Annotated in this window: 102 protein-coding genes and 1 tRNA gene (2 of these 103 only partly in view); 41 read left to right on the top strand and 62 right to left on the bottom strand. The window is 67.2% G+C overall.

Translation table 11 applies throughout. The annotated features are described in order from the left end of the window. Positions 1–206: the start of a zinc-dependent alcohol dehydrogenase family protein gene (locus AC0IZS_RS23245; protein WP_471637815.1), read on the bottom strand. Its footprint begins 832 nt before the window's first position; 206 of the gene's 1,038 nt are visible here — the first part of the coding sequence; the start codon lies at positions 204–206; its stop codon lies off the left edge, out of view. 244 nt (positions 207–450) lie between these two features. Between AC0IZS_RS23245 and AC0IZS_RS23240 the strand changes: the two genes are divergently transcribed. The 6 genes from AC0IZS_RS23240 to AC0IZS_RS23215 all read left to right on the top strand — a co-directional run bounded on the left by AC0IZS_RS23240 (position 451) and on the right by AC0IZS_RS23215 (position 5,851). Next, complete coding sequence (locus tag AC0IZS_RS23240; RefSeq protein ID WP_471637814.1) at positions 451–1,518, top strand: endonuclease/exonuclease/phosphatase family protein; 1,068 nt, start codon at positions 451–453, stop codon at positions 1,516–1,518. Positions 1,519–1,618: 100 nt separating this feature from the next. Beyond that, complete coding sequence (locus tag AC0IZS_RS23235; RefSeq protein WP_471637813.1) at positions 1,619–2,167, top strand: DUF4124 domain-containing protein; 549 nt, start codon at positions 1,619–1,621, stop codon at positions 2,165–2,167. A 171-nt stretch (positions 2,168–2,338) separates the two neighbouring features. Beyond that, complete coding sequence (locus AC0IZS_RS23230) at positions 2,339–4,213, top strand: M14 family metallopeptidase (protein ID WP_471637812.1); 1,875 nt, start codon at positions 2,339–2,341, stop codon at positions 4,211–4,213. 25 nt (positions 4,214–4,238) lie between these two features. Further along, the gene (locus tag AC0IZS_RS23225) at positions 4,239–4,388 is read left to right on the top strand and encodes a hypothetical protein (protein ID WP_471637811.1); all 150 of its coding nucleotides are present in this window, start codon (positions 4,239–4,241) and stop codon (positions 4,386–4,388) included. A 550-nt stretch (positions 4,389–4,938) separates the two neighbouring features. Then, positions 4,939–5,367 carry a GFA family protein gene (locus AC0IZS_RS23220; protein WP_471637810.1) on the top strand — a complete coding sequence of 143 codons (429 nt, stop codon included), beginning with the start codon at positions 4,939–4,941 and terminating at the stop codon, positions 5,365–5,367. 28 nt (positions 5,368–5,395) lie between these two features. After that, entirely contained in the window at positions 5,396–5,851 is a 456-nt protein-coding gene (locus AC0IZS_RS23215; RefSeq protein WP_471637809.1) for a GNAT family N-acetyltransferase, read from the top strand. Positions 5,852–5,860: 9 nt separating this feature from the next. Here the strand turns inward: AC0IZS_RS23215 and AC0IZS_RS23210 are convergent, their stop codons facing one another. Then, on the bottom strand, positions 5,861–6,835 hold the full coding sequence (locus AC0IZS_RS23210) for a LysR family transcriptional regulator (RefSeq protein WP_471637808.1): 975 nt from the start codon (positions 6,833–6,835) through the stop codon (positions 5,861–5,863). 123 nt (positions 6,836–6,958) lie between these two features. On the opposite strand from AC0IZS_RS23210, the gene AC0IZS_RS23205 reads away from it, so the two are divergent. From AC0IZS_RS23205 to AC0IZS_RS23180, 6 genes are all read left to right on the top strand, one after another. Next, a complete protein-coding gene (locus tag AC0IZS_RS23205) occupies positions 6,959–8,068 on the top strand; it encodes an alkene reductase (RefSeq protein WP_471637807.1) in 1,110 nt (369 codons plus the stop codon). A 35-nt stretch (positions 8,069–8,103) separates the two neighbouring features. Then, positions 8,104–9,120, top strand: a complete 1,017-nt coding sequence (locus tag AC0IZS_RS23200) for an aldo/keto reductase (protein WP_471637806.1) — start codon at positions 8,104–8,106, stop codon at positions 9,118–9,120. Positions 9,121–9,463: 343 nt separating this feature from the next. Further along, positions 9,464–10,000 (top strand): hypothetical protein, encoded by a 537-nt coding sequence (locus tag AC0IZS_RS23195; protein WP_471637805.1) that lies wholly within the window; start codon positions 9,464–9,466, stop codon positions 9,998–10,000. Positions 10,001–10,114: 114 nt separating this feature from the next. Next, positions 10,115–10,834, top strand: a complete 720-nt coding sequence (locus AC0IZS_RS23190; protein ID WP_471637804.1) for a glutathione binding-like protein — start codon at positions 10,115–10,117, stop codon at positions 10,832–10,834. Positions 10,835–10,936: 102 nt separating this feature from the next. Continuing rightward, the gene (locus AC0IZS_RS23185) at positions 10,937–11,296 is read left to right on the top strand and encodes a hypothetical protein (RefSeq protein ID WP_471637803.1); all 360 of its coding nucleotides are present in this window, start codon (positions 10,937–10,939) and stop codon (positions 11,294–11,296) included. Between the two features lie 69 nt (positions 11,297–11,365). Next, positions 11,366–12,310 (top strand): hypothetical protein, encoded by a 945-nt coding sequence (locus AC0IZS_RS23180; RefSeq protein ID WP_471637802.1) that lies wholly within the window; start codon positions 11,366–11,368, stop codon positions 12,308–12,310. Positions 12,311–12,339: 29 nt separating this feature from the next. Here AC0IZS_RS23180 and AC0IZS_RS23175 read toward each other — a convergent pair whose 3' ends face one another. Next, a complete protein-coding gene (locus AC0IZS_RS23175; RefSeq protein WP_471637801.1) occupies positions 12,340–14,319 on the bottom strand; it encodes a hypothetical protein in 1,980 nt (659 codons plus the stop codon). Positions 14,320–14,622: 303 nt separating this feature from the next. Here AC0IZS_RS23175 and AC0IZS_RS23170 point away from each other — a divergent pair, with 303 nt between their 5' ends. Together AC0IZS_RS23170 and AC0IZS_RS23165 are read left to right on the top strand one after the other, a co-directional pair. Next, on the top strand, positions 14,623–15,111 hold the full coding sequence (locus AC0IZS_RS23170) for a hypothetical protein (RefSeq protein WP_471637800.1): 489 nt from the start codon (positions 14,623–14,625) through the stop codon (positions 15,109–15,111). Between the two features lie 59 nt (positions 15,112–15,170). After that, entirely contained in the window at positions 15,171–15,551 is a 381-nt protein-coding gene (locus AC0IZS_RS23165; protein WP_471637799.1) for a hypothetical protein, read from the top strand. A 107-nt stretch (positions 15,552–15,658) separates the two neighbouring features. Here the strand turns inward: AC0IZS_RS23165 and AC0IZS_RS23160 are convergent, their stop codons facing one another. Then, complete coding sequence (locus tag AC0IZS_RS23160; RefSeq protein ID WP_471637798.1) at positions 15,659–19,429, bottom strand: beta strand repeat-containing protein; 3,771 nt, start codon at positions 19,427–19,429, stop codon at positions 15,659–15,661. A gap of 228 nt (positions 19,430–19,657) precedes the next feature. On the opposite strand from AC0IZS_RS23160, the gene AC0IZS_RS23155 reads away from it, so the two are divergent. From AC0IZS_RS23155 to AC0IZS_RS23125, 7 genes are all read left to right on the top strand, one after another. Beyond that, a complete protein-coding gene (locus AC0IZS_RS23155) occupies positions 19,658–20,209 on the top strand; it encodes a dihydrofolate reductase family protein (RefSeq protein ID WP_471637797.1) in 552 nt (183 codons plus the stop codon). 249 nt (positions 20,210–20,458) lie between these two features. After that, positions 20,459–20,644, top strand: coding sequence for a hypothetical protein (locus AC0IZS_RS23150; protein WP_471637796.1), 186 nt, complete (start codon positions 20,459–20,461; stop codon positions 20,642–20,644). Positions 20,645–20,778: 134 nt separating this feature from the next. Further along, positions 20,779–21,219, top strand: a complete 441-nt coding sequence (locus AC0IZS_RS23145) for a hypothetical protein (RefSeq protein ID WP_471637795.1) — start codon at positions 20,779–20,781, stop codon at positions 21,217–21,219. A 256-nt stretch (positions 21,220–21,475) separates the two neighbouring features. Continuing rightward, complete coding sequence (locus AC0IZS_RS23140; RefSeq protein WP_471637794.1) at positions 21,476–22,732, top strand: CynX/NimT family MFS transporter; 1,257 nt, start codon at positions 21,476–21,478, stop codon at positions 22,730–22,732. Next, positions 22,729–23,265: a hypothetical protein gene (locus AC0IZS_RS23135; RefSeq protein WP_471637793.1), complete on the top strand. Its 537-nt coding sequence runs from the start codon at positions 22,729–22,731 to the stop codon at positions 23,263–23,265. The genes AC0IZS_RS23140 and AC0IZS_RS23135 overlap by 4 nt, the downstream gene beginning before the upstream one ends. A gap of 63 nt (positions 23,266–23,328) precedes the next feature. After that, positions 23,329–23,640 (top strand): hypothetical protein, encoded by a 312-nt coding sequence (locus tag AC0IZS_RS23130; RefSeq protein WP_471637792.1) that lies wholly within the window; start codon positions 23,329–23,331, stop codon positions 23,638–23,640. A gap of 174 nt (positions 23,641–23,814) precedes the next feature. After that, positions 23,815–24,297 (top strand): GreA/GreB family elongation factor, encoded by a 483-nt coding sequence (locus AC0IZS_RS23125; RefSeq protein WP_471639562.1) that lies wholly within the window; start codon positions 23,815–23,817, stop codon positions 24,295–24,297. A gap of 541 nt (positions 24,298–24,838) precedes the next feature. Here AC0IZS_RS23125 and AC0IZS_RS23120 read toward each other — a convergent pair. Beyond that, the gene (locus AC0IZS_RS23120; RefSeq protein ID WP_145699142.1) at positions 24,839–25,207 is read right to left on the bottom strand and encodes a hypothetical protein; all 369 of its coding nucleotides are present in this window, start codon (positions 25,205–25,207) and stop codon (positions 24,839–24,841) included. 635 nt (positions 25,208–25,842) lie between these two features. Between AC0IZS_RS23120 and AC0IZS_RS23115 the strand changes: the two genes are divergently transcribed. Beyond that, entirely contained in the window at positions 25,843–26,433 is a 591-nt protein-coding gene (locus AC0IZS_RS23115) for a hypothetical protein (RefSeq protein WP_471637791.1), read from the top strand. A gap of 323 nt (positions 26,434–26,756) precedes the next feature. On the opposite strand, the gene AC0IZS_RS23110 is transcribed toward AC0IZS_RS23115, so the two are convergent. After that, positions 26,757–27,545, bottom strand: a complete 789-nt coding sequence (locus AC0IZS_RS23110; RefSeq protein WP_471637790.1) for a hypothetical protein — start codon at positions 27,543–27,545, stop codon at positions 26,757–26,759. Between the two features lie 116 nt (positions 27,546–27,661). Then, positions 27,662–29,410, bottom strand: coding sequence for a cation:proton antiporter domain-containing protein (locus AC0IZS_RS23105; RefSeq protein ID WP_471637789.1), 1,749 nt, complete (start codon positions 29,408–29,410; stop codon positions 27,662–27,664). Between the two features lie 173 nt (positions 29,411–29,583). Here AC0IZS_RS23105 and AC0IZS_RS23100 point away from each other — a divergent pair, with 173 nt between their 5' ends. Further along, positions 29,584–30,171 carry a hypothetical protein gene (locus AC0IZS_RS23100; RefSeq protein WP_471637788.1) on the top strand — a complete coding sequence of 196 codons (588 nt, stop codon included), beginning with the start codon at positions 29,584–29,586 and terminating at the stop codon, positions 30,169–30,171. A 122-nt stretch (positions 30,172–30,293) separates the two neighbouring features. On the opposite strand, the gene AC0IZS_RS23095 is transcribed toward AC0IZS_RS23100, so the two are convergent. Beyond that, the gene (locus AC0IZS_RS23095) at positions 30,294–30,959 is read right to left on the bottom strand and encodes a hypothetical protein (protein ID WP_471637787.1); all 666 of its coding nucleotides are present in this window, start codon (positions 30,957–30,959) and stop codon (positions 30,294–30,296) included. Between the two features lie 210 nt (positions 30,960–31,169). Continuing rightward, entirely contained in the window at positions 31,170–31,919 is a 750-nt protein-coding gene (locus tag AC0IZS_RS23090; protein WP_471637786.1) for a hypothetical protein, read from the bottom strand. 236 nt (positions 31,920–32,155) lie between these two features. On the opposite strand from AC0IZS_RS23090, the gene AC0IZS_RS23085 reads away from it, so the two are divergent. Then, positions 32,156–32,232: transfer RNA gene (locus tag AC0IZS_RS23085), tRNA-Arg, on the top strand. Positions 32,233–32,896: 664 nt separating this feature from the next. Here the strand turns inward: AC0IZS_RS23085 and AC0IZS_RS23080 are convergent. Then, entirely contained in the window at positions 32,897–33,265 is a 369-nt protein-coding gene (locus tag AC0IZS_RS23080; RefSeq protein ID WP_471637785.1) for a hypothetical protein, read from the bottom strand. 72 nt (positions 33,266–33,337) lie between these two features. Here AC0IZS_RS23080 and AC0IZS_RS23075 point away from each other — a divergent pair, with 72 nt between their 5' ends. Further along, positions 33,338–34,234, top strand: a complete 897-nt coding sequence (locus tag AC0IZS_RS23075; RefSeq protein ID WP_471637784.1) for a hypothetical protein — start codon at positions 33,338–33,340, stop codon at positions 34,232–34,234. A gap of 925 nt (positions 34,235–35,159) precedes the next feature. Here the strand turns inward: AC0IZS_RS23075 and AC0IZS_RS23070 are convergent. The 35 genes from AC0IZS_RS23070 to AC0IZS_RS22900 form a co-directional block, all read right to left on the bottom strand. Further along, positions 35,160–35,936 (bottom strand): 4'-phosphopantetheinyl transferase family protein, encoded by a 777-nt coding sequence (locus AC0IZS_RS23070; protein WP_471637783.1) that lies wholly within the window; start codon positions 35,934–35,936, stop codon positions 35,160–35,162. Continuing rightward, complete coding sequence (locus tag AC0IZS_RS23065; protein WP_471637782.1) at positions 35,933–36,373, bottom strand: excinuclease ATPase subunit; 441 nt, start codon at positions 36,371–36,373, stop codon at positions 35,933–35,935. The genes AC0IZS_RS23070 and AC0IZS_RS23065 overlap by 4 nt, the downstream gene beginning before the upstream one ends. A gap of 83 nt (positions 36,374–36,456) precedes the next feature. Next, positions 36,457–36,909, bottom strand: a complete 453-nt coding sequence (locus tag AC0IZS_RS23060; protein ID WP_471637781.1) for an excinuclease ATPase subunit — start codon at positions 36,907–36,909, stop codon at positions 36,457–36,459. A 143-nt stretch (positions 36,910–37,052) separates the two neighbouring features. Continuing rightward, on the bottom strand, positions 37,053–37,481 hold the full coding sequence (locus tag AC0IZS_RS23055) for an excinuclease ATPase subunit (RefSeq protein WP_471637780.1): 429 nt from the start codon (positions 37,479–37,481) through the stop codon (positions 37,053–37,055). Positions 37,482–37,552: 71 nt separating this feature from the next. After that, positions 37,553–37,975 carry a hypothetical protein gene (locus AC0IZS_RS23050; protein WP_471637779.1) on the bottom strand — a complete coding sequence of 141 codons (423 nt, stop codon included), beginning with the start codon at positions 37,973–37,975 and terminating at the stop codon, positions 37,553–37,555. A 6-nt stretch (positions 37,976–37,981) separates the two neighbouring features. After that, positions 37,982–39,259 (bottom strand): beta-ketoacyl-ACP synthase, encoded by a 1,278-nt coding sequence (locus AC0IZS_RS23045; protein ID WP_471637778.1) that lies wholly within the window; start codon positions 39,257–39,259, stop codon positions 37,982–37,984. Next, the gene (fabG, locus tag AC0IZS_RS23040) at positions 39,256–40,029 is read right to left on the bottom strand and encodes a 3-oxoacyl-ACP reductase FabG (protein ID WP_471637777.1); all 774 of its coding nucleotides are present in this window, start codon (positions 40,027–40,029) and stop codon (positions 39,256–39,258) included. Before fabG ends, AC0IZS_RS23045 begins: the two co-directional genes overlap by 4 nt. A gap of 77 nt (positions 40,030–40,106) precedes the next feature. After that, positions 40,107–40,577, bottom strand: coding sequence for a hotdog family protein (locus tag AC0IZS_RS23035; RefSeq protein WP_471637776.1), 471 nt, complete (start codon positions 40,575–40,577; stop codon positions 40,107–40,109). Positions 40,578–40,595: 18 nt separating this feature from the next. Further along, positions 40,596–41,792 (bottom strand): beta-ketoacyl-ACP synthase, encoded by a 1,197-nt coding sequence (locus AC0IZS_RS23030; RefSeq protein WP_471637775.1) that lies wholly within the window; start codon positions 41,790–41,792, stop codon positions 40,596–40,598. Further along, positions 41,792–42,379: a DUF3261 domain-containing protein gene (locus AC0IZS_RS23025; RefSeq protein WP_471637774.1), complete on the bottom strand. Its 588-nt coding sequence runs from the start codon at positions 42,377–42,379 to the stop codon at positions 41,792–41,794. The genes AC0IZS_RS23030 and AC0IZS_RS23025 overlap by 1 nt, the downstream gene beginning before the upstream one ends. Then, positions 42,376–43,653: an NAD(P)/FAD-dependent oxidoreductase gene (locus AC0IZS_RS23020; protein WP_471637773.1), complete on the bottom strand. Its 1,278-nt coding sequence runs from the start codon at positions 43,651–43,653 to the stop codon at positions 42,376–42,378. The genes AC0IZS_RS23025 and AC0IZS_RS23020 overlap by 4 nt, the downstream gene beginning before the upstream one ends. Further along, positions 43,653–46,004, bottom strand: a complete 2,352-nt coding sequence (locus tag AC0IZS_RS23015; protein ID WP_471637772.1) for an MMPL family transporter — start codon at positions 46,002–46,004, stop codon at positions 43,653–43,655. The genes AC0IZS_RS23020 and AC0IZS_RS23015 overlap by 1 nt, the downstream gene beginning before the upstream one ends. Further along, positions 46,001–46,636 carry an outer membrane lipoprotein carrier protein LolA gene (locus tag AC0IZS_RS23010; RefSeq protein WP_471637771.1) on the bottom strand — a complete coding sequence of 212 codons (636 nt, stop codon included), beginning with the start codon at positions 46,634–46,636 and terminating at the stop codon, positions 46,001–46,003. The genes AC0IZS_RS23015 and AC0IZS_RS23010 overlap by 4 nt, the downstream gene beginning before the upstream one ends. Next, positions 46,633–47,073, bottom strand: coding sequence for an acyl-CoA thioesterase (locus AC0IZS_RS23005; protein ID WP_471637770.1), 441 nt, complete (start codon positions 47,071–47,073; stop codon positions 46,633–46,635). The genes AC0IZS_RS23010 and AC0IZS_RS23005 overlap by 4 nt, the downstream gene beginning before the upstream one ends. Positions 47,074–47,112: 39 nt before the next feature. Continuing rightward, positions 47,113–48,105, bottom strand: coding sequence for an LpxL/LpxP family acyltransferase (locus AC0IZS_RS23000; protein WP_471637769.1), 993 nt, complete (start codon positions 48,103–48,105; stop codon positions 47,113–47,115). Continuing rightward, complete coding sequence (locus AC0IZS_RS22995; protein ID WP_471637768.1) at positions 48,102–48,878, bottom strand: glycosyltransferase family 2 protein; 777 nt, start codon at positions 48,876–48,878, stop codon at positions 48,102–48,104. The genes AC0IZS_RS23000 and AC0IZS_RS22995 overlap by 4 nt, the downstream gene beginning before the upstream one ends. Next, positions 48,875–50,587, bottom strand: a complete 1,713-nt coding sequence (locus AC0IZS_RS22990; RefSeq protein ID WP_471637767.1) for an ApeI family dehydratase — start codon at positions 50,585–50,587, stop codon at positions 48,875–48,877. The genes AC0IZS_RS22995 and AC0IZS_RS22990 overlap by 4 nt, the downstream gene beginning before the upstream one ends. 50 nt (positions 50,588–50,637) lie before the next feature. After that, positions 50,638–51,189: a COG4648 family protein gene (locus tag AC0IZS_RS22985; protein WP_471637766.1), complete on the bottom strand. Its 552-nt coding sequence runs from the start codon at positions 51,187–51,189 to the stop codon at positions 50,638–50,640. A 25-nt stretch (positions 51,190–51,214) separates the two neighbouring features. Next, positions 51,215–51,475: an acyl carrier protein gene (locus AC0IZS_RS22980; protein WP_471637765.1), complete on the bottom strand. Its 261-nt coding sequence runs from the start codon at positions 51,473–51,475 to the stop codon at positions 51,215–51,217. Between the two features lie 27 nt (positions 51,476–51,502). Next, a complete protein-coding gene (locus AC0IZS_RS22975; RefSeq protein WP_471637764.1) occupies positions 51,503–51,763 on the bottom strand; it encodes a phosphopantetheine-binding protein in 261 nt (86 codons plus the stop codon). Beyond that, on the bottom strand, positions 51,750–52,526 hold the full coding sequence (locus AC0IZS_RS22970) for a lysophospholipid acyltransferase family protein (protein WP_471637763.1): 777 nt from the start codon (positions 52,524–52,526) through the stop codon (positions 51,750–51,752). The genes AC0IZS_RS22975 and AC0IZS_RS22970 overlap by 14 nt, the downstream gene beginning before the upstream one ends. Further along, positions 52,519–53,280 (bottom strand): beta-ketoacyl synthase chain length factor, encoded by a 762-nt coding sequence (locus AC0IZS_RS22965; protein WP_471637762.1) that lies wholly within the window; start codon positions 53,278–53,280, stop codon positions 52,519–52,521. The genes AC0IZS_RS22970 and AC0IZS_RS22965 overlap by 8 nt, the downstream gene beginning before the upstream one ends. A gap of 217 nt (positions 53,281–53,497) precedes the next feature. Further along, entirely contained in the window at positions 53,498–53,806 is a 309-nt protein-coding gene (locus AC0IZS_RS22960; RefSeq protein ID WP_471637761.1) for a hypothetical protein, read from the bottom strand. 5 nt (positions 53,807–53,811) lie between these two features. Next, entirely contained in the window at positions 53,812–54,255 is a 444-nt protein-coding gene (locus AC0IZS_RS22955) for a hypothetical protein (protein WP_471637760.1), read from the bottom strand. Positions 54,256–54,302: 47 nt separating this feature from the next. Next, positions 54,303–56,351 carry a hypothetical protein gene (locus AC0IZS_RS22950; RefSeq protein ID WP_471637759.1) on the bottom strand — a complete coding sequence of 683 codons (2,049 nt, stop codon included), beginning with the start codon at positions 56,349–56,351 and terminating at the stop codon, positions 54,303–54,305. After that, positions 56,348–57,046 (bottom strand): hypothetical protein, encoded by a 699-nt coding sequence (locus AC0IZS_RS22945; RefSeq protein WP_471637758.1) that lies wholly within the window; start codon positions 57,044–57,046, stop codon positions 56,348–56,350. The genes AC0IZS_RS22950 and AC0IZS_RS22945 overlap by 4 nt, the downstream gene beginning before the upstream one ends. Before the next feature lie 18 nt (positions 57,047–57,064). Then, positions 57,065–57,406: a hypothetical protein gene (locus tag AC0IZS_RS22940; RefSeq protein ID WP_436178027.1), complete on the bottom strand. Its 342-nt coding sequence runs from the start codon at positions 57,404–57,406 to the stop codon at positions 57,065–57,067. Positions 57,407–57,473: 67 nt separating this feature from the next. Next, positions 57,474–58,466 carry a N4-gp56 family major capsid protein gene (locus AC0IZS_RS22935; protein WP_057203384.1) on the bottom strand — a complete coding sequence of 331 codons (993 nt, stop codon included), beginning with the start codon at positions 58,464–58,466 and terminating at the stop codon, positions 57,474–57,476. Between the two features lie 99 nt (positions 58,467–58,565). Then, positions 58,566–59,663, bottom strand: a complete 1,098-nt coding sequence (locus AC0IZS_RS22930; RefSeq protein ID WP_471637757.1) for a hypothetical protein — start codon at positions 59,661–59,663, stop codon at positions 58,566–58,568. Between the two features lie 243 nt (positions 59,664–59,906). Beyond that, complete coding sequence (locus tag AC0IZS_RS22925; protein WP_057203386.1) at positions 59,907–60,215, bottom strand: hypothetical protein; 309 nt, start codon at positions 60,213–60,215, stop codon at positions 59,907–59,909. Positions 60,216–60,274: 59 nt separating this feature from the next. Then, the gene (locus tag AC0IZS_RS22920) at positions 60,275–62,965 is read right to left on the bottom strand and encodes a hypothetical protein (RefSeq protein WP_471637756.1); all 2,691 of its coding nucleotides are present in this window, start codon (positions 62,963–62,965) and stop codon (positions 60,275–60,277) included. A gap of 175 nt (positions 62,966–63,140) precedes the next feature. Then, on the bottom strand, positions 63,141–63,653 hold the full coding sequence (locus AC0IZS_RS22915; protein ID WP_428001175.1) for a hypothetical protein: 513 nt from the start codon (positions 63,651–63,653) through the stop codon (positions 63,141–63,143). A 211-nt stretch (positions 63,654–63,864) separates the two neighbouring features. After that, entirely contained in the window at positions 63,865–64,692 is an 828-nt protein-coding gene (locus AC0IZS_RS22910; protein ID WP_471637755.1) for a GNAT family N-acetyltransferase, read from the bottom strand. Positions 64,693–64,707: 15 nt separating this feature from the next. Continuing rightward, the gene (locus AC0IZS_RS22905) at positions 64,708–66,267 is read right to left on the bottom strand and encodes a hypothetical protein (RefSeq protein WP_471637754.1); all 1,560 of its coding nucleotides are present in this window, start codon (positions 66,265–66,267) and stop codon (positions 64,708–64,710) included. Positions 66,268–66,432: 165 nt separating this feature from the next. Then, positions 66,433–67,224, bottom strand: a complete 792-nt coding sequence (locus AC0IZS_RS22900; protein WP_471637753.1) for an SHOCT domain-containing protein — start codon at positions 67,222–67,224, stop codon at positions 66,433–66,435. A gap of 313 nt (positions 67,225–67,537) precedes the next feature. On the opposite strand from AC0IZS_RS22900, the gene AC0IZS_RS22895 reads away from it, so the two are divergent. Both AC0IZS_RS22895 and AC0IZS_RS22890 read left to right on the top strand, forming a co-directional pair. After that, positions 67,538–67,930: a hypothetical protein gene (locus AC0IZS_RS22895; RefSeq protein ID WP_471637752.1), complete on the top strand. Its 393-nt coding sequence runs from the start codon at positions 67,538–67,540 to the stop codon at positions 67,928–67,930. Positions 67,931–68,044: 114 nt separating this feature from the next. Next, positions 68,045–68,323 (top strand): hypothetical protein, encoded by a 279-nt coding sequence (locus tag AC0IZS_RS22890; RefSeq protein WP_471637751.1) that lies wholly within the window; start codon positions 68,045–68,047, stop codon positions 68,321–68,323. Positions 68,324–68,377: 54 nt separating this feature from the next. On the opposite strand, the gene AC0IZS_RS22885 is transcribed toward AC0IZS_RS22890, so the two are convergent. Continuing rightward, positions 68,378–68,767, bottom strand: a complete 390-nt coding sequence (locus AC0IZS_RS22885) for a VOC family protein (RefSeq protein WP_471637750.1) — start codon at positions 68,765–68,767, stop codon at positions 68,378–68,380. Between the two features lie 13 nt (positions 68,768–68,780). Further along, positions 68,781–69,503 (bottom strand): class I SAM-dependent methyltransferase, encoded by a 723-nt coding sequence (locus AC0IZS_RS22880; RefSeq protein ID WP_471637749.1) that lies wholly within the window; start codon positions 69,501–69,503, stop codon positions 68,781–68,783. 217 nt (positions 69,504–69,720) lie between these two features. Between AC0IZS_RS22880 and AC0IZS_RS22875 the strand changes: the two genes are divergently transcribed. After that, positions 69,721–70,173 carry a MarR family winged helix-turn-helix transcriptional regulator gene (locus tag AC0IZS_RS22875; RefSeq protein ID WP_471637748.1) on the top strand — a complete coding sequence of 151 codons (453 nt, stop codon included), beginning with the start codon at positions 69,721–69,723 and terminating at the stop codon, positions 70,171–70,173. 17 nt (positions 70,174–70,190) lie between these two features. Next, positions 70,191–71,297 carry an FUSC family protein gene (locus tag AC0IZS_RS22870; RefSeq protein WP_471637747.1) on the top strand — a complete coding sequence of 369 codons (1,107 nt, stop codon included), beginning with the start codon at positions 70,191–70,193 and terminating at the stop codon, positions 71,295–71,297. A 15-nt stretch (positions 71,298–71,312) separates the two neighbouring features. Here AC0IZS_RS22870 and AC0IZS_RS22865 read toward each other — a convergent pair whose 3' ends face one another. From AC0IZS_RS22865 to AC0IZS_RS22850, 4 genes are all read right to left on the bottom strand, one after another. After that, positions 71,313–71,822, bottom strand: coding sequence for a hypothetical protein (locus tag AC0IZS_RS22865; protein ID WP_471637746.1), 510 nt, complete (start codon positions 71,820–71,822; stop codon positions 71,313–71,315). Position 71,823: 1 nt separating this feature from the next. After that, a complete protein-coding gene (locus AC0IZS_RS22860; RefSeq protein WP_471637745.1) occupies positions 71,824–72,801 on the bottom strand; it encodes an alpha/beta hydrolase in 978 nt (325 codons plus the stop codon). A 61-nt stretch (positions 72,802–72,862) separates the two neighbouring features. After that, positions 72,863–73,783, bottom strand: coding sequence for a LysR family transcriptional regulator (locus AC0IZS_RS22855; protein WP_471637744.1), 921 nt, complete (start codon positions 73,781–73,783; stop codon positions 72,863–72,865). A gap of 56 nt (positions 73,784–73,839) precedes the next feature. Beyond that, positions 73,840–74,823, bottom strand: coding sequence for a quinone oxidoreductase family protein (locus AC0IZS_RS22850; protein WP_471637743.1), 984 nt, complete (start codon positions 74,821–74,823; stop codon positions 73,840–73,842). A 333-nt stretch (positions 74,824–75,156) separates the two neighbouring features. On the opposite strand from AC0IZS_RS22850, the gene AC0IZS_RS22845 reads away from it, so the two are divergent. Then, on the top strand, positions 75,157–75,558 hold the full coding sequence (locus tag AC0IZS_RS22845; protein ID WP_471637742.1) for a DUF7668 domain-containing protein: 402 nt from the start codon (positions 75,157–75,159) through the stop codon (positions 75,556–75,558). Positions 75,559–75,566: 8 nt separating this feature from the next. Here the strand turns inward: AC0IZS_RS22845 and AC0IZS_RS22840 are convergent, their stop codons facing one another. The 5 genes from AC0IZS_RS22840 to AC0IZS_RS22820 form a co-directional block, all read right to left on the bottom strand. Beyond that, a complete protein-coding gene (locus AC0IZS_RS22840; protein WP_471637741.1) occupies positions 75,567–76,340 on the bottom strand; it encodes a hypothetical protein in 774 nt (257 codons plus the stop codon). Further along, complete coding sequence (locus AC0IZS_RS22835) at positions 76,337–77,257, bottom strand: hypothetical protein (protein WP_471637740.1); 921 nt, start codon at positions 77,255–77,257, stop codon at positions 76,337–76,339. The genes AC0IZS_RS22840 and AC0IZS_RS22835 overlap by 4 nt, the downstream gene beginning before the upstream one ends. A gap of 106 nt (positions 77,258–77,363) precedes the next feature. Then, the gene (locus tag AC0IZS_RS22830) at positions 77,364–78,233 is read right to left on the bottom strand and encodes a hypothetical protein (RefSeq protein WP_471637739.1); all 870 of its coding nucleotides are present in this window, start codon (positions 78,231–78,233) and stop codon (positions 77,364–77,366) included. After that, entirely contained in the window at positions 78,223–78,849 is a 627-nt protein-coding gene (locus AC0IZS_RS22825; RefSeq protein WP_471637738.1) for a hypothetical protein, read from the bottom strand. The genes AC0IZS_RS22830 and AC0IZS_RS22825 overlap by 11 nt, the downstream gene beginning before the upstream one ends. A gap of 94 nt (positions 78,850–78,943) precedes the next feature. Next, positions 78,944–79,765: a hypothetical protein gene (locus tag AC0IZS_RS22820; protein WP_471637737.1), complete on the bottom strand. Its 822-nt coding sequence runs from the start codon at positions 79,763–79,765 to the stop codon at positions 78,944–78,946. Positions 79,766–80,007: 242 nt separating this feature from the next. On the opposite strand from AC0IZS_RS22820, the gene AC0IZS_RS22815 reads away from it, so the two are divergent. Next, complete coding sequence (locus AC0IZS_RS22815) at positions 80,008–80,844, top strand: dienelactone hydrolase family protein (RefSeq protein ID WP_471637736.1); 837 nt, start codon at positions 80,008–80,010, stop codon at positions 80,842–80,844. A gap of 79 nt (positions 80,845–80,923) precedes the next feature. Here AC0IZS_RS22815 and AC0IZS_RS22810 read toward each other — a convergent pair whose 3' ends face one another. Continuing rightward, a complete protein-coding gene (locus tag AC0IZS_RS22810) occupies positions 80,924–82,966 on the bottom strand; it encodes a tetratricopeptide repeat protein (RefSeq protein WP_471637735.1) in 2,043 nt (680 codons plus the stop codon). A gap of 156 nt (positions 82,967–83,122) precedes the next feature. Between AC0IZS_RS22810 and AC0IZS_RS22805 the strand changes: the two genes are divergently transcribed. The 3 genes from AC0IZS_RS22805 to AC0IZS_RS22795 all read left to right on the top strand — a co-directional run bounded on the left by AC0IZS_RS22805 (position 83,123) and on the right by AC0IZS_RS22795 (position 88,746). Next, positions 83,123–84,958 carry an RCC1 domain-containing protein gene (locus AC0IZS_RS22805; RefSeq protein WP_471637734.1) on the top strand — a complete coding sequence of 612 codons (1,836 nt, stop codon included), beginning with the start codon at positions 83,123–83,125 and terminating at the stop codon, positions 84,956–84,958. Between the two features lie 49 nt (positions 84,959–85,007). Then, positions 85,008–86,831 carry an RCC1 domain-containing protein gene (locus tag AC0IZS_RS22800; RefSeq protein WP_471637733.1) on the top strand — a complete coding sequence of 608 codons (1,824 nt, stop codon included), beginning with the start codon at positions 85,008–85,010 and terminating at the stop codon, positions 86,829–86,831. Positions 86,832–86,934: 103 nt separating this feature from the next. Then, positions 86,935–88,746 (top strand): RCC1 domain-containing protein, encoded by a 1,812-nt coding sequence (locus AC0IZS_RS22795; RefSeq protein WP_471637732.1) that lies wholly within the window; start codon positions 86,935–86,937, stop codon positions 88,744–88,746. A gap of 13 nt (positions 88,747–88,759) precedes the next feature. Here the strand turns inward: AC0IZS_RS22795 and AC0IZS_RS22790 are convergent, their stop codons facing one another. Both AC0IZS_RS22790 and AC0IZS_RS22785 read right to left on the bottom strand, forming a co-directional pair. Next, positions 88,760–90,346, bottom strand: a complete 1,587-nt coding sequence (locus AC0IZS_RS22790; RefSeq protein WP_471637731.1) for an amidase — start codon at positions 90,344–90,346, stop codon at positions 88,760–88,762. 2 nt (positions 90,347–90,348) lie between these two features. Continuing rightward, positions 90,349–91,320 carry a Bug family tripartite tricarboxylate transporter substrate binding protein gene (locus AC0IZS_RS22785; RefSeq protein ID WP_305745436.1) on the bottom strand — a complete coding sequence of 324 codons (972 nt, stop codon included), beginning with the start codon at positions 91,318–91,320 and terminating at the stop codon, positions 90,349–90,351. Positions 91,321–91,530: 210 nt separating this feature from the next. Here AC0IZS_RS22785 and AC0IZS_RS22780 point away from each other — a divergent pair, with 210 nt between their 5' ends. From AC0IZS_RS22780 to AC0IZS_RS22770, 3 genes are all read left to right on the top strand, one after another. Then, the gene (locus AC0IZS_RS22780) at positions 91,531–92,442 is read left to right on the top strand and encodes a LysR family transcriptional regulator (RefSeq protein ID WP_471637730.1); all 912 of its coding nucleotides are present in this window, start codon (positions 91,531–91,533) and stop codon (positions 92,440–92,442) included. Between the two features lie 125 nt (positions 92,443–92,567). After that, positions 92,568–98,492, top strand: coding sequence for a JAB domain-containing protein (locus AC0IZS_RS22775; RefSeq protein ID WP_471637729.1), 5,925 nt, complete (start codon positions 92,568–92,570; stop codon positions 98,490–98,492). 1,020 nt (positions 98,493–99,512) lie between these two features. After that, on the top strand, positions 99,513–102,827 hold the full coding sequence (locus tag AC0IZS_RS22770) for a JAB domain-containing protein (RefSeq protein ID WP_471637728.1): 3,315 nt from the start codon (positions 99,513–99,515) through the stop codon (positions 102,825–102,827). Between the two features lie 563 nt (positions 102,828–103,390). On the opposite strand, the gene AC0IZS_RS22765 is transcribed toward AC0IZS_RS22770, so the two are convergent. After that, a complete protein-coding gene (locus AC0IZS_RS22765) occupies positions 103,391–105,052 on the bottom strand; it encodes a hypothetical protein (protein WP_471637727.1) in 1,662 nt (553 codons plus the stop codon). Between the two features lie 211 nt (positions 105,053–105,263). Continuing rightward, complete coding sequence (locus AC0IZS_RS22760; protein WP_471637726.1) at positions 105,264–107,696, bottom strand: PAS domain S-box protein; 2,433 nt, start codon at positions 107,694–107,696, stop codon at positions 105,264–105,266. A gap of 269 nt (positions 107,697–107,965) precedes the next feature. Between AC0IZS_RS22760 and AC0IZS_RS22755 the strand changes: the two genes are divergently transcribed. From AC0IZS_RS22755 to AC0IZS_RS22745, 3 genes are all read left to right on the top strand, one after another. Then, entirely contained in the window at positions 107,966–109,198 is a 1,233-nt protein-coding gene (locus tag AC0IZS_RS22755) for an NAD(P)/FAD-dependent oxidoreductase (protein WP_471637725.1), read from the top strand. Between the two features lie 252 nt (positions 109,199–109,450). Beyond that, positions 109,451–110,236, top strand: coding sequence for a hypothetical protein (locus tag AC0IZS_RS22750; RefSeq protein ID WP_471637724.1), 786 nt, complete (start codon positions 109,451–109,453; stop codon positions 110,234–110,236). 192 nt (positions 110,237–110,428) lie between these two features. Next, complete coding sequence (locus tag AC0IZS_RS22745) at positions 110,429–111,232, top strand: hypothetical protein (RefSeq protein ID WP_471637723.1); 804 nt, start codon at positions 110,429–110,431, stop codon at positions 111,230–111,232. A 90-nt stretch (positions 111,233–111,322) separates the two neighbouring features. Here AC0IZS_RS22745 and AC0IZS_RS22740 read toward each other — a convergent pair whose 3' ends face one another. Next, positions 111,323–111,727 carry a hypothetical protein gene (locus AC0IZS_RS22740; RefSeq protein ID WP_471637722.1) on the bottom strand — a complete coding sequence of 135 codons (405 nt, stop codon included), beginning with the start codon at positions 111,725–111,727 and terminating at the stop codon, positions 111,323–111,325. Positions 111,728–111,919: 192 nt separating this feature from the next. Between AC0IZS_RS22740 and AC0IZS_RS22735 the strand changes: the two genes are divergently transcribed. Beyond that, positions 111,920–112,438: the 5' portion of a hypothetical protein gene (locus tag AC0IZS_RS22735; protein WP_471637721.1), read on the top strand. The gene runs 276 nt beyond the window's last position; the window shows 519 of its 795 coding nt (coding positions 1–519); it begins with the start codon at positions 111,920–111,922; the stop codon falls past the right edge of the window.

Here is a 112,438-nt window from a genome sequence, read left to right as displayed (position 1 = left end):
ACCGAGTCGATGACGCCCACGCCTTCGTGGCCCAGGGTGGTGCCGGGCTGGCAGGTGGGCACGTCGCCCTTGAGGATGTGCAGGTCGGTGCCGCAGATGGTGGTGCGGGTGATGCGCACGACGGCATCGGTGGCGTCCTGGATGGTGGGCTTGGGGCGTTCTTCCAGCTTTTTCTGGCCGGGGCCGTGGTACACGAGGGCGAGCATGGTGAGGGGTCCTTTGGGTGGTCGGGGTGCCAATCCACTGTCTGCGCCATCCAGGTGGCTGTCAGTGCGCTGGCGCACACATTCCCTCGGGGCCGTGCTTTATTCGGCCGGCTTTTGATCCTGGTCAAGCGTGCCGCACATGGCCATTGCGCAGGCCATTGCAACCAAAGCCCGCTAGGATGGGCCCTTTGCAGACACCGCCCGGGCAAGTGCCCTCCTCCCACTCCCCACCTGCTGCCCCCCCATGCGCCCCACCCCTGCCGACACGCCCCCGCCCCTGGACACGCTGATGGTGGCCACCTGCAATGTGCTCAACCTGGCCAATCCCGGGCGCCTGTTCTACCCCAACCAGGACGCCTACACCGAGGCCGAGTACGGGCGCAAGGTGGCATGGCTGGGCGACCGGTTTCGCACGCTCAACGCCGACGTGCTGGCCGTGCAGGAGGTGTGGGACGAGGCGGCGCTGAAGGCGGCCATCGCGCACAGCGGGCTGCGCTACGATTTTGTGGCGGTGCCCGGCGCCGAGAACGATGCCACGCGCCATGGTGCCGAGGGCACGCCGCGCGTGGGCATTGCCACGCGGCTCAAGGTGGAGGCGCTGCAGTCGTTCGCGAACTTTCCACCGGCCTTCCAGGTCGATGTGCCGGGGCTGGGCCTGCACACGCGCTTTGAGCGCCCGCCCCTGGTGGCCACGCTGCGCATGAAGCATGGGCAGCGGGTGAACGTGCTCACGGCGCACCTCAAATCCAAGCGCCCCAAGTTTCTGCAGGACGCGCAAGGCCGTGCGCTGGAGGACAAGGACGACCGCAAGGTGGGCGCCCTGGCCTCGCTGCGCTCGCTGGTGATGCGCGGCGCCGAGGCTATGGCCCTGCGCTGCCTGGTGATCGACCTGCTGCAGCGCACCAGCGTGCCGCTGGTGGTGATGGGCGATTTCAACGACACGCCCGACAGCGTGACCACGCAGCTGATCTGCGCCACCACCGAGATCGCCTACGACCGCTCGGCCCGCGATGTGGCGCTGTTCAACGCCTACGACCTGCAGGGCGATATGGCGCTCAAGAAGGACGTGGCCTTCTCCCACATCCACCAGGGCTCGCCTTCGGTGCTGGACCAGATCCTGGTGAGCGAGGAGTTCCTTGCGCGCGGGCGCAACAGCCTGGGCGACGTGCGCCGGGTGGACTACTTCAACGACCACCTGCACGAGGGCCGCGACCGCACGCGCTCGGACCACGGCTTCGTGCGCGCGCTGCTGCGGCTGCAGATGGAACCGCAGCGTGCGCAGCCTGAGCCCGCAGCCCCGCCAATGGGCTGAAAACCCACCCGCCACCAGCGGCGCGGCATCACCCATTTGCCTGCCTACACCGGCGCATGCCGGTGCTAAAGTCCTCCGAGAAAAAATGAGGAACAGACAGATGCGTTGGAACACCATCGCCATGGCCTGCCTGGGCCTTGCGGCCCTGTCCGCAGGCGCGCAGGTACACCGCTGCAAGCAGCCGGACGGAAAGATGGTCTACAGCGACCAGCCCTGCACCCGCAGCCAGACGGGCGGGGTGATCCTGCCCGACCCCAGCGTACGGGAAGTCGCCTGGGAGCAGGCGCGCAACAGAGCCCGGGGTGCGGGCACCGCCAACTCCGCCCCGTGCCGCACGGCCAGGGAAGAGCTGGCCCAGCTCGTCGGCCTGCGCACCCTGGCGCCCGAAGAAAAGCGCATCCGCGTGCAGGCCCAGGAGACGCGGGTGGCTGCCGCCTGCGGCACCGAGCCGGCGGGCGCGAACCTGCCGCCCGTGGCCGGCAAGCCGCCTGCCGGGGCGGCAAGCGCGCCCGTGGTCCTGGTCTATTGCGATGCCGGCGTCTGCCACGACAACAAGGGCGGCATACACATGAAGAGCGGCCCCGACTTCGTGGATACCGCCACCGGCAAGAAATGCGCGCGCGTGGGCGCCCAGACCCTCTGCCCCTGATCTGCCGCTGATCTGCCCCTGAGAATCCCTTCGCCGCCAGGGGCATCGCGCCGCGCCGGCCGCGCCAGCGCAGGCGTTGCAACACGGCGTGCCGGCTGACACAAGTGGTAACGAGGGGCCCAGTAAGATGCCGGACCAAGCCCCGGATTGCGTGCGGGCGACGAGACCTATATGACCATGCCCAGAGCCCATACCTTCCCCCAGCACCCCGACGCCCCGGCAGCCAGCCGCTGGCCCGTCCGCACGACGGCTGCCGCCCTGGTGGCCGTGCTGCTGGCGGCCTGCAGCAGCACGCCGCTACCGCCCTGGAATGCGCCGGGTGCCGCCGCGCCGCGCCCCGGCGCCCCGGCCCCGGTGCCCCGCGCACAGCCGGGCCGGGTGGTGCCGGCACCGCTGGGTGCGGCCCAACAGGCGCCCGCACCACAGCCGGCAGCCACGGGGGTCATCACCGCCCCGCTGCCGCCCACGGCACCCATCGTGGGCCGCAACGAACCCCTGGCCACCCCGCCCTATGGCCCGGCGGTGATGGCCCGCTTCCCGGAACCCACGGTGCGCTACAGCACGCCGGGCCTGGCGCCCGACCGCCGCGCCTTCACCACCAATGCCGAGATGGAGCAGTGGCTGCAGTCCGTGGCCGCGGGCGCAGCCGGCGGCCCTTCGCGCGCCAGCGTGCTGCGCATGGGCACCTCGCAGCGCGGCGAGCCCCTGCTGGGCCTGCTGCTCACCCGCTCGCAGGGGGACGACCCGGCCAGCCTGGACGCCGGCAAGCGCCCGACGGTGGTGCTGATCGGCCAGCAGCACGGCAACGAACCCGCCGGCGCCGAGGCCCTGCTGGTGATTGCCCGCGAACTGGGCCAGGGCCTGCTGGAGCCCCTGCTCGAGCGCATCAACGTGATCGTGGTGCCGCGTGCCAACCCCGACGGCGCGCAGGCCGACACGCGTGCCACGGCCAACGGCATCGACATGAACCGCGACCACCTGCTGCTCAAGACGCCCGAGGCCCAGGCCATCGCGCGCCTGGTGCGCGACTACCGCCCCATCCTGGTGGTGGACGCGCACGAGTACACGGTGGCCGGCCGCTACAAGGAGAAGTTCAACGCCGTGCAGCGCTACGACGCGCTGCTGCAGTACACCACCACGGCCAACTACCCCGAGTTCCTGACCAAGGCCTCGCAGGAGTGGTACCACCAGCCCATGCAGGCCGCGCTCAAGGCCCAGAACCTGTCGAGCGAGTGGTACTACACCAATGCCATGGGCGCGGACGACCGCACCCTGTCGATGGGCGGCGTGCAGCCCGACACGGGCCGCAACGTACACGGTCTCAAGAACACCGTGAGCCTGTTGATCGAGACGCGCGGCGTGGGCATCGGCGCACTGCACATGCAGCGCCGCGTACACACCCAGGTCACGGCCATCGCCAGCGCACTGCGCTCCACGGCCGAGCGCGCCGCCAACCTGGAGCAGGTGCGCGCCTTCGTGGTGCGCGACATCTCGGCCAAGGCCTGCCGCGACAACGTGGTGGTCGAAGCCGGCCCCACGCCCACGCAGCGCGAGGTGGTCTTCATCGACCCCGAGACCGGCATGGACCGCCCCGTGCGCGTGGACTGGAACTCATCGCTGAACCTGCGCACCCTCAAATCCCGCGCACGCCCTTGCGGCTACTGGGTGTCGCAGCAGGCCGCCCCGGTGGTCGAGCGCTTGAAGCTACTGGGCCTGCAGGTGCTGCGCATCGGCGAAGGCGGCTCGCTGCTGGCCGACACCTACCGCGAGACCGCACGCGAATCGTCCGAGCGCCGCGACGTGCTGGGCACCATCAGCGACAGCGCCGACATCATCCGCGTGCAGGTGGCCCCCGTGCGCGCTGCCATCGACGTGCCCGCCGGCAGCTACTACGTGCCCCTGAACCAGCCCCTGGCCCACCTGGCCGTGGCCGCGCTGGAGCCCGACACGCAGAACAGCTACTTTGCCAACCGGCTGGTGGAAGACCTGTCGCAGACGGCGCGCATCATGTCCACGCCGTCGCTGGTGTTTGAAGAGACGGATTGAGCCACACGCTACACCGGTAGATCGCATGCCAGACAGCACCTTGACCAGCCACTTCTGGGTGGGCCAGGCTTCGCAGGAACAGGTGGACGGCTACTTCGCCGAGGCCTCTGGCGGCGAAGATCAGGGCGACCACTCCCCCATTTCCGCCTTCGCACGCGATCAGGGAGCGACCTAGGGCGTGTCATCCATCATTTCGCCCCCGCGCTGGCCCCGGCATGCGGATGGATGCGCGAAGCGCGGCGCAGCCAATAGCGGGCTATTGGCAAGCCGTGCGACAAAGCAGACGCCGCATGCCGAGGCCAGCCCGAAGGGAAAGCCTGCAGCGCGGCACATTGCGGCGTTGCCCTTCGCTTGTGTAGCCGTGCTACACGGCACTCAGGGCGCCTTGCACTGCACCGCGCTGCAGGCTTTCGCGGGGGTGAAATGATGGAGGACACGCCCTAGTACGACCATGACTTTCTGGAGTACGGCTGGGACGGGGAGGCGAGCACCACCGATCAACTGGTCGATGGCTGTTCGTACAGCGACCAATGGGCTGGCGAGCTGGCTCGCCGGGTCGCGGCACAAGGCATTGCCGGTGCCAACTTCTTCGTCTTCATCCGCCAGGACCAGATCGAGCAGCCGCGATCGGTGCAGGGTGAAGGGATGTGGCTGAAGTACCTGGGCACCATTACATACCGCACTTGAACCTGTGCAATCCGTGGTGTCGGGGCAGAATGGCGCCCATGGGCTCTGACAACACCACCCTCACCCACCCGCAACCGCTCTACCGCGGCAGTTGCCTGTGCGGCGCCATCCACTACGAGGCCCGCGCCGAGATCAAGGCCGCCTCGCACTGCCACTGCGTCATGTGCCGCAAGGCGCACGGTGCGGCCTTCGGGTCCTATGGGAATGTGCCGGTGGGCAGCTTTTCCTTCACGCGTGGCGCCGATCGGGTGAAGCACCGCGCGTCATCGCCGGGCGTCACGCGCAGCTTCTGCCCGGAATGCGGCTCGCCGCTGACCTGGCACAGCGAGCACGGCGATGCGGCGGCGTGGATCGCGTTCTCGCTGGGCACGCTGGATACGCCGTTCGTGCCGGCGAAGGCGCTGCGCAAAATTCACCAGGATGCGATACCCGCCTGGTGTGCGGCTGGCGAGGCGACCCGGGGCTGAGCGGCTGCGGCAGACAGGCAAACACCCCATGAATCATCAAATCAGGCGCGCCACCGCCACCGATGCACCGGAGGTGGGCTTGCTGACCCGCGCCGCTTATGCCAAGTGGGTGCCAGTGATCGGGCGGGAGCCCTTGCCGATGAAAGCGGATTACGCCGCAGCGGTCAGGGACCACTGGATCGATCTGCTCGAAGTGGAAGGTGCGCTCGCAGGCCTGATCGAGACGGTCCCCGAGCCGCAATGGCTGCTGATCGAGAACCTGGCGGTCGCGCCCGCCTTCCAGGGCCGTGGGTGTGCGCGCATCCTTCTCGCGCAGGCCGAACAGACGGCAAAGACGCTACAGCTCGCTGGACTCAGGCTCTTCACCAACAAGCAGTTTGCATCGAACGTGGATATGTACCTGCACCACGGTTTTGTCGTGGACCGCGAGGAGCCCTTCATGGGAGGGTTCACGGTGTACATGAGCAAGCCGTTCGCGGCCTGATGAGTCTGGTCAGCGCCTGGGACGTCGGCGCTGCGCGGGCGCTGCGAGCACGCTCGTTTCTGCGGCGGGCCCCTCGCCCTCCCCCACCAGCTCCTGTGCCACCTGTGCGACCAACGCACGCAGCCAGCGGTGGGCCGGGTCGTCGCGGTAGCGCACGTGCCAGCCCATGTGCAGCGGAAAGGTGCCCAGGTCCACAGGCGCCGGCAGCACCTTGAGCCGCACATCGTGCGCCAGGCGGCGGCAGATCAGCTGTGGCAGCGTGGTGCAGTAGTCGGTCATGGCCACCATCTCCGGTAGGGCCAGGAAATGCGTGACCGAGACGGCCACATCGCGCTGCAGGCCCTGGCGCTCCAGCGCCTGGAACAGGCCGGCGCGCAGCCGGCCCGGCGGCAGCACGTTGACGTGGCGCAGCTGCTCGTAGCGCTTTTTCGTCAATTGGTTGCCGACGACCTGCGGATGGTCGGCCCGCACCACGCAGGCCAGGCCGTCGTCGCCCAGGTGCTGCACGACCAGGTTGTCCGGCGCGTCCACAATGCGGCCCAGCACCAGGGCCGTGGTGCCGGATACCACCCCGGTCTCGGCCAGGTCGGTGCCGAACGGCACCAGGCGCAGGCGGATGCCGGGGGCCTGCGCGCGCAGCCGCGCGACGATGGCCGGCATGAGCGCGAACTCCATGTAGCTGTTGGCGGCAATGGTCACCAGTTGGTCGGCGCTGGCGGGGTCGAAGGCCTGCTGGCCCAGCACGATGCCATCGAGCACGCCCAGGGCCTGCGCGATCTGCGGCGCCAGGGCCTGGGCCCGTGCGGTGGGCTGCATGCCGTAGCGCTCGCGCACGAACAGCGGGTCCTGCAGCAGCGTGCGCAGCCGCGTGAGCGCGTTGGACAGCGCGGGCTGCGTGGTGCCAAGCCGCTCGGCAGCACGGGTCACGCTGCGCTCCTCCATCAGGGTCAGGAAGACGGGGAGCAGGTTGAGGTCGTAGCGCATAGATATGCATTTAACCGTATATCTGGAATCCAGCAAATAAATTGGATGAATTTGTCAGTGGCGCGCATCCTTCGTCCTGTGCAAGCCCTTACCCATCCACTTTCGCCATTGCAAGGAACCACCATGTCCACCACCGCTACCGCTACCGAGCCCCTGTTCACCCCCACCCGCCTGGGCGCCATCGCGGTGAAGAACCGCGTCGCCATGGCCCCGCTGACGCGTTCGCGCGCCGGCATGGACGGCGTGCCCTCGGCCCTGGCCGCGCGCTACTACGCCGAGCGCGCATCCGCCGGCCTGCTGATCGCCGAGGCCACCAACATCTCGCGCCAGGCCCGTGGGTATGCCTTCACGCCCGGCATCTACACCGATGCCCAGGTCACGGGCTGGAAGCAGGTGACCAACGCCGTGCATGCGGCCGGTGGCCGCATCGTGCTGCAGCTGTGGCATGTGGGCCGCATGTCGCACACCAGCCTGCAGGAGAACGGCGTTGCGCCCGTGGCGCCCTCGGCACTGCAGGCAGGCGGCAACGTGTTCACCGAAGCCGGCTTCGAGGCGCCCAGCATGCCGCGCGCGCTGACACTGCCCGAGATCGCCGCCATCGTCGAGGATTACCGCCAGGCCGCGCTGCGCGCACTGGCCGCGGGCTTCGACGGGGTGGAGGTGCATGCCGCCAACGGCTACCTGCTGGAGCAGTTCCTGCGCGACAGCACCAACCGGCGCGAGGACCGCTACGGTGGCTCCATCGAGAACCGCGCGCGCCTGACGCTGGAGGTGACCGAGGCCGTGGCCGGCGTCTGGGGTGCGGACCGCGTGGGCCTGCGCCTGTCGCCGCTGTCCACCGCCATTGGCGATACCCCCCTGGACAGCACGCCCATGGAAACCCATGCCTGGCTGGCGCAGCGCCTGGGCGCCATGGGCCTGGCCTACCTGCACGTGGTGGAAGGCCAGATGCATGCCGAAGACGGCACCAGCCGCTTCGACAACCAGGCACTGCGCACGGCCTTCGGCGGCGGCGCCTACATCGCCAACAACGGCTACGACCGCCAGCGCGCCATCGACGCCACCGCCTCGGGACACGCCGACATGGTGGCCTTCGGCCGCGACTTCATCGGCAACCCGGACCTTGCCCACAGGTTGCAGCACCGCCTGCCGCTGTTCAACGCACCGACATCAGGCTATTTTGGCGGTGGGGCCGAGGGCTACACCGAGTTCACGGCTGCACAAGCGGCCTGAAACCCACCGCGACCAACCATTCAACGGAGAACACCATGACCGTGCTCAAGAACCTTCTTCCCGGCCCACTGGGCTTTGGTACTGCCCCACTGGGCAATATGTTCCGCGCCATCCCCGAGGCCGAGGCGCGCGCCACGGTGGACGCCGCCTGGAACGATGGCATCCGCTACTTCGACAACGCACCCTTCTACGGCGCGGGCCTGGCCGAGATCCGCATGGGCGAGGCCCTGGCGGACCGGCCGCGCAGCGAGTACGTCGTCAGCACCAAGGTCGGCCGCCTGGTTTTGGACGAGATCGAGGACGTGTCCGCCCGCGACCTGGGCGAAAAGGGCGATGTGTTCCGGTACGGCCGCCCGAACCGTATCGTCAATGACTACTCGGAGGACGCCACGCTGCGCTCCATCGAAGACAGCCTCAAACGCCTGAAGACCGACCACATCGACATCGCCTGGGTGCACGACGTGGCGCAGGACTTCTACGGCGACGAATGGCTGGGCGTGTTCGAGACCGCGCGCAAGGGCGCCTTCAAGGCCCTGGACCGCCTGCGCGACGAGGGCGTGATCAAGGCCTGGGGTTTGGGCGTGAACCGGGTCGAACCCATCGAACTGCTGCTGGACCTGCAGGGCCCGCGGCCGGACGGCTTTTTGCTGGCGGGCCGCTACACGCTGCTGGACCACGGGGGTGCGCTGCAACGGGTGATGCCCAAGGTGGCCGAGCGCGGCCTCTCCATCGTCGTGGGCGGCCCGTACAGCTCGGGCGCGCTGGTCGGGGGGCCGAACTTCGAGTACGCGCCGGCCACGCCCGCCATCCTGGCCAAGGTCGCCGCCATCAAGGCCATTGCGGACCGGCATGGCGTGACGATGAAGGCCGCGGGCCTGCAATTCGCGCTGGCCCACCCGGCCGTGGCGGCGGTGATCCCGGGCGCCAGCCGGCCCGAACGCCTGGCCGAGGACCGCGCCGCGCTGCAGCTGGCCGTGCCGGGGGACTTCTGGCGCGAACTGCGGGCTGCGGGGCTGGTGCATCCGGAGGCGCCGCTGCCGCTGGTCGGCTGAGCCCGGCCCATGCATGCAGGCGGCTCGCGGCCGGGCGGGTCCTCGGGCCACGGGCAACCGCAAAACGCAGCCGCGTTTCACGGGAGCCGCGCCGGGGATTCTGCTAACCTTTGCGCTCAGGGTCCTTTTCCCCAAATCGGCCCCTGTCGCACTGGAAACTCCACGGCCGGCGCGTCGACCAGACTGCGCCTTGCATGCAATGGCACCCCAGGGAGCCCTCTTCCGTTCCAACCCGCCCATGAAAACGACGACCACCGCCCTCGTAATCGCCTGCCTGGCACTGGCCTCCTGCAGATCCGCCCCAACCACGTCCTTTGGGTCCTACACGTTTCCGGAAAATGGCGTGACCTCGACTGAGGAAATCGGCGAGCCCCTGCTCACCCAGGCCACCGGGCTGAGCCGTCCGGCCATCGTCATCCCCACGGACCAGAAGGTGGGCGACTTCGTGGTGCATGCAGGCAAGTACACGGCCACCAGCCAGACCCGGGAGTACATCCGTTTCAGCCGCGTGAACTTCCACAACGCGACGACGCAGCACCCCCACAACGGCAACCTGCACGTGTACTCCAGGCACAACGGCACGCGCACCGTCTGCCTGTCGCGCAGCGTCTGCGGCGACATCGACTATTCCATCGACCGGGCCACCCAGTTCAGCCCCAACCATTTCCAGCAGACGCTCATCTACAGCGGAAAGATCGGCAACCGCATCACCATCGGGTACCGCGAATCCAGCGGCAACCTGGCGCGCCCGGCTTTCAGCAACGACGTGACCTACGATCTGTCTGAATCCCGGATCGTGGGCTACAAGGGCGCGCGGCTGGAAGTCATCGATGCGACCAACACCGAGATCACCTACAAGGTGCTCAACGGATTCAAGTAGGCCGCCCAGGCGCCAGGAACGGCAGCCGCCGCATGGTCTTGCCGCACCGCCCTGCACGCCTTGCGCAAGGCTGCTACGCTGCCGCTACCATCCATAACCGATGAAGCGCGCCCCATGATCGACCTGCACTACTGGCCCACGCCCAACGGCTGGAAAATCTCCATCATGCTCGAGGAGTGCGGCCTGCCCTACCGCACCCTGCCGGTGAACATCGGCCAGGGCGAGCAGTTCAAGCCCGACTTCCTGGCCATCAGCCCCAACAACCGCATGCCGGCCATCGTGGACCACGCGCCGCCGGGCGGCGGCGCGCCGGTGTCGGTGTTCGAGAGCGGTGCCATCCTGATGTACCTGGCCGAGAAGACCGGCAAATTCTGGTCCACCGAGCTGCGCCAGCGCTACGCGCAGATGCAGTGGCTGATGTGGCAGATGGGCGGCCTGGGCCCCATGTCGGGCCAGAACGGGCACTTCAAGAACTACGCGCCCGAGAAGGTGCCCTATGCCATCGACCGCTATGGCAAGGAAGTGAACCGCCTCTATGGCGTGCTCGACGGCCAGCTCGCGCGCACCGGCGCCTATGTGGCCGGCGACGAGTATTCGATTGCCGACATGGCCAGCCTGCCCTGGATCCGCTCGCATGTGGCCTACGAGATCCCGCTGGAGAATTTTCCCCACCTCAAGCGCTGGCACGACACCCTCATGGAGCGCCCCGCCGTGCAGCGCGGCCTGGACCTGCTCAAGGACCTGCGCAAGCCGATGACGGATGAGCAGAAGAAGGTGCTGTTCAACCAGACGGCGGAGAGCATCCGCGACAGCGCCAAGCAGGCGGCGCAATAAGTGGACCCGGTGACAGGTCGGTAGCGCACTCGCGTAGCAGCGCCGTTTGATGCGGATTGGGGGCTTCGCAGGAAGCCTCTGGATCGCTTAGAGTCAACCACCATGCAAACAGCAACATCCTCCTTCGCGGAAGCCGTTTTTTCCGGCTTGATGCTGTTCCTGGTGTTCTGTCCCTCGCCCGCAAGGCTGTTGCTGCTGTGGATAGAGCACCTGCGGGGCGCTCGGTTCGATTGGCAGGACTTGGCCAAGGGCGTGTGTATCCACGCCGCCAGCACGCTGGTATCGCCCGGCCTGCCCGCACTGCTGATCTACCAATGGTCCCAGTGCGGGCCCGGTTGTGGCAGCGGCGTGGTGTTCATCTTCATCCTGCCGGTGGCGTGGGCCCTGTTCTTTTGGGGCAATCGATCATTGAGGAAGGCACAAACGCGGGACGCGGCCAGCCCGCAAGGCGCGGCGGACTGAACTGGGTTGAGGCCTGGCACAGCAGTCCCTTAGACTGCCAAGCCTTCGCATCTTTTCACCCAGAACACCATGGCCACATCCCCCGTTCTTCACCGCCTGCTCGACCTGCAACAACGCCTGGCCGACCTCGATGCCGAGCAACGCCGGGCGGACGCGGATGACAGTGACGACGATGGCGAAAAGGCTGCCGACCTGCCACCGGCGACCCTGGAGGCCAGCCACCAGCTGATGTTCGCGCCCATCGGCGAGCGCTGGCATGTGCACTACCACGGCCCGGCCGCAAGCACCGGGGATACGGAGCAGCCCATCTTTGCCGAGCTGCTGGACGCGCTGGCCGAGCCCGCCGTCGCCCAGGCCCTGCACGCGCTGACCTTCACCGGGCCGGATGAAGGCGCCAACGGCACGCGCGAATGGGTGTTCACGCCGCTGGTCGAACGCGGCGTGCCCTTCCCCCACCTGCGCCACCTGGCCATCCCGCAGGCCGACAACACGGCGCACAACGCGGTGTGCATCGTGCGCGAGGGCGAGATCCTGGACGATGCGGGCGATGTGGGGCGACTGGTCGCGCTGATGCCTGCACTCGAATCGCTGGAGCTGCCCCAGGCACCCGACCCGGCCTTCTTTGGCGTGCCGCTGCCCGCGCTGCGCCGCCTGAAGATCGGCGCCGGCCACAACCCCAATGGCTTCATCGCCCACCTGGCGCGCCATGCCGCGCAGTACCCTGCCCTGCGCCAACTCGACTTCAGCGACGTGCTGGGCCCGTTCATGCAGCCCGAGGGCGACTGGCCCGCAACCCCGTTCGAAGACTACGAAGCGCTGTTCCAGTCGGCCGTGGGCGGCAAGCTGTGGGCCATGGTGCTGCGCAATGCGCAACTGACCGAGGCGCAGTACCGGCAGTTGCACCAGATGCGTCCCAAGGCGTCGCTGCAGGTGGCGCACAATTTCCCCGGCTGCTATGTGGGCCACTGGAACCCCCAGGGCTTTGCCTGGAAGCATCTGCTGGTGAACAACTGAGCCCGACAAGCATGCAGGCGGCAGGGTGTCTATGGCGTTTTCTGTACCTGCTGTACCCGATACACCCGCAGCTCGCCATCCGCGTGGGTCACCAGCAGCCGGCCATCGGCGCTGAAGGCCAGGGGGTACTGCGCCACGGTGCGGATGCGCTGGCGCACCTGGCCGCTGGCCGCGTCGATGGCGAGGAGCTCGCCGGCACGCGACGCCGGATGTGCGCGGCGCTCCGCGCGCAGGCCGTTGGCGCCGGAGGTGACGCTGTAGGCCAAATGCGCCGAAGGCAGCGGGCCGTCCGCCAATGACAGCATCGTGCCCGAGCGCATGTCGAATGTGCGCAGCCGCTGGCGCCCCTCGGTCCAGGCATTGAAGCGGGCCACACCCTGCGCCTGGTCGAATGCGAACCCCTGCAGGGTTCCATCCGCCGGGAGGCCCGGGTCGTCTGAAGGGGGCTGCAGCACGATGGGCACGCTGTCCTTGTCCAGGTCACGAAAGCGCGCATAGGGCGGCTGCTGGTCGGTATGCCAGGACCAGACCGAGCCGCCCACCTCCTGGAGTCCCCCCACATGCCATGGCGCCGCATCGCCGTAGCGGCGCTGCGCCTGCACCTGCAAGGACGGCACACCCAGCCCCACCGCGAGCAGGCTGGTGGCCGTGGGCGGGTGCTCGGACCCGCAGGCGAACCACAGGCCCTGGCCATCCGGCGCGAACAGCACTGCGTTCTGGATGGACAGGGAGTCGGCAAGGCACGGCGCCCCCGTGTGGCGGTACTCGCCGGCCAGCGCAAAGCCCGGCACGGCATACAGCCGCAGGGCGACCTGGTGGCGGGAAAACTGGCTCTGCACCCTGTCCCCTTGCGTGCGCAACGCCAGCCACCGTGCATCGGGGCTCCAGGCCCAGTCGGGTGATTCATGCACGCCCAGCTCACCCTGCAGCCGGTGCGCGAGCGCGCCCGTGGCCGCATCGATGACAATGACCTGGCGGTTGCGTGCCACGGCGATGATCCAGCGGCCATCGGGCGACACCGACGCCCTGCGCGGCGTATCGCGCAACTGCACCGGGGCGCTGTAGGCGTACTGGAGCAGTGGCTCGCCTTCAGATTCGTCCTGGGCGGGCGGCGGCGAAAACGCACGCTGCACGGCCAGCTGCAGCCGCCCGGTCGCGCCCGGCGCCAGCGCGGCCACCACCATGGGGACCAGCAGCGCGCCCGCCAACACGGCCGCGCCCAGCCTGCGGCCGCCCTGCGGTGTTGTTGACTGCAGCACTGGGCCCTGCGGGGCGGGCAGCCCCCGCGCGAAGACCCACAGCGCCACCGCCGCCCAGATGGCGTGCTCCAGCGCCTGGACGACCAGCGCCGAGGCGCGCTTGGGCCACGGCCAGCCATTCGTGGCGCTGCGGAACAGCAGGTCGATGCTCACCCCGGCCTGCACCCAGAGCACCCACAGGGCTGCGGTGGCCAGGGTTGCCCCCGCCACCGCCCGCAGCGGCAGCGCGGGGCGAACCTGCGCCATGCGGGCAAAGACCCAGGCGGGCAGTACCATCCCAGCCGCCACCAGAACGGGAACCAGGCCGGCCGTGGGCAACCAGAAATGGCCATTGAAGTCGCCCTGGTGCTGCCCCAGGAGGGGCAGTACGCTGCGCGAGAGGACGAGCACCACGCTCGACAGGCCCGCCACGGCGATTTTTCCCGCCACAAAGGCAAGGGACATGGCCACGGCGATGCGCCACCATGGCAGCGCTGGCAGCGCACGCCGCAGCACCGAGGTGTGCAGCAGCATGGGCACGGCCAGTGCCAGGGCCCCCAGCAGAGCCAACGCGAACGGTAGCCAGGAGGCAAGCGGATCGGCGGGCCGGACCTCCTTGTTCAGCGCGGTCCAGCCCACGGCATTCAGGACCGGCGTGGCGGCATTGGCAAGAATCCAGGCCAGCGCGATGCCGCGTGTCAGGCGCAGCGCAGGGGCGGCAGGGCTGCTGGCCACAGCGCCGGGGGATGAAGGTGCGTGTGCGAGGTTCACAGGGTTTGGTTTTTTCAGGTGGCACGTCCAGGCCGCCGCCACGGGACCGCGGCGCCTGCAGAAAGCAAAAGTGTCCGGGCCGTTTGTGAGGGGTGAATGAAGTGTGTGAGGGCCGTGTGAAATCCCGGGCTGGCGCCTGCACCGGTACGCCGCCGCAGGCTGCGCAGACCCATGACGGATGAGCAGAACGACAGCGCGAAGCAGGCGGCGAACTGCTACCAGCCCTGCATGCCCTGGTGCCCCCCCGCACCAAGGCGCAGTTGTCCTACCCGGCGCCGTCGCTGGTTGCGACACAGTGCATCCATGGAGAAGGATGCTGACATTCCGGCGCGCCCGTCGCGAGCGACTGCGGTGGTGCATGCCCTGGGCGCAGCGGCGCTGCTGCCCTGCATTGCCCTGCTGGCCGCCTGCCAGGGCAAGAATGACCTGAGTGCCAGCGGCTGCCTGCCGCTGCGCGCACCGGCGCAGGTGGTGCTGGTGCAGGAGGCGGGGCTGTACACGGTGCGCGACTCCAAAACACTGGTGTTGTCGGCCCACCCGCGCGATTCCGTGAACGATGGCTTTCACGGCACGCAACTGGTGCGCACACTGGCCCCGGGCACCCCGCTGAACATCGAACGGCTGCAGCAGGCCTGGGGCTTTGACGTGGGCAAGGGCCGCATCAGTGCCTTCGGCAGCCTCGCCGGTGGCGAGCGCTACGAATACGGATGGGGTGGCGGCAGCACCATCGGCCGTGCCCCGTGGGAGCCAACTGCGGTGCCCAGGCTGCGCACGGTGTCGTGTGGCGATTGACGGCAGCAAGCAAGCAAGCAGTCAACCAACCAAGCATGCAGACAGGAAAGGAGCATTCCATGAAGCGGTCCCTTTGTCCCGCCGCAGTCGTCACCGCGCTGCTTCTCGCCGCCGGCGCGCCGGCCCTGGCGCAGACGAGCGTGCTCTACTCCGCGCGCCCGGCCATCGGGCTGAGCGTGAGCGACAAGATGGCGGCCCGGCAGGCGCCGGTGGAGTTCACCGTCACCATGCCGGACGGCAAGACGAGCACGGCCACGGCAGAGCCCGAGAACGATGGCGAGCGCGCGGGCACCGTGCACTACCCCAGCGATTTCGGCAACGCCGGCACCCGCGTGGGCAACTACACCTGGCAGGCGCGCATGGGCGGCAAGGTGGTGCAGACCGGGCGCTTTACCTACCGGCCGTCGAAAGAGGGGCAGTTGCTGTTGGTGCCGGGGTGAGCCGAGGCATCCACACCGAACGCCCCCTGCGGCTCGCGGCCACCGAGCCAACAGGTGGCACGGCGCCGACCTGGCTTTAACCAGGCAGCCGCATGCCCCGGTGACGGCTACAGGTACATGTTCTGGTTCACCATATCCAGGATGGAGGCGCTGCCGCCCATCGTGCCCACCGCAAACACCTGCCACTGCTGGCCAGCACCTGGGAGGACGTCTTGCACGTAATAAATCTGTCCACCGGCAGTGTTGGCGGTGTTGCCGCCCGAAAACGAGAAGATCACCGCCTTGCCGTCGTTGGCTAAAGCTACCTCGCCGGCCACACTGGTATCGGTCGCCAGACGGATGTCGCCCGTGCCAAGGGAAGAACTCCCGTAGCGTATACCGATGTTCTTCCCAGTCGAAAGGTCCAGGCCCACAGCAGCGACTGTCGCGTCCACCGCAGCCATCAACAACGCGCCCGGTGCGCCGAGAAACCGCGAGAAATCGAACTTGCCGGTGCTGAGCACACCGTTCAGGGTGTCATTGCCATTGTCGGAAGCCGTTGACTCGAAGACATAGGTGGCGACGCTAGCGCCGGTGGTGATGGTGTCGCTGCCGGCGCCGCCGCGCAGTATGTCGGCACCGCCGTTGCCCGCCAGGGTGTCGGCTCCTGCCGTGCCCGTGAGCGCGTTGTTACCGGCATTGCCATTCAGGGTGACCCCGCCCGGCAGCGTTCGGGTGCTGGCGTTGATGTTCTCGCTGGTCGTGCCGGTGCTGGTTCCCGCAGCGCCGGTGGAGATCCAGAAGGAAGCAATGCCGTTGAAGTTGTCGTTGACCACCAGTGTCGTGGCCGCAGTCGATGCAAACACCACGCTGTCGTTGCCACCGCCGCCGGATACCGAATCGTTCGCGGCCTCCGCCGCAGTGTCGAAGAAGAAGCTGTCGTTGCCGCTGCCGCCGACGAGGGTGTTCGCGCCCGAGCCGCCGTGAAAGCTGTTGGTGCCCGCGCCCACGCCCTTGAGCGTCATGGCCTGGGACACCCCCCTCAGGTCGAAGCTGCCAGACGAGGTGTTCTTCGTGTCGCCCGAAAGATCAATGGTTATCACGCCGCCCAGGTTGAAGTCGCTGTTGATAACAATGCTGTGCGCATAGCTTGTCGCGAACTGGCTTCGCGCCGTGATCTGCTCCACGCTCGTCATGTGCGTCAGGTCGGACGCGGTCGTCAGGGTGATGCCGCCGTCGATCTCGGCGGTGTCGATGTCGCTCCCGCCATTGACCAGGTCGAGCAGCGCGTTTGCCGACAGAAACTCCGCCATCGACCCGTAGTAGAAGCTGTCGTCGCCGGCCTCGCCGTTGAGGGTGTCGGCACCGGCCCCGCCGGTGATGAGGTCCGCGCCTGCACCGGCGTTGACAGTGTCGATACCGCTGCCCAGCGTGATGGTGTTGGCCCCTGCACCGCCCGTCACCGTAAGGTTGCCCGTGGCGCCGCCCGCCGAAAGATTGCCATCCGCCAGTGCCACGCTGGACGTGGAGTTGCCGGCCAATGCCAGCGACTTACCGGCGGCCAGGGCCTGGGCGTCGATCGACTGTGCCGCACCCAGCGTGACCGCGTAGTTGGCGTTGGCAAAGGTGAAGTGCTCCACCGCCGCGTTCAGGGTCTCGCCACCGCTGAGCGCCGTGGTGAGGATGATCCTGTCGTTGTTGCTTGTGGCGCTGATGTTGGCGGGATTGAAGGTGTTGTACTGCGCCGCCGTCATGGTGACGGCGCCCGTCAGCGACAGGAGCTCGACCGTGCCGATGGTGGCGCCCGCGATGTTTGCGCCGTCGGTGGCTTTCAGCAGGTCGGCACCGTTGGCCAGGTTGTAGGTGCCCGTGAACGTGGCGTTGCCCACGTTGATCGTGGTGGCGTTGGCACCGCTGCCAGTGACCTTGGTGCCCGCCAGCACGGTGACCGCGTTCGGGCCAGTTGCGGAAACGATGTAGGTTTCGATGCCGGCCTTTGCAGTGACGGTCCCGCCCGTGGTGATTTCCACCGAATCCGTAACCGGCACGGGGGCACTGACCGTGGTGAAGCCCTCGTGCTGTAGCTGCGTCATCTTGATCGCGCCGCTGAAGCTCAGGATCTCGGCCGTGGTGGCGGCCCCGCCGTTCACGCCCGACAGGTCCACGCCAGACCCCACGCTGAACCCGTCGGAGGAGGCCTGCAGGTTGTAGTTGCCGGTCGCCACCATGCCGGTGTTGATGACCACTGTGGTGTTACCCGAACCGCCGGTGACATTGACGGTGCCATGCGCGATGGTGACGGTGTTCGAGGCGCCGGCGTTCGACACCTTGTAGGTTTCCACATCCGCGCGGGTGGTGAGGGTGCCGCTGGTGGTGATGGTCACGCTGTCCGAGGAACCTGGCGCCGCGATGCTGGCCAGGGCGTCGTACTGGGCCTGCGTCATGGTGATGCCGTCGGTCAGCGCAAGCTTGTCGGCCGTGGTGGCGGCGCCGCCGTTGACGCCGGTGATGTTGGCGCCGTCAGTGGCGACCAGTATGTCGTCGCTGGCATGGGCCAGCGCCCAGATGCCGGTGGCTGCGGCGCCGGCAATGTCCAGCGTGGTACCGGTGCTGGACGGGCTGCTCACGCCCTGCCCTGGGGCGCCCAGCGCCACGCTGTTGGCAAAACTGCCCAGCGCGAAGGATTCGATGCTGGCGGCCAGCGTGCCACTGGCCTGGGTGGTCAGCGTTACCACCTGCGCACCCGTGGTGCCGTTGACCAGCGCGGCCTGCGCCGCCGTCATGGTGTAGTTGCCGGTGGTCAGCACAATGCTGTCGATACCGGCGACCGTGGTGGCCGAGATATCGGCGGGCGCGGCGCTGGCGATCACGCTGTCTGCACCGTTGGCCTTGAGCGTCGCGGCGACGCCCCCGCCCAGGGCGCCCAGCGTGTCGCGCACGGTGGTGGTGCCCCCATCGGTCAGCGTGCCCGCCGCCCCGCCGGTGCCGATGCGCCCGATGGCCGCCTGCGCGGCCGTGAGGGTGTAGTTCTGCCCGCTGGTGAGCGCAAAGCCGGTGACCCCGGTGGCGCTGAACGCGGTGAGGTCTTCCCCACCCGCATTGGCCACCACCAGGGCGGTGCCCGCGCCGGAGAAGGCCTTGCCGCCCGCCAGCGCACTGCCGATGGCCAGCGTTGTGCCCGCGGGCACGATGATGCCGGCCAGCGGGCCGACCAGCGTGGCAGTGCCCACGCTGCCGCCGCTGCTGGTGAAGGTGAAGGTGCCGCCCGCCTCGCTCACGTCGATCTGCGTGCCCGCGCTGGTGAACGATGCGGTGTTGCCCGCATCCTTGGTCACCGCGAACACCGGTGGCGGGCCGCCACCGCCTGCGATCGGAGCCAGCGGCTGGTCGAGCACCAGCTTGGCCGCGGCCACCGAGGCCGGGTCCTGCGTCACGTTCTCCAGCACCTTGGCCAGGGCCGCGAAGTCGGTTTCGGTGCGGCCCGCGATCTGGGTATGGTAGTAGGCCACCTCGGCCTTGTTCTCCAGCAGCGCGCGTGCTGCGGCGTACTGCGCCGGCACGGTGGGCGATGCGAGGGCCTGCACGGCGGCGAGCATGATCTGCTGCGGCGACGTACCCGTGTTGAAGAGGTCCGCCGCCAGGCGGTGCAGCCCTGTATCGGCCGCCAGGCCCATGCCGGCCAGGAACTGGGTGGCGAAGGCATCACCCGCCATGCCGGCGGGGTAGCGCGCCTGGAACTGCGGCAGCCCCGCCAGCGCCAAGGCCAAATCGGGCAGGCTGCGGCCCAGGTCTTCGTAGACCTTTTCCACCAGCGGCATGTAGGCACTGCCGGGGGAAATGCCCAGCATGCTGATGACAAGTTTGATGAGCAGCTTCTGCTCTTGCGTACTGACCGCCATGGGGCTTCTCCTGCAGGCTTATGGTTTTGTATGGGCCGCGGAGATGCGGAACAGTGCTCTGATCATAGTGGCGCCATGCTCCTGGAATGCCCCCTGAACAGGTAACAGTGGCAGGCTTTACACCCGATCATCGTCGTTCGCCCTGCCTTGGCTCCAAAAAAGGCAGACCCATTTCTGGCATGGCGCAATACACTGCGAATGGATCCCATTCATACTCCTTCCTCTGCGATGCGCCCTCTCCGGTACTCCATCAACCTCACCCTGGACGGGTGCTGCGACCACCGCGCCATGCCTGCGGACGAGGAGCTGCACCGCCACGCGGTAGCAAACCTTGAACGGGCCGATGCCCTGCTCTTCGGGCGGGTGATCTACCAGATGATGGAGGCCGCGTTCCGGCCAACGGCATCGATGGAGCCCAGGCCCGGCTGGACGGACCCGTTTGCCCGGGCCATCGACGCGGCAAAGAAGTACGTGGTGTCGAGCACCCTGGCGCGGGCCGACTGGAACGCGCAGTTGCTGCACGGGGACGACCTGGGCGCCGCCGTTCAACAGCTCAAGCAGCAGCCCGGCGAGGGGCTGTTCACGGGGGGCGTGCAGCTCCCGATGGCATTGGCGCAGCTGGGCTTGATCGACGAGTACGAGTTCGTCGTACACCCCCGGCTGGCGGGCCATGGGCCGACCCTGTTCGCGGGGCTGTCGAAGCATGTGGACCTGGAGCTGGTGGACCGGGTGGAGTTTGGCTCGGGGGCCGTGGCGATGCGGTATGTGCCGAGGAGGTAGCGGGCAGACTTGAAGAGGCAGTGGGCCTTTGGCAGGTCAACGCCGCGCGGACGGCCCCTGCGTTTTCAAAGCCGGTCCCAGGTGTTGACTGCCGTGCTGCCAGGCAAGCGCGTGCAGGTTCATCCACCACCGCAAGCCCGCCGAGCGCTACTCCTGCAGACGCCCTTGCTCCCTTCTTGCGGCGAGGGCCAAAGGCCAGGACTGCTCTTCACCTGTCAATGCACCAAACGGGTGGGGTACACACGCCATATGGCTGACAGTTCTTCGGTATATCTTCAAAAGACAATTCAAGAAGAATGGGTGCGGGCCACGGAACGCAACGGACACCCCCACAACACAGAAAAACGGTTCCGTCATCGGGAGGGAGAAACCAAACCACAAGCATTTGACAACGAACGCTTGCCGCATTCGCTGCTGCTCGCGCGCACCCGTTAGCGGGCGGCGCACGGCAAGGCGCCAGGCACCACCTTCTTTTCCTTGTTTTTGTATTTACTTCACCACCGTTCGAACTCCCGCGTCTGCATGTCCTCCATCGCTGCATGGCGGAGAGCCCGAACGAGCCACATCGCATGAAAATCCAGCGCCTTCTCTCCCTCTCCATCCTGCTTCCCCTGGCACTCGTCACGGGTTGCGCAACCAATACCCCGGCGCCCGCCAGCAAGCCTGTGGCCCAGGTCCCCACGCTGACGGTGAAGCTCGACTGCGGCAGCTGCCAGGTCAACCCCAAGGTGCCCTCCCTTCTGGTGGACGGCTACAACGCAGCAGCCGCAGAAGCCGGTGCGGTGGTGGTCAAGGACAAGCAGGCCACGGTGACCATCAAGTCCTACGTGGCACGCAATGACGCAGCCCGCTTCCTGGCAGGTGCGCTGGCCGGCAAGGACGAAATACAGGCCGAAGTCGCCTACCAGGATCAGAAATTTGCCGTGGAAGACTACTACCGCAATGCATGGCTGGGCATTGAGCCCCTGGCCAAGAAGATCGGCGAGATGACGTTCGAGAAGCTGAAGTAAGGGTCGGGTCACCTGCAAGGCAATGGCGCCGACTCACCATTGCTTTGCATCCATGGCCAGAAGCACGCTGCCGTCAACCAGAAGCGAAGGTGTGAACCAGGACTGCTGAATGTGAGATCCATCTGGAACGTATTCAGCGACCCGCAGTGGCTGAGCATCAGCCCCAGGCGCCCGTCCACGGGCCACCCGCTCTGCAGCCCCTTCCATGGGGCGTTAAAGTCAGATGCTTATGCCTTCGCCAGATTCGACAACCGCCTTGCACCACTTCACGGGTGCCCAGGCCCAAGCCGCTGAACCCAACCCCAATGCCGCGCAGCCAGAAGGGGTGAAGCCAGACGGCGATCACAGCCACAGGCTGCTGCTGGGCCTGAGCCTGGTCCTCATCGCCTGCAACCTGCGGCCGGTGTTTGGCAGCCTCTCCGTGGTCTTGCCCGAAATCATGCGCGACACCGGTCTGTCGGCCGTGGGTGCCAGCCTGCTGACCACCTTGCCCATCGTGTGCCTCGGGCTGTTTTCTGCACCCACGCCTGCCCTCGCCCGCCGGTTCGGGCCGGAGCGGGTGCTGCTGCTGGCCCTGCTGCTCATCACCGTGGGCACCATGCTGCGCGCCGCAGGCACGCTGGCGCCGCTGTTTGCGTCGTCGGTGCTGGCAGGGGCCGGCATCGCCATGGGCAATGTGCTGCTGCCGGGCCTGGTCAAGCGCAGCTTTGCCCGCCACACCGCCTTGATGACCGGCCTCTACACGCTGGCGATCTGCGCGGGCGCCGCATCGTCCACGGCCTTGACCGTGCCGCTGATGGTGGGGGCATTCGATGGACACTGGGCCTGGGCCCTGGCGTTCTGGGCACTGCCCGCCGTGCTGGTGCTACTGCTCTGGGCACCCCAGGCGTGGCACACCCGTGCCCAGCCCCTCGACACAGCGGCTGGGGGCGGCGCACTCTGGCGCGATCGCCTGGCCTGGCAGGTAACTGCCTTCATGGGCCTGCAATCTGCCCTGGCCTTCATCGTGATGGGCTGGCTGTCGCCCCTGTTGCGGGAGCGCGGCATCGGCAGCGCGGACGCAGGCTACATCGTGGCCGTGTCGATACTGACCCAACTGGTCACCTGCCTGCTGGTGCCCTCGTTCGCCGCCCGCTGCCGCGACCAGCGGGCGCTGGCCGTGGGCATGAGCGCGTTGATCCTGGTCGCCTTTCTGGGCCTGATGGTCGGCCCGCTGGGGGGCCGCTGGCTCTGGGCCGTGCTGCTCGGCTGCGGCCAGGGCGGTGGCTTTGCGCTGGCCCTGAGCCTGATCGTGATGCGCAGCGGCAATGCCCAAATCACAGCACAGCTCTCGGCCATGGCACAAGGCTGGGGCTACCTGCTCGCCGCTGGCGGCCCCCTGCTGGTGGGTGTGCTGCGCGAGTGGACGGGCGGCTATGCGGCCAATACCTGGCTGGTGGGGGTGCTTGCAGTGGCCATGGCCTGGAGCGGTTGGGGGGCTGGGCGCCGCATGCTGGTTCAGGCAAAGGAGTGACCGGCTTTGCTGGACGTGAGAAGCTGGGTGCAACGATCTACGCAGACTGGCCAGAAGCAATCGTCTATTTGAAGCTGTATCGCCCGCCTGTACTTTTTACATCGGTATCTTTGAAAAAGCTTATGAAAAGACTCATCTCTGCTGTGGCTCTGTGCCTGCCCCTGCTCGCTTGGGCAGGCGAGCTTTCCCTATCGTGCATCGGCGAAGAGTCGGCCAGCTGCCCGGTGGTGGTGGATGTGACACTGCGGCAGGAAAGGCTCACGGCAGAATTTCAGGTGGCCACCGCAGGAGGCGGCACGTCCACCACCACCACCTTGAATTTTTGCGGCTACCCGGGAAGCGCCGCAAACGTCTACTACGGTGAATGGGTAGCCCACCAAAAATGCGTGGTGGGTGGGAAATTTCGCGTACTCAACGGCGAGCTGACCAAACAACAGTTGGCAGACGGCGTGATGAGATTTGAAATCCACACCGGGATGGCCTACTGCGACAACTCGATAGGGTCCGCGCGATGCTCTCTGGTGACCAGGTGAGGGGTTCGGTATATTCCTGCTTTCTCATTGTTCACGGGCGCGCATGTCATCGAAAGGATTTTCATGGATGCTTTTGACCATGCAGAAAGAAGACAAGCAGCGGCTACAGCCCTTGGGGCCTTGATTGGGCTTGTGCCTGCCGCCAGTGTGTCTGGAAACATTTTTGTGGCGATTCTCGCGGCTCTCGGCACCGGGTCACTTGCCGGTGGTGCCGTGATGATATGGTGGCTGCTGACGGCGGAGGGAAGCGCCTATCTGCTTGCAGAGTCTCGCTTCTCAGGGCGCTCCACCTCGCGTGTCTACATCTGGCTTGGGAATACACTGCCAGGTGGCATTTTTTGGGCGATTGCGGTTTTCTTGCACGCCAAACTCTAGGTAATCTGAGCCTCGGGTCTGCGGCATGACAAAGGCCAGGATGTCTGCGCCGACAAGCCCTGCCCGCCCGCGCAGTTCGGTCGCTGCTGAGCAGCCCCTTCTCGTCGAAGGCTGGTGGAGCCCGTCACAATCAAGGCCCGCCCCCGCCTGTTCGAGACACCGACCTTTTTCACCATGGATAAATTCTTGCTGCAACAGCAGGTGCTGCAACGGCTCGCCGAAGACCTGCTGCAAGCCGAACAGGCCGTGCAGGCGGCCCATGAGACGGCGACCCACGAAGAAAACGTCGCCGAAAACAAATACGACACCTTGGGACTCGAAGCCGCCTACCTGGCCACCGGCCAGGCCCGGCGCGCGCAAGCCATCCGCCAGGCGATGGCCCATTGGCGCCAATGGCGCCCGCGCCCCTACGACGCCAGCCAAGGCATACAGCTCGGCGCGCTGGTCTGCCTGGTCGATTCCGACGACACGCAGCGACTGCTCTTTCTCGGCCCGGATGGGGGCAGCATGCAGTTGGTCAGCGGTGCTCAGCCCGTTCAGGTCATCAGCACCGAAGCCCCTTTGGGCAGGGCCATGCTGGGCAAATGCGAGGGTGATGAGGTGTCGTTACAGGGCGCCCCCATCCGACCGCAGTTTGAGGTGCTGTGGGTGCAGTAAGCCGCAGGCAAGTTCGCGCCGAATGGGCCGAGGTCAGCGGACGTTCAGGCGTGTTGACCGTACACTCAGGGGGTCGGCATCACCGGCAGCAAGCGCTGCAAAGTGGTCGCTGAAGATAGGCGGCGCAAAGTCAGCTTTGGGCCCAAAGCCGCCGTTCGCTCTTGCCCAAAGCAGACGTTGGGAAATTACTGCGAAAACGGCACCAGTTTCCACAAAGCCGGCCAAGAAAATTTGGGACTAACTTCAGGCTGCCGGCCGCTTGCGACCAAAAGATGCCGGTCGTGAGGCCCTTTAAACACTCGGCCGTCGACATTTCCACCCAACTTGACAAGGCGGTTTGCGACTTCAATTCGTCGCCACCTTAAGCGAGGTCCAACGCGTTTTGGAATTTCGCCCCTCATGCATTTGCGCTCAGTCAAAAGAAGTTGCCGCAGATGACGCGACAATTCAAGAACGTCCAACTTTCGCCAACGAATGTGCAATACTTGAACGGTCATTTTTGCGTTTCTACGTAGCTGCGAATGTCTGCTTTTGGCCGGTTTCAGCCCTTGAACTCTCGCCAGGCATCTGCGTGGCGCCGCGACGATGGGCCAAGTGCTGCAAGAAACTGTGGGAGCACGTTCAGTTCACTGGCCGAAGCGACTAGCCCCTCGATGAACCCTGTGGCCGCTATGGTCACCAAGGCTGTATCACCGCTCTCCATAGCGGTTTCAACAAGCAGCAAAGCCCGCTGTGTCTCAGCGGCAGCTGGATTCGTCGAGACGTCCAACAACCGTTTAGCGAAGCTCGACAAGAGCGTCGTCTCTGGTGGCTCCTGCGGCGCCCAGCACTCTTTAGCCTCGTGCGAGACTGGGCTCAGAACCGGTGAGCTGGCCAGCACCTCAATGAATGCGCGAGTGGATGTATTCATGCAGGTAACCTAGTGTGCGGACGTCTGGTTGTGGCCGGTTGCCGTCATGCTAGCAGCGGTTGCAGCAGGTCCGCAGCAATCACACATTACGCGGACTGGTGCAGCGAACTTTTTTCATAGAAGGCGTCTCGAGCCGTTGCTAGAGGGGCTAGGACCGCTAGTAGCTCACACGCGAGGCGCCGCGGCAGTTCCCACGACGGATGACGCATATCAGCAAGCGATGCGACAGCCGTTGGACCACCGCTCCTCGCCTCCGGCGGAAGCGACCTTACGCTGTCCCGAAGTCTCTCAACCGCCAACTTCTGCTCTGCTGTCACTTGCCCCAGCGGGTCATCAATCAGCTGAGTCGGCTCGAGCAAAAAGTAGAAAAGCTCCCCCGAAACTAAATAGCTTCCTTGATCCAGGCAGCAGTCCTCCGGACTCATTGCAAGTGACCGAGCGTGTCCCACATACCAGTCAAAATCACCATAAAACGACTCTAACGGTGAGACTGGCCCTTTGGGCGAGAGGTTTGACATAGAAGTCCCAAATGACCGCTTCTGACAGATGGCAGCCATCGTATCAGCGGCTGCCACCGGCCCCTTGCGGCCACCGCTTCAGGACGAGCGCGTCTTGCCGATAACCAGAAGGTTACGATGAAAAGCCTACTCGTTCTGCTGCTGGTCAGCGCCTGCTTCCAGGCGCAGTCCGCCAACCTGCCTCTCTGCGACAAGGCGGTGCGTTTCAGTGCGGCTTGGTTCGCCGACCCGGAAGTGGACAACGCCAAACCAGCCGCCGAACTAACGAAGATCGGCGCGGGCGCCGGCCGCAGCGGCACGCAACTCGGCCACGTCGTTGTCGAGACCAAGCTGGCGGTGATGCCGCAGACCAGTTGCCAGGGCGTCGTCGTGCGGCTGGATTACATCAAACCGGTGCTGCGCGTGGCCAGCGAGCTCCCGCCGGGCAGCTGTGCCTATGCGCACGTGATGAAACACGAGCAGACGCATGTGCGCATTCACCGCGACATCGCGCGCCAGTTCCGCGAGCTGGACTATCCCTGGGCCTCAGGCGGCAACAGCGCGGGCATCCTGGTCTACGCGAAACAGGAACTCGACCGCCTGATGCAAGCCCAGGTGATGTTCGACAACCCCGAGGAATACGCCAGCAACTTCAGCGCGTGCGGTGGTGAGATTGCGCGACTGGTTAAGCCAGCGGCGTCTACCAAGTCGGGGCAGACACCGGGTTGAGGCAACCGCCTTCCGCGAAGGCTGATTGGTCGCGCCTTGGGCTGAACCAGACTGATGCCAACGGTCAGGCTTGCCGCCGCCGAGACCGGAGTGAGCCACCGCGCCGACCTTCGACTGCGTCACTTGTCCCGCACCCGCACCCAACAGGCGTGTGGGTAAAGAGCCACTCGCGTGGCTCACGGGGTCGTCGGCACATGGGTCAAAAGCGGCTTACTTCTACATCGGCGCCAACACTCTGACCGATGGCAGCCATCGTACACGCGGCAGCCACGGGCCCAAAGCTGCCTTGCCAAGAGACTTTGAGGGCATGCTGCGGGGATGCGTCACGTCCTGCAAACCGGCCTTGCGGCAGCCAGGCCTGTGCCCGTAACTTCCAGCCTACACGTCGCTTCGATCTTGCGAGTAGAGAATTGGATGGAGCTTTGCGCAAGTTGCCGCATGGTCAGTTCGCCGCCGACGGTTCTGAAAGTTCCTGACAGCACGCAGTTGTGGCCGATTGGAAGCCAACCGCCAGGCTGGCCGCCAGAGGTGCTGTTGCCGCACCATTCGAGTTCGGTCCATCGGCCACTGCCGTCTGCGTTGAGCTGGCGGAACCCCGCTATCAGTCTTTCTTTGTCGAGCGTCACATCGACAACCACAGGGCAGTCGTCCCCCTGACTGTCAATGCACGCCACAGTCACCTTGTCCGGTCGTATGGGGAACAAGGGCGTAGATGTGCACACTGCAGACTGGCCTGCAGAACTGCAGTGGACCTGGCTCCTGCGGGTTTCAAGCACCAGAGATGCCTGCGCCATCTGTCGCTTGGTCAGTTCTCCATTTACTGGTCGAGATCTGCCACTCAGCGCGCAGGTGGTGTAGCTCGGGTCACTGAGCCATTGCAATGGCTCACTACTTACTGAGTACGGGGTGCACCACGTAAGGTACACGCGCTCCACCGATCCATCGGCGTTGCGCTGCCCGTCGAACGATGCGACGAGGGCCTCCATGTTTGGGTTCAGGTTCACAGCCATGGGGCAGTCGTCCGAGTCTTGACCGATACAGGAAATTTCCAACTCGGCAGCGCCCGCGATCAATGGTGCGCACAGGGCAAGGGCGACAAGCAGGCATTTCATTCAAGCTCCTGGTAGGTTCTGGGCTGTGCGGTGCCCTTGTCACCAGCTACCCGGCTGGTTGAGGTGCCATCACGGACGGCCGCTTTTGGCCGCAAGCCGATACTGCCACCGACCCCTCACCCCCACTCATGCAAGCGCGCAGGCGTTGTCGCCGTCCCATGCTGCGCCATGTCGTTCGCCCGGTCCAGCACATGCCGCACCATGGCCTGGGCCAGGGCCTCTTCTGCGAGGAAGACGGTGGTGCTGCCGTTTTCTTCCTCCAGCAGGCGCGCCTCCTGCTCGTTGTGGCTGCGGATCACGGTTTCGATGGCGGGGTTGAGCAGCCGGGCCGTGGCGATCATCTGGCGCACCTTGAGGGTGTCGGGCGTGGCGATGACCAGCATGGCGGCGCGGGCGATGTGGGCCTGGATCAGCACGGCGGGCTCCACCGCGTCGCCGAACACGGCGGCGATGCCCTTGGCGCGCAGGGCCTCGACCAGTTCGCGGTTTTGCTCGGCCACGACGAAGGGCACGTCGTTGGCGGCCAGGGCGGCGGCCAGGCGGCGGCCCACCTTGCCGTAGCCCACCAGCACCACCTGGTGCGCGAGGAATTTGGCGTGGGTAGTCATGGGCAGCTCGGCCAGGGGGTCGTCGCGCTCTTCCAGCCGGCGCGCCAGGGCCGAGCGGGTGCGCAGCCAGCCTTGCAGCGGGGCGATGGCGTGGAACAGCATGGGGTTGAGCGCCATGGAGATCAGTGCGCCGGCCAGCACCAGGCTCGTGCCCTCGGCCGGCAGCAGGCCCAGCGATGCGCCCAGGCCCACCAGGATGAACGAGAACTCGCCTATCTGCGCCAGGCTGGCCGACACGGTGAGCGCGGTGTTGAGCGGGTAGCGGAACGACAGCACCAGGGCGGCGGCCGCCAGCGTCTTGCCGACCATGATGATGGCCACCACGGCCAGCACCTGCAGGGGGCGGTCCCACAGCACGGCGGGGTTGAAGAGCATGCCCACCGAGACGAAGAACAGCACGGCAAAGGCGTCGCGCAGGGGCAGGGATTCCTGCGCGGCGCGGTGGCTGAACTCGGACTCGCGCATCACCATGCCTGCGAAGAAGGCGCCCAGCGCGAACGACACGCCGAACAGTGCGGCCGAGCCGAAGGCGATGCCCACGGCTGCGGCCACCACGCACAGCGTGAACAGCTCGCGCGAGCCGGTGCGGGCCACCTGCCACAGCACCCAGGGGAACACGCGGCGCCCCACCACCAGCATCAGCACCACGAAGCCACCCACCTGCAGCAGGGTGAGCCCCAGGGTCTTGAGCAGGCCCGAGGCATCGGCGCTGGCATCGGCCCCGGTGCCGCCCAGCACGCCGGCCAGCGGCGGCAGCAGCACGAGTACCAGCACCATGACCAGGTCCTCGACCACCAGCCAGCCGACGGCGATGCGGCCGGTATACGTCTCCAGGATGCCCAGGGTTTCGAGCGCGCGCAGCAGCACCACCGTGCTGGCCACCGACAGCGACAGGCCGAACACCAACGCCCCGCCCAGGCCCCAGCCCCACCAGTACGCCAGGCCCATGCCCATGAGGGTGGCCACCACGATCTGCACCACGGCCCCGGGCACGGCGATCTTGCGCACGGCCAGCAGGTCACCGAGCGAGAAATGCAGGCCCACGCCGAACATCAGCAGCATCACGCCGATCTCGGCCAGTTGGCTGGCCATGGCGGCATCGGCCACGAAGCCCGGCGTGAACGGCCCGATCACCACCCCGGCCAGCAGGTAGCCCACCAGCGCCGGCAGGCGCAGCCGCGTGGCGACAAACCCCAGCGCCAGCGCCAGCCCCAGGGCGGCCGCAATGGTGTTGATGAGGTTGACGCTGTGGGGCATGGTGGTGAAAGGCGGTAGTGAAAGTGGATGGGTGAGCTCGCCTGGACACACGCAGGCAAATAGCGTGCCTTTGTTCACGCTTTGTTCTGAATATCTTATAACCGCAAGCGCCAGGGACGCAAAAATCAAGGGCAATACCAGGCCCTGAAACCCATCACTCACCCCCTCCTTCCATGCCCTACCCGACCAGCACCCTGCCGCCCGAACTCTCCAGGCGCGCAGCCTTCCCCCTGCAAACCACCGCCACCGTCGGCCCGCGCAAGTTCTTCGCACTGGCCGGCCTGGTGCTGGCGCTGTCGCTGGCATCGCCCGCACCCTCCTGGGCCCAGCAGGCGGCGGCACCGGCAGCCAAGGCTGCGCCCGCGCTCACCCAGAGCTACCACGATCGCGTGGAGGAACTGCAGGACCAGGTGAACGAGGGCAAGCTCGCCGAAATCCGCGCTCGCATCGTTCCCACCACCGAGCGCAAGGTCTTCGACGTGGACGATGTGAACGACTCGCAGACCTGGTGGCAGTACCAGGACGACACCACCTTCGTCCACATCGAGAACGGCACCGGCCGCACGATCACGGGCCTGGTGCTGGACTTCTGGGTCGACAGCTGCTCCCAAAAGGCGAAGCCACCCAATACCGTACACGTTCTGCTCAGGAAGCCCCTGCGCAAGAACGCCCAGGCAGTGGTGGTGGTACCGCCGAGCAAGCTACTGCACACCAAGAACGAGGTGAGCTGCCTGAGTGTGCGGGGGGCGTGGGGCGGATAGGCACCAGCGTCCGTGCAACGCCCCAAGCCGTAGGCACGGGACGCACGCTCCCCGGCTGCCAGGCGCGGGGGACTGCACAGTCCGCGCAGGGCCACAGGACGGCGGGCAGTCCCTACCGAGAATCAAAGCGACTTGTTCACGACCTTCTTGAGTTCGCCAAGGCACGCAGCCTCATTGGTGAAGGTGTAGGTGACTGTGAGGAAGCCCGAATTCGGACCCCTGGCTGCCGCTGTAAGGCCGATCACCCCCAGGTCATTGGGAAGGCTGATCTGCCGGACTCCCTGCTTGTCGGGCCCGGAATTCCAGTACACCGAAAGCGAGCGTTCCTTTTTCAGCAGGGCCATCATCCAGTCGTTGGACTCGCCCCATATGCTTCCATGGCGCAGGAAATCGAAATCGTTCGTGGGCTTGCCGTACTTCGCAGCCAAGGCCTCCTTGAGTGACGCGTACTCGCTGCGCAGTTCGCCGCCGAACACGCTGGTGGCGATGGTTTTTCCAACCCCAGTGATCCGACACAGGCCCGTGCCAGTTGCCACCGTATAGACATAGGACTCGAATGCCTCGTGAGGGTTGGGTGCGGTATCGGACCGGAACAGGCCGGCCTGCACGGGTTCTTTCAGCGGGATGGCCCGGCCCAACTCTTCCACCGAGAGGCCCATCTTCAAACCAAGCGGCCCTTCCCAGGGTCCCTTGGCAACCGGTGTGGAAGGAACCGGCGCAACGGGTGATGGCTGCGCACCCACAGCACCGGTTACCGCCAGCAGCGCGGCACAAAACCACAGTTTCATCTCTCTCTCCTTTGTTGAAAAGCATCCACGTCTATCGAGCACCGGGGCCCGGTTCCGGCCCAACGCTGCCTCATTCATCCAGCCATTCTCTCGTGATGCACTTGTGCGTCGCAGCATTCCGCCAGGCAGCAAAGCCATCTTCTCGCAAGCGCCGCCCACGACGCGCGCCATCGCTGCATTCAGGGATTCGCGGCCACGAAGTTGCGCGGACTACCGGGCCGGCTGCGCCAGCACACGGCAGATTCCCGATGCACACGCGATCTGCAACTGCTTGCCGTCGGTGCAGGCTGCCGCAAAGAGCGTATCCACGCCTGCCAGGCCTGTTCTCTCCACCTGGGGGGCTTCCTGGCACTGCTTGTCTTTGGCCAGGGCCTGTGCGGCGGCGATGTCGGCATCCTGCAGCGACACGGCGGGAACGACAGGCAGCACGGATGCCGGGTTGCGGATCTCCCGGATGCCCCGCTCTGCCATGTGCCGGGCCATGGCCCATATCTGGGACCGGGTGGCATCCACCGGCAAACCCAACCCACGCCCCGGAAAACCGGCGTCCGAGACCGCGAGGGTGTATTTTTGCACCAACCACAGCAGGTTGTTGCCGTCGATGGGCAATGCGCGCGGGTAGGTCAGCGCGTTGTCGCGGTTGGCATAGAACTCGATGGATTTGATCCACAGCGTACCCGCATCGCTGTAGGCGGCAAGGGACTGCTCCAGCAGGTTGCTGGGCAAGCCACCTGCTTTCTGCTTGTACACCGCCAGCGCACGTGCCAGGTCGAGCACGGCGGCCTGGTAGTCACGGTAGGACATACCTACGCCCAGACCTGCCTGCATGGAACCGAAGGCCTGCTCCAGCGTGTCGATGGCCGCATCCTTGGGGGCCGCTGCAGTTGCGCCCATGGCGGCCTTCAGGCATTCCAGGCGCTTGTCGGCGGCCTGGACGGCGTTGCATGCCTCAATCAGCACGACCGAAGTCTGGGCGTGTGCAGCCCCTGCCCACAGAAGGACTGCCAACGCGGCGGTGTACTTCATCCTCATCCGTCTTCCCGTTCCATTGTTCCAGGCATCCTGCCCCGAAGGCCGGTCGTTTGGCTGACCAGCGGGCCCGAGCAGGTATCATTGAGTACCTGCACAGCTTGGATTCGCGGATCACTCCACGAACACCATCAAAATAATAGCGCCAAACGCAAGGTTGGCGCTGTCTGCCCGTAGCTCAACTGGATAGAGCAATAGCCTTCTAAGCTATAGGTCGGGGGTTCGAGTCCCTCCGGGCAGGCCACAAGTCCCAAATGAGATTTCACACTCCTGCGATTCTTGGGGAAGTTCCACGGAAGAAACCGCCTACATTTTGACCGGGGCCCACGGCTCCAGGCCAGCCGCCAGCGCAGGCCAACGCGGTGTGCCGGTCGATTTTGGACCCGGCCAGCATGTTGCATAGGTGCAGCTGCTGACCCCAGGAGCTGCGTGGGCTTGTGCGCAGGTGTAGCCCATGGCGGCCTGCCATGCGCGGAGGTCGCTGGGTGTCATCGCGCTACCTTCCATTTTTTCGGGGGACTCCAGCCAGCCGCAGTTGGTTGATCTGCCCCTGCACGGCGAATCGGTTCGCCCCAACAAAAGCGCGATGGCCCGAGCTGGGCGCCCGCGCAGGTACTCGTCTCGCAGTCGCATCAGGTCGGCGGCAGTCCATTCCCCACGCTGCAGCCTTGGCAAGCTCACGCCGCGCATCCACGCCCAGCCTAGCCTCCGCGATACCTTTTGTGCCACGCGGCCAACTCGCACCTTATTCAGAATTTGAACACCTATTCATGGTGCCATCCCATGGCGATGGATTGCGTCGTTTAGTCAGCTCAGCAGACAGTTGATCCAAGCTCTCATGGCTCCGTAGTTTGCGCTCAGGTCTCTGCCGGTGTCGCGGCCCATGCCCAGTCAAAGGCCCCGTATTACTAAGCCACCAACTCAACTATTTCCCATAGCGATTGCTCAGGCAAACCTTCCTCGAAGATTCCGGGCTGGCTCCAGTCAACCATCAACAGCAGGTGGCAGAAAGATTCGCTGTCTACCAGAGCTTGGCCCAGATGCTGCGGACTCACGCTTTGTCCGATTGCCCACAGCTCCGGCGCTTCCTCACGGGACAGTTCCATAGCTCGGCGCGCATCCAGCGGATTTGCATCCACCAGTTGCTGCAGGCGCTGGGCTAGCAAGGATCGGTGAAGTGAAGCGCCTGGCACTGATTCGGTTTGCACGGCGAGCACCTTCCGCTGAGATTCTGTGAACGGGCCGGCCGGAAGCCAGGCTGTCGAGGAATTTCTCATGCACATGCTCCTTTCGTTGTAGGTACTATCCTGAGCGGCATCATGCCTGTCGACAAACAAAATCGGACTCCCATGGCACTTCTCGATTCGATATTCTCTGGCGCGAAGGTCTTCCTGCGGGAGATCGTGAGTGTTGCCAAGGACGCCGTTCATGCGGTGCTGGCAGAGATCGACAATTCAGCGTTTGGTCGAGCTGCAACGGAGCTGGTCAAAGGCGTGACAAAGCGCCATTTCAACACTGCATCTGACTTAGCGGAAGAAGAGCGAGAGTTGGCGGAAAAAAGGCGGCGCGATGGGAGGTGGACGGATAGCGATCTGGATCGACTAAGAGAAATTGAAGAGGAACGCGACCGGTTGCGTCGTGAGCTTGACGCTGCCAAAGCCGCCCGTGCGGCGGCGGAATTGCGTGAGGCCCACGATGAGGTGGTTGTAGCAAATGTCACCGGCGACGAAGCAGCGGCTTCGGTTGGCATCCTCGCTTCGAAGGAGTGCAGTCGATGCGGAGGAACTATGCGCATCCATCTCGGAAACCTGGACACAAGAGCAAACCGACAAACCTTTTTCTGGAAATGCAGCGCGCTGAATCAGCTGCCCTGTCCAACGGAGAAGCTTGATCCTGAAGCTGAACCTAGCTCCGTGCTGCGGCGACCCGACGCGGATTTGGACGGGCCACGAAAAGCCAGAGAGCAAGTTTGGACTCGTCCCGATGTTCTAGCAAACGCACACGGTCGACTGCGGTCAGGGCTGGATGAGGCTGACGAGGAGATCGTCTGCCCTGCTCATCTGCTGCCAATGAAGCTCTTGCCCAAGGCTGGCGCCGGAGGTCGGTTGTTGGATAGCTATCAATACGTCTGCTTGGGGGTAAATCCAGACGGCCGGGCGTGCAACCACAGTGTTCCAGTCAAGAGCTTTCCGCAGGTCTCCGCCGCTTTGCGCAGGCGGGAAGGACGAGGAATTATTGACGGCTAGTGTTGCGCCTCCCTGCCGGTTTACCGCAGCGAGGAGGTAAGTTCGACAGGTTTGCGAAATGCAAACTATCTATTGATTTCGGAAAATCCAGACGGACCAACCATGGGCGGATACAACAGCGGCAGACGCTGCGGCAAAGAATGCACAGATGTTGTGCGGTCATTGGACGTACGCCAAATTCAAAAGGGAGGGTTGCTTTTTGCAGGCGCCACGTTCGATTGAAATTGGCTTCGGAACGGGACAACGCAGGTAACCATCAATATCGCCGCGCAAGAACGCAGCGTGGTTCTCTGCTACCAACAGCGCTGGCGTGGCGGCGAATGTCGAAGCTGCTCCAACATCGTTCAACTCGATTGGACACAGTGCAACTACGGAGGCCAAAGCGCATGGTGGGTATGCCCACGATGCAGCAGACGCGTAGCCCTTCTCTACAGTGGGCAAGGCTCTTATGCGTGCCGGCATTGTTTCAATCTTGCGCACAGGTCTCAGCGTGAAACGGTGGAGGATTTGGCAGCCCGCGGAGCAAACAAGGTGCGCAAGCAGCTGGGTTGGAGCGCAGGCATTCTCAACGCTCCTGGCGGCAAGCCGAAGGGGATGCACCGGCGCACCTTCGAAAAGCTAAGTGCCGCTTACGATCAGCATGCCATGCTGGCACTTACAGGCATGTCCATGCAGTTGAACACGCTAACGGACAGGCTCCGGCGGATGAAATAGTGCCCGTTCCGGCAGCGCGAATAAGGGCATGGTTCTGAGTGTGTGCAGCTCGCCACACCGCAGACGCTTCGGAAAATTACGGTACTTATGACGGTATTTACTCCATTCGGAGCATTGAAACCTAGCATCAATGCGGGTTTTACGTGATTGTTTCAACTCCTCCGGGCCAGATTCATCAAACGCCCACACTGGCGCCCCGCGCGCGCAGCCGTCAGCCCGGCAACGCCACCAGACGCCAGTCGCCTACGCCCTGCCATGCGACGTCCGCATCGACCTGCAGGGAACACGGCGGCAAGCCCCCGGCGCCCAGCACGCACACCGACAACAGCACCGCATGGCCGCCCGCCGTGGCTCCGTGCCATGCCCTGGCATGCGCCAGAACCTGCCCCTGGCCGGACTGCCCGGCGGGCGCGCACTCGATGCGCCGGATCGCCGCGAAATCCACCCCCGTCCCCGTGCATTTGAAATAGGCCTCCTTGAGGCTCCAGATCTGCAGGAAATGGCGCTGGCGCGCGGGGCCCTCGTCCAGGGCCTGCAGCTGCGCCAGCTCGCCTGGCGCGCAGGCCATGGCGGCCAGGGCGAGCACGTCACGCCGGCCTGGCTGCGCCAGGTCTTTCACCTCCAGGTCGATGCCCACGGGTTGGTCATGGCCCATGGCACAGGCCAGGTAAGCGCCGCTGTGGGACAGGCTCAGGTGGATGGCGGCCGCTGCCTGCGCGCCGTGGTGCTGCGTGTTGAGGTGCGGCGCCCGGCCCTCGGGGGCATCCAGCCGCCAGTCGCCGGCGCTCGTGTTGCTGCCCATGGCCAGCAGGTGGCGCAGGGCGTAGCGGCAGGCGATGAACTCCTCGCGCCGGGCCGGGTTCTGCATGCCGGCCAGCCGCGCCTCTTCACTCCCGGTCAGCCACCCCGGTGCCCGTTGCCGGGCGCCAGCCGCCAGAGGGGCCTGCGCGGCGAGCAGCAACTGCAGCGCCGGGGTGGAAGTCGTCACTGACCGAAGCGGACGTAGGTGCCCTTGAAGGTGACGCCGGTGAGCATGCTGCCCGCGTGGCATTCGTAGTTGACCGGGTCCTTGTAGACCTTGCCTTTGAAGCTGCTGTGCAGATCCACCACGGCGTTGGCGCCGCGCTTCTTGGCGAACTCTTCGAGCGAGATCAGCGTGGACAGGGCCACCCAGTTGCAGGCTTCCTCCTTGCTCTTGCCGCCGGACGAGGTCCTGCGGTTGGCGGTTTCTTCGCCGATGGCGGTGCCGCCTTCGGGCGTGGGCGCGCCCGACAGGTAGAACTTGACGCTGCCGTCGAGCTTCTTGAGCTCCAGGCCCAGTTGCACGGCCTCTTCCAGGGGCAGCAGCAGTACCTTTTCTGCGTGGGCTGCGGTGCTTGCGCCCGCCAGTACGGCCAGTGCCAGGATCGTTTTCTTGATGCGCATGCTTTGTGTCCCTCTCTTGGGTCTCTTGACGGATGAATGGATGGATGGATTGCTCGACCTGCCGTGGTGCGCGCAGGCCCGGCTCAGGGCGCCGTTCGCACGTAGGTGCCCTTGAAGGCCACGATGGTCTGGTAGCTGGTCTGGTTGCACTCGAAGTGGACCGGGTCCTTGACGGTCTTTTCCTTGTAGAAGCTGTGCAGGCCGACCACGGCGTTGGCGCCACGTTTCTTGGCGTTTTCCTGCAGGGCGATCAGGCCGGACAGGGCGGCCCAGTGGCAGGCGAACACCAAGTCCTTGCCGATGTTGCTGGTGCGGCGGTGCAGGTACTCTTCGCCCAGCGGGGTGCCCGCCGGTTGCGGCCCGGGGGCGCCCGACAGGTGGAACGTGACGCTGCCGTCGAGCTTGCCCTCCCGGATGCCCCTGGCCACCGTCTCTTCGAGCGGCAGCAGCGACGCCTTCTCCTCGCGCGCATGCGCCACGGTGGCGGCCGACAGCAGGGCCAGGATCAAGGTCAGTTGCTTCGTTTTCTTCGTCATCGGTTGTTCCTCACAAGACACTTCACGCCACGCACAAGCCTGCGAAACTGGCGCGTCCCAAGCCAGTGCCCCCGTGCAAGGGCCGCCCCGCCGCACCGGGGGCGTCCCCCCGGGGGGATGACGCGAAGCGGCTCAGGGGGGCTTCAAATTTTTGCGAAGGTGCCCTTGAGCGTCACGCCGATCACGACCGCCCCGGCATGGCACTGGTAGCTGACCGGGTCCTTGACGGTGGCACGCTTGTAGTAGCTGTGCAGGTCCACCACGGCGTTGGCGCCCTTTTGCTTGGCCGATTCCTGGAAGGCGATCAGCGCCGACAGCGCCGCCCACTTGCAGCCATAGGCATCGTCCTTGCCCACGCCGTTGGTCTTCTTGTTGGCGATGTCCTCGCCCAGGCGGGCACTGACCCGGGGCGTCCTGGCGCCCGAGAGGTAGAACTTGACGCTGCCGTCCAGCTTGCCCTGCTCCACGCCCATGCGCACCACTTCGTCCAGGGGCAGTGTCAGAACGGTATTGCGGGCCTGCGCCGCGCCCACGGCCGACAGCGCGGCCAGTGCCAGTATCCATTGCTTCATGCGGGTTCTCCTGCTGGGTAGTTGCCCCTCCGCGCGGGAGAGGCGGTTTCGAAGGGCTTGCGCGCCTGGCCTCAGGCGCCGACGCTGATGCGCTGCATGAGGTTGCGGATCCAGCGGTTGTAGTTGGGGTGGATGCGGCGGCCCTCACCCGCATCGGCGTAGTTGAGGTTGTGGCTGTTGAGGTAGTCGATCTTGTAGCCCGTGTGGTCGTAGCGCACCACGATGGCGGCCATGTGCTTGCCGTTCTTGTCGTACTGCAGCTCCAGCGTGCCCGGGGTTTCGCGGGCCACGGCCCAGCCCAGCGACTGGCCGGCCAGGATGATGCGCTCGCGCACCTGCGCCTGGGTGGGCACGTAGGCGCTGGTGAAGACGACGCGCGGCGCGTCGGAAAGTGCCTCGGCGCGCGCGTGTACCGTGCCGCTGTGCAGGGCCAGTGCCAGCACGGCGCCGATGGCCAGGGCGCTGGCGCGGCCGATGGATGTCTGAATTGCCATTTTTTTCTACTCCCTCCAACGTTTGAAAATCAAGGACGTGTTGATGCCGCCGAACGCAAAGTTGTTGCTCATCACCACGTCGGTATCGAGCTGGCGTGCCTCGCCCATGATGTAGTCCAGTGCGCCGCAGCGCGGGTCGGGCTCGGTGAGGTTGGCGTTGTGCGCAAACCAGCCTTCGCGCATCATTTCGAGCGCCATCCAGGCCTCCAGCGCGCCGCAGGCGCCCAGGGTGTGGCCCATGTAGCCCTTGAGCGTGCTCACGGGCACGGTGTTGCCGAACACCGCGTGGGTGGCATGGCTCTCGGCAATGTCGCCCTGGTCGGTGGCCGTGCCATGGGCGTTGATGTAGCCAATGGCCTCGGGGGCCAGGCCGGCATCGTCGAGCGCCATGCGCATGGCCTGGGCCATGGTGTCGGCGTTGGGGTGGGTGACGTGGGTGCCGTCGGAATTGGTGCCAAAGCCGATGATCTCGCCCAGGATCTGCGCGCCACGGGCCCGGGCGTGTTCGAGCTCTTCGAGCACGAAGGTGCAGGCGCCCTCGCCCAGCACCAGGCCGTCGCGCTGGGCGTCGAAGGGCCGGGGCGTGAGCTCAGGCGTGTCGTTCTTCGTGCTGGTGGCGAACAGGGTGTCGAACACCGCCGCCTGGATGGCGTCGAGCTCTTCGGCGCCGCCGGCCAGCATGGCCAGTTGCTTGCCGCTCTGGATGGTCTCGTAGGCGTAACCGAGGCCCTGGCTGCCCGAGGTGCAGGCGCTGGAGGTGGTGATGATGCGCCCCGTGGCGCCGAAGAACACGCCGATGTTCACCGCAGCGGTGTGCGACATCATCTTGATGTAGGTGTTGGCGTTGATGCCCTCGGTGCTCTTGCCGGCAATCATGCGGCCGAAGTCGCCGATCGCCGCTGGCGTGCCGGCCGAGGAGCCGTACGAGATGCCCATCTGCCCGCCCGTGACGAAGGGGTCGCCCAGCAGGCCGGCGCTCTCCAGGGCGATCTCGGTGGCGCGCGTGGCCATCACGGCCACGCGGCCCATGCTGCGCATGGTCTTGCGGTTGTAGTGCGCGGGCAGCTCGAAGGGCGCGGCGGTGCAGGCCAGCTGGGTGTTCAGGCCCTCGTAGACTGCCCAGTCGGGCATGCGCCGGATCACGTTGCGCCCGCTGAGCAGCTGGCTGCGCACGGCGGCCCAGTCGTTGCCCAGCGGGCTGATGGCGCCGATGCCGGTGACGACCACGCGACGCCTGTTGCCGACGCTGATGTTGTTGCCGTTGGTGGTGATGGAAGCGCTCATCCGACCATCCCCCCATTGACCGAGATCACCTGGCGCGTGATGTACGAGGCCTCGGCCCCCAGCAGGAAGGCGACCGCGCCGGCCACCTCGTCCACCGTGCCCATGCGGCGCATGGGAATCATCTCGAGGGCGTGCTCCAGCACCTCTGCACTGACCATGTCGGTGTCGATCAGGCCCGGGGCCACGCAGTTGACGGTGATGTTGCGCTTGGCCAGTTCGATGGCCAGCGACTTGGTGGCGGCGATCACGCCGGCCTTGGCCGCGCTGTAGTTGGCCTGCCCGCGGTTGCCCATGAGGGCCGAGACCGATGCCAGCGTGACGATGCGCCCCGGCTTGCGCCGGCGCACCATGGGCATGACCACCGGGTGCAGCACGTTGTAGAAGGAATCCAGGTTGGTGTGTACCACGCGGTCCCATTCCTCGCCGGTCATGGCGGGGAAGGCGTTGTCCATGGCGATGCCGGCATTGCAGACCACACCGTAGTAGGCGCCGTGGGCGTCCATGTCGGTTTCGAGCGCGGCAGCGCAGGCGGCGCGGTCGGCCACGTCGAACTGCAGCACGCGGGCGTTGCGGCCCAGGGCTTCGATTGCGGCCACGGCGCTCAGGGCCTGGTCCATGCCGCTTCGGCAGTGCACCACGATGTCATGGCCGTCCCGGGCCAGGCGCAGCGCAATGGCCCGGCCTATGCCCCGGCTGGAGCCCGTCACCAGCACGGTGGTGGCGGCTGCGGGCGCTGGTGTCGTCGTCTTCGTCGTCGTCAACTCATTCATTCTCGGTACCGATGGCCTGTTGTCTGTGGTGTATTTTGGCGCGGCTGTCTGTCTTTTTTGTCGGTCTGCCGGCCCGATCACGGGCTGGCGGCGGGCGATGTTGGAATATAGGCCTTGCCGTCCCCCGGCTCAAAGACGGAAATGCGCGCGCTTGCCAATTCCTTCTCGCCTTCGGCGTGGATCCGGCAGTCGAACATGCCCAGGCCGTTGTCCCCCATCAGGTCGCAGCGCACGCTCACCACCAGCCGCGTGCCGGGGGCAAAGAAGGCCTGCGCCGCCTCGTACTTGCGCGAACCCAGCAGAAAGCCGATCTTCACGGCCTGCCCCTTTTGCCGGGCGTTCCAGCCGGACCATGCGGCCACGGTCTGCGCCATGTACTCCATGCCCACCCAGGAGGGCATGCCGGCATCGTGCTGGAACAGGCCGCCCCGCGGCACCGTGACCTCGGCCACGGCGCTGTCCGCGTCGGCGGCCAGCAGGCGGTCCAGCAGCAACATCGCGTCGCGGTGGGGCACGTAGTTCTCTATGGGTAGAAGTTCACTGCTCATCGGCTTGTCGTCACTCTATCAAGCGGCTTCGAACAGCAAGCTGCTGTTGCTGCCGCCAAAGGCAAAGGAGTTGCTCATCACGCTGCGCGCCGCGCGCCCGAGCTGCATGCCCGGCGCAACGGCGGCCAGGGCCGGCATGGCGGGGTCGGCCACGCCGTCCCACCAGTGCACGGGCAGCGCGCCCTGGGGATTGTCCTGCAGCACGTGCCAGGCCACCACGGCCTCCAGCGCACCGGCGGCTGCCAGGGCATGGCCGGTGAGCGGCTTGGTGGAGCTTACCGCGACCTCGCTGCCCAGCACAGACTGCACCGCGCGGCTCTCCATCGCATCGTTGTGCGGCGTGGCCGTGCCGTGCAGGTTGACGTAGTCCACGGCGGCGGGCGGCATGCCGGCGCGCGCCAGCGCCTGCTGCATGGCCGCCGCAGCGCCCTGGCCCGTGGGGTCGGGGGCGGACATGTGGTGCGCGTCCTGCGACTCGCCCCAGCCGGCCAGGCGCACGGGGCCCGCGTCGCGGCCCACAAGGAAAAAAGCGGCGGCCTCGCCCAGGTTGATTCCCCGGCGGTGGGCCGACAGGGGGTTGCAGCGCTCGGCGGACACGGCCTCCAGCGCGCTGAAGCCGCCCACGGTGAAGCGGCTCAGCGCATCCACGCCACCGGCCAGCACCACATCGACCATGCCCGACTGCAGCAGCCGCGCGGCCGATGCCAGGGCCTTGGCCCCCGAGGAGCAGGCGGTGGAGATGGTGTGCGCAGGCCCGCGGATGCCCAACTGCCGGGCCAGGAAAGTGGCCACGTTGCCCATCTCCTGCACGGGGTACTCGAAGCCGGGGGGGAAATGCCCCTCGCGCGCCAGGTGGCGTGCGGCCACCTCGCCCTCTTCGATGCCCCCCGTGCTGGTGCCCACCACCAGGGCCACGCGCGTGGGGCCGAAGCGGTCGATGGCCTGCTGCACCGCGCCGTGCAAGGCCTGCACGGCGCCCCAGGCCAGCGCGTTGTTGCGCGAGCGCTGGTGCGGCGGCGCAAAGTCCAGCGCGGGCAGCACGCTGCCCTTTGGCAGGCAGCCCAGCGGCAAGGTGCGGCCGGGGGAGTAGTGCTCGGTCCACTGCAGGGTCTGCGGGTCGGTGGCAGAGAACAGGTGCTCGCGCATCGGTGCGGCGCTGAGCCCCAGTGCGCTGCAGGCCGATGCGGCGTTCAGGTAGACATGCGGGCGGGCCATCACGGCAACTCCTGCGCCGGGGCGCACAGACGGGAGCCACCGGGCGATTCGACGCGCAAGGTGAAAGGGCCCCCGGGGTAGATGATCTCGACGGCCGAGTCGCCGACGAACTGCACGCGCACCTGCTCGCGGCCGTCGCGCAGCAGGCGGCGCCCGGTGGGGCCGGCCTCCACGCTCCAGGGCGGCTGCACGGCGCGCTGCACGGCGCGCGCGGGCCAGAATGCGAGCTGCAGGTCGCTGAGCACCTGCTCGGGCGCGAGCTGCGCGGGCCAGTGGCGCGAGAGCTGCTTGTCCCACTGCCAGCCGTCCCACACCAGGGTGCCCATGCCCTGCCCCATCACGAAGAAGGCCAGGCGCACGGCCTCGGCATCCACTTCGAGCAGGGATTCGAGCTGCTGCGCGGGCCGGCCCGGCACCTGCACGGTGAGGCGTTGCTGCACGGCGACCTCGCAGCGCAGCGCTGCGGGCGCCAGCGCCAGCAGCGGGCTGCGCGTGGCATCGGGGGCGCCGGGCGCGGCGCAGCCCGCCAGCAACAGCAGCGGCAACAGCACCGACAAGGCGGCCCCTGAAGGCCTGGCAAGGCTCATGCGGGCACGGCCCCCGGTTGCGGGGCTGGCTGTTGCTGCATGCGGCACACCTCGCCCAGCACCTGCAGGCGGCGCTGCGGCTCGGCGACGTAGGGGTTTTTCGCGTCCCAGGCGTAGCCAGCCAGGATGGAGGCGATCATGCGGCGGATCTCGGGGCTGTGCTGCTCGTGGAAGATCACGTCCTGGAAGCCCCCGTCGTACCAGCCCTGCACGAAGGCGCGGAAGGTGTTCACCCCCGCCTGCAGCGGCACGGCATAGTCCTGCTGCCAGTCCACCACCTCGCCGCGCCAGGCGCGAGCTATGCAGCGCGCGGCCAGGCTGGCCGAGGTGACGGCGATGGTCACGCCGCTCGAAAACACCGGGTCCAGGAACTCGCCCGCGTTGCCCAGCAGCGCAAAGCCCTTGCCCCACAGCGAGGTGACGTTGGCCGCATAGCCGGTGATGGAGCGGCCCGGCGTGTCCCACACGGCGTTGCGCAGCACATGGGCCAGGCTCGGGGTCTCGGCGATGATGGCGCGCAGGCGCTCGACCTCGCTGCCCTCGTAGCGCGCCAGGAACTCGGGCGTGGCCACCACGCCCTGCGAGCATCGGCCGCCGGAGAAGGGGATGGTCCAGAACCACACCTCATGGTGTACCGGGTGTACCGAGATCAGGATCTTGCTGCGGTCCATGTCGCCATGGGCGATGCCGTCTTCGATGTGGGTGAACAGCGCCCCGCGCACCGGGAAGTCAGACGGGCGCTCGAGCTGCAGCATGCGCGGCAGGATGCGCGCAAAACCGCTGGCGTCGAGCAGGAAGCGCGCGCGCACGGTGTACTGCTCGCCCTCGGGCGAGGTGACCGACACCTCGGGCTGCTCGCCCGACACGTCCACCGCCGTCACGGTGTGGCGGTAGCGCAGCTCGGCGCCGGCCTTCTCGGCGGCATCGGCCAGCACCTTGTCGAATTGGCCGCGCTGCACCTGGTAGGTGGTGCCCCAGCCGGGCGAGAACTTGTCGCGAAAGTCGAATTCGGTGCGCAGATCGCCCTTGGCGAAGGCCGCGCCGTTCTTGTACTGGAAGCCCGCCTCCACCACGTCCTGCAGCATGCCGGCCTCTTCGATGTAGGCCATGCTCTGCGGCAGCAGGCTTTCGCCGATCGAAAAGCGCGGAAAGGTCTCTTTCTCCAGCACCAGCACCTGGCGGCCCTGCTTGCGCAGCAGGCCTGCGGCCACGGCGCCCGAGGGGCCCGCGCCCACGATCAGCACCTCGGTCTGTTCCAGTCGGCGTTGTTGCATCAAAGTTCCTTGTTGTTCGTGGCGCTGCGAAACAGCGGCGCCAGCACCAGCACCAGCGGCAGGCCCAGCATGAGGGTAAGGCCAAAGGCCTTGAGTGCCGGCGTGGCCGACAGGCCCAGCAGCCCGAAGGACAGCCAGGTGCTGCCCGCGCCGATGACCACCGCCAGCCAGGCATGGGGGTCGTCCTCATGCTCCTGCAGGAAGATACCGTAGTCGATGCCCACGCCCAGCAGCAGCATCAGCGCCAGCACGTTGAACAGCTGCCAGGGCGCGCCCAAGGCGGTGAGCACGCCCACCACCACCAGGCTGGCGAGCACGGTGGGCATCCAGGCGCGCCAGGCCTTGCGGCCAAAGCGCAGCCACAGGGCGGCCAGCACCAGCACATGGCCCAGCAGCAGCAGCTCGGTCATCGATATGCGGTAGCGCTGCAGCAGGGCGGATATCTCGGCCGGCTTGTCGACCCAGGCCACGCCTTCCAGGCCCTGCGCGGCGCCGGCCAGCGCGGGCAAGGATGCGAGATCCCTTACGCCGCGCAGCATCAGCAGGCTGCGGTAGCGGCCCTCGCGCTCGCCCAGCCACAGGGGCCGCGCAGCGGTCGAGATGGGCTGCGCCAGCCACGCCTGCACCGTGAGCGGCGCGGGCGGCGGCGTGGCGGGCCGGGCAAAGCTTTCGCCCAGCGCGGCGTTCACGCCCTTGAACACGGCCTCCTGCGCATGCGCGACCAGCTCTCCATCGCTGTCCTGGCGCCGGGCCGAGGGCACCCAGTCCGATACCGCGCTGTAGCCCACCAGCAGCTGGCGCGCCACCAGGGCGTCGAGCCGGTCCTTGAGTTCTTCTTCGCGCTGCAGCACCTGCTCGGGCGAGTTGCCCTGCACCAGGTAGAACTGCGCCGGGCTGGGCAGGCCCAGGACCTCGCCCACCTGGCGCTGCTGGGCCACGAGCACGGTGGATGCGTTCTGCAGCTGGCGCACATCGTCCTGCGCGCGCAGGCCACCCAGCAGCCACAAGAGCAGCGCCATGGCCACGCACACCGCCACCGAGCCGGGCAGCGCCTGGCGCCAGCGCGGCCAGGCCATCAGCGTCTGGCCGATGCGCTGGGCCACCGGGCTGTGCGGCATCGTGCCCCGGTCGAGCCAGGGGAACCAGCAGACCACGGTGAGCATGGCCGCCGTGAGCCCCACCACCGAGAACACCGCCATCTGGCGCAGGCCCGGGAAGGCCGCCGCGCCCAACGCCAGGTAGGCGATGGCGCTGGTGCCCAGGGCCAGCCACAGCGCCGGCATCAGAGCGCGCATCAGCCCATGCGGGCTACGCGCCGGCGCGCCCTGGCGGCTGGCGAAGTAGTGGATGCCATAGTCCTCGGCCACGCCCACCAGGCTGGCGCCGAACACCAGGGTCAAGAGGTGCACCTGCCCGAAGAACAGCGCCGTGACCGACAGCGCCACCGCGCAGCCCACCAGCAGCGACACGCCCACCAGTGCCACCGGCCGCAGCGAGCGAAACGCCAACCAGGCCAGCAGCAGCACACCGGCCAGCGAGCCCCAGCCGATGGTGTTGATCTCCCAGTTGGCCTGCACCGCGGCCGCCTCGGCATGCAGGGGCACGCCAGCGGTGACCATGCGGGCATCCGGCCACTTCGCGCGCACCTGGGCCAGCGCGGCCTGCAAGGCGCCATTGAGCACCGGCTCGCCCGACAGGCGAAAGGCCGAGCCCTCCAGCGTGAACTGCAGCACCGCCCATTGCTGGCCATCGGCCGCCACCCAAAGCTCGCCATCGCGCGGACGGGCCTGGCTTTGCGCGCCGCGCGCGGCCCACCACTGGGTCCACAGGCCCAGGGGGTCGCTCACCCAGTCGGACAGGCGGGCCTGCACGGCGGGCTGGTACAGGTCCTGCAGCGCCTTTTGCACCAGCGCGGCATCGGGCGTGCCGGCCAGCATGGCGCGCTGCGCGGGCGTGAGCAAACGCTCGCGCCAGGGCTGGTAGAAGCCGAGCGCAGCCTCCATGGAGGTCTTTTGCGCAATGGGGTCCTCGCTCAGGCGTGCACCGGCCCCGGTGGCCAGGGACTGGCGAAACACCTGCACGGCGGCGCGCGCATCGGCCCACTCGCCCGCGCCCAGCAGCACCACCACCTGGCGCGACATCTGGCCCACCAGTTGCTCGGTGGCCAGGGCCACGTCGGGTGCCTGCTCGTTCACGGGCAGCAAGGCCATCACGTCGGTGTCGATGCCGTCGTGCTTCCAGAACTGCCACTGGTGCATGCCCACGCCAACCACCACCAGCAGCCAGGCCAGCGCGGCCGTGCGCCATAGCCAGCCGGGGGGTGCGTCCTGCACCGGGGAGTGCGCCGTCATTCGAACTGCGCCGCGTCCTGCGGGCGCAGCGCGTTCTCGGCCACGGGTGTGAGGATGCGGATCACGCTGGCATCACCGCGCGCCTCCTGCAGCCTGACCTCCTGCACGAACTGGTTGCCCTGCAGGTCCACCGCGCTGAGCCACTGGGCCAGCGTGGGGTCTCGCGGCACCAGGTGCAGCGACCAGCCCTTGGCGGCCACCTGCCCGGTCACCTCGAAGTGCTGGGCCAGCTCGGCCAGGTTGGCCGACATCACGGCGAACAGCATGGCGTTGACGGTGCGCAGCACCGGCTCGTCCTGCGCGCGCATCTGCGTGGTGAGCTTGCCATCGCTGCCGCGCGACTGCAGGCTGTCGGGCCGCACCACCAGCGTGGACTCGAAGGGCTTGAGTACATGCCAGACGATGCCCTTGCCACGCGCCACGACGAAGTCGCCACTGGAGCGCAGTGGCTGCTTGAAGCCCTTGACGGTTTTGAGCTGCTCGAAGCCGCCGCGCACCACGGGCGCGTCGTGTACGCGCTGGCGCACCTGGGCGAGCAGCTCCTGCGCCGCAGGTTCTGCCGCATGGGCGGGCACGAGCACCAGCGCACACAGGGCCAGCGCGGCAGCCCGCAACCAGAGAGCGGCCTTCATGGCGCCACCCCCAGCCGTTCCCACAGCACGGGCGGGCAGACGAAGCACATGGCACGGGTCTGCATGTCCACCGCCACCTGGATGGTGTGGGCGCTGTTGACCTTCTGGCCCGTGGCCGCGTCGCTGATCAGGTAGTCGATGCGCAGGCGGTTCTCCCACTCGGTGATGGTGGCGCGCACCTTGAGCACCTGGCCGAAGGTGGCCGGGCGCACGTACTTGAGGCGCATGTCCACCACGGGCCAGCCGTAGCCCGATTCGCGCATGCGCGGGTAGTCGTAGTCGAATCGGGCCAGCAGCGCGCTGCGCGCCAGTTCGAGAAAGCGCACGTAGTGGCCGTGGTAGACGATCTCCATCACGTCGATGTCGTAGAACGCAGGCGTGATCTCGATCTCGTGGCTGAGCCGCTCGCGCGAGGCCAGCTCTTTCTCAGTGGACATGCGCAGGCCTCCGGGTCGATGGGGTGGCGGGGAAGTGAATCATGCAGTGTGCGCAGGGCGCGCGGGCGCGCCCTGGTCCCAGAAGGGGAAAAAATTGAACCAGTCGTAGGGCGCCTTGCGCAGCATGCGTTCGAGCTGCTGCGCGAACAGGCCCGCGTACTCGGCCAGCGCCTGCTCGCGCCGGGCGCGCGGCAACAGCACGCGCTCGGCCAGCGGCACGAACTCCACGGCATAGCTGGCACCATCGTGTACGCAGCCCATGAAGTACAGCGGGCATTCGAGCACCGAGGCGAGGATGTAAGGCCCGCAGGGGAAAGGCGCCTGGTGCCCGAGGAAGTTGGCATGCGTGATGCGGCCCTCGCGCACGGGTACGCGGTCGCCGGCGATGGCGATGAGCTCGCCGCGCGCCACGCGCTCGCTGAGCATCATGGCCGTGGCGGCGTTGAACTCGGTCACCTGCAGCAGCTGCACGCCGCTGTCGGGTGCCAGGCGCTGCAGCACGCGGTTGAAGCGCTCGGCATGGGCCGTGTGTACGAGGATGCTCAGGCGCAGGCCCGCGTGCCGCTCGGCAATCGCCCGGCACAGCTCGATGCAGCCCATGTGCGCAGTGACCACCACGGCGCCCCGGCCCTGTTGCTGGAGCAGCGCATTGAACCCTTCTCGCCCGGTAAAGGCCACGCGGTCGAAACGGTAGCGGCCGGTCAGCGCCAGCAGCTTGTCCAGGATCACCTCTGCAAACATGCGAAAGTGCCGCTGGCTTTGGCGCCAACCCGGCATGCGGGGCCACAGGCCGTGGGCCGCCTGCATGCGCTGCAGGTACTGCAGCGATGAGCGGCGCGCCACCGGGCTGGCCAGCCAGTAGTAGGCGACGATGGGGTACAGGCACAGCAGAAAGGGCCAGCGCCCCAGGAAGCGGTGTACCTGCACCATGAACCACATGCCCGCGACGAAGGTGTTCTCGCCCATCTGCGCCCAGTGCGGCACGTCGGCCGCTGCGGCAGCAGCCTTGGCGTCGGGCGCCGGTGCCGTCATGCCGCCTGCCCGGTACGGCGCCGCCCCACGAGCTTGCGCGCCAGCAGCAGGGGGCTGCGCAGCAGCATGCCGCCGAACAGCCGCGTGTGCATGCCCGAGATGAGAACGTTGTCGCGCCACACGCGAAAATGCGAGAGCCCGTCCTGCGGGTAGGTCACGGCCGTGCGCTGGGTGATGAAGGGCACGCCCTTCCAGTGCATGCGCACAAGGATCTCGGTGTCGAACTCCATGTGCTTGCCGATGCGCGCGCCGTCCATCACGCCGATGGCCTCGCGCAGCGGGTAGACGCGAAAGCCGCACATCGAGTCCTCGATGTCCAGCGACAAGGTGTTGATCCACACCCACACGTGCGTGGCATAGCGCCCGTACAGGCGCGCCTTGGGCACGCTGGCGTCGTAGCGCGGCGCGCCGCAGACCATGGCGCCGGGCTGCGCCCGGGCCAACGCGACGAAGGCCGGGATGTCGGCCACGGCGTGCTGGCCGTCGGCATCGATCTGCAGCGCATGGCTGTGGCCCGCGGCCAGCGCATGGCGCATGCCGGTCATCACGGCACCGCCCTTGCCCTGGTTCTGCGGCAGGCGCAGCAGCGTGACCTGCGTGCCTTGCTGCACGGCCAGCGCGTCGAGCACGGCGGCGCAGCCGGGCTCGGAGCCGTCGTCCACCAGGATGCAGTGCAGGCCCGCTGCCAGCACCCCCTGCACCATGGCGCCGATGGTGGTGGGGTGGTTGTAGACGGGGATGATGGCGACGGGGTTGAATGCGGCGTACGTCATGCCACACCTCCCTGCACCAGGCGGCCACTGGCGTGCGGGCCCCGGTGGGAGGTCAGCGAGAACTGCAGGTGGCCCTTGTCGGGCACCCATTGCAGCTGCACCTGCACGCTGGCACCGGGCAGGATGGGTTGCTGGAACTTGACCACCTCGGCCCGCAGGAAGGCCGCCGGAATGCCGAAGGCCTGCGTGCCCAGGGTCACCACCCAGTGCAGCTGCGCCACGCCGGGCACGATGGGGGCGCCGGGGAAATGCCCCTCCAGCACGCGCAGCCCGGCATCCACCTGCAGCGTGGCCGTGGCCCGCAGCTCGCCGCGTTCCGTCCATTGCGGCTGCGGCATGAGCGGGCGAAACAGCGCCAGCAGGTCGTGCTGCGTGGTCTTGCCCTGCGCGTTCTGCGGCAGGCGGGCCACATAGCGCCAGCTGCGCGGCAAGGCCACGCGGTCCACGCAAGGCTCGAGCAGCGCGCGCAGCGCAGCGCCCAGGGTGCGGCGGCCTTGCTGCTGCAGCGCCAGCCAGCCGGCGTCGCTGAGCGCCAGCACCATGCCCACGCGGTCGGCGGCGGGCGGCGCTTCGAGCACCACGGCCCGGGCTGCGGCCACCCAGTCGCTGGCCAGCAGCGCGTTTTCCATGGCGGTCAGCGAGATGCGCTTTTCGGCGATCTTCACGATGCGGTCGGCCCGGCCCTGCAGCACGAAGCCGGCACCGCCGTCCTGCGGCAGCGCGCGGTCGGCGGTCTCCCACCAGGCGTCGGCATCGGGCAGGTGGCCCGAGCGCACCGACAGGCAGCCGCTGTCGGCCAGGCGCACCTGCACGCCTGGCAGGGGTTGCCAGGCATCGCCCTGCTCGGCCCGGCGCCGCCAGGCGATGCCGCCGGTCTCGGAGCTGCCGAAGACTTCGGTCGTGGAATGGCCAAGCAGCGCCAGGGCATGGGCCGAGGCCTCGGGTGGCAAGGGGCCACCCGACGAGAAGATGCCGCGCAGGCCCTGGGAAGCCGCCGCCCAGTCGAGCGCATCCGGCAGGCGGCTGAGCATGGCCGGGCTGGAGATCAATACGCAAGGACCTGGCTGCGACAGCTGCGCCACCAGCTCCTCGGGGTAGCGCAGGAACGCGGTGCCCAGGGGCCGGCCCGCGGCCAGCGGCCACAGCACGCGGAACAGCAGGCCGTAGATATGCTGGTGCGACACGGTGGCCAGCGTGCGCAGACCGGGCGCATCGATCAGGGGGCCGAACACCGCCTGCAGCGCATGCACTTCGGCATCAAGCTGCGACAGGTATTTGACGATGCGCTCGGGCGCGCCCGTGGAGCCCGAAGTGAACAGCACCACCTGGGCAGCGCGCAGCGACAGGGGCTGCAGCACCACGGCCGAGGCCGCCGCTGTGTCGGGCTGCAAGGCACCGGGCAGCAGGCCCGCGCAGGCCTGCACCTGGGGCAGCAGGTGCGCCAGGGTGTGCGGCTGCAGGTCGCTGGCCAGCACCGGGGTCTTGCCGGCATGCCAGGCGCCCCACAGGGCTGCGGCAAAGGCCAGCGGGTCGTCGAAATACAGGCCCACCTCGGCGCCCTGCACCTTCTGGAAGGCGGCGCACCAGGCCTGCACGGAAAGCACCCAGTCGGCGTGCTGCACCGTGCGGCCGCCCGTGGCCGCAAGCGCGTGCGCAGCCGCGCGGGCCTGCGGCAATGCCACGTCGGACAATGCTGTAAATGGTTTCACCTTGCTCGACTCGTTCTTGGAGTTGTTGGACAGAGACGGAAAATTCAAAATCAAGCCATGGCACCGCGGCGTTTCACCCACTGGCGCACAAGCCACTCGCTGCCCATCAGGCAGCCCATCAGCACATAGGCGATGAGCCCGTTGTACAGCGCCCAGGTGGCATCGCTGCTGAAGGCGGCGGTGTAGGCCGCTGCCGCGCCGTTGGCCACGAAGAACACGCACCACACGGCGGTCACCTTGCGGGTGTAGCGTACGCCGGACGCAGGCAGGTCGGGGTCGGTCAGCCGGGCCAGGCGCTCGATCACCGTGGGCGGGTGGCGCAGGCTCACCATGAACACCACCAGCAGCACGGCGTTGACCAGCACCGGGTAGAGCTTGACGGCCAGCGCATCGCCCTGCCACCAGGCGGCCAGGGCCAGCACCGCCGCGCCCGAGGCCACGGCCCACCAAAAGCGCTGGCGCGTGACCACGGCGCGCGCCACGGCCAGCGCCACCAGCAGCACGGCCAGCCACTGCGGCGCCACGTGGCCCATGGCCAGGTACACGCCCAGCGGGTACAGCACCGTCAGCACCACCAGCACGGCGGTCACAAGCTTGTGCATGGTGGCTGGCAGCTTGCCCGTGCGCTCAGGTGGCGGCGGCAGCGTCGTTCACCAACCGGTGCAGCGCGTCGACCACGTCCTGCACGGTGCGCACCGACTTGAAGGCGTCGGCGTTCAGGCGCTTACCCACCCAGGGCTTGAGCTGCACGATCAGGTCCACGGCATCGATGCTGTCGATGTCCAGGTCGTCGTACAGGCGGGCCTCGGGCGTGATGCGGGCGGCGTCGATTTCAAACGTCTCCTGCAGGATGGCGGCGATGCGTTCGTAGATGGCTTCTTTGTTCATGTTGGATTTCCGTGAATGCCGCCTGCTTCAGTGCGTGCGACTGGCGGCCACGAAGGCGGCCAGCGCCTGCACGCTGCCAAAGTGCTTGCGCGTCTGATCCGAGTCGGCCGACATGCTCAGGCCATAGCGCTTTTGCAAGGCCAGGCCCAGCTCCAGCGCGTCGATGGAGTCGAGGCCCAGGCCCTCGACGAACAGCGGCGCTGCGGGATCGATGTCCTCGGGCGCGATGTCTTCCAGCGCGAGCGAGGAGATGATGATTTCTTTGATTTCTTGCTCAAGTTGAAGCACTGGCAGGCCCCTTGAAAAGTTGTACGGACAGGTGCTCGGTCACGTGGCGCGCAGCCAGGGAGTCGCTGGCGGCCGAGTCACAGAATTCTTCCACCGCGATGTCGGGCCGCACCTCGATGGTGAAGTGCGGTTTGCGCACGGGCACCTTCCACCACGGCGTGCCCTTGGTCAGCATGGGCAGGCTGCTGTGGATGTGCACGGGCGTGATGTCGATGCGCCCGCGCACCGCCACGTGGGCGGCCCCGCGCTGCAGCCGGTTGGCGCCCTGCAGCGGGGTGCGCGTGCCCTCCGGGAAGATGATGAGGTTGTTGCCGTCCTTGAGCGAACGCACGCAGTCTTCCAGCAGCCCGGCGCCATCGCCGTTGGTGATGAAGCCCGCCGCCCGGATCGGGCCGCGCGTGAAGGGGTTGCGTGCCAGCGCAGCCTTGACGATGCAGTCCGCATGGCGCACGAAGGAGATCAGGAACACCACGTCGATCAGCGAGGGGTGGTTGGCCAGGATCAGCAGGCCCCGGCGCTGCAGGCGCTCGGCGCCATGCACCTCGTAGGAGATCACGCCCACCCAGTTCATGAGCCCCACGAAGCCGCGAAAGCAGTGGTGGATGATGGTCTGCGACAGCTGCTGCTGGCGCGCGGCCCCGCGCACGAAGAGCATGGCCACGGGGCACACCACGATACCCAGCACGATGCCGCCCAGGCCGAACACGGAAAAACAGAAACCCGTGGCCACGATGCGCCAGGCCCGGTTGATGGCTTCAAGCATGCACGCGCTCCCACATCCATTGGCCCGATGCATGGCCATGCACCAGGTGCTGCCGCTCGCCCTGCAGCAGAAAGTGCAGTGCATCGAGCCCATGCGGCAAGCTGCCGGCCTGGCCTTGGCCCTGCGGCGCACCGTCGTCGAGGGCCTGCAGCACGAAACCTGCTTCGCCCGCCTGCAGGGGCGCCAGCAAGGCGGCCCAGGCGTATTCAGCCGCAGGCTCGTCGTGGAACACGGCATAGTCGGGCGGCAGCAGCTCGTCGTAGCAGACCAGCAGCACCCCACTGCCCGCGGGCTGCGCGTCGTTCAGGAGGCCCACGGCCTCGACGATGCCGGCCTCGGGCACGCAGTGCGAGGATGCGACGCAGACCGCATTGGCGCGCATGCCGCGCAGGATGGAGTGCTGGGCCCCCACGGCGTTGTGTACCGACAGGCCGAAGGCGGTAGGCGACAGGGGTTCATCCAGGGCCTGCGAGCGCAGCAGGGACAGTGCCTTGTCGGCGTCGCCATAGCGCGAGGCCCAGACCACGGGGATGTCGGCGCCCTCTTCGGGCGGCAACACGCTGTCGGCCACAAAGACGGCCATCTTCGCCAGGTGGCCCAGGCGGCGCCGCGCCATCGCGGGCACGTGGGGCAGCTCGACGGCGGTATCCCCCACGGGGCACACCGGGGCCTTGGCCCATTGCAGCCATTGCTCCTGACTTTGCAGGCCCGGTGCTATCGCAGCCCACGCCCGAACGGCGAACGCAGCGCGCACGGCCCTCTCCTGATTTCATTGGTTAGCGTGTGTACGGCACACACCGGCCAATTATCTCAGAAACCCCCCTGGCGGCGACAGTTTTACGGTTACATATACACACAAACAAGCGCCCTCCGGGCCAGCACACGCCCATACAAAGGGTTACAAGGAATTCACCCAAATGGGGGGTGCCGCCCAGCGTTGTATCCTGGCGACAGCACCCGGGTGTCCTGCCCTACTCCTCAAACCCGAAGCCCACGGCCGACACCCCGGCCGCGCTGGCCCGCGCCACCAGGTACTGGCCCGGCCCGACGACGATGGCCGTGCGCTCCAGCACGCCCGAGGGCGGCAGGTACACGTCGTACTCGATCCACTCCGCGTCGGTGGGCGCGGCCGCAGCGGCCAGGGCCACGCGCGCCAGCACGGCCCAGGTGTTGCGGTTGACCAGCGACAGCGTGAGCGTGGCGGTCTGCGTGGCCGGCTGGTAGAGGGTGGTGGCCGTGGCCGCAGCCAGGTCCAGTGCAAAAAGGCGTCCGTTGGCCATGTTGATCAAGCTCCTGAAAGAAAGAAAACCTTGCTGCGCGACTGCACCGGCGCCCACTGGTGCACGCCGGCAATCACGAACAGCGCCAGCGGCCGGGGCTGCACCGGCGCCACGGGCAGGCCCAGGGTGCCGCCGGCCTGGGCGCTGACCCAGGCCTGCACCCAGTTCGTGCTGGCCAGGGCCTGGCTGTTGTCGCCCGGGGGCAGCGGTGTGGCGGCGCTGACCGTGCCGCTCACGGCCAGATGGCCGGCGATGGATTGTTCGCCCGTGAAGGCATTGCCGCCGGCCAGGTTGGCCTTGGTGGCCAGGCCGGTGGCGAGCTGGCCGGCCTGGCCGGCCACGCCGTCGAAGCCCAGTTCGATGCGCTGGAACTCGTCCTTGAGGACCTGTTCGTCCACGCGCTGGCCGGGCAGCGGGTTGAAGACGCGGTGGTAGAAGGTGTTGGCCATGGGTGTTGTACTCCTTGGTGGCTGGCTCTATCGGGGCTATCGGCGGGCTATCGGTCCAGGCGCCGCGGCGTGTACACCACCGACACGCTCTGCAGGGTGTGCGGCAGCTCGTCGCGCGCGGTGCTCACGATGTTCAGGCTCAGGTCGGTGCCCACGCCGTCCAGCCGCACCTTGGAGAGCGTGTTGGCGGGCACGCTGTAGTAGCTCTGGCCGTAGTTGCTCACGCTGTAGTAGGCACCGCCGGCGTTCTGCAGCACGCCCACCACGTCGGTCAGGCCCACCTCGGGCTTGCCCAGGCTGTACTCGCCCTGCACCAGCAGGCGGCAGGCGCTGCGGTTCTTGCTCTCCAGGTCCACGCGGCGAAAGCGTTTTTTCTCCATCGGGCTTTTGGTGTGGTTGAAGGCCAGGCGCAGGTAGGCCTGGATCTGCGCTCCATCGAAGCTGCGGCCCCGATCGGCCTCGTAGACGAAACCGTCGTCGCTGCCGAAGAAGTTGCGGTGCTCGCCACCCACTACCGCGTCGCAGGTGCAGCGCACCGTGCGGCCGTAGTCGATGGGCATGAAGGCCAGCGCGCTGCCGCCATCCGCCGTGGGGATGGGCGTGACGCTCAGGCTCTCGCCCGTGGCGAAGAACAGGCGCATGCGCTTGTCGGCCCGGTTGACCACCGAGGCCGTGACCTGCCGCGCCTTGAGCAACCGCTGGATGCGCGAGGACAGCGGCAGCCGCTCGAAGTTGCCGAAGGCCTGCGTGGCGCTGACCACGGCCACGCCCAGGGTGTCGAACACCAGCACGCGCCCCAGGTTCTGCACGCTGCCGCGCTGGGCGCCCACGTCGTCGGCAAAGTTCACGAAGCGCCAGTCCGCGCTGCTGCTGCCGTACAGCACCCAGGTGCGCTCGGCGGCAAACACCATGAGCGCGCCGCCCTCGGCGTCCGACGGCAGCACCTGGAAGCCCGTGACCACGTCGCCCGCCGCAATCTCGGCGGCGCCCACCACGGCGGACCAGCGGCAGGGGTCGCCCACGGCGCTGTGCTGCACCGAGCCCTCGAAGCTGAAGAACAAATGGTTCTTGTGCGCCACGCAATGCACCGGCTTGTCCACCGCCATGCCGGTGGCCAGGGGCACCAGCACCTCGCCGTCGAACTCGAAGCCGCGGTTCACGCCATCGGCGCCGTAGATGCGCTGCTGCCCGGCCCGGCCGTTGAAGTTGTACACCACGGCGTCGAGCCGGCCGCCGGGCAGCAGGGTGATGGCCGCCTCGGCACCACCGGCCACCGCCGTCACCCCGGCCGTGAAGGCCCCCGCGGTGAACGGCCCGCCCGAGGGCGCGGTGACGATGAAGCGCCCCCGGGCCGTGCCGGCCTGCCAGGTGCCCGACTCCACCACCACGCGCTTGACCAGGGCCGACACGGCCCCCTTGGTGATGTTGGCACCCACCGCCGGCTCCACGCCGCTGCCACTGGTAAACGCCAGCTCGTAGCAGGGGAACACCAGTGCCCAGCCGGTGGCCGAGCCCTTGTAGATGCTGCAGGCGGTGGCCGCCACGTTGTCGCGCCAGGCGTAGACCGTGCCGTTCAATACGGCGATGCCCCGGATCGGCCCCGCCCCCGGCACGGCGCCAATGGCCGCGCGGTAGTGGTCGGCAGCCATTGCCGCAAAGGCGTTGTCGTCGAAGCCATCGATGTCCGAAGCATCGCCATCGAACACACCCACCGGGTTGCCCGCCACCGTGAGCGCCTCGCCCACGGCGAACACCCCCGTGAGCTTGGTCACCACCATCTGCGCCGCACTGCGCAGCAACAGCACCAGTGCCGTGGCGCCCGAGGTGGCGCCCACCACCGTCTGCCCCACGGCCACGCCCGTGAAGGTGGTGGCGGCGCGCAGGCACTTGTAGGCCGCATCGCTGGGCCGGGGCCGGCCGTCGAAACGCTCGTAACCGCCGATGCGCTCATAGCCTTCCAGCGCCGAGCTTTCGTAGTTGATCGCACCCGTCACCATGCCGGGGCGCAGCGTGAGCTGCGCCGACTCTGCATCGAGCCCGCCGGCGAGCGGGAAGTACTGGGTCTTGAGCGCAGGCATGCGCACTTCGCCCTTCATGCCAAGGGCCTCGCACCGAAACCCGGGCGTGGCAGCTGCGATTGCGCCAGCGCCGAGAAGCCCATGCTGTAGTTCTGCTCGGCGCGCTGGTAGACCTCGCTGGCCGCGTCGAAGCCGCCGTACTCGCGCAGCGCGCGCCAGCCGATGAGGTTGTGAAAGCGCGCCGGCAGGGCCGGTTCATCGGCGTCGAGCACCATGTCCACCACATCCTTCACGTAGGCTGCGCGCACCATGTGCGCCGCGTCGGGCGTGGGCCCTACCAGCAGCTCGCCACCGGGTGCCATGCTCCAGTGCTGCAGCGCGCCCGGCACGTGCGTGCCGGTCAGAAAGCGCTGGCGAAACGCCTCGTAGTCGAGCCAGGCCAGCGCATGCTCGCTCACCTGCCCGTCGGCCACGCGCCAGGCGCTGGGGCGGTAGCCGTCGGCCGCAGGCTTCCAGGCGGCAAAGTCGGCCAGGGCAAAGCCCGGAGCCGCCGCCTCGGGCACCATCAGCATCGCGCCTGCGGCCACCTGGCCCAGCGCCTCGCCGCGGCGAAACAGCCAGGACTCGTGCGCCAGCGCGATGTCGCGCCAGGCCCAGTTCACCCACTCGAACACGCGGGCATCGTCGCCACTGGCCGTGGTGGCCGAGGCCGGCGGGCCGCCGGACAGGCCGCTCTCGCGCTTGACGGCCCGGGCCAGTTGCAAAAAGTTCATGGTGCGCGCCCTCCCCGCTCAGCTTTTGCGTTGCAAGGGGAAGCGGGGCTTTTCGACCCAGCGCATCCTGTCGATGTTCTCGGGCTCTTCGGGGTCGGCCTCGCGCACCGTGTAGGCCAGGCCTTCGATGTGGTCGGCCATCTCCACCGGCACGCGCACCCAGCGCTCGCGCTGGATCTGGATTTGGTAGTTGTTGAGCCCGAAGAACGGCTGCTGCGGCTCGTGCAGCTCGCCCTTGAAGAGCTTGATCTCGCAGGTCTGTCCCGAGAAGCCGTGCTGCTGCACGGCCACGTCGATGTCGGTGTCGGTGCCTGCGGTGGGTTCGGCCAATGCGGCGGCCTTGGGTTGTGCTTTTGCCATGGGGGTGTTCCTTCAAAGGAAGGGGCCGGCGGCTTGCAGGCCCCTGGGTTGCGATGTGAAGCGAAGGTCAGGCGGACACGCCGTGCTCGATGCGCGTCATCCAGGCGTCGTTCAGGATCGCCGCGGCCGACCACATCTTGAAAGCCACATGCCCGCGCTGGCCCATGGGGTCGCTGTCGCTGGGCTTGGGGTTGACCACGATGGGTGTGAGGCCCGAGCCCGATGCCGACAGGTTCACCGTGGCATAAGCCTCCTTGCCGACGATGACCGACTGGTACACATCCACCGCCGTGCCGCCCAGCATGCCGTTCAGCGTGGCATTGCCGGCGTTGACCAGCGGCGCGTACAACGTGGACGAGACGAAGCGGATGTTCTCGAACGAGCCGATCTCGTTCTCGCACAGCGGCTTGAAGGTGCCGTAGTTCTGGATGCGCGTGTAGCCGGCCGGGAAGAACGCGGGGTTCTGCAGGTCCATCTCCACGTTGGGGTGCACGAAGCAGACGTAGCACGGCGGGATGGGCAGCGTGCCCACGCCGTCGGTGGCGTTGAGCACGGTGGTCAGCGCCCGCGCGTCCTGCGCCTTGAGCTGGCGGATGGCCCGGCGCGCCACGTTGGCCGTCATGGTCGTGTTCACCGTGTTGCGCGCCACGCCGTTGGCGTACAGCACCTGCGTGCCGGCCTTGATGGTGTTGTACAGGATCAGCTCCTGCGTCTGGCCCGCGGTTTCGCCCAGCGATGCGCTCAGTTCGCTGAGCACCGGGTCTTCGTGCGTGTCGGCGATCACGTCGGTGATCTGCACGCGCTGGCCATACTGCTCCAGGTTGGCCGACACGTCGGTGCTGGTGATGTTGCCCTGCACGGGCGTCACGCCCTCGGTCAGCGGCGTGGTGGTGGGCGCCAGGCGGCCATAGCGGCGCCACTTGACCACCTTGGTCTTGCCCTTGGGCACGGCAGTCACCACGGCAAACTTGGCCATGTTCAGGGAGGGCTGGGCGCGCTCCAGCATCTTGTCCACCGCATAGGCGGCGGTACGGGGGGTGATGTCACCGTAAACGGTCATATCGATTGCTCCTCATCGGGAAAATTGGGTGTGGGTGTCCGTGCGCTGCAGGTGGCCGCAGCGCCGTCTATGGAGCGCGTGGGGGCGCCGGGCCTTGCGTCAGCCGGCGCGCGTCAGGCGCTGGCGCCGAAAGAAGTCCAGCGACGCCTCGAAGTCGTCCTCAGGGGGTAGCCCGCCCTTGGCGCCGCTGGCGCGCGAAGGCAGGCCCGCCGCCGACTGCAGCCGCGCGGCATTGGCGCTCGCGCGCTGGGCGGCCGGCTGCTGGGGGTAGTGGGCAATGGGCGCACGGCCTGCGCGGCGCAGGTGCGCGTCGTAGGCGTCCATCACCGCGATGGCCTCGCCCGGGTCCTGCCCCTGGTAGAAGGCCGCCTGAATGGGCTGCGGCTGGGTGTGGATCCAGGCGCTGAAGTCCGTGCTGCGCACCACCTCCACCGCATTCGGGTAGGTGGATTGGAAGGTCTGCATCGCGGCCTCGTAGGCGGCGCTGCGTTGCTCCTGCGCGCGCTGCTCCTGCTCGGCGCGCAGGCCGTGCAGCGGCTCGACCATGCGGGCGGCGGTCTGCTCGGCCACCGTCGCGGCCTGCGCATCCACGGCCTGCAGGGCCTGCTGCACGGCGCCCACCAGCCCATGCAGCTCGGGGAACTGCTGCACCTTCTGGGACAGCTCGGCCAGCCGGGCTGCGGCGGCGGATCCATCCGCGGCAGCGCCCGGCGCGGCCTTGCCGCTGCCCTTGAGCTGGGTGTTCTCCTGCAGCAGGCGGTCGCGCTCGGCCCGCGCCTGGTTCAGGTAGCGGTTGAGCTGGCCCACGCGGCCCATCTCGCTGCGCGCCTTGTGCAGCTCTTCCTGCGTGCGGCGCAGCAGCTCGGCGGGGTCGGGGTTGCCGGCCCTTTCGGTGTGCTGCGCGGCGCTGGATGCAGGTGCGCGCGCACGGGTCTGCGCTGCATCGGTGCCTGTGGCTTCGGCGCCCATCGCCGCTGCTGCGGGCGTGCCCCCGTCGGGGCCTGCCGGCATGGCGGCGGTGAGCACCTGCACCTGGGCATCACCACCCGTTTCCACACGCTCCTGGCGCAGCGCATCCAGCGCCTGTGCCATCTGGTCCTCGGCATCCATTGCGCTGGCGGCGCCCTCGCCGGGTTCCAGGCTGGCGGCGGAGGTGGAGTGGTTGCTGTTGCTGTTGCTGCTGTCGGTGGCGTTCATGGTGCGGTCTATCCTTCTTCGGCATGGCCCGCGCGGGCCAGAGGCAGTGGTGGTTGCTGACACCGGGCACATCGCCCGTGAAAGCAATGTCCGCGAAGAGGCGACCGCGCTGAAGGGGTGGCATATATGCCGCCGTTTCAAAGGCCCGCCAAGTCGAGAGGAGTGATGAGGATGGTGGTGTTTCACGGCACGCCAAGCGAAAAAAAAGCCCGCACTCGGCGGGCTTGATTTATCGGATTCCCATCAGATGTCGGGAAAATTCTGGCTGACGAAAGACTCCACAAAGGCGAGCGCATCGGGCTGCAGCCGGTCGATCTGGCATACCTCCTGGTAGCTCCTCCAGAACATCTGCACCCGATCGGTCACGCCCGGTGGAAAATCCATCTGCCTGGCCACGATCTCCTGCCACGACCCCTGATCGCGGTACACTGCGGCCAGTCGCGGCTGCATGGCAACCAACGCAGCGTTCTGTGCCTCTCCCAACTGGCCGATCACGTCCAGAAAATAGCTGTCCAGCAGCCTCAGAAAGGGCTTGCCTGCGTAGCGATCCATCTCAATCCTCCTTGGGTTTATCGGGGTTCAGCTCTGTCGTGAGCGGAGCCTTGTTTTTACTATCTTTCCGGCAAAGCCTGGCCATTGACTGGCCCTTCTCCACGGTTTTTCGGCTTTTTCTTTTTGTTGGCTGGCGCGCCCGCAGGGATTGCCCATTCCGAATAGCCACCCCGAGCTCCATCGTCGGGGTGAAGAGCTCGCCAAAATGGCGAGCCAGGGGTGTGTTGCTCCTGAGGGACCAAGCGCATCACACCGGCCTCGCCATGAGCAGCCGACCTGGAGGCATGCTCCCACACCCAACCCGCAGGAGTTTTGCGCCCCCCCGTCGATGACACTGCACCCATCACACCCGGGATCAGCCGCTCCATCATCTGTGCAAACTCAGGATCGAGAACAAAGGCGCCATCAAGGGCCGCATTGGCGCGATTGAAATGCACCGCCCGGCTTCTTCCAAAGTCCTCCAGCTTCAACTTCATCTCGAAAGCTACCGTGTAGGCGTGGGAAGCCCAGGGCAATCCGTCAGCCCCCATCTTGGGCCACAACGCCTTGCGAGAATCGGCTTGCGCCTCACCGCTTTCAATCGATGGGCCTGTTCTATCGCCCACATCCGGCATCGCGAGATCTTCCGATCCAGCATACGCACCAGCCATGCCGGACTGCATGGATTCCGCCACCTGCGCGCCAAGGGGCGCAGCCCTTTCCGCAAAGGCGGGTAATGGGACGTCTTGTTCCTGAGCCAGCACTTTCTTTGCACGCGACGCGCTGCGTGGTGCCACATGCAGCTGGTTGCCAGGCATCTCGAGAAGATCGCCTTCGGGGATTCCAGCCTTTCTCAGCCGTGCCAATGCCGACTGCCCGTTGCTCACCACCGACAGGGTCCCTTCGCTGAGCAACTTCATGCGCGTTGGCAACGCCGGTGCAGCACCGTCGGCGCCGCCCAACGGATCGAAGGAGCGTTCGGCCGGCTCAGACACCTCTTGCCTGCTGGCAAGAAGCTTCCCAGGCAACAACGACAAAACCTCCTGCGCTCGCCTCGCGCTGCCTGGCTCCACCATCACCCCGCCTGGACTTGCAAAGATATCCGAGAGCGCTATTCCCGCCTGCTGAAGTGCTTCACCTACGAGGACGGGGTCCCCCCGCACGGCCAAGGTACCGCTGTCCAGCACCTCCATCCGGGATATGGCGGCCATTGCAGACGGCGAGTCTTGCGCGCCCCGCTCCCGTTGCACCAAATCCGCCTGCACAGGCGTAGACTTCATGGCGCTCGCTGTCGCAGCCTGCGGCGCCTCGAAGGGCAGATCGTCGGTACGTGGCCAGCCTGCCTCACGACCTTGTGCTTCATTGGGACCACCGTGCCGACTGCGGCCATGGCCACCCAACTCCTTCGGTCCTGCCGAACTCTCACGCTCGGGGGCAGGCAGGTGCGGCGATGGCTGATACGGCGTCTCGGGCGGAATATCACCTCCGGGAACATCGTCTGCAGAAACGGACGCCACAGCATCGACACTCCCGGGGCGCCTTCGCCCCCTGGCGCCCGACGCAATGCCGAACAGTGCGCCTGCAGCAGCTTCGTCGAGGTACTGAGCCACCTGGCCCTGGCCATACGGATCACGGCCGGCCCCCCACTCCTCGGGCACACGCTGCACAGCCTCGGTACCGCCCTGCACGGCCATCTGGGTGCCCATGGACTTGCCCAGGCGCTCCAGTGCATTCCCCTTGAAGGTCTTGGCGGTCAAGGCATCCAGGCCGATCCTGTTCGCGAGCGTGTCGATGGCCGTGGAGACCGTGGCACCGGTCAGCATCGTTGGCAGGTCGAGCAGCTTGCCAGTCCTGCGCGCCTCCTCGGCCGCATCGGCGTAGACAGAGCCAAAGGTCTGCATCGTGCTGTTCAAGGCAATGCCAACAACCTCTCCCAGGGCCTTCTTGCCCACCGTGTTGGCAATCAGGCCGCCCATGCCGGCCGAGAGAATGGTGGTTGCCGCCTGAAAGCCCGCGTAGCCGCTGTTTTCCAACGCCCACTCCAACGCATCGCCTGTGCTGCGAATACCGGTGAAGGTCGGCGCAAGGCTGATGTTGTTGACGCCGCGCATGGTCTCCCGGTAGCCCTCCAGACCCCAATCCCGCAGATCCTCGCTACCGGTCAATTCACCCGCCAGGCCGGCCGCGCCCATGGCGGTGGCATAGAGCCCACCCGCCCCCTGCGCCAGCCCTCGTATGACGGACGGTATCTCCTGCGCTGCGGCGCGCTGGCGGGCATCGGCGCGCAAGGCACGCATTTCCTTTTCTTCGGCGGCCACGCGCTCGCGCTCAGAATTGGGGCTGTAGCGCTGCACGATGCGCTCGCCTGTCACGGCGTCGGGGCGCGCCTTTTGCGTCCGCGCATTCAGGCGCTGTTCCAGATTGGCGTCGAAGCGCGCGTTGCCAGCGGCATCGGCAGCCGCATAGCCCAGCGCCATGTACTGCGCCTCCCGGTCCGCAGGCTTGTGCTCGATGGCAGGCTGGGACAGGTTGAACTGCGCCAGCGCGCGCAGCCTCTCACGGCTGGCAGGGTTGATCTCCACAAGCCGCTGCACCTCCTGCTCCAGCGCCAGTTCGCGCTGGCCAGCGTCGGTATCAAGCCGCATGCCTGAAGCAGCCCCCCGCCCTCCACCGGCGCCGCGCCAGGCGTGGGCCGACGTGATGACCTGCTGCTCGGACATATCCTCCTGGTCATCGGCAGCGCCAGGCCAGGCCAGCTGGAAAAGGTTCATCGGCGGCCCTTCGGCGGGAACAAGTGGATCGGATCGCCACTGTCTGCCCAGGCCGGCCGGCCGCACAGGGTCCGCATATATGCGCGGGCAAGGCCTCCATTACCCCAAGGAAACAGCAAAAAAAAGCCCGCACAGGGCGGGCTACTTGAGGGCGGAGGTCACAAACGGCTGGGCATCACCACAGCACCCCGATCAGCGCAAACGCCCCGCCCAGCACGAACATGGTCTGGAACAGCATGCTGCGCAGCTTTTCGTCCGCGCTTTCGCCGGACCACGACTCCACGCCCGTGAGCTGGATCACCGAGCCCCAGGTGGCGAAGATGGCGCCCAGGGCGGCCAGGACCTTGCCCATGTCGTCCGGAAAGACCAGCTCCAGTGGCCGGCCCAGGCCCGAGTACATGATGACCAGCAGCATGAACACCCCCACGATGGCCAGGCCCGAGCGCCAGAACTGGGTGCGCGTGCGCAGCAGGCGCGCGAGCGATGCCTGGCGCATGGCCTCCAGCTCGGTGCCGGTGCTCCATGCGCCCGCGTTGTAGCGCGCCAGCTGGTCTGCGGGCTGGATGATGATGGCCAGGTCATGCGCGGCCGCCATGTTGGCGAAGCGCTGGCGGCTGAACAGAAACGCCCACAACGTCGGAAAGGTACTGAGACGCTTGGGCACCACGGGGGGCACCGGGGACGGCATGCTAGGTTTCCGCCCTCTTTCGCGCTGGCAGCATTCCATCCGCTGCGCCCTGCGAGAGCACTGTGCAACGGTCTGAGGGATGGAAAATGCAAACTTCTGCCATCCCCGGATCATAGGGGCAGGTGGGGCTGGCGCAATCAATCAATGACCCGCACGGTCCCGGTCGCGACCCGAGGCACCTTTGCCATGGGGTTGGCAGGCAGTGGCGCCATCAGCCCGCGTTGATCCACAGCATGGGGTCGAGCTGCCGCTCGATGGGTTCGCCCACCCCCATGCGCAGCGACAACCGGCGCAGGCGCGCGTTCTCCTGCAGACTCTTGCGGGTCAGCCCGAACACATTCACCCCCACAAAGCCAAAGGGCGGCAGGAAGTAGTGGTCGGCCAGAAAACCCTCGTGGGCAAAGCCGAAGTTCCTGGTGAAATCGCGCGCATGGCCGTTGTCCTCGTAGACATACGAGGTCAGCTTGTTGAGCTTGGCGACCGAAAAGGCAAAGCGCAGCACCAGCAGGCTGGCGGCCAGCACGGTGCTGGCAGGCACCTCGCCGGGAAAGCCCAGCGAGACCTCGGCGCGGGCGTTGTCTCGGCTGTAGCCGGACAGCGAGGCCAGGCCCACGGGGTGCTGGCTGCGGCCGTCCCGCACCGTCCAGTGGATGCTGCCCGCATCCTCGAAGTGCGACAGGCAGGCATTGCCCAGCGCGCGCTCCAGATCACCGCGCCAGGGCTGCTGCCGGTTGTAGAGGGTGGTGAAGGCGCTTTGCCCGAACGATGCGCGAAAGAACGCGGCATCGCCCGCAGCCGACCTGGCCAGGATGGCATGGCGCGACACCTGGGGCGCCCACCAGGGCTCGGCATAGCGCTGGCCATACTGGATCCAGCCGGGCAGTTGTGCCTGGTCCAGGCGGCCATGGTTGTCAGAGAGAAACTGGCGCAGCAGGTGCCGCGCGCCTGCAGGCCCCTGCTGCCGCAGCGCCGCCTCCAGCGCTGCAAGCAGCTGCCGGCCTGCATCGTCCGCGGGGAGTGTGCTGGAAGGTGCCTGCATCGGTGCCGGCCCGGATCAGAGGCCCAACGCCAACCCCGTGCTGGCGTACTGCGGCAGGTTGGCAACCGTGCCCACCAGCTCCAGCTGCGCCACGCCGGCCAGCATCGTGGCCTGGGTGTAAGCACCGCTGGTGATCAGCGCCTCGAAGATGGCCACGGTGGCACTGTCGGCGGTGATCCCGGTGACTGCCTTGAACAGCGTGGCGACGAACTGCGCGTTCGACGTGCCGCCGGCCAGCCCGGCCATGTAGCCCGAATCGATGAGGTAGGAGCTCACATCGGCCACCGAGAAGCCGCTGTCGAACAGGGGCAGCAGGGTCTTGGCCAGCAGGTCGGCATCCTTGAGCCCGGCGCTGCCCTTGAGCGTGTAGGCCAGCAGTGCCGCCATGTTGCCGGAAGTGCCGGGTTCCAGGTCGAGCACCACGTACTTGTCCTTGAGCTGGAGGCGGCCCACGTTGCTCAGCGACGTGGTCTCCGTGCCGGTCACCACCTCGGCGCCTGTGGCGCCCTGCTTGGTGATCCTGGCGTTGCCCGAAGCCGTGTCGACGAACACAGTGTCGATGCCGGCCCCGCCGTTCACAGAGTTCTTGCCTTTGCCAGCAACGATCAGGTCATTGCCGGCACCGGCAACCACGGTGTCATCGCCCTTACCCGCAAAGATCGCGTCGGCTGCCGCCGTGCCGGCCAGGGCATTGTTGGCATCCGTTCCCTTGGTCTGCGGGGCATTGAGCAAGGCCAGCTGCGATGCAGAAACGAGCTTGTCGCCAAACTGGTAGAACTCGAAGTTCGAGGTCACGTCCGTGCCATCGGCACCGCCAGCGTTGTGCACCACCTTGATGGTATTGCTGACCGGGTCCACCGTCACGGCATAGGCCGTGTAGGCGCCAGCGTACTGCGCCGTGTCGATACCCGCGCCGCCGTCCAGCGTGTCGTTGCCCGCACCGCCGAGCACGAAGTCATTGCCCAGGCCGGCGCTCACGGTGTCGTTGCCATTGCCGGCCGCAATATGGTCCATGCCGTTGCCGCCCTTGAGGGTGTCGGCACCGTCCGTGCCGTTGACGGCGTTGGCGGCCGGCGAAGTCGGCTCGGGGCGTGGCGCGGGTGCCATCAGCACGGCGGGCAAGATCACCGAAGCGGCTGCCGGTGCGGGTGCCGGGGCTGGGGCCGGCGCGGGTGCAGGCGCCGGTGCGGAGGGATTCACGTCCTCATAGACCGACAAACTGGTGTAGGTGTGGTAGACGCCCTTGTTCCACTTGGGTTCCACATAGAACACACCCGAATACGGAGGCCGCCAGTCCCAGATGACGTCACTGGACGAGGTGGCCGAGGAATCGGGGTCCTCGCTTTCAAGGTTGGTGGCGATGACGTGCCCGTCCTTGTCGTAAATCCTCAAGCCGGTCGGATCAAAGAAGGACGTGCTGAAGATGTCGTAGACCGAGCTTTCCTTCGCAGTGAACTTGTAGACGTTGGGTATGCGAAAGTCGCCGTCGTCCGAAGCCTTGGCCTGGTAGTCCCACGGGGTATAGCTGAAGGACGGCACATACACGCTGAAGCTCAGCACAGGAGCTGCCTCCATGAGGCTTTGCGGGATATCCGGGTAGAGAATCGAATTGGAGTACAAGGACATTTCAGAAATCGCTTTCAAAAAATTAGGGCTTGCGGCGCATCGCAGGGGCGTGGGCCCCGACCACCTTGCCGGGCAGACGCGCGACGGATCCCTTGCGCCCACGCGGCATACAACTCACCTCGCCAGCAGCTTCGCCTTGAGGCCCTGAAACTCCTGCTCGGTGATGGTGCCATCGGCCCGGAGCCTGGCGAGCTTTTGCAGCTCATCGGCCACCAGGGCCGGGGTGGCAGGGGCCGTAGCGGGGGCAGGCACGGCGGCAGGCGCGGCGGAAGGCGTGGGTAGCGCCGCCGCCGGCGCACCCACCCGGCGGTACTTGTCGGCCTCCACGCTGGCCTTGGCCACCAGGTCGTTCACCGTCTGCGCATCGACTTCGATCAGGGTGGGGTTGGCGCCCAGGCCCGACAGCTGTATCCGCAGGGGCTGCATGCGGGCCCGCTCCACGGCGGCGGGCGTGAGGTCGATGAAAATTTCTTCCGCGTAGGAGCAGCCGTTGCGGCACGACACCACCCGTGCGGCGAGGCGCCCGAGCTTGAGGCCCTCGCCCGCGTCCGTCTGCGCCACGGACAGCGCCTTCCAGGAGCTGGCGCGGTAGATCTCGTAGTGGTTCACGTAGAAGTCGACGTCGCCCGTGGCCTTGCTCACCAGGGCCGACAGCGTCCAGCGCCGCAGATCCATCGGGCCGGCCTCCTGGCTGACCGGCGTTGCCTCGATCTTGGCAAAGCGGTAGAAATCACCGGTGCCCGGCTGCAGAGCGCCTCGCTTCTTGGCCGCAGCGTCCTTGGTGGTGCCGCTTTGCGCGGGCAGGGGCGGCGCAGGCGTGTCGGAAAACACGCCCCGGTTCATGGCCTCCATGTTCGTAGCCTGCTGGGCAAAGGCCGCAGCGGCGCACAGCGCCATGGTGGCCATGGCCAGATTTCTCGCAAGTCCCTGCATTGCTCTCCCTCTCATCGGTATGGTGTGTGCCTGGCCCACTGCGCGCCCAAGCCGCGTGATCATAGAACCTGCCTACAGCAACGCCACAGATGCGGCGGCGGATGACACAGGGGCCAAAAAGGACAAAAGCCGCGCCTTTTGCACCATCTCCACTGAACGGCCCCTTCTGCAGCTTTGCAGCTTTGCAGCTCTGCTGCGTTCAACTGCACGCTGGCCTGTTTGCACCAGCTCGGCAAAGCGGGGCCGTGCGATCATCGGCGGACTCCGCTCCCACCACCATCTGCCCATGACCACCACCTCCGCCACCCCCGAACAATGCGCCGCACTGCGCACCGCCCTGCTGGCGCTGCACCGCCACCTGATCGAGCTGGAGCGGCGCGACTATGAAAAGGTCCACGGCCGCCAGTCGGCCGGCGAGTTCCTGCAGGTCATGGCCTATGCCGAGTCCATGCGCTGGCTGGAGCCGCTGAGCCGCCTGATCGTGATGCTCGACGAGGCCCTGGAGCCCGACAACGCCGACGCCGCCGAGGCGCCCCACATCGTGGCAGGCCGCGTGCGCGAGATGCTCAAGCTCGAGCATTCGGCCGAGGCGGATTTCTCGGCGCACTACCAGCGGCACTTCCATACGTCGCCCGAGCTGGCGATGGCGCATGCGGCGGTGATCAAGGCGCTGGGCTGAATCGTGTGGGGCCGGACCCAGCCAGTTTTCAGCGGTTGATTGACTGAAACAGGCATCCCTGATGGCAAGATCCGACCGTGGATCTTTGGCACAGGACTATGAGGAATACTCAGTATGCAAATCACCCAAGAAGAAGAAAAGATGGTTGCTCATTTGCGCAGCCAACATACCAATTGGCGCTTTACGCGCGTTGTCATTCTGCTTTTCTCCCTTGGATTGATCACCTACACCATTTGGCAGTATTGGTCGGGGCTGTCGGTGGCGGTGCTGTGGCCCGCCATGTTCATTTCTTGTTACGGCCTCTCGTACACCTTGGGAAGCTGGTCTGGTCGGCCGGAGATTTCCCTTCTGCTAAAGCTTGTTGAAGATCGGCAGGAAGCTGGAAAACATTGACCCCAGCTGGGTGACTTCCCCTCTCCGAGCACTCCTGCTGTCACCTGATGTGCATCACTCGTCCGGCTGCACCAGATTGATCAGATTACCGCAGGTATCCTCCAGCAGCACCATCGTGATCGGCCCCGCGCGCATCGGCTCGCTACGAAACTGCACGCCATTGGCCTTGAGCCGCGCGTAGTCGCCCGCCAGGTCCTTGGTGATAAAGGCCGTGGCCGGGATGCCCGCCTCGAACAGCGCACGCTGGTACACGGCCGAGGGCGGAAACGCCATGGGTTCAAGCACCAGCTCAACGCCCTCGACCCCGTCGGGCGAGTGGACGGTGAGCCAGCGGAACGTGCCCATGGGGATGTCCTTGTCCTTCACGAACCCAAGCTGGGTCGTATAGAACTTCAGGGCCTTTTCCTGGTCGTCCACGAGGACGCTGGCGAGTTTGATCTGCATGGTGGTCAGCTCCTCAAAGCGGTTTGCGCGCTACTGCATTGAGCAGGGTTTCCTCGCGCTCCTTGGGCACGCCAAAGCCCATCCATTCCAGGGCGCCCAGGTCTTTGCGGCTCCACCACAGGTAGGGCATGCTGATGTGCTCGGGCTTCACCTCGAAACCGGCTTCGCCCAGCATCGCCAAAAACTCTGGCGCGCTGCGCTGCACATGCATGGGGTGGCGAAACAGCAGCCGGATGGCCAGGCTGTGGATGTACGCGCGGGTGCTCTCGGCCAGCAGCAGGTGGCCGCCCGGCTTGAGCACACGAAAGATCTCGGCCAGCGCGGCCTGCTGGTCCACGATGTGGTGCAGGGTCTGGTGGCACAGCACCAGGTCCACCGATGCGTCGGGCAGCGGGATGTGCTCGGCATGCGCGTGGTGCAGCGTGACGGGGGGGCTGACCGTCTGGCGCATCGCTGCGCTGCGCGCGGCAAAGTCCGGCTCGGGATCGAGGGCATGGATCTGGCTGGGGCGAAAGCGCTCCGCCAGCTCCGGGATGGAGTGGCCCAGGCCGGTACCGATGTCCAGCACCGCACCGCCCTTGGGCAGGTCGGGTGCCAGGCGCTGCAGGTCGTTGAGGGCGCGCTGCAGCACATGCACGCGCCAGGTCGCGGTAGACAGGAACCACAGGCCGAAGCGGGTCTCGGGGACGAAGGCGGGTGACGCTGTAGCGGCCGGAGGGGACGAAAGAGAAGGCATGGATGGGCTTTGGCGCAGGGCCTGTGCGATGTTCTGGTGGGCGAGCCGGAGGACAGTTGTCACATCGGGCGGCTTTTCTCCAATAGATGATAGGTCAAGAGAAGGCCCAGCCCCCTATCCCCTGGTTCATGGAACGGTAACAGGCGCCTCCACCCAGGCAATGCACCGTTGCACTACAATCATTTGAATTCAAATGATTGTGGTAAAATCGTTATCCATGAAAGAAGCCCTGACCGATCCACGCCACCGCATCGGCATCCGCCTGGTGGGCCTGGCACGCCGCTGGCGCCAGGCGCTGGACGCTCGGCTGTCCGCCAGCGGCCTGAGCGATGCCACCTGGGCGCCGCTGATGCACCTGCACGAACTGGGCAGCGACAACGATGTATCGCAGAGCGCGCTGGCGGCGGCCGTGGGGCTTGATGGTTCCAGCCTGGTGCGGCTGCTCGACATCCTGGTGGAGCGCGGGCTGATCGAGCGCCGCCCCCACCCCGAGGACCGTCGCGTGAAGCTGGTGCACCTGACGCCCGCCGGCCGGCGCACCGTGGCCGCCCTGCGCAAGCAACTGCAGGCCATCGAGTCGGAGCTGCTGGCCGACATTGGCGAGCAGGACGCGCAGACCCTGCTGCGCGCCTTCGAGCGCATCGAGGCACGCATCGCCGCCCTTCCATGAACTGGCGCCAGCAACCCATGCAGCACACAGCCACCCCGTCCTCTTCTTCCGCAAGCTCGCACCTGGCCAGCTTCCTGCGGCTGCTGGCACCCGCGCGCCTGCGCGAGAGCTGTGCCATCACGCCCCTGCCCTCGCTGCGCAATGCCGCCGTGGTGGGCCTGCAGACCGGGCTGGCGGTGCTGATCGCAGCGGCGGCCACGCACCTGTCGCCATGGGCGCCCATGGTGGGCTATGCGGCACTGGGCGCGCTGGCGGCGCTGCTCGGGCGCTTTGCACCCGTGGGCCAGCGCATGCCTGCCGTGCTGCTGGCGGGCGCGCTGCTCGTCGGCGCGGTCGCGCTGATGTCCCTGTTGGGCCTGGCAGGTGCAACGCCGGCCGCCCTGCTGCTGTGCCTGGGCCTGCTGGCCGGCGCAGTCTCGTGGTTGGCCGGCCGCTGGCGCCTGGGCCCGCCGGGCGCGGTGATCTTTGTCTTTGCGGGCTGCGCAGCCATGGTGCCGGTGGATGGCTGGCAGGCAGCTGGCGCCCGCGTGCTCTTCACCCTGGCCGGTGTCGCCACGGCCCTTGCCGTCTGCCGCGCCACCGACCGGTTGCGCTCCGCCCCCGCAGCGCCGCCTGCCGCACCCGCGCTGCAGGCGCCATGGCTGGCCTTTGCCCGCATCGCCCTGTGCACTGCCAGCGCCGGCCTGCTGGCCCTGGCCGCCGGCTGGCAGCACCCCGCCTGGGCCGCCATCGGCGCCATGGCCGTGCTGCAGGGCGGCCCCCTGCATGCCGCCATGCACCGCGCGGTGCAACGCACCCTCGGCACCCTGGCCGGCGCAGCCCTGGCCTGGCTGATCCTGGCCCAGCACCCCTCGTTCTGGCCGCTGCTGCTGGCCGTGATCGTGCTGCAGCTGGCCACCGAGGTGGTGATCGGGGCCAACTATGCGCTGGGCCAGGTCTTCGTCACGCCCATGGCCCTGCTCATGACCTCGCTGGCAGCGCCCGCGGCAGCCACCGGCATGCCCTTAGCGCGCATGCTCGACACCGTGCTCGGCGCGCTGGTGGGCATGGCGTTTGCGGTGGTGTTCTCGACGCTGGAGGACAGGGTGCAGCTGGCGCAACACCATGAGAACGCGCGGACATAGAAGCGCGCCCTCAGATCAGTTGGCACCACCCGCTACATAGGCGCGCAGGGCTTCTGTGAATTCAAGGTCCGGGCAGGCATGGCCGCCTTCATCGGCGCGCAAGATTCTCGCGTGCGGCGCCATGGCCCAAGCCTGCCGCAACAGCTCCAGCAAGGCCTGCAGCGTCTGCTCGTTCCAGTCCGGCCCCATGCGATAGTCCATCGAGAGACCACCGGACTCCACACTCACCGTGAGCGGCGGCAGCTCCACGTCCCCCACTCGCAGGCCGGCAAGGCAGTGCCGAAAACTGTCGACCCTGCCCTGCACGAAGTCCCTTGCAGGATGGGGCACATCGCGCACCAGAACATCCTGTTGCAGGTCGATGTGCCACAGCGTTGAATCGCCAGCTCCCGAGCACTGACCCCTGAGCCATTCGTACACCGTGACGATCTGCTCTGGCGACAGATCCTCAACGAAGATGTCTGGCAGCGAGCCGTCGTCCACCTCAAAAAGATGCCGCAGGATCGGCCACCATGGCGTGGTCATATCATGGCCTTGGCTTGCCCGGCGCAACAAACCGTGCGACAGCATCCACCACCCCTGGCGCCAGCGGCTGGCCCGGGTTGGCATAGGTCGCCATGTTCGCCGCCGGGTCGTCTGTCACCACGGCCTTGAGCACGTGGTTGGTATCGGGCAGCAGCACCAGTTGGGCAGCGGGCTTGGCCTGGGCCAGCAGGCGCGCATCCTGCACGCCCACCTGCAGGTCGCGCTCGCCCTGCAGCACCAGCACGGGCTTTTGGGTGGCGGCGATGAGCCTGGCCGGGTCTTGCGCAAAGGCGCTGATCAAAAAGCCCTGCACCGCCTCGTTGAACAAGGGCTGCAAGGCAGGGTGCAGGCTGGCCGGGTCCACACGGGCGCCGCCCTCCAGCTTGGTGATCGCAGCCAGCGCCTGGTCCAGGATGGGCGCGTTGGCAGGGTTGGCGCGCAGCTGGTCGCGCAGCACCTGGCCCAGGGGCCGGCCGGGCGCGGCCACCAGCAGCAGGCCGCAGATGCCCTGCACCTCACTGCCTCCTTGTGCAGCGGCCAGCGCAACCAGTCCGCCCTCGCTGTGGCCCAGCAGCCACACGCAGGGCACACCGGTGGTGCGGCGGATGGCGCCCACCCAGCTGTGCAGGTCGGCAGCATAGTCGGGGATGGTGACGGCATTGGCATCGGCCACGGCCTTGGCACTGCCGAACATGCCGCGCTTGTCGATGCGCACCGTGGCAATGCCCCGGGCCGCCAGGTCCTGCGCGAGCAGTTTGTAGGTGGCAGCATTCACGCCCATGGGGTTGTTGCCATCGCGGTCGGTGGGGCCCGAGCCGGGCACGATCAACACCACGGACGCGCCCGGCTTCGCAGGCGACAGCAGCGTGCCCTTGAGCGGCGCCTGCGGGCCCCGGGCTTCGATGGGCTTCTCGCGCGGGCCGGGGGCAGGCTGCGCTGCTGCGGCCAGCGCCACCAGGGCCAGGAAGAATGCTTTCATGCAGCCGAGTATTGCCGACGCGCCCCGGCCTGGGTGTTAGAAGGTGTTGCCCATGGAAAATTCACAGCCGCCAGGGCGCGCCCTGCGCGAACTGCCCCACCATCCACGCCTTGAACGCCGCCATGGCCGCCGTGCTGAACCGCCCCGAGGGCCGCACCAGGTAGATGCCCGCATGCGCGTTGAGCCCCCAGGGCTCCAGCACCGGCACCAGGTGGCCGGCCGCGATGTCGGGGCTGACCAGCCAGTCACCTGCGGCCATGATGCCCAGGCCTAGCCGGGCGGCGGCCAGCAGGGCCTCGTTGTCGTTGCTGATGAGGGTGCCCTTGATCTGTATCGCCTCGGTCACCCCGTCGCGCGTCAGGCGCCATTCGGGGTACGAGCGCAGGCCCGTGAAGCCCAGGCAATTGTGCGCCGCCAGGTCGCCCGGCACCTGTGGCGTGCCATGGCGTTGCAGGTAGGCCGGGGCTGCGCACAGGATGCGCCGGTGCTCGCACAGCCGCGTGGCCACGAGCCGACTGTCTTCGAGCTCGCCGATGCGGATGGCCGCATCGAAATGCTCGGCCACGATGTCGACGAAACGCTCGGCGTATTCCACCTCGACCACCACCTCGGGGTGGGCCATGGCAAAGCCGGCCACGACAGGGCTGAGCCAGCGTCGCCCCATCGCGGCGGGCATGGACAGCCGCAACCTGCCGCGCACCTCGCGCGAGCCCTGCGCGGCCTCCTTCTGTGCCTCGGCGATCAGCAGCGCGGCGTGGCGCACCTTCTCCACCAGGCGCACCCCATCGTCGGTAAAACGCAGCTGCCGCGTGGTGCGCTCCACCAGGCGCACGCCCAGGCGCGCCTCCAGCGAAGCCAGTCGCTTGGAGAGCACCGAGGGGTGCTTGTTCAGCACCCGCCCTGCGGCCGCGAACGAGCCCTCGGCATGCAGCGCCAGCAGCGTGGCGAGTTCATCGGCGTGTTGGCTGTCGAGCAGGTCCATGGGGCAATCACAATGCAGTCACAGGGACTGTACGCCATGGGCCCTGCCCTCCTCGTTCAGGGGACCAGGACAATCGCCCCTTGCGATCTACCCTGCTCCAGCTCCGCATGCGCCGCAGCCACCTCGGCCAGCGGGTAGTGGCGCCAGACCTGCGGTCGGATGATCCCGGCCGTGACCGCATCGAGCACGTCACGCGCCCGCTCCTGGTACTCGGCCGCCGTCGCCGTGTGGGCCGCCAGCGATGGGCGGGTGGCGAACAGCGAGCCCTTGGCATTGAGCGTGGCCATGTCGATGGGTGCGGGCGCACCCGACAGCGCGCCAAACGACACCAGCAGCCCGCGCGGGCGCAGGCTGTCGAGCGAGGCCTCCAGCGTCACGCGGCCAATGGGGTCGTACACCACGTCGGCCTTGTGGCCCTGCGTGGCCTCCTTCACCTGGCCGGCCAGCGTGGCGGCATCGAACACGAACACCTCGTTGCACCCCGCGGCCCGCGCGCGCTCCACGCTCTCGGCCTTGGACACCACGCCGATGACAAAGGCACCCAGGTGCCGCGCCCACGGCACCATGATCTGCCCCAGCGCCCCCGCTGCGCCGTAGACGACGATGCGCGTGCCCTGCCCCACTGCGTACGTCGCCTTGAGCAGGTACTGCGCCGTGATGCCCTTGAACAGTACCGCAGCCGCATCGTCAAAGGCCACCGAGTCGGGCAGCTTCACCAGCCGCTCGGCCGGGAACAGCCGCGCACCCGCATACGCCCCCAGCGGCCCCGTGGCATAGGCCACGCGGTCGCCCACGGCCACGTTGCTGACGCCTGCGCCGATGGCCGCCACCGTGCCCGCCCCTTCGAGCCCCAGGCCCGAGGGCAGTGGTATGCGCATCGCGCCCTTGCGCTGGCTCACGTCGAGCGGATTCACGCCGATGGCGGCCTGGGTGAGCCAGACCTCGCCCGGGCCGGGGGCCTGGGCTTCGACGGGTTCAAGGCGCATCACCTCGGGGGCGCCGGTTGCGTGGAGGATGACTTGGTGCTGCTGTTGTGCCATGCGGGCTTTCCTGTTTTGTTCATTCATTCGGTTGGAGGCCATGCGAGCGTAGGCATGCGCGCCCGCGCCAGCAATTGGGCTGGGTGCAGTTCAGCCGTGCATGGGGTGCAGCAATGCGATGCGGGGAGCACCCTCAGCTCGCCAAGCGCACGGGCTGGAGTCGGTTCACTCGCAGGAGCAGTGGAATGGCCGCGCGTCCTGCTTGGAACCTGCCTACGCTCTCGCAGAGGACCGCGTTGGGGCGCAATCGGGACGCAACCGAAGCGCCAAACATGCCAATTACATCGACCAGAGCGACCATGCACGCGGCATACTGACGCGCAGAGGCAACCCATGAACGACGACCGCAACCCCCACACCGACGTGCCCGCTGTTCAGGACGACTCAGGCCAGCGCCCCATCCCCACGGCCTGGCGGCCGGTTTTCTGCCGCATCGTGGATGCCCTCGTGCGGGGCGACCATGCCCTGAAGGCGGGCGTGCCAGGGGTTGCAGCCATCCCGGACGACTCCGCAGCGCAGATACGCGACTACATCAGCGACTATGGCGCCACCCTGGTGGCCTTGCCGCAGGACACCTGGGAGTCTTCGGTGTGCATCTGGTGCGGCGCGCATTGGGACGTGCTGGTCGATCTGTGGACGCAGGAGGAAGGCCGCAGCGACCTGGTGCTCGGTGCACGCGTCACGGAGACGGAAGCCGGCTTCGCCTTCCAGGTGCAGATGGTCTACGTGCCGTAGCAGCGCATTCACTTCCCATGGATGCTATCCACTGTCAGCCCCCATGGGGAACGCTTTCCGTACACCGCGACCGAGCTGCCCACGGGCGGCATGTCACCCTTGAAGCGGCCATCCACGCAGGCGTCGGGGGAGGTGGCCCCCTGGAACTCGAATGCAGCACGCAGATGGCAGCCGCGGTAGTAGTCGGGCACCCTGAAAGAGACGACACGCACCTGCACGCGGGTGGGTGCGCCCAAGGCCCAGCCCCCTATCGCAGACCAGCCCCAGGGCGCTAAAAGCACCATCGCAGTGGTGAGGACCACACAGCCGGGAAACATCCCCAGCCAACGCCCGGCCCATGTCATCCCGTCGGGCTGGATGGCCTGCGCCCCGCGTATCGTCCAGAACCAGAAGGCGGCGAACACCGGCAGCAGAACGGCAGCCAATGCCCACACCATTGAAAGGTAGCCTGCCGCGCCAAACCAGATGAACCGGAGCCCGAGCGGGGACAGCGCGCCCACCGTACCCAGCACAGCCCAACCGGCAAATGCCAGGGCCGCCCATTGAACGGGCCGGGGCAGCACCACGGGTGCGAATGCCTTGCGGGATGCCGATGGCGGCCGTGGTGCACCACGCTTGGGAGACGCCTTGCGCAACGCCATCTCGCGTACCTGCGCCTCGCCAATGGCCAGCAGGCGTGCCTCGATGCGCGCAGTTTCCTCGGCTTGCGCATCGATGCCATGAGGGACCTCCGGCAACGCACCCGGCCCGACGATCCCGGAACTGGACTGCGGGTGCATCATCTGCCGTGGATCCTTTGCACATAAAGCCCCAATCGGGAGATACGCCCCGACACGGCAACCGTTTCGCCAGGGTTCGGCGGCTTGCCTTGCAGACGGCCTTCCAGGCAGATGCGGGACGTCGTGCCCTTGAATTCTACATATGCAGATTGGTCGCAGCCTTTGGCCCCGGGTGAGAGTCTGCCCAGGGAAACAAGCCGCACCTCGGTGCGCGAGAAGGTGCCCAGCCCCCACCCCAGTGCCGCACTCCACCCCATGGGCGAGGCCACCAGCATGCCCGCAAAAATCAGGACCATGCAGGGATACACGAAAAGCCAGCGCACGAACCAGGTCGGGTACCGGTTACGCAAACCGTGGCCTGCCCGCTCAGCGCAATACAAGGCCAAAGCGACAAGGGGCAGTGCAGCAAGAAAAATCCACGGTGCCAAGGTGCCATAGCCCGCGCCACTGGACCAGATGAAGGCATCACCAAGGGCCATCCCAAGCATCCCGCCTGCAATCCCCAACATGCCGGCAACTGCCAGTGGTACGCTGACCGCCCTGGGCAGTGGCGGGCCTCGGCGTGCCGGTTCGACGATCCCATACTCTGCCCGGAGCGCCTGGATTCGGTCTTTTGCTTCTTGCAGACTCCGGTCCATTTCGCGCCGGTCTTCATCCAACCGTTGCAGCAAGGCCTCCCTGCGGGCGATAGCGTCGGGATCCGGTGCCCTGTACCCCGGACGCCACTCCTCACTGGACGTGGATTGCGCTTGCCCGGAGCGGCTCTCGCCGGCCGAAGGCACGCTGCCGTGCCGGTCCGTCAAGTCTTGCATCTGGGCCTCGTAGAGCGCCTGCAGCCGAGCCTCGATGCACGCGGTGGCCTGCGCATCAAGAAGCCCTTTGTGCTCCAGCGCGAGTCCCTCCCGCAGGACGGTCGCCATCTCGGGCCCGAGTTGGTCAAGGGCATCGCCCGTGCCAGCCGCCGCTTGCTGGCCGAGGGACGCACTGCTTGGCACGGTCTGCGCAGGCGGCAGGGCGTTGGCCGGTCTATTTGACATGGATCTCCCGCACATGCAAACCCAGCAGCGAAACGCGACCAGATACAGCAACTGTCTCGCCCGCAGCAGGCACCGCTCCCGCCAGTCGGCCATCCAGGCAGATACGGGCCGTAGCACCCTTGAATTCAAGCTGGGCAGACTGGTTGCAGTTACGCTTTCTTTCATCGTGCGCTTGCACAGAGGCAACACGCACATCCACCCGCGAAGGCATGCCAACGGCCCACCCGATGGCCGCGGCCCAACCCCACGGGGCAAAAGCCACCAAGCCTGCGCAGAACACGACCAGCGTGGGATACATAACCAGCCATCGTACCCACCAGGTGGGGTGGCGTGATCGCAAGCTGTGGTTTGCCCGCTCGTCGAGATACAACACGACAGCAAGCACCGTACACAAGACCAGAAGCGACACCGGCATCGTAGAGCGGTATGCCACATCGCCCAACCAGATGAATCCGCGTCCCACAGTGACCTCGAGAAGCAGACCAGCCACCCCAGCGGCAAGGAAGGGCGTCCACAACACCTTGGGCACCGTCCAGCGTTCATGGGCATCTTCAACAAGCACCTTGTGCCGGGGTGATTGCGCATCCAGGTCTTTGATCGCTTGTTGGTGTTGCTGCTGCGCCGTTATCACACGTTGCTGGGCCTCATAAATCGTCTGCAGTCGCGCCTCGATGCGCGCGGTAGCCTCGGTATTAAGGTGCCCCTGGCGCTCAAGCTCCATGCCTTCCCGGAGCACGGCGGCGACCTCGGGGCCGAGTTGGTCGATGGCATCTACCATGCCGGCCTCGGGCCGCGCGCCGTGGGGTCCATCATCGGGTCCGGGTCTGAGGTGCGGCCGGGCGGCGATTTCACCTGCCATGGATCTCTCGCACATACAGCCCCAGGCGCGAAACGCGCCCATACACCGCCACCGTGTCCCCGGCACCCGGCGCCTTCGCGGCCAGGCGCTCCTCCACGCAGATGCGCGCAACCGTTCCACGGAACTCCAGGCGGGCGTGCTGGCCGCAGGGCACATAGTTGCGCAGCGGTTCGATCGAGAGCACACGGGCTTCCACGCGAGAAGGCGTGCCGGCCATCCAGCCCAGGTAGGCAAGCCATCCCCAGGGTGCAGCGGCCACTGCTACCGCGCACAGCAGAGCAAGGAGGGGGTACGCGATCACCGTGCGAAAAAATACGCCAGGGAGTGGGTCTGCCATTTGGGGCGCCACCCTTTCGAGCCGGCACAACACCACGACGAAGACCGGTACCAGCACACCCACCATCCACGGCATGGCAGCGCGCAGGACGGTGTTGCCGAAGAACAGGAATCCCCCACCCATGGCCCATTCGAAATAGAGGCCGCCCAACACGAAGACGAACGCCGCCACGGCAGGCACCGCGAACCTGCAGGGCAGCAGGATTCTGGCGCGTTCCTGTTCCCGCTGCAGTCGGGCCAGCCGCAGGTGCCGTGCCCGCAGCGACTGGATGGCACCCATGCCTTTGCGCACTTCGCCCAACACCCGCGCTTCACGCCGGTTCTGCGCAGCCGCCAGTTCCTCAGGGGTCTGCCTTCGCCTTCGTCCGTTGGGCTCACTTCGCATGCACCGCCCCCACATGCAACCCCCAGCGCGAGACCAGCCCGGCCACCACCACGGTATCGCCCGCGCGCGGCACCACGCCCGTCACGGCGGTGTTCATGCACACCCTACCCGTGCTGCCGCGAAACTCCAGGCGGGCGTACTGGTTGCAGCTGCTGGAAATGCGCGGTGCCTCCACCGACACCACGAGCGCCTCCACGCGCGCAGGTTTGCCCACCAGTTCGCCCAGGTACGCGGCCCAGCCCCAGGGTGCGGCACCCAGCGCTGCAGCGCCCAGCAGCGCCGCAAAGGGATACACCACCATCTGCCGCACGAACCAGGTGGGCATCTGCGCCACCCACCAGGGCGCCAGCACCTCGGTGCGGCACAGTGCCCAGTACCACAGCGGGGCCGCGGCCAGCACCAGCCAGGGCGTGGCGGCGCGCAGGGTGGCGTGACCGGAGACGAGGAAATGGTCGCCCTGCGCCATCTCGAAGAGGGCACCGCCAAAGACGAAGACGAGCAGGGCCACGAAGACCATGGCCAGCCCGTAGGGAACGAACAGGTGCGCCGCAGGCGGGTTGCGCAGCAGTTGCTCGCGCCGCTGCTGGGCCTGCCGCATCCGTGCGCGGCGCTCCTGGTCTTTTTGCTTTTGCACCTGGCCCTGCACGCGCGACTGGGCGCGTTGCTGGGCGGCGGCCAGCTCTTCGCGGCTGCGGCGGCGCTGTGGTGGTGCATCGGTTGCGCGGGCGGTGCTGCCGGGTGCGGCAGCGCCCGTTGCGTAGGCGGCTGGCAGCGCAGGGGCCAGACCTTCGGGATGGCGATGGTCTCTCATGGTGTCATTTTTTATGGCTCGAAAACTCCCTCGCAACCATCGTAAGCGCAGCCCTTGAATCGGCAAATTTCGCGTTTGCCATGCAGGTTGTGGGTGCTTTGGGCCGCCCTCAAGACAAGGGCGCAAGCGCATGCAGCCCATGTGCCCAGGCACCGCACAACAGAGCCTGCAGCATTCCTGTTTGTCACGTACCATGGCACGCCCTGCCGCAACTGTTTTGACCGAAAAGGAGCTGGACCACCATGTGCGATTCGAATGACGATCTCCACAAGTACACCCGCCGCGACTTCACCGCGTGGGCGGCTTCGACCGGCCTGCTGACAGCATTGCCTGCGGTGGCCAACGCTGCAGCGGTGGCCGAGCGTGACGTGACCATCACCACGCCAGACGGAAGCTGCGACGCCTACTTTGTCGCACCAACGTCGGGCCCGGCCCCTGGTGTGCTGGTGTGGCCCGACATCTTCGGTCTGCGCCCGGCTTTTCGGCAGATGGGCAAGCGCCTGGCAGAGTCGGGCTACAGCGTGCTCGTCGTCAACCCTTTCTACCGGCAGAAGAAGGCGCCTACCGCAGCCCAGGGCGGCCAGACGCCGATTGCCGAAGTGATGCCGCTGATGCAGGCCCTGACGCCCGCCATGCATTTGAGCGACGGCAAGGCCTTCGTGGCGTGGCTCGACGCCCAGGCCGAGGTGGACAAGGCGCGCAAGATCGGCACCACCGGCTACTGCATGGGCGGGCCGATTGCAGTGCGTACGGCCCTGGTGGCGGCGGGCCGCGTGGGTGCGGTGGCCAGCTTCCATGGCGCGGCCATGGTGACGCCGGCGGCTGACAGCCCCCACCGCCTGGTGGCGCAGACCAAGGCGCAATACCTCATTGCGATTGCCGAGAACGACGATACCAAGGACCCCGAGGCCAAGGCCAGCCTGCGCACCGCGTTCGAGGGCGCCAAGCTGCAGGCCGAGGTGGAGGTCTACCCCGCCGCCCACGGCTGGTGCCCGCCCGACTCGCGGGTCTACGATGCCGCCCAGTCCGACCGCGCCTGGGCGCGCCTGCTCGCCACCTTCGGCAAGGCACTGGCCTGATACCGGCCTGAACGCATGCATCCCGGGCACCGCGGTCTCCGGGATGCATGTGCCGGGTTGCCGCACGCTCCTGGCGCTCTCACTCCCGCCCGCGAAACGACCGCACCAGCATCCACGCGCTCACCGCCATGCCCACCATGGGGATGGCCGCGACCACCGCCACCGCAGCGCGCGCGGCAGGCGCCCAATCGAAGTCGCGCCCGGTGCGCCAGGCTCCGTACGCGGCGATCAGGCCCATCACGGCCATGCCCCGGCGAAAGCTCGCACCCTCCTTGAAGAACAGGATCAGCAGCACCACGTTGGCCGCGCCGATGAGCAGGGCCAGGTGGCCCAGGTGCAGGGAGAAGGTGGTGCGCTGGTAGCTGCGGTCGCGCTCCGGCATGCGGTCACCGTCGTCGTCCTCACCCTCGTCCTGCGCCAGCTGGCCGCGCGATCGGCTTGGTGCCGGGCTTTGCGGGGATGCGGCAGCGGCCGGTGGGATCGGCGTGCCCCCAGTGCGGCCCCAGTCCGTGCCGGACAGCCCGGCGGCCGCTGCGGCAGCGCCGGCACCCGCCACCACAGCGGCACCCGCCGCGCCCTTCGGGGGTGCGCCGATGCCTCCCGCGCCGGCCTGCAGCCCTTTCTCGCGCAGCACGGCGCGCAGGCGGCCCGGCTCGCGCAGGGCGGCCACCATTGCGCGCAAGGGGCCCTGCTCGTGGGGCGCAATTTTCAGGTCGTCCACGCGCCTGGTGGTGCCGCGTGTATTGGCCAGCATGAAGAGTGCCTTGGCGACCTGCACATCCCGGGGGCCACCGGCGCCGTCCTCGATGAAAACGCCCAGGTTGTAGGTGGCGTCGGCATGGCCGGCCTCGGCCGCCTGGGCATACCAGTCGCGGGCCTGCGCCAGGTTCACCAACCCGCCGTCGCGGCCGTGCTGATCGGACGTGCCCAGATGGAATGCGGCATGGGGGTTGCCCTCGCGGGCGAACCAGCCCACCAGGTCGCGCGTGACCGAGCCGGTCCACGCCACGGGGGCGGTGGCCGGTGCCGCAGGCGCCATGGGCGCCAGGCTCAGGCCGCCGGGGGATTCGGCCTCTTCCTTCGCTTGCCGCTGCTTGTGTTCCTGCTGCCACTGGTCTTTGGCCGCAGTGTTCCATTTGGCGGCCAGGGCCATGTCCACCGGGCCGCCCCAGCCGCGCTCGTGCATCAGTGCAAACAGGCGCTTGGCGGGCTCGTGGTCCCAGTCCACCGCGCGCTGGCACCAGTAGCGGGCGTTCTCGTAGTTGGGCTCCTCCCAACCGATCACCACCTCCAGCGCATACTGGAAGGCTGCCACCTCGTGGCCCTGCAGGGCGATGGCCTCCAGAGAGTCTGCGGCTTCGATGCGCTTTCGGGTGTAGAGCATCATCTGCTCGGTGTGCGTGAAGGCGGCGTCCACCGCCTTGCGCTCGCCATCGATGATCGTGAGCAGCATGTCGCCCGATGCCGACTTCAGCCGCGCCATCAGGGTCTGTATGCGCCCTTTCGCCTCGATGGGAAAGCGCTCGTAGAAGGCCTGCGCGTCCTGCCGGGTCGGTGCATCGTGCGCGCCCATCACCTGCAGCGCGGCTGCCAGGTCGAAATGCCGGCGCTGGCCCATGGTGCCAAAGCGCAGCGCGCGGCCCAGGGCGTACAGCGCGTGCGGGTTGCCACGCGCAGCCCAGCGCCGGTACTCGGCCCAGGCACTGGCGTCGTCGCCCCGCTCGCGTGCCTGCACGGCAAAGCGCACCTGCAGGTCCGGCTCCTCGGGCACATCGCCATTGCCCAGGTAGTGCACGCCGCTTTGCGGGTCGTACAGGCTCAGCCCCCGCAGGGTGGCCTGCTCCCACGCCAGGTTGAAAGCCGCGTCCCAATGCTCCGTGCGGGTGTTGATGCCAAAGCCGAGCGTGGCGTCTTCGGTGACACCGTCCTCGCTGCCGTCCAGCCACACGTCCATCGCTTCAGGGTAACGCTCCTGCAGCGCCCGGCCCCATTCCAGGAACTTGGGGTTCTGCCCTGGCGGCGGGCTGTCGCTGACGCGCTCGAACTGCGCATCGGCCTCCTTCTTGGTGGTCGGCCACGGCCAGTCAACTGGCTTTTCCCACAGTTGCAGCGTGTAACTCATGCTCGGTACCCTCCCAGGCTTGGCATCGTCGTTGTTGAGGCGGATTCTAGGGCGCCTGCGGCGCATTTCGTTACATGGCGCCTGTGACCGCAGCCACAGGCGCCGCGGGCCTGCATTCCTAGAATGGGCCGAAAACATTCCGAGAGGTTGAGGACCATGCACGACAGACCCACCCTGCCCCTTTTGTCGCGGCTTGCGCGCAGAGCGCTCGCCCTTGCAGCACTGGCGCTGGCGCTGGCCGCAGCCTTCCTGCCAACAGCCTCCATGGCCACCACCGTGAGCATGGGCACCACCCACGGCTGCTCGGTGGCCGACACCGGCCAGGTGAGCTGCTGGGGTGGCCTGGCCGCGCCTGACCTGGGTACATCGCTTGTGCACGATGTGCAGGCGGGCCGCGATTTCAGCTGCGCCCGCCAGGGCGGCGTGGTCAGGTGCTGGGGCAACAATGACTTCTCGCAGCTGGGCGAATCGGCCACCAACCCCGAAGGCCAGTGGGCGCGTGGGCCCCAGCAGGCACAGCAGATCGCCGTGGGACCACGGCATGCATGCGCTCTTGCCTACGGAGCACTCTACTGCTGGGGCGACGCAAGCCAGGGCCAGCAGGGCGAGCCCGCCCGGGCGACCGTGGCGGTGGCAACCCAGGTCCAGGGGTTCAAGAAGGTCGCACACATTGCTGCAGGCAATGGCGCTACCTGCGTGGTCCACGAGGACCGCAGCGTTGCCTGCGTGGGCGCGGGCAGTGGCCTGGCGGGTGCGGCCGATGCACCGCGCACGCCCCGCACAGTGCCCGGCATCACCGACGCGCTGGCGGTCTCGGTTTTCGACGGCCATGCCTGCGTGCTGCGCGCAGCGGGCAAAGTGTCCTGCTGGGGCAACAACCGGTACGGTGAACTGGGCGTGCCGTCCAGCAGCGGCCCGCTGGCAAACCCCGTGGAGGTGCCCGACCTGGGCGCCGCCGCCAGGAGCGTGGCAGCGGGTGATGGCTACACCTGCGCCCTGCTGGAGGGCGGCACGGTGAAGTGCTGGGGCACCCATGCCAACGGCCAGTTGGGCACAGGCCTGGCCCCTATCACGGCCACCCCGGCCACGGGCCGGGTGATCGGCATCTCCGATGCCACGGCCATCGGCGCAGGCAAAACCGCCGCCTGCGCCGCCCTGCAGGGCGGCTATGTGCAGTGCTGGGGCGAAGGCGCCGGCTGGAGCAGCGGCCCCTGCCGCGTCCCGGGCGGGCCCTACCCCGGGCATTCCGATGCCTTTGTCGACCTGCCCGTCTGCCGCGTGCCAGGCTCTGCCGCGCCCATGGCCGTCAAGGGCATGGGCCCGGCGCACGACGTGGCCCAGGTGCTGCAATGGGCAGAGAAGACCCTGCCGCAGATCTTTCCTGCGCAGGGCACAGCGGAGCCAGAGCACATCGACGGCTACTACTTGCGGCAGTACCCGGGCGGGCACCAACTGGCCGTCAATGGCAATGGCACGCCCCACCTCATGTACCTGGGGCCCATCACCGACGGACAACTGGCCGACCTGGGGCCCTTGCACCCATGGCTGCGCAAAACGACCGAGGACGAGGGCATGATGAGCGGCCTGCAGCTCCAGGCGGCCCCCTTCGTCAAGCTCATCGGCTACAACGGGGTGTGCGATGGATTCTCCGTTCCCTACGCCATCCGGGGTGGTGTGGATGGTTTGCCCGCAGATGCGATCACCACCTCGGTGCGCGTGGAAAGCGGCGGCAAATCCATGGAATTCCCCATCCTCAGCCGATACCGCATGACGGTCCTGACCACCGAGACCGACTGGATTTCCCAACGCACGCGCCGGCAGGGCGAGCCCATCCCTCCCGGCATGAAGGAAGAGCCTGTGCTGTACGGCAGGACCCAAGGTTGCCCCAGCTTCGGCAACGTGAACGAAGAAGTGGATGTGATCGTTTTCTACACCCTCGGCAACCGAAAGGGGCAGTTGCGCACCCGGGCCAAGATTGGCTCGGTGATCTAGGCGGCGCAGCACGCCCCTTGTTCTCCTGCATCCTCCAAGGACCATCGCCATGACCAGCAGATTCAACGCCCCGCAACTTCTGCAGAAGCTGCTCGCCACGGCCGCCCTGTTGCTGACCACCGCATTCACGCCAACAGCCTCCATGGCCACCACCGTGAGCATGGGCACCAGCCACGGCTGCTCGGTGGCCGATACCGGCCAGGCGACCTGCTGGGGTGACCTGCCCATACAGGACCAGGCTCCCTATGTGGTCAAGGACATCAAGGTGGGCCGCGACTTCAGCTGCGCCCTGGTGCTCAGTTCCGTGCGGTGCTGGGGCAACAATGAATTTTCGCAACTGGGCACAGCCGCCGCGAAGCCGACCGGGCAGTTCGTGGACGGGCTCGATCAGGCCGACCAGATTGCCGTGGGTGCGCGGCACGCATGCGCGCTGCTGTACGGATCGCTGCGCTGCTGGGGCGATGCGAGCCAGGGGCAGCTCGGCGAACCTGCGCGCGCGGCAGCGGCCCGTGCCACCCCGATCCCGGGCATTGCGAAGGCCGTGCATGTGGCGGCTGGCAACGGCGCCACCTGCGCGGTGCAGGAGGATGGCCGCGTGCTCTGCGTGGGCGCCGGCAGCGGCCTGGCCGGCGCAGCCGATGCGCCGCGCACGCCGCGCGCAGTGCCCGGCATCAGCGACGCACTGGAGGTCTCCCTTTTCGACGGCCATGCCTGCGTGCTGCGCAGGCAGGGCCGGGTGGCGTGCTGGGGCAGCAACCGCTTTGGCGAGCTGGGCATAGCCGCCAGCAGCGGCGCGCAGACCACGCCTGTCGAAATCACCCACCTGGGCGCCGCACCCAAGGCGGTCGCAGCGGGCAACGGCTACAGCTGCGCCCTGCTGGTCAATGGCACCATCCAATGCTGGGGCAACAATGCCAGCGGCCAGCTGGGCACAGCCCTGGGTAGCGCCGCCACCGGCCTGGTCACCGGCATCACCGATGCCACCGCCATCAGTGCCGGGCAAACAGCGGTCTGCGCCGCGCTGCAGGGCGGCTACGTGCAGTGCTGGGGCCAGGGCTCGGGTTGGAGCAATAGCACCTGTGGCGTGCTGGGTGGGATCTACCCGGAGCACCCTGCCAGCTACGGCCCGGTTGCCGACATCGCCATGTGCCGCCCGCTGGGATCGTTCGCCCCCATGGCGGTGAAGGGCCTGGGGCCGGCCAACGATGCCGCCCAGGTGCTGGACTGGGCGGAAAAGACCCTGCCGCAGACCTTCCCTCCGCTGGGGGCCAAGGGTCCTGCGCATATCGACGCCTTCTACCTGCGCGAGTACCCAGGCGGGCACAAGCTGGCCGTCAATGGCCAGGGCACCCCGCACCTGCTGTACCTGGGGCCTCTGACCGCAGGGCAACTGGCCGACCTGGGGCCGCTGGGCCGCTGGCTGGACGAGGCCAGCCGGGAGGAAGGCCTCCAGAGCGGCCTGCTGGCGCATGGGTCGGCAGGTATCAACTACATGCCGACGTTTGGTGGGCGGTGCGAGAACTTCCGGCTGGTATCGGCCATCCATGGCACGGTTAACAGCCTGCCAGAAGGGCTGGCGACCACTGGGATGCGCGTGGAAGGCACTGGCTGGTCCATAGACCTGCCGATCTCCGGACGGACCCGCCTGGTGGTGCTGACCAACGGGGAGAGCTGGCCCCCTGCACACGCCTTCCAGGCAGGCCAGCCCATTCCTCCCGGCATGAAGGCAGAGCCGGTTCTGTACAGCGGAGCGCAGGCCTGCCCCCCGCCCGCGCTTCACCCAGAGGGAACGGTGGACCTTACGGTCTTCTACTCTCTTGGCAATCGCAAGGGACAACTGCGCACGCGGGCCAAGGTGGGGGCGGCGTACTGAGTTGCACGCCCCCTGCGCACAGCGCTCTGCAGCATCGACGTCCACCATCCCGACCTCTTTGCCCCGGCGCGTTTGCGCTCTCCCGCCTTCAAGGACCATGACCATGCACAGCACAACCAGCGCACCGCGGCTTCTCCAGAAAGTGGTGCTGTTCACCGCAGCGCTGCTGCTGTCCGCAGCCTTTGCGCCAACGGTGGCCATGGCCACCACCGTGAGCATGGGCCACAGCCAAGGGTGCTCTGCAGCGGACACTGGGAAGGTGACCTGCTGGGGCAGCCCGTCCTTGCCAGGCCTGGAGACCTACGCCAAGGATGTCAGGGTGGGCAAAGACTTTGGCTGCGCACTGGCGGGCAACAACGTGCGGTGCTGGGGGAACAATGATTTCCTGCAGCAAGGAAAGCTCTCGACCTGGGGAAGCATCGCCGATGTCTACGCCACGCAGATCGCCACCGGTGCAACGCATGCCTGCGCGCTGGTCTACACCTACGTCCAATGCTGGGGCGATGCCAGCCAGGGGCAGCTCGGCCAGGCGTACATGGTGCCGACGGCGGAGGCCGTCCAGGTCGAAGGGCTGTCGCGGGTCAAGCACGTGGCGGCAGGCAATGGCAGCACCTGCGCGGTGCGGCAAGACGGCACGGTGGTTTGCGTGGGTGCCGGCAGCGGCCTGGTGGAGGGAAGCATGGACCCCCGCCTGCCGCGCACCGTGCCCGGCATCACCGATGCGCAGGAGGTCGCGCTCTTCGACGGCCATGCCTGCGTGCTGCGTACGGGCGGCAAGGTGTCCTGCTGGGGCAGCAACCAGTACGGCGAGCTGGGCATACCAGCCAGCAGCGCCCCGCAGACAAGCCCCGTGGAGGTGCCCGACCTGGGTGCGCCAGCCAAGGCCGTGGCAGTGGGCGATGGCTACAGCTGCGCACTGTTGACCAACGGTACCGTGAAGTGCTGGGGCAACCATGCCAACGGCCAGTTGGGCATGGGCCTGGCGCCCGGCACCGCGACACCGGCCACGGGCTTGGTCCCGGGCATCACCAACGCCACCGCCATCAGCGCCGGCAAGACAGCGGCCTGCGCCGCCCTCGAAGGTGGCTACGTGCAGTGCTGGGGCGAAGGCGCCGGCTGGAGCAGTGCCCAGTGCCGCGTGCCTGGCGGGCTGTACCCGGGCGTCCCCGCCTCCTGGGGCCCCATCGTCGACCTCACCATCTGCCGCCCGCAAGGCTCTGCCGCGCCCATGGCCGTGCAGGGCCTGGGGCCAGCCAACGATGCGGCGCAGGTGCTCGACTGGGCCGAGAAGACCTTGCCGCAAACCTTTGCCCCGCAGGCTGGCACCGTGCCCGCCGGTATCGACAAGGATCTGATGTACGTGCGCGACTACCCCGGCGGCCACAGGTTGGCCATCAACGCTCACGGCACCCCGCGGCTCCTGTACACGGGCCCCTTGAGCGCAGGCCAGGTGGCCGACCTGGGGGCCCTGAGCCAGTGGATCAGGGAGGCCGCGCTGCATGAGGGGCTGGGCAGCGGTCTTCTGCTGCAGGCAGACACCCACACCAACGCCATGCCGGGTCCCCACCCGTGCGCCTATTTGCAAACCCGCTACGGCATCCGTGGGGGCGCCAGCGCCCTGCCAGAGGGGCTGATGAGCAGCTCGGTGCAGGTGACGGGCGGGGGCCGGTCCGTGGAGCACATCGCACAGGGCGGGCACCGCAAGACGGTGCTGATCAATGATATCGACTGGATTGCCGACGGCACGCTTGTTCCCGGCCCCGGGGCGAGGCTGGAGCCCGTGCACCTGGGCTCTGCGGTCGGATGCTCGCTCTTCGCCAGTTTGCAGGGTGACGTGGAGGTGACCGTCTTCTACACCGCAGGGAACCGCAAGGGCGCATTGCGCACCCGCGCGGCGATGACGACGTCCTATTGACGCGGCCCGCCGCCTACACCACCGACACTGTCGCAGCAGCCCCCTGCGCCGCCCCGCCCAGTACCGGCGGCGTGGTCACAATCGACCGCAAGTCCGGCACCGCCCGCCGCAGCGCCGCCAGATCCGGCCGGGGCCGGCGCAGTTCGGGCCGGGCCGCAAACGCCCGCTCCATCGCCAGCGATGCGCCCAGCACCTGGTGGTCCTGCCGAAACCCGCCCACGATCTGCAGGCCAAACGGCATGCCCGCATGGTCCATGCCGCAGGGCAGCGACAGCGCCGGGTGCGTCATCAGCGTGACCACGTAGGTCAGCGACAGCCAACGGTAGTAGGTCGCCTGCTGCTCGCCGTTGATGACATCGGCATACAGCTGCGTCCACGCGAAGGGCGAGACGGGCGTGGTGGGCGACAGGATCAGGTCGTAGTCGGCAAAGGTGCGCTGCGTGGCCTGGATGATGCGCGTCTGCTCGGCCTGGGCCCAGGCGCTGTCCAGCAGACTCATGCGCTTGCCCATTTCGTAGTTGGCGCGTGTGTTGGGGCCCAGGCTGTCGGGGTCGCGGTCGTAGGCGGCTTGCATGCCGGCGACAAAGGCCTCGGCGCGCAGCACGTCGAAGCAGCGGTGGGTGTCGCCCAGGTCGAATGTCACCTCGTCACAGCTGCGGAACAGGTGCCGCATGGCCGCGATCTTGGCGCGGAAGATGGCGCGTATGCCCTCGTCCACGGCGCAGGTGCCAAAGTCCTCGGTGTAGGCCACGCGCAGGCGGCCCAGGTCCAACTCGGGCGGGGTGAGGAAGCCCATCGCATCGAGCGGGTAGCTCAGCGGGTCGCCCGCGTGCATGCCGGCCGATGCGGCCAGCTGCAGGCAGGCGTCTTCCACCGTGCGGCCCATGGGGCCGACCACCGAGATGGGCGTCCACCCCAGCGGCTTGCGCACGCTGGGCACCACGCCGGGCGAGGGGCGAAAACCCACCACCCCGCACTTGGCTGCGGGGATGCGCAGAGAGCCCCCGGTATCGGACCCAGTACACACCGGCAACAGATCGCAGGCCAGCGCCGCGGCCGAGCCGCCCGAGGAGCCCCCGGCATTGAGGTTGGGGTTGAACGGGTTGCCCGTGGCACCCCACACGGTGTTGCGCGAATTGGCGCCCGCGCCCAGCTCGGGCACATTGGTCTTGCCGGCCACGATGGCACCGGCCCGGCGCAGGCGCGCCACCAGCTCGATGTCCTGCGTGGGCACATGGTCGCGGTAGATGGCCGAGCCCCAGGTGGTGAGCAGGCCCTCGGTGGGCTCCAGGTCCTTCACGCCCAGGGGCAGGCCGTGCAGCAGGCCCAGGGGTGCAGTGCCATCCACCACGGCCTGCTCGGCCGCGCGTGCCTCGGTGCGGGCGCGGTCGAAGCAGGTGGCGGTGACGGCGTTCACGAAGGGGTTGATGCGCTCGATGCGGTCGATGCAGGCCTCGAGCAGCTCCACGGGCGAGATCTCCTTGCGCCCGATGAGCCGGCGCAGCGCCACGGCGGATTGCTCCACCAGCGCGTCGCCAGGGCGGCTGGCAGTGTCTGGGCGGTCGGATTGAACAAAGGTGGACGAAGCGATATCGGGCATGGTCAGTCGGCGGTGATGTTGGAACGTGCAGCCACGGCGCGCATCGTCGGCAATTCGCGCTGGATCAATTCGCTGGCCGCAGCGCCGCTGCTGAACGCCGGCTCCATGCCCTGCGCGGTGAGCTTGGCCTTGGTCTCGGGGTCGGCCACGGTGGTGGCCAGCGCCTTCTCCAGCTTGGCGCGCACCTCGGGTGGCAGGCCCCTGGGGGCGGCCACCACCAGCCAGGTGTCCAGGTTGATGTCGGGGTAGCCGGCCTCGGCCAGCGTGGGCACGTTGGGCAGCAGCGGCGAGCGCTTGGCGGTGGTGACGGCAATGGCCTTGATCTTGCCGGTCTTGAGCTGCGGGATGGCGGCGCTCACCGTGTCCACGGTGAAGGGCACCTGCCCGCCCATCAGGTCCGTCATGGCCGGGGCGCTGCCCTTGTAGGGGATGTGCGCCATCTTCAGCCCCGTGGCCTGCAAGATGGTCTCGCCCGCGAAGTGCGCCGTGGTGCCGCTGCCGAACGATCCGTACGAATACTTGCCCGGCGCTGCCTTCACGTAGTCGACGAACTGCTTGACGCTTTGCACCGGCACCTCCTGGTTGGCCAGCAATATCAGCCCCGTGCGGCCCGAGATGCCGATGGGCTCGAAGCCCTTGACCGGGTCGTACGGCAGGTTGCTGCGGATGGCCGGGTTCACCGTGAAGGTGGTGCCCGAGCTCATGAGCAGCGTGTACCCGTCTGCCGGCGCCTTGCTCACGTAGCTGGCGCCGATGATGGTGCCCGCCCCCGCGCGGTTCTCGATCACGATGGGCTGGCCCAGCGCCTGCCCCATGCGCAGCGCGATCACCCGGCCCAGCACATCGGTGGCGCCACCCGGCGGGAAGGGGATCACCAGCGTGATGGGCTTGGTGGGGAATGCGGTTTCGGCCGCCTTCGCGGGGGCACTGAACGCAGCCAGCGCGGCCACACTGGCCAGGCCGGCGAACAGCATGGCGTGCAGGCAGTGGGCACGCGCAGGGCTGGATCGGGTGGCAGACAGCGGCATCGGTGTTTTCATGAACAGCATTCCTGAAAGAGAGGTCGGTTGGTCGTCAGCGTCACATCCACGCCATGCAGCCATGGTAGGAGCCGGTATTGAATGCAACAAGCGCAATGTTTAGAATTGTCGATTGCCGAAAAAGCAATCGACACGGAGCACCCCATGGCCAGCCACATCCTGCAAGAGACCGCCGTCCGCTACTTCCTCGAAGTGGTGCGCGCCGGCTCCGTGAAAGACGCCGCCCTGCGCCTGAACGTGGCCCCCTCCGCCGTGAGCCGGCAGGTGGCCCGCCTGGAGCGCGAGATGGACACCCTGCTCTTCGAGCGCCAGGCGCGCGGCATGGTGCCCAATGCCGCAGGCGAGCTGCTGGCCGCGCACGCCAAGCGCGTGCAGCAGGACAACGAGCGCGTGCTCGGCGACATATCCGCCCTGCGCGGCCTGCGCAAAGGCTTTGTGCGCGTGGCCAGCGCGGCCGGCTTTGCCTACGACCTGCTGCCCACGCTGATTGCGCGCTTCGGCGAAACGTATGAGGGTATCCGCTTCCACCTGGAGATGTGCGCCCAGGGCGACGTGCCGGGCCGCATCCGCGACGGCGAGGCCGACATCGGCATCACCCTGAGCGGCCTGCCCGAGCCCGGCATCAAGCTGGAGCTGCGCCACCCCTGCCCGGTGCTGGCCGTCATGTCGCGCCGCCACCCGCTGGCCGCGCAGCGCCAGCTATCGCTCAGCCAGGTGGTGGCCTACCCGCTGGCCCTGCCCACGCCGGTCAGCTCCATCCGGCAGTTGCTGGACACCAGCTGCAGCCGCCAGGGCCTGCAGTACGCCACCGCCATCACCAGCAACCATGCCGACTCGCTGGTGAGCTACGCCGCCACCGCGCCCGAAGCCATCGCCTTCTACGGTGAACTCTCGGTGCGCACCCGCCTGCAGTCGCTGGATCTGGTGGCCATTGCCCTGCGCGACCGCGAGATGAACGAGCGCTACCTGGAGGTGCAGACCCTGGCCGGCCGGGCCCTGCCGGCGGCGGGCAAGGCGTTCGTGCAGTTCCTCACCGAGCACATCAAGGCCGGGTAGCGGCGGGCAGGCGGGCGGGTGGGGGTTGGCCCCCCGCCCTGCTGCATATATGCCGGCACTCCTCAGCGACTGATCCGCGCGCCAGAGTGGTCTCGTACCACCAACCTCCGCGCGGAGCCCTTTCCATGAACCTGTACGAACTGGCCTCGCAAGACGAGGCCTGGGGCGCTTTCACCCTCGACGACGACACCACACCGTTGTCCGCCTGGCCTGCGGACCCGCCCGCCTCCATGCCGCCCGGCCCAGTACCTCTTGACGCAGCCCTGGATGCTGCCGCCCGCGAATACGGGGTGGACGCCGACGTGCTGCGCGCGCTGGGCCACGGCGGCTCGGTCGATTCCATTTTCGACACCGCAGCCTCGCTGCGCTCGCGCCTGGAGGCCTTCGATGGCGACTACGCCCAGGCCCTGGCCTCCTACCGCTGGGAAGAAGAGGGCAACGCTGGCGATGCCTCACCGGCCGCTGCACCCCTCGCGCCCCCAACGCTGGCCGATGCGCGGATGCCCGCCCCGGGGCCTGCACCGGCGCCGGCCCCCTCGGCACGGCCCAGGCCTGCAAGGCCCCAGGCAGCCGCGCCCGCGCCAGGGGCGCCGCCATCGCAAGCCGTAAGGCCAGACCAGCCCCCTGCCCCGCCAGACGGCAGGCTGGGCGCCGCTGACGACCCGCGCAGCCTGGTGTACCGCCAGGCGCCGACAGCGCAGAAGCCGTTGGCGGACGCAGCCAGGAGCCAGCCGGGCAGCAGCACCGACGCGGCCAGCTTTGCCCCGGCGCGGCCCGAGGTGCGCCAAGCATTGGGCAACACCTGGGACGCGGCCAGCCCCGGGGAACGCCAGCGCATGCAATCCATGCCCGGCTGGCAAGGCCAGTTGGCACGCGAGCGGGCGGCACAGTACGCCCAAGCGGACAAGGGGGTTCTGGCCGCATCGCCGACGGCGGCCCTGCTCGATGGCCGGGCAGAAAGCCGCGCAAAGGCGCCGCCCGCCGCAGGCGCGGCTCCACGCACGGGTGGCAACGAGAGGGCGCAGGCCCCTTCCGCGCGGCCAAGCGCCGTGCCTGCGGTGGCGGTCGAGCCTGCATCCCTGCCGCAGCGCAGTTGGGGCGAGGCATTCTCAGACATCACAAAATCCGTCGCCCAGGGCCTGCTCGACGTGGCATCGCTTCCGGGCGTGGCCTACAGCGCAGCCACGGGCGACTACGACACGGCGTACCTGAATGCCATCCGCGGCACGCAAGAGGTGCTGCAAGACGAAAAATCGCCCGCCTTTCAAGCCCAGGCGCAGGCCCTGCAACAGAAGCTCGCCACGGCCGAAGGCTGGCGCGAAAAGCTGGCCGTGGGCGGGTGGGAGACGCTGACCGACCCAACCTTGCTGGGCGATACCCTTGCACGCAGCGGGCCAGGCATGCTCGCCGGGGGCCTGCTCGGGCGGGCTGCGGGTGGCGCGGTTGACGCTGCGGGCAATGCGCTGCTGGGCCGCACCATCGCCACCGGGTCCGAAGCGGCAGCGAGATCGGCCGTGGCGCTCAAGAACGCAGCGCCCGCCATGGCATCGGGCACCGCCGTCGGCGCATCGACCGCGCAGCAAGGGGCCTCGGTCGCCAACGACCTGTATGCAGAACTGCGCAAGCTGCCCGCGTCCGCCTTTGCGGCGGAGCCGGAGTTCCAGCAACTGGCCCGCGAGCACGGCCCGGACAAGGCACGCGACATCCTGGCCGCAGCAGCCACCACCCGCGCATTGCTGGTGGGCACCGGGGCGTCAGTGCTGTCGATGAAACTGGTGCCCGGCGGCGATGCCATCGAAAAGATGTTCCTGCCATCGCACCTGAAAGGCGGCGCGGCGCGCGAGGCCGTGAAATCCAGCTCCTTCCTCACACAGCCACTGACGCGCGGGATGCAGGGCAACCTGGGCACCCAGGCGCTGGAGATCGCAGTGCAAGGGCTCAAGCACGGCACGACCGGTTCGATCACCGAAGGGGCTGAAGGAGCATCGGGCGCCGTGGCCCAAGGCCTGGAACTCTCGCGCGCCGGCCAGGATGTAAAACTCGGCGACATGGCGGGCGAGGCCGCAGGCCAGGGCATGGCGGCCGGCTTTGCCATGGACGGCGCGGCCGGTACGCGCGGCGCAAACGCCGCACCCCGCGTGCAGGACCAGCCGACACAGCCAGGCACCCCACCCGCCTCGCCCCCGCCAACCGCAACGACCATGGCACGCGGGCAAACAGCGCCCGAGGCGCCCACCGCCAGCGGCCCCGCAGCGCCCCCGCCCCCCTCTCCAGGGGCGGCCCTTGCTGCGGCACCGCTGCCCGGGTATCCACAAGCCTTGCAACCCGACAGCAGGGCCACCTGGTCGAATGCCGCCAGCGCCACAAGAAAAGCCCAGGCGGAGGCCGAGATACTGCGCCAGGCCGAGGCTCTGCCGGCGCGCGATGCCGCAACCGGCGCGACGCCCACACCACCCTCTGCAGCTCCATCGGAACCGCCCGCGATGTCCATGCAGGGATCGACGGACGGCAATCGCAGCAGCACGCAGCAAGGCGCCGACGCCTTGCCGCAAGGACAGGTCAGCAGCAATGCGGGCCAAGCTGGCACAACCGCTGCCGCAGACCCAGCCGCCAATGCACCCGGCACCCAAGCCCCAACGCCTGCTGCTGCGAATGCCGAAGCCAATGCAAGCACCGCAGAAGCAGCACCAACAACCACCCAGCACGGCACAGCCCGCCACACCGCAGCGTCCCAGGTCCAGCCCCCGACTCCGGCCCCCATAGACGTACAGGTCCAGGCCCTCGACTCCGGCATGCTCGTCGTCGGCGGCGATCAGGCCACCATCCTTGTACACCTGCAGGCAGGCGGCGTGCGCGGTGCCGAACCGTTTGCGGGCGTGACCCTGGTGCCTGTGGACCAGGCGGCACTGGCACAACAGGTGCTAAGCCTCCCTGCAAAGGGCGCTGCACCGACCGGCAGGGTATCCGAACCACGCTATTCGGTGCCAGATGGCGGCGATGGGCAGGTTGCGAAAAGGCGCATGTCTGATGACGTGCAGGACAACTTGGAGGCGAAGCCACGAGGGGATGCTGGCGCCTTCTTTCCCCGCAACGTTGCCTACGCCAGCAAAGCGCGTCAGACATCAACCGAAGAAAGCCATCCCGACTACACTTTGCACGATGACCGAGTACCAAGCTCCTCAACCGGACCCAGTGACGGGGATCGTACGCATGCCGTTTCATCGGATGCTGCCACCCCTGTCATTTTGCGGAGGATGGGAAAACAGGGAGTCGTGCTACGAGACGCGCGGCTTCCTGATCTGGGAGCAGGACGGGCAAGAAGCGGCTCCCCCGACCCTGACCACGCTATCGCAGCCCACCCACGGAACGGCAAGGACCGCCTGTCAGCACGCGAGCCTGCCCAGCCAGACGATGGATACAGCGTTGGCACAGCGTACTTGGCAAAAGGCGCCGTTGGCGGACCTCGCGGTGGAGGATCCCACCAAAGAGACTTCACGGCACCCCGGGCCACTCTTGTGGGACTTGGAATTGCCGAGCGCATCGCCGTTGCCGGCAGCCTGGCCCTTATCGGTGAGCGGGTAGATTCGCCAGAGCACCTGGCAGAGCTTGCGCAGGTCTACCGGGATCCCCGGTACGAAACGTTTCGGGTTTTCTTCATCAAAGACGGCAAGGTGGTGCATGCCACGGGCGTGAGTGCGCGCCTGCCCGACAGAACGCCGATGGTGCCTGCGGGCATGACTGAGGCACAGTACCTTGCGCAGTTCCGCGAGGGCATGCGCCGTACCGGGGCCCAAGGCTACTACATTCTGCACAACCATCCATCGGGCAATCCGCAGCCAAGCCCCGAGGATCTTGAGCTGACAGAGCACCTTGCCCGGCAGGTGCCCGGGATGCTCGCGCATGTGGTCATCAACAGCAATAAGTACGCGGTTGTCACGCCGCAGGATGCAGCGCAACGGGTGGCGCCCGAAGCGATGGTTCACCTGAAACACTTTGGTCCTGACATGCTGCTTCGGGCAAGCAAGCCGATGGCAGCTCTGGGCGAGACTATCCAATCATCAGATGCACTGGCGATGGTGGGCAAGTCCATGCAAAAGCCGGGCTGGATCACATTGGTTGGCATTGGTTCTGACAGCCGCGTTCGGGCCATCGCAGAAGCCCCCTCAAACATTTTCGCGCGCAGCCCCGCCTACCTGGCAGCCTCGGTCCGCAGATTCTCCCGAATGTCGGGGTCTCCCCAGGTGTTTGCGGTAGGCGATGCCGGCGATATCAACAACAGCCCGGTGCGCCGGGCTGTCGAGGCAGGCATCCTGCGAGACGCCGTGACTGACTTGGGGCAATCGTTGGCCGAGGGGGGACGCATGCCCGCAAGGCGCAACGACCGCGCGCACTTTCGAGACAACACCGAGAGTGCCAATGGACAGCAACCAGAGTTCTCCAACGCTCACCCAACTCCCGCCCCTGTGCGCGTGGAAATGCAGCGCGACGGCACGCTGATGGTCCGGGGCGACCCCGTACAGCTACAGGAACGCCTGCGCCAAGGCGGCGTGGACCGCGTGCTGCGGCGCGAGGGCGGCGTGGTTGTCGGGCTCGACCAGGTGCGCAAGGCGCGGCAGTTGCTGCAGCAGCCACCAAGCGCCCCGGCCTCGGCGGGCCCCTCCCTGCCCTCCTTGCCTGGCCAGCAATTCAGCCGCAGCGCACCAGATCAAGCTTCACAGGCCAGGGGCCTGCCCTCCAAGCCCGCCACCGTGCAGTCCGTGCGCGCCGCAGTGGCCAAGCTCACCAACAGCATGGGCCTGCTCGCAGAGGGTCGTGGCCGCGTGGTGGTGGCCACCTCGGCCGACATCCAGGCGCACTGGGAGCCCCTGGTCGGCAAGGTGGACATGGGCTCGCCGGATTCGGGCTTGGCGCAAGGTTTCTACGACCCCAACAGCAAGACCGTCTTCCTCATCGCCGACCACATCGAAGCCGGCCAGGAGATGGCCGTGGCAGCGCACGAGCTGGTGCACAAGCATGGCAAGGCGGTGCTGGGCGAAGCGGGGTGGAGGCAACTGCACGAGGTGATCGGCAGTTGGGCAAACAGGCCCGAGGGGAGCCTGGAGCGCCAGGTCTACGACGAGGCCGCAGCGCGCGTGCAGGCTTCGCGGCCAGACAGCGCAGATGCTGCTGCCTACAGCAGCGAAGAACTGTTCCCCTATGCCGTGCAGGTGGCGATCGAGCTGGGCGTGCAGCCTACCGCACTGATGCCGAACAACTCGGTGCAGGGCTGGCTGGCGCGGGTGCGCGTCTCGCTGAAGGACGTGATCGGCAAGCTGACGGGCAATCCGCAGGCTTTTGATGGGCAGGACCTGGTGGATTTGGCGTTTGGCATTGCGCAGTTGGAGCGCTCAGCCTCGGCCCCGCCGCAGAACGGTCTTGAGCGGCCCAACGGCAGCGCACCTTCCGCCCCGTACCTTCCCATCCAGATGAGCCGCGATGCTGGCAAGGACGGTGCGGGTGCGGCGCCGGAGAAAGGCCCGCTGGGGTCGGAGAACAATCCGCGTCCGGTTCCGCTCACAGACTTCAAGGTTCGAATAACTACGGACAACGACCCAAGTAACGCCATTACGATACTCGTGGACGGAGAGTATGTTGTTTTTGCCAGCATCGAAATAAAGGATGGCAACCCCATCCTGGCTATTGGAAAAAATGGACAAAAGAAGTCAGGAGAGTACGTAAAAATCGACGCCTATGGAGTAACAGAGGCGATACTGAAAGCAGTGATTTCCTATTACATTGAAACCACGGGGAGCCCCCCGATTGAATTACCTGGGAGTTTGGCTTATGGTAATCTTGAAAATTTTCAAAAAGAGTTCGACAAACATCGTGAAATAAATCACAATGGCACAATGGATGATTGGGCGCAGTCCGCAATAAGGGAAATGTCGTTCGGCAGGGCTAGGCAGAAGCTGGGGTATGGGTTTTTTGAAATAGAGTTATTTGGTTCTGTCAATGTCGGCGATTTGAAGGGCGTACCCAAAGAGGTAAATATTATTGCAAGGCGCTATTGATTTTTGAAGGAGTTATCATGGCGGGTTTAAGCGAGGAAAGTTTGGAGAGGCTGAAGTCTTTTCTTGGGAGGGATGTTTCTCAGGAATGGGGGAGTTGTCGCGATTACATGGATGTGTACAATCTGCATATCGATGATTTGCGTGGACTTGCTCGGAAGAATCCGGGTGTTTACATGGAAATATACATAATGCACCTTCTCGGAAAGGGGGGTCTTCGGAATGCGAAATCATTTGGATATTATGTTGTTCACAAAAATGAAAATATTGATGACTGGTTGAGAGATAGTTACCAGGAAGGATAAGGTAATTTTCTGCGAAATCTATAAGGATGGTCTGCAGAACCCCATTCGCCAGACCGGCACAGCCTGATATCGGGCACAGGGTCACCTGATGCCTGCGCAATCCGCTTTGTGGGCCGGTTTGACACCGTTTGCAGGCCCGTTCCAGCCCTTGTGGCGCCACCTCGAAACGGCGAGTTCGAATGCGGTCGCGGCACGCTGGCTGGACTTGCTGAACAAAGCAAAGAGATCGACTCGGAAGTGATCGCCCTCTGCAACGGATCTTCTACAGCCGCGACAGACGATCCAGTGACGTAGCAGACTGCCCGGAGCCCATAGACGTGCCGATCCAGGGGCTCTCTACCCCGGCATGCTCGTCGTCGGCGGCGACCAGACCACCATCCTGGCGCACCTGCAGGCCGGCGGCGTGCGCGGTGCCGAACCATTCGCGGGTGTGACTCTGGTGCCCGTGGACCAGGCGGCACTGGCACAGCAGGTGCTCAGCCGCCCACCCGCTGCGTCGGCTGGCCCGGTTGGCACGCAGGCAGATCGGGGGTCTCAGCGCGCATCGGCAACGGCCACCTTGCCCCGGGCCAGAACTGCCGCACAGCTTGCGCCCACCGCGACCCAAGCACCAACGGCTGGCAGTTCCATAGGTGGCCCCAACCCAGTGGGTGCCAGAGCCCCTCGCACAGTTCATGGCTCACAGGCGAATGCTGGAGCGTCTCAGCCTGCGCCAGTCATGCAGATGCAGCGCGACGGCACGCTGATGGTCAAAGGCGACCCCGCACAGTTGCAGGAGCGCCTGCGCCAAGGCGGCGTGGACCGCGTGCTGCGGCGCAAAGGCGGCGTGGTTGTCGGGCTCGATCAGGTGGACAAGGCGCGGCAGTTGCTGGGCGGCCTGCAGCCTGCGCAACCTCACAATCCTGCACCCAGCCAAGGCAAGCTCGTTGCAGAGAGCTACCGCAGCGGCTACAGTAGTGTCAATGGACGCGTTCAAGAACCAACCCAGCCCGACGATGGACTCGGACCCACTCAAGGCGACGCCCGAGCGGCCGGCGATGGTGCTTTGCGGCGGGGTGGTGGAGCACCCTTACCGCATCGGACCGCCTCTCTCGTGGGAGTCGGATTTGCCGGGCGAATGGAGCCAGCCGACGACCAAGGGAGCAGCCAGGGGATTCTGCGGCGGGATGGAAGAACATCCCTACCACGTAGGACCGCCGCTCTCGTGGGACTTGGAATCGCCGAGCGAATCGAACGCTCCGGCAGCCAATCCCTCCTTGGCGAGCAAGTAGACAGCCCGCAACGCCTGGCCGAGCTGGCCCAGGTGTATCGCGATCCCCGGTTCGAGACGTTCCGGGTTTTCTTTGTCAAGGACGGCGTGGTGGTGCATGCCACCGGCGTTAGTTCCCGCATGCCTGGCACAGCGCCCATGGCTCCTGCTGGCGTCAGCGAGCAAGAGTATGTGAACCAGATGCGCGACATCAAGCAGAAGACTGGGGCGGACTCTTACTACCTGCTGCACAACCATCCGTCGGGCAATCCCACGCCCAGCCCTGAGGACGTTGGACTCACACGCATGCTGGGGGCGCATGTCCCGGGTCTCGTGGCTCACGTTGTCATCAACAGCAACAAATACGCCGTGATCGACGCTGCGAACCAAGGCAGAGAACCTGCCGACATGGTGCGCTACCAAGACTTCGGCGAGGACAGGCTGCTCAAGGCCAGCAAGCCCATGGCGGTATTGGGCGAAAAGATGGCTGGGCCAGACGACCTTGCCATCGTGGGCAAGTCCATGCAGCGGCCGGGCTGGATCACGCTCATCGGCACCGGCGCAGATGGCAAGGTGCGCGCGATCTCCGAGGCTCCAGCCCGCATCCTCACGCGCGGTTATCCCTACCTGGCGGCCACCGTGCGTCGCTTCATGCGCCTGTCGGGCTCGGACAGCGTGTTTGCCGTGGGCGACGCGGGCGACATCGGGTCCAAGCCTGTACGCGATGCACTGGCTGCGGGGATCCTTCGTGATGCACTGCCAGATGCCGGACGCACACTGCACCAGCAGGGCGTGCATACGGGGGGGCAAAGGCTTCTCGCTGACCCAAGGGCGCCGGGTTGCCGAGGGCGGTCCAGCACCGACCTCCCCAAGCGCAGCGGCCATGGAGATACAGCGCGACGGCACGCTGATGGTCCGAGGCGATCCCACACAGCTGCAGGAGCGCCTTCGCCAAGGCGGCGTGGACCGCGTGCTGCTGCGCGAGGGAGGTGTGGTCGTCGGGCTCGACCAGGTGGGCAAGGCGCGGCAGTTGCTGCAGCAGCAGCCACCACGCGCACAAACCTCCGCAGGCCCCTCCCCCACCGGCCAGCAATTCAGCCGCAGCGCACCAGATCAAGCTTCACAGGCCAGGGGCCTGCCCTCCAAGCCCGCCACCGTGCAGTCCGTGCGCGCCGCAGTGGCCAAGCTCACCAACAGCATGGGCCTGCTCGCAGAGGGTCGTGGCCGCGTGGTGGTGGCCACCTCGGCCGACATCCAGGCGCACTGGAAGCCCTGGTCGGCGAGGTGGACATCGGCTCGCAGGACACCAGTCTGGCCCAGGGGTTCTTCGACCCCAACACCAACACCGTCTTCCTTATCGCCGACCACATCGAAGCCGGCCAGGAGATGGCAGTGGCCGCGCACGAGCTGGTGCACAAGCATGGCAAGGCGGTACTCGGAGAGAAGGGGTGGAGGCAACTGCATGAGGTGATTGGCATCTGGGCGAACAGGCCAGAGGGGAGCCTGGAGCGCCAGGTCTACGACGAGGCCGCAGTGCGCGTGCAGGGTTCGCGGCCGACCGGAGCGGATGAGGCCAGCTACAGCAGCGAAGAACTATTCCCCTATGCCGTGCAGGTGGCCATGGAGCTGGGGGTACAGCCTACCGCACTGATGCCGGCCAACTCGGTGCAGGGCTGGCTGGCGCGGGTGCGGGCATCGCTGCAGACCGTGCTCGGCAAGCTGACCGGGAATCCGCAGGCTTTTGATGGGCAGGACCTAGTGAATCTGGCTTTCGCAGTGGTGCAGCGGGAGAACCCCGCGTATGGTGCGCCACCTGATGCGACAACCGCGGATGGAATCGACTCACATCAGCGAAACGATCTGCCGCAAGGCCGCAAGGCATCGGCCTTGCCAGAAGGCAACTACGTTCCCCCGCCGATTGAAGAGATCGTGCCCGCAGAGATACTGGCCAGCGCACGTGAAACCATTGAGCGGTTGATGCCCCTGGCCATAGAGACCGCCAACAGCGATCCGGATGCACTTGCACAAGCAGCGCGGGAACTGCGGCCCTACCTCAAGCGGGCGCGGCAAACCAAGCCTGCGTTCGATCAAGCGGTGCGAGATGCGGCCGCTCGGGCTGGCGCTTTGGGTGTGCAACTGGCGCCGGTCAAGGGGGTGAAGCGCGCTTCGGAGAAGATGGTCACAAATGCGACGTCGGCAAGCGAAATCAAAGATCTGCTGCGGGCCACCGTGGTCGTCCCATCGTATGCAGATGCCCAGTCTGTCCTGGATGCCCTGGACAGCGCATTTAATGTGGAATGGATCGGGAATCGAACGGCACAGAAATTATCGAGCAAGAAAGTCAAGCCAAGGGAGTTTGGTTTTTTGCGCTCAGGGTATGGCGATGTGCTCGTGATTGTCAGATTTTCCGGACTGACTGCAGAGGTGCAGATCAACATCCCAGCCATGCTGTCGATAAAAGCGGGCGAAGGGCATTCCCTGTATGAGATTGAACGGCTTCTACCCAGAAAATCAACGCAATGGTTAGAGGTGGTGACCCATTCAAAGAGGGTCTACGGCGCAGCAACGCGACGGAACACTTCTTCAGAGATTTCGTCGCCAGTGCGGCGCACCGACATGCAGGGCATCAAATCGCCCTCCAGGGTCAACCGTGCACAAGTCTCATCTGGAAAATACACGAACGTATCGCCAGAGATCGTTTCAAAAAACGTTGTTCCGGCAGGGAACGAGTTAGGCACAGGAAAGGGTGATTTCATAAAAAGCCTCCGAAGGAGGCTAGTATAAATTTAGACGCTTTTGAGCGCAAGAATTTTCGCTGTCGGCAACTAACAATCTGCGGTCAAAAAACATGCGTAGTACCTGCTGCATCTTCTGCACCTACCGCGCCAAGTTCGGACTCAAGGGCTGAGCGCATGAACCTGTCTTCCTGATCGCGGGCCACATCGAAGCCGGCCAGGAGATGGCCGTGGCCGCGCACGAGCTGGTGCACAAGCATGGCAAGGCGGTGCTGGGCGAAGCGAGGTGGAGGCAACTGCACGAGGTGATTGGCAGCTGGGCGAACAGGCCCGAGGGGAGCCTGGAGCGCCGGGTCTACGACGAGGCCGCAGCGCGCGTGCAGGGTTCGCGGCCGGCAGCCAGAGCAACTGCTGGCGGAGCGCGCCGTGGAGGGGCGGGCCAAGGAGGGCGAGCAGCACCCCGGGCCACTCTCGTGGGACTTGGAATCGCCGAGCGCGTCGAGCTTACCGGCAGCCAAGCCCTCGTCGGTGAACGGGTAGATTCGCCAGAGCAACCTTGCCTGCCGACTGCTCAACGGCTGCGGCCCACGGCGTACCGCTTGCCCGCCCTCCTCACCCCCCGGCACGCCGCCACACCAGCCCCAGTGCCTTGAACTTCTGCCAGGCAGTGGCGCGTTCGTCCGAGAGCACGTCGAGAAAGTCCGACAGGCGTTTGGACTTGACCATGGTGTAGATGGTCAGCGCGGTGGTCAGCGCGAACACGAGGGCGAAGATGCCCAGCTTGCGGCCCAAAGGCGCGTCGGCTTCGGCCAGCAGGTTCATGCCCAGGAAGCCCGTGGTCACGGTGCCGATCAGGCCGAAGATGGTGACGACCGTGAGCCGCACGACGGTGTTGGCCTGGCGGCGCAGGCTGTCGGCGTCCAGGTATTGGTTCATTTCGCCGATGCGCTCCTTGACCTCGGTGTACAGCGGGTCGAGCCCGAGGTGGTTGGCGCACATGCGGAACAGGGCGCGCACCTGGGCCTGTTCGGACACTTCGTGGAACCAGTAGCGGTGCGTGAAGCGCAGAAAGCCGGCAAAGCTGTCGCGGATGGTGCGCTTGAAACGGCGCACGCTGGCGGCGTCGGCAATGTCCAGGTCTTTCAGGGCCTCGGCCAGCCGGTCCGAGAACATCAGCAGCGCCGCCTTCTGGAAGTGCGCGATCAAGAACAGCAAAAAATGCTGGTGCCTGAACTGCGCCAGCACGCCCCGGTCGCGGCAGACGTAGAACGGGCTGCCGGCATTGCCCAACACCAGCAGCGAGTGGCCGCTGCACAGATAGCGTGTGTTGGGGGCGGCACCGCTGCTGCTCCAGAAGCGGTCGTAGCAGAACCGCTTTTCGAAGTCGGCCAGGTGCTCTTCGGAATAAGGCAGGCAGGTGTCGTCGTCGCTGGGCGGGGCCGCTCCCGTGACCAGGCCGAAGCGGATGAAGTCGCTGCGGCTGAGCGCGCGCGGGTCGTCCAGCGCCAGAAAGGCCAGCTGCGGCATGCGGTAGTACTCGATCTGCCGGTAGCGCAGGGGCCCGCTGCGCTCGGAATGGTCGCTCACCAGCGGCTCCAGCAGCCAGGCCCAATGGGCCGAGATGCGCGGGGCGCGGTGGCTGCTGACGTGGGCCATGAAGAGGTCGCGCTGGTTGGCGTCGGACGCGGCCAGCACCTGCCCGGCGGCGTCCAGCCACTCGGCGCTGTACAGGCAGTGCTGGGCATGGCCATCCGCGTCCCAGCCGGCGGGGTAGCCACGGCCGAAGCGGTACAGCAGCTCCTGCGCCTGGGCGAGCTGCAGGTCGCGGGCGCTGACCTCGACATTGAGCAGCACCAGGTCCAGGTCGAGAAAAAAGTACAGGTCCACATGCACGATGTCGAGCGTGACCGGCGCATCGCCGGGGCGCAGCACCGCCCGCACGGCGCTGACGTCGCTGCGCCGGAACACCCGCATCGGCGAGCCGGTGGCACGGCCGCCGTCCCGGCTGCGCCCTTCGCCATACAGGAAGCGCTGCACATAGGGCAAAAAGGTCACGAACTCGTTGTAGTGGCGTTCGTGAAAGCGGCTGCTGTCGCCCGTGAATTCGTCCACCACCTCCCGCCAGGGCGAGGCCTCCTCGCCCATGTCCGCCAGCAGTTGCCAGGGCTTGGCGTGCCGGCCCTCGGAGCCCCGCACCGGCATCAGGCGCAGGGGCCACAGCAGGACCTGGCGAAACTCCCGCACGCAGGCGGGGTGGGATTGAGCAACTGGCATGGGGGTGGTCTTTCGTCGAGATCGCGGGTTTCGTCCGCACGGCGCCACGGGGTGGACTGTAGAGACCATGCTACCCAAAACCGCAGGGGCTGGGTGGCTCAGCACCTTGCTGCAGGCGCCGCCATGCGTGTGCCACGCCTGCGCCATGGCTCCTGCGGCGAGCCCCGGCGCGTGACGGCGACGTTCGGCTACCAGTGGTGGTGATGGACGGTCAAGCCCGTCTTCCACGCCCGGCCGCCTTGGCGCGGTAGAGCGAGGCGTCGGCGCGCTCCATGAGGCCACGCCAGCCGTCGTCGCCCGCAAAGGCCACGCCCACGCTGGCGCCGATGTGTACCCTGCGCCCGCCCAGGTCGAAGGGCTTGGCGGCGGTGGCCACCAGCTTGTCCGCCACCTGCTCGGCGGCGGCGCGGCCGGGCATGCCGCCCAGCACCACCACGAACTCGTCGCCGCCCACGCGCGCCACCAGGTCCATGGGCCGCACCAGGGCCAGAAAGCGCGCCGCCACGGCCTGCAACAGCTGGTCGCCCACCGGGTGGCCCCAGGTGTCGTTGACGGGCTTGAAGCGGTCCAGGTCCACGTACAGCATGGCCACGCCGTGCGCCTCGCCAAGCGGTATGCGCTGCAGGTAGGCCTCCAGGCCCTGGCGGTTCACCAGGCCGGTGAGCCCGTCGCGCTCGCTCAGGCCGATCAGGCGCGACTCGCGCTGGCGGTGGATGGTCACGTCGTCCAGCACGGCGATGAAGCCGTCGGGCGTGCCGCCCTCCGACTGGCGCGGCACCAGGGTGATGGCCATGTTGCGCTGGCGCCCGCCCAACTGCAGGTCCAGCTCGAACGCCGTGGGCTCGCCGCCCAGCGCCTTGTGGATATGGGCCATGCTGCCCTGCAGCTCCTGGATGGGCATGACCTCGCCGATCTTGTGGCCCACGATCTCCGCGCGCGAGGGGCCCACCAGCTTCTCGAACGCGGAGTTGACGAACTCGTAGCGGCCCTCGCGGTCCACCACGGCGATGACGTCGGGGATCGCCTCGGCAATCGAGCTCAGCGTACGTTGCTGGCGAAACAGGTCGGCGCGGGCGCGCTGCTGCGCCGAGATGTCGCGCATCACGGCGGTGTAGCGCACCACCTGGCCGGTGGCGTCCTTGTGCGACAGCACCGAGTGGTCCACCGCAATCGGCTGGCCGGCCACGAGCACCGTGCTCTCGCCCATCCACACCCCGCTCTTGAGCACCGAGGGCATGACCTCGTCGCGGTAGCGGCGCGTGGTCTCGGGGGTGTTGAAGTCGGTGAAGCGGTGCTGCGTGACGTCGTAGCCCGCATCGTAGCCCTGGGCCTGGCGCGCTGCCGGGTTCATGTAGGTCACGCGGCCGTCCTTGTCGGCCTGCACCACGTAGTCGGGCGTGGCCTCCAGAATCTGAGTGAGCATGTGCAGCGACTCCTCGGCGCGCTTGCGGCCCGTGATGTCCTGCAGCGCGCCGACCACGCGCAGCGGCGCGCCGTGTTCGTCGTACTCGGTGTTGCCGATGGCGCGCGCCCACACGCGCCGGCCATCGGGGGTGCGCAGGGGGGCTTCGATCTCCCACTTCTGGCCGTCCTCGATGCCTTGCTCGAAGGCGGCGATGAGCCGTTCCTGCGCGCCCTCTTCGTAGAAGCCAACCACGCCGGGCAGCGTGGGCACGAAGCCATCGTCCACGCCGTGGATGCGCCGCACCATGGGCGACCAGTGCACCGTGCTGGTGGGCAGGTCCACCGTCCAGGAGCCCACCAGCGCCAGCTCGCCCGTGCGCTGCAGCAGGTCCTGGTTGGCGCGCAGTTCGCGCTCCACCGCGTGGCGCTGGCTGGTGTCGCGGATGAAGGCCGTGGCGCCAATGCCGCCGGCCATGCGCAGCGGCGCGATGGACAGCTCCACAGGCAGGCGGTGCCCGTCCTGGTGCAGCGCATCCACCTCAAAGCGCCGGCGCAGCACCGGGCCCTCGCCGGTGCGCTGCAGCCGCGCCATGCCGTAGAGGTGGGCGCTGCGCATCTCGGGGGGGATGATGAGCTCGTGCATCGGGCGCCCGATGGCTTCGTCGTAGCTCCAGCCCAGCGCGGCCTGCGCCTGCGGGTTCCACTCGGTGATGAAGCCGCCAGGGTCGATGCTGACAAAGGCGTCCTGCGTGCTGGTGAGCATGCTCTGCAGCGTCTCGTCGCGCGCAGGCCCATCCGGGGCATCGCTGTGCAGGGCGCCCTTGGCCAGCAGGCCGGGCACCGGTGCCAGCGGCTGGCTGCCCATCGGTCCGCGCGCATCCCAGCGCGGGCGCTGGCTGGCAAAGGCGCTGCGCGTGCTGCGGATGGCGCCGGCGTCATCGAGCGTGCCCACGGCCACTTCGACCACCTCGGGCTCGTCGTCTTCCAGAAGGAACAGCTGGCTGCCGCACTCGGGGCACAGCTGGCGCGCAGCATGCTCCGACGAACGCCAGGTATGCAGCGCGCCATAGATGCGCAGGGTGGCCCGGTCGCCAGCGATCCAGGCCATGCCGGCACCACCCGATGCCCGGCGGCAGGTCTCGCAGTGGCACACCGCGGCCTCCAGCTCCTGCGCATGCACGGCGTACTCGACGCGGCGACAAGCGCAGTGGCCTCTCAATACAACAGGAGCCGTCCTCATACGCAACCTTTGTCCCGGGGGCCCCGGGACCGCAGCAGTCGTGCCCAGCGCGGCGCGGGCCCGTGGTGGAAAGGTAACCGGTCTTGCCGCCCGGTCTTGTAGGACAGCTCCTATCCGGGCCGACTGTATCGCTTTGGTGTGCCATGGCAAGCGGGCAATGTCAGGGCGCGGTGGCCGCCGGCAGCGATTGCCGATACGGCAACCGAAGGTTCGAAAAACAGCGCAATGCAGTGAGTTTTCCGGGCGCGGGCCCGCACAATAATCACCCCATGGAAACCATTGTTCTCGGCGCCGGCATGGTCGGCGTCAGCACCGCCCTGGCGCTGCAGCAGCGCGGCCACGCCGTGACCCTTATCGACCGCAAGGCCCCGGGCCAGGAGACCTCGTACGGCAACGCCGGCATCATCCAGCGCGAGGCCGTGCAGCCCTATGCCTTTCCGCGCAACATCGCCACGCTGGCACGCATTGCGACCGGGCTGAGCAACGACGCCCACTACCACTGGGGCGCCGTGCTGCGCCTGGCGCCGCAGCTGCTCGGCTACTGGGCCGCATCGGCGCCGGGGCGCTACGCACCCATCGCCCAGGCCTACAGCCGCCTCATCGCGCACTGCCTGACCGAGCACGGCGGCTGGATAGCAGACGCCGGTGCCGCCGACCTGGTACACAAGCAAGGCTGGATGCAGCTGTACCGCACCGCCCCCTTGTTCGATGCGGCCGCCACGCAGGCCCGGGCCACCGCGGCAGCGCACGGCCTGGCCTGCGAAGTGCTGGACAGCGCCGCCCTGGCCGCCGCCCAGCCCGTGCTGCAGATGCCGCTGGCCGGCGCCGTGCATTGGCAGGACCCGTGGAGCGTGCGCGACCCCGGCGAACTGGTGGCGCGCTACGCGCGGCTGTTCGTGCAGCGCGGCGGCCAGTTGGCCACAGGCGACGCGATGGCGCTGCGGCAGCAGGGCAGCGGCTGGGCCGTGCAGGTGGACTCTGGCAACGTCAGCGCGCAACACGCCGTCATTGCCCTGGGCCCCTGGGCCGGCGCGCTCACCACGCGCCTGGGCTACCGCCTGCCGCTGTTCAGCAAGCGTGGCTACCACCGCCACTTTGCCGGCGGCCCCAGCCTGACCATGCCGGCGCTGGACATCGAGCGCGGCGTGATGCTGGCCCCCATGGCGCGCGGCCTGCGCCTGACCACCGGGGCCGAGTTTGCACTGCTGGACGCCCCCGCCACCCCCGTGCAGCTGCGCCGCGCAGAAATCTCCACGCGCGAACTGCTGCCCCTGGGCGAGCCCGTCGAGGCCACGCCCTGGCTGGGCGCCCGCCCCTGCACCGCCGACATGCTGCCCGTGCTGGGCAAAGCGCCGCGCCACACGGGCCTGTGGTTCAACTTCGGCCACGCGCACCAGGGCTTCACCCTGGGGCCGGTGACCGGCCGCCTGGTGGCCGAGCTGATCAGCGGCGAGGCGCCGTTCGTGGACCCGGCGCCGTATTTGGCGCAGCGGTTTTTGTAACAGCGCAGTCCGCGCACGCGGCGCGGTCCCGCCCCTCGCCGCGCCCTGCAGCGCGTTCGGCGGTGAACCCTGCTGGCATCACCCATATTGGCGATTGTGGTGATCGCTCCATTGTTTTGAAATCAAGAAACCAATGGATACAAGTGTGTCCATGTGGACACATGCGCTTCGTGCGCGTTTTCCTTGTCACCCTCTGCCGGCCACCACAACCCCAAGAATCCCACGCCGGCTCAACTTCGATCCATCACCGCCATGCGCCTTACCTGCACGCTCAAGAAAATTGCCGCCGCCACCGCCCTCGTCGTCGCCAGCCTGGGCGCCGCCAGTCCCGCATGGGCCGACATCACCGCATCGGCCACTGCCAGCGGCTCGGCCAGCGCCTACACCCTGGTGGCTCGTATCACGCCCGATGCGCAGTACCTGGGCCGCGGCAAGCTGTACTTCGTGATGCTGCACGGCTCGCAGATCTACGTGCTGTCCGAAGCGCGCGGCTTCATCCCCTACACCGGCGGCGAGCCCGAGGCCTACCGCGGCATCACCCAGGCCACCGAGACCATCACCGTGCAGGGCTGGAACACCACCGCCCAGGCCGGCGCCGCCATCTTCGTGGGCTTTGGCACCGATGTGATGGACATGATCAACAACGGCAGGTTCAAGCAGGTGGCCACACTGCCCCAGGCGCCCGCGCCGACGCCCACGCCCACGCCAACGCCCCCCGTTGTGACCAACCCCTATGCGGCCTACAGCGGCAACTACCTGTGCATCAGCGAAACGGGGTCCAGCTACACGGTTTCCGCCACCATCACGGCCACCCAGGCAGTGGTGGATACGTCCAGGATCCTCACCATTCCGGACTACACCTTCAACGTGCCGTACAGCAACATTGGCACCACTGGCGACCGCATCTATACCAACAACGCATTCCCGCTGCGCCTGGTGTCGGTGGACACGACCGCTGGAGCCCGCTACCCGCTGGCCCTGGGCTACGCGAGCAATGGCTCCAGCACCCCGCGCGTCTTCATCTGCTCCCGGCGCTGAGCGCCATCGGGCAGGACATTGGCGCGGCCGATGGCATTGGCGAGTGACGCACAACGGCCGCACAGACTGGGGCCGCGCCAGCGACGCGCAGGCCAGCGCCGCACGGCACCCAAGCTTGCAGGCCGCGGCAGCCGCTGATCCGCAAACCGGATGGCCGGCAGCGCCTGCCACACCACCTCGATTCCTACCGCCATGAACTTCGCCAGCCCGTTCAAGAAAATCTCCGCCGCCACCGCCCTCGTCGTCGCCAGCCTGGGCGCAGCCAGTTCCGCGTGGGCCGACATCACCGCATCGGCCACCACCAGCGGCTCGGCCAGCGCCTACACCCTGGTGGCTCGTATCACGCCCGATGCGCAGTACCTGGGCCGCGGCAAGCTGTACTTTGTGATGCTGCACGGCTCGCAGATCTATGTGCTGTCGGAGACCCGGGGGTTCCTTGCCTACACCGGCGGCGAGCCTGTGGAGTACCGCACCATCACCCAGGCCACCGAGACCATCACAGTGCAGGGCTGGAACACCGCAGCACAGGCCGGCGCATCGATCTTCGTGGGCTATGGCAGCGATGTGATGGACATGCTCAACAACGGCAGGTTCAAGCTGGTGGCCACGCTGCCGGCGGCGCCTGCTCCTGCTCCTGCACCCGCGCCAGCTCCTGCGCCCGCCCCTGCACCGGCCCCCAGCACCTCCCACTCGGCGCACAACGGCACCTACATGTGCTATGACGACTATGGCCGCTCGGGCGCCGTCACCGCCACCTTCACGGCAAGCCGGGCCGTGATCGATACCACGCGGCTGCCGACCATTCCGGACTACACGTACAACCTGCCGGTCACAAACATGGTCTACGAGCCCGGTGTCACGTTCTACACCAACCTGAGCTTTACGCTGCGCGTGGTGGGGCTGGACCTGACGCGCAGAAGCACGTACTCGCTGGTGATTGTCTACCAGGCCAGTGCGTACAGCACTGAGATTAGCTACGGCTGCGCCAAGCGATAGACAGCCCTGGGACGGGCTGGTGGATCGCTGCCACCAGCAGCGATTTCGGTGGATTTCTTGTTTCTTTGGAAGGCCGTCCGACCGGGCCCCCTACACATTCACCGCCGCCCCATCCACCGCCCAGCGGCACTCTGCCATCCAGGTGGGCAACGCGGGGTCGCGCACCACGGGCGCCAGGGCGCGCAGCGTGGTGTTCATCTGGCTGTCGAACCAGTGCAGCTTCTGTTCGGCAAACTGGATGGACGACAGCGCCTGCAGCACCAGATGGCCGCCGTCCACCACCGGCAGCGGCAGTGCCGCGCGAAACGCCATGTCCAGCGACGGGTGCTCGCGCACCAGCTCCTGTAAAAAGGCGCAAGCCGCATCGATGGCCTGCGCATGCCGTGCATGGAAGGCCGGGCTCATCTCCTCGGTGCCCAGGAACTTGGCAACGCCGGCGAGCGACTCGAACGGGGTGGGCAGGCGGGTGGGTGTGGGGGTCGAAGGGGTGGGCATGGTAGCGGTCGGCAGGTCAAAGGGATGGCAACGGCAACAGCGCGCCGGCACCATGGCAGACACGCATCCACAGTATGCGCCCAGCGCACGCACCACGCCGCAGGCAAGGCGCAAAATGCGCCGTGCGCGCCCGCCCCCACGTAAACCGCCGGCAACGCCACCGCGTTGAATGCGCTGCAACCGGACACCGCCATGCCCGCCACCATGCCCACCACCACCATGCCCCGAAGTACCCTCCTCAGTACCTTGCGCAACCTCCTCGCTGGCGCCGCCCTGGCACTGGGCCTGGGCGCCCTGCCCGCCTTTGGCCAGATCACCACGGTGGCCACCACCATCAGCGGCACCACACAGGCCCTGAATTTCGCCGTCAGCGTCAACCCCGAGGCGCGGTTCCTGGGCCAGGGCAGGCTGTACTTCGTACTGCTGCACAACGGGCAGTTCTACCTGCTGTCCGAGACGCGGGGCTTTGTGCCCTACACGGGCGGCGAGATTCCCGAGTACCGCACCATCCGCCAGGCGACCGAGACCATCGCCGTCAGCAACTGGAACACCCGCGCGCAGTTGGGCGGGGCCGTCTTCGTGGGCTATGGCAGCGACTTCTGGGAGATGCTGGCCAGCGGCCGCTACCGCCAGGTGGCCACCCTGGCCGAATACCCCATCCCGCCCGTGGCGGGCGACCCCTACGCGGCCTACAGCGGCGCCTACCTGTGC

It is taken from the genome of Acidovorax sp. AC410 (assembly GCF_979253235.1).
This window is presented reverse-complemented; position numbering and strand designations above follow the sequence as displayed.

Excerpts from the sequence above, each read along its gene's own strand:
- AC0IZS_RS23240 (WP_471637814.1), top strand. The coding sequence starts at position 451 with ATGCGCCCCACCCCTGCCGACACGCCCCCGCCCCTGGACACGCTGATG.
- AC0IZS_RS23235 (WP_471637813.1), top strand. The coding sequence starts at position 1,619 with ATGCGTTGGAACACCATCGCCATGGCCTGCCTGGGCCTTGCGGCCCTG.
- AC0IZS_RS23230 (WP_471637812.1), top strand. The coding sequence starts at position 2,339 with ATGACCATGCCCAGAGCCCATACCTTCCCCCAGCACCCCGACGCCCCG.
- AC0IZS_RS23225 (WP_471637811.1), top strand. The coding sequence starts at position 4,239 with ATGCCAGACAGCACCTTGACCAGCCACTTCTGGGTGGGCCAGGCTTCG.
- AC0IZS_RS23220 (WP_471637810.1), top strand. The coding sequence starts at position 4,939 with ATGGGCTCTGACAACACCACCCTCACCCACCCGCAACCGCTCTACCGC.
- AC0IZS_RS23215 (WP_471637809.1), top strand. The coding sequence starts at position 5,396 with ATGAATCATCAAATCAGGCGCGCCACCGCCACCGATGCACCGGAGGTG.
- AC0IZS_RS23210 (WP_471637808.1), bottom strand. The coding sequence starts at position 6,835 with ATGCGCTACGACCTCAACCTGCTCCCCGTCTTCCTGACCCTGATGGAG.
- AC0IZS_RS23205 (WP_471637807.1), top strand. The coding sequence starts at position 6,959 with ATGTCCACCACCGCTACCGCTACCGAGCCCCTGTTCACCCCCACCCGC.
- AC0IZS_RS23200 (WP_471637806.1), top strand. The coding sequence starts at position 8,104 with ATGACCGTGCTCAAGAACCTTCTTCCCGGCCCACTGGGCTTTGGTACT.
- AC0IZS_RS23190 (WP_471637804.1), top strand. The coding sequence starts at position 10,115 with ATGATCGACCTGCACTACTGGCCCACGCCCAACGGCTGGAAAATCTCC.
- AC0IZS_RS23185 (WP_471637803.1), top strand. The coding sequence starts at position 10,937 with ATGCAAACAGCAACATCCTCCTTCGCGGAAGCCGTTTTTTCCGGCTTG.
- AC0IZS_RS23180 (WP_471637802.1), top strand. The coding sequence starts at position 11,366 with ATGGCCACATCCCCCGTTCTTCACCGCCTGCTCGACCTGCAACAACGC.
- AC0IZS_RS23170 (WP_471637800.1), top strand. The coding sequence starts at position 14,623 with ATGGAGAAGGATGCTGACATTCCGGCGCGCCCGTCGCGAGCGACTGCG.
- AC0IZS_RS23165 (WP_471637799.1), top strand. The coding sequence starts at position 15,171 with ATGAAGCGGTCCCTTTGTCCCGCCGCAGTCGTCACCGCGCTGCTTCTC.
- AC0IZS_RS23160 (WP_471637798.1), bottom strand. The coding sequence starts at position 19,429 with ATGGCGGTCAGTACGCAAGAGCAGAAGCTGCTCATCAAACTTGTCATC.
- AC0IZS_RS23155 (WP_471637797.1), top strand. The coding sequence starts at position 19,658 with ATGCGCCCTCTCCGGTACTCCATCAACCTCACCCTGGACGGGTGCTGC.
- AC0IZS_RS23150 (WP_471637796.1), top strand. The coding sequence starts at position 20,459 with ATGGCTGACAGTTCTTCGGTATATCTTCAAAAGACAATTCAAGAAGAA.
- AC0IZS_RS23145 (WP_471637795.1), top strand. The coding sequence starts at position 20,779 with ATGAAAATCCAGCGCCTTCTCTCCCTCTCCATCCTGCTTCCCCTGGCA.
- AC0IZS_RS23130 (WP_471637792.1), top strand. The coding sequence starts at position 23,329 with ATGGATGCTTTTGACCATGCAGAAAGAAGACAAGCAGCGGCTACAGCC.
- AC0IZS_RS23125 (WP_471639562.1), top strand. The coding sequence starts at position 23,815 with ATGGATAAATTCTTGCTGCAACAGCAGGTGCTGCAACGGCTCGCCGAA.
- AC0IZS_RS23120 (WP_145699142.1), bottom strand. The coding sequence starts at position 25,207 with ATGAATACATCCACTCGCGCATTCATTGAGGTGCTGGCCAGCTCACCG.
- AC0IZS_RS23115 (WP_471637791.1), top strand. The coding sequence starts at position 25,843 with ATGAAAAGCCTACTCGTTCTGCTGCTGGTCAGCGCCTGCTTCCAGGCG.
- AC0IZS_RS23110 (WP_471637790.1), bottom strand. The coding sequence starts at position 27,545 with ATGAAATGCCTGCTTGTCGCCCTTGCCCTGTGCGCACCATTGATCGCG.
- AC0IZS_RS23105 (WP_471637789.1), bottom strand. The coding sequence starts at position 29,410 with ATGCCCCACAGCGTCAACCTCATCAACACCATTGCGGCCGCCCTGGGG.
- AC0IZS_RS23100 (WP_471637788.1), top strand. The coding sequence starts at position 29,584 with ATGCCCTACCCGACCAGCACCCTGCCGCCCGAACTCTCCAGGCGCGCA.
- AC0IZS_RS23095 (WP_471637787.1), bottom strand. The coding sequence starts at position 30,959 with ATGAAACTGTGGTTTTGTGCCGCGCTGCTGGCGGTAACCGGTGCTGTG.
- AC0IZS_RS23080 (WP_471637785.1), bottom strand. The coding sequence starts at position 33,265 with ATGAGAAATTCCTCGACAGCCTGGCTTCCGGCCGGCCCGTTCACAGAA.
- AC0IZS_RS23075 (WP_471637784.1), top strand. The coding sequence starts at position 33,338 with ATGGCACTTCTCGATTCGATATTCTCTGGCGCGAAGGTCTTCCTGCGG.
- AC0IZS_RS23065 (WP_471637782.1), bottom strand. The coding sequence starts at position 36,373 with ATGCGCATCAAGAAAACGATCCTGGCACTGGCCGTACTGGCGGGCGCA.
- AC0IZS_RS23060 (WP_471637781.1), bottom strand. The coding sequence starts at position 36,909 with ATGACGAAGAAAACGAAGCAACTGACCTTGATCCTGGCCCTGCTGTCG.
- AC0IZS_RS23055 (WP_471637780.1), bottom strand. The coding sequence starts at position 37,481 with ATGAAGCAATGGATACTGGCACTGGCCGCGCTGTCGGCCGTGGGCGCG.
- AC0IZS_RS23050 (WP_471637779.1), bottom strand. The coding sequence starts at position 37,975 with ATGGCAATTCAGACATCCATCGGCCGCGCCAGCGCCCTGGCCATCGGC.
- AC0IZS_RS23045 (WP_471637778.1), bottom strand. The coding sequence starts at position 39,259 with ATGAGCGCTTCCATCACCACCAACGGCAACAACATCAGCGTCGGCAAC.
- fabG (WP_471637777.1), bottom strand. The coding sequence starts at position 40,029 with ATGAATGAGTTGACGACGACGAAGACGACGACACCAGCGCCCGCAGCC.
- AC0IZS_RS23035 (WP_471637776.1), bottom strand. The coding sequence starts at position 40,577 with ATGAGCAGTGAACTTCTACCCATAGAGAACTACGTGCCCCACCGCGAC.
- AC0IZS_RS23030 (WP_471637775.1), bottom strand. The coding sequence starts at position 41,792 with ATGGCCCGCCCGCATGTCTACCTGAACGCCGCATCGGCCTGCAGCGCA.
- AC0IZS_RS23025 (WP_471637774.1), bottom strand. The coding sequence starts at position 42,379 with ATGAGCCTTGCCAGGCCTTCAGGGGCCGCCTTGTCGGTGCTGTTGCCG.
- AC0IZS_RS23020 (WP_471637773.1), bottom strand. The coding sequence starts at position 43,653 with ATGCAACAACGCCGACTGGAACAGACCGAGGTGCTGATCGTGGGCGCG.
- AC0IZS_RS23015 (WP_471637772.1), bottom strand. The coding sequence starts at position 46,004 with ATGACGGCGCACTCCCCGGTGCAGGACGCACCCCCCGGCTGGCTATGG.
- AC0IZS_RS23010 (WP_471637771.1), bottom strand. The coding sequence starts at position 46,636 with ATGAAGGCCGCTCTCTGGTTGCGGGCTGCCGCGCTGGCCCTGTGTGCG.
- AC0IZS_RS23005 (WP_471637770.1), bottom strand. The coding sequence starts at position 47,073 with ATGTCCACTGAGAAAGAGCTGGCCTCGCGCGAGCGGCTCAGCCACGAG.
- AC0IZS_RS23000 (WP_471637769.1), bottom strand. The coding sequence starts at position 48,105 with ATGACGGCACCGGCGCCCGACGCCAAGGCTGCTGCCGCAGCGGCCGAC.
- AC0IZS_RS22995 (WP_471637768.1), bottom strand. The coding sequence starts at position 48,878 with ATGACGTACGCCGCATTCAACCCCGTCGCCATCATCCCCGTCTACAAC.
- AC0IZS_RS22985 (WP_471637766.1), bottom strand. The coding sequence starts at position 51,189 with ATGCACAAGCTTGTGACCGCCGTGCTGGTGGTGCTGACGGTGCTGTAC.
- AC0IZS_RS22980 (WP_471637765.1), bottom strand. The coding sequence starts at position 51,475 with ATGAACAAAGAAGCCATCTACGAACGCATCGCCGCCATCCTGCAGGAG.
- AC0IZS_RS22970 (WP_471637763.1), bottom strand. The coding sequence starts at position 52,526 with ATGCTTGAAGCCATCAACCGGGCCTGGCGCATCGTGGCCACGGGTTTC.
- AC0IZS_RS22960 (WP_471637761.1), bottom strand. The coding sequence starts at position 53,806 with ATGGCCAACGGACGCCTTTTTGCACTGGACCTGGCTGCGGCCACGGCC.
- AC0IZS_RS22955 (WP_471637760.1), bottom strand. The coding sequence starts at position 54,255 with ATGGCCAACACCTTCTACCACCGCGTCTTCAACCCGCTGCCCGGCCAG.
- AC0IZS_RS22950 (WP_471637759.1), bottom strand. The coding sequence starts at position 56,351 with ATGAAGGGCGAAGTGCGCATGCCTGCGCTCAAGACCCAGTACTTCCCG.
- AC0IZS_RS22945 (WP_471637758.1), bottom strand. The coding sequence starts at position 57,046 with ATGAACTTTTTGCAACTGGCCCGGGCCGTCAAGCGCGAGAGCGGCCTG.
- AC0IZS_RS22940 (WP_436178027.1), bottom strand. The coding sequence starts at position 57,406 with ATGGCAAAAGCACAACCCAAGGCCGCCGCATTGGCCGAACCCACCGCA.
- AC0IZS_RS22935 (WP_057203384.1), bottom strand. The coding sequence starts at position 58,466 with ATGACCGTTTACGGTGACATCACCCCCCGTACCGCCGCCTATGCGGTG.
- AC0IZS_RS22930 (WP_471637757.1), bottom strand. The coding sequence starts at position 59,663 with ATGAACGCCACCGACAGCAGCAACAGCAACAGCAACCACTCCACCTCC.
- AC0IZS_RS22925 (WP_057203386.1), bottom strand. The coding sequence starts at position 60,215 with ATGGATCGCTACGCAGGCAAGCCCTTTCTGAGGCTGCTGGACAGCTAT.
- AC0IZS_RS22920 (WP_471637756.1), bottom strand. The coding sequence starts at position 62,965 with ATGAACCTTTTCCAGCTGGCCTGGCCTGGCGCTGCCGATGACCAGGAG.
- AC0IZS_RS22915 (WP_428001175.1), bottom strand. The coding sequence starts at position 63,653 with ATGCCGTCCCCGGTGCCCCCCGTGGTGCCCAAGCGTCTCAGTACCTTT.
- AC0IZS_RS22910 (WP_471637755.1), bottom strand. The coding sequence starts at position 64,692 with ATGCAGGCACCTTCCAGCACACTCCCCGCGGACGATGCAGGCCGGCAG.
- AC0IZS_RS22905 (WP_471637754.1), bottom strand. The coding sequence starts at position 66,267 with ATGGAGGCAGCTCCTGTGCTGAGCTTCAGCGTGTATGTGCCGTCCTTC.
- AC0IZS_RS22900 (WP_471637753.1), bottom strand. The coding sequence starts at position 67,224 with ATGGCCACCATGGCGCTGTGCGCCGCTGCGGCCTTTGCCCAGCAGGCT.
- AC0IZS_RS22895 (WP_471637752.1), top strand. The coding sequence starts at position 67,538 with ATGACCACCACCTCCGCCACCCCCGAACAATGCGCCGCACTGCGCACC.
- AC0IZS_RS22890 (WP_471637751.1), top strand. The coding sequence starts at position 68,045 with ATGCAAATCACCCAAGAAGAAGAAAAGATGGTTGCTCATTTGCGCAGC.
- AC0IZS_RS22885 (WP_471637750.1), bottom strand. The coding sequence starts at position 68,767 with ATGCAGATCAAACTCGCCAGCGTCCTCGTGGACGACCAGGAAAAGGCC.
- AC0IZS_RS22880 (WP_471637749.1), bottom strand. The coding sequence starts at position 69,503 with ATGCCTTCTCTTTCGTCCCCTCCGGCCGCTACAGCGTCACCCGCCTTC.
- AC0IZS_RS22875 (WP_471637748.1), top strand. The coding sequence starts at position 69,721 with ATGAAAGAAGCCCTGACCGATCCACGCCACCGCATCGGCATCCGCCTG.
- AC0IZS_RS22870 (WP_471637747.1), top strand. The coding sequence starts at position 70,191 with ATGCAGCACACAGCCACCCCGTCCTCTTCTTCCGCAAGCTCGCACCTG.
- AC0IZS_RS22865 (WP_471637746.1), bottom strand. The coding sequence starts at position 71,822 with ATGACCACGCCATGGTGGCCGATCCTGCGGCATCTTTTTGAGGTGGAC.
- AC0IZS_RS22860 (WP_471637745.1), bottom strand. The coding sequence starts at position 72,801 with ATGAAAGCATTCTTCCTGGCCCTGGTGGCGCTGGCCGCAGCAGCGCAG.
- AC0IZS_RS22855 (WP_471637744.1), bottom strand. The coding sequence starts at position 73,783 with ATGGACCTGCTCGACAGCCAACACGCCGATGAACTCGCCACGCTGCTG.
- AC0IZS_RS22850 (WP_471637743.1), bottom strand. The coding sequence starts at position 74,823 with ATGGCACAACAGCAGCACCAAGTCATCCTCCACGCAACCGGCGCCCCC.
- AC0IZS_RS22845 (WP_471637742.1), top strand. The coding sequence starts at position 75,157 with ATGAACGACGACCGCAACCCCCACACCGACGTGCCCGCTGTTCAGGAC.
- AC0IZS_RS22840 (WP_471637741.1), bottom strand. The coding sequence starts at position 76,340 with ATGATGCACCCGCAGTCCAGTTCCGGGATCGTCGGGCCGGGTGCGTTG.
- AC0IZS_RS22835 (WP_471637740.1), bottom strand. The coding sequence starts at position 77,257 with ATGGCGACCGTCCTGCGGGAGGGACTCGCGCTGGAGCACAAAGGGCTT.
- AC0IZS_RS22830 (WP_471637739.1), bottom strand. The coding sequence starts at position 78,233 with ATGGCAGGTGAAATCGCCGCCCGGCCGCACCTCAGACCCGGACCCGAT.
- AC0IZS_RS22825 (WP_471637738.1), bottom strand. The coding sequence starts at position 78,849 with ATGGGTGCCATCCAGTCGCTGCGGGCACGGCACCTGCGGCTGGCCCGA.
- AC0IZS_RS22820 (WP_471637737.1), bottom strand. The coding sequence starts at position 79,765 with ATGAGAGACCATCGCCATCCCGAAGGTCTGGCCCCTGCGCTGCCAGCC.
- AC0IZS_RS22815 (WP_471637736.1), top strand. The coding sequence starts at position 80,008 with ATGTGCGATTCGAATGACGATCTCCACAAGTACACCCGCCGCGACTTC.
- AC0IZS_RS22810 (WP_471637735.1), bottom strand. The coding sequence starts at position 82,966 with ATGAGTTACACGCTGCAACTGTGGGAAAAGCCAGTTGACTGGCCGTGG.
- AC0IZS_RS22805 (WP_471637734.1), top strand. The coding sequence starts at position 83,123 with ATGCACGACAGACCCACCCTGCCCCTTTTGTCGCGGCTTGCGCGCAGA.
- AC0IZS_RS22800 (WP_471637733.1), top strand. The coding sequence starts at position 85,008 with ATGACCAGCAGATTCAACGCCCCGCAACTTCTGCAGAAGCTGCTCGCC.
- AC0IZS_RS22795 (WP_471637732.1), top strand. The coding sequence starts at position 86,935 with ATGCACAGCACAACCAGCGCACCGCGGCTTCTCCAGAAAGTGGTGCTG.
- AC0IZS_RS22790 (WP_471637731.1), bottom strand. The coding sequence starts at position 90,346 with ATGCCCGATATCGCTTCGTCCACCTTTGTTCAATCCGACCGCCCAGAC.
- AC0IZS_RS22785 (WP_305745436.1), bottom strand. The coding sequence starts at position 91,320 with ATGCTGTTCGCCGGCCTGGCCAGTGTGGCCGCGCTGGCTGCGTTCAGT.
- AC0IZS_RS22780 (WP_471637730.1), top strand. The coding sequence starts at position 91,531 with ATGGCCAGCCACATCCTGCAAGAGACCGCCGTCCGCTACTTCCTCGAA.
- AC0IZS_RS22775 (WP_471637729.1), top strand. The coding sequence starts at position 92,568 with ATGAACCTGTACGAACTGGCCTCGCAAGACGAGGCCTGGGGCGCTTTC.
- AC0IZS_RS22770 (WP_471637728.1), top strand. The coding sequence starts at position 99,513 with ATGCAGATGCAGCGCGACGGCACGCTGATGGTCAAAGGCGACCCCGCA.
- AC0IZS_RS22765 (WP_471637727.1), bottom strand. The coding sequence starts at position 105,052 with ATGCCAGTTGCTCAATCCCACCCCGCCTGCGTGCGGGAGTTTCGCCAG.
- AC0IZS_RS22760 (WP_471637726.1), bottom strand. The coding sequence starts at position 107,696 with ATGAGGACGGCTCCTGTTGTATTGAGAGGCCACTGCGCTTGTCGCCGC.
- AC0IZS_RS22755 (WP_471637725.1), top strand. The coding sequence starts at position 107,966 with ATGGAAACCATTGTTCTCGGCGCCGGCATGGTCGGCGTCAGCACCGCC.
- AC0IZS_RS22750 (WP_471637724.1), top strand. The coding sequence starts at position 109,451 with ATGCGCCTTACCTGCACGCTCAAGAAAATTGCCGCCGCCACCGCCCTC.
- AC0IZS_RS22745 (WP_471637723.1), top strand. The coding sequence starts at position 110,429 with ATGAACTTCGCCAGCCCGTTCAAGAAAATCTCCGCCGCCACCGCCCTC.
- AC0IZS_RS22740 (WP_471637722.1), bottom strand. The coding sequence starts at position 111,727 with ATGCCCACCCCTTCGACCCCCACACCCACCCGCCTGCCCACCCCGTTC.